The sequence below is a fragment of the Neorhizobium sp. T7_12 genome (genome assembly GCF_002968535.1).
In the GTDB taxonomy this organism is placed as follows: Bacteria; Pseudomonadota; Alphaproteobacteria; order Rhizobiales; family Rhizobiaceae; genus Neorhizobium; species Neorhizobium tomejilense.
This window is the reverse complement of record NZ_PVBK01000007.1, coordinates 111,822-223,606: the sequence shown is the minus strand read 5'-3', so window position 1 is coordinate 223,606 and position 111,785 is coordinate 111,822. Positions and strand designations below refer to the sequence as shown.

Annotated in this window: 111 protein-coding genes and 1 other annotated feature (1 of these 112 only partly in view); of the genes, 72 read left to right on the top strand and 39 right to left on the bottom strand. The window is 62.2% G+C overall.

From position 1 onward, the window contains the following. Positions 1 to 174: 174 nt before the first annotated feature. Positions 175 to 1,218: a hypothetical protein gene (locus C5J26_RS17885; RefSeq protein ID WP_105402966.1), complete on the top strand. Its 1,044-nt coding sequence runs from the start codon at positions 175 to 177 to the stop codon at positions 1,216 to 1,218. Between the two features lie 286 nt (positions 1,219 to 1,504). On the opposite strand, the gene ldtR is transcribed toward C5J26_RS17885, so the two are convergent. Both ldtR and C5J26_RS17875 read right to left on the bottom strand, forming a co-directional pair. After that, positions 1,505 to 2,020 carry a transcriptional regulator LdtR gene (gene ldtR / locus C5J26_RS17880; protein ID WP_037081118.1) on the bottom strand — a complete coding sequence of 172 codons (516 nt, stop codon included), beginning with the start codon at positions 2,018 to 2,020 and terminating at the stop codon, positions 1,505 to 1,507. Between the two features lie 233 nt (positions 2,021 to 2,253). After that, positions 2,254 to 2,691 (bottom strand): DUF6163 family protein, encoded by a 438-nt coding sequence (locus C5J26_RS17875; RefSeq protein ID WP_046636524.1) that lies wholly within the window; start codon positions 2,689 to 2,691, stop codon positions 2,254 to 2,256. A 117-nt stretch (positions 2,692 to 2,808) separates the two neighbouring features. On the opposite strand from C5J26_RS17875, the gene C5J26_RS17870 reads away from it, so the two are divergent. From C5J26_RS17870 to C5J26_RS17850, 5 genes are all read left to right on the top strand, one after another. Continuing rightward, positions 2,809 to 3,189, top strand: a complete 381-nt coding sequence (locus C5J26_RS17870; RefSeq protein ID WP_105402965.1) for a cupin domain-containing protein — start codon at positions 2,809 to 2,811, stop codon at positions 3,187 to 3,189. Positions 3,190 to 3,281: 92 nt separating this feature from the next. Beyond that, positions 3,282 to 4,295: a porphobilinogen synthase gene (gene hemB / locus C5J26_RS17865; RefSeq protein ID WP_105402964.1), complete on the top strand. Its 1,014-nt coding sequence runs from the start codon at positions 3,282 to 3,284 to the stop codon at positions 4,293 to 4,295. A 61-nt stretch (positions 4,296 to 4,356) separates the two neighbouring features. Then, a complete protein-coding gene (locus C5J26_RS17860) occupies positions 4,357 to 4,815 on the top strand; it encodes an RDD family protein (RefSeq protein WP_046667818.1) in 459 nt (152 codons plus the stop codon). 127 nt (positions 4,816 to 4,942) lie between these two features. Continuing rightward, positions 4,943 to 5,704, top strand: a complete 762-nt coding sequence (locus C5J26_RS17855; protein WP_046630036.1) for an arginyltransferase — start codon at positions 4,943 to 4,945, stop codon at positions 5,702 to 5,704. A 9-nt stretch (positions 5,705 to 5,713) separates the two neighbouring features. Continuing rightward, the gene (locus tag C5J26_RS17850; RefSeq protein WP_105402963.1) at positions 5,714 to 6,619 is read left to right on the top strand and encodes a DMT family transporter; all 906 of its coding nucleotides are present in this window, start codon (positions 5,714 to 5,716) and stop codon (positions 6,617 to 6,619) included. On the opposite strand, the gene parC is transcribed toward C5J26_RS17850, so the two are convergent. Beyond that, the gene (parC, locus tag C5J26_RS17845) at positions 6,620 to 8,902 is read right to left on the bottom strand and encodes a DNA topoisomerase IV subunit A (RefSeq protein WP_105402962.1); all 2,283 of its coding nucleotides are present in this window, start codon (positions 8,900 to 8,902) and stop codon (positions 6,620 to 6,622) included. 256 nt (positions 8,903 to 9,158) lie between these two features. Between parC and C5J26_RS17840 the strand changes: the two genes are divergently transcribed. Further along, a complete protein-coding gene (locus C5J26_RS17840) occupies positions 9,159 to 10,349 on the top strand; it encodes a hypothetical protein (protein ID WP_105402961.1) in 1,191 nt (396 codons plus the stop codon). A 54-nt stretch (positions 10,350 to 10,403) separates the two neighbouring features. Here C5J26_RS17840 and C5J26_RS17835 read toward each other — a convergent pair whose 3' ends face one another. Together C5J26_RS17835 and C5J26_RS17830 are read right to left on the bottom strand one after the other, a co-directional pair. Continuing rightward, positions 10,404 to 11,891 (bottom strand): SulP family inorganic anion transporter, encoded by a 1,488-nt coding sequence (locus tag C5J26_RS17835; protein WP_105402960.1) that lies wholly within the window; start codon positions 11,889 to 11,891, stop codon positions 10,404 to 10,406. Positions 11,892 to 11,970: 79 nt separating this feature from the next. After that, positions 11,971 to 12,028: a sequence feature (sul1 is cis-regulatory element that is thought to sense ions involved in sulfur or methionine metabolism; They are found in Alphaproteobacteria), on the bottom strand. Positions 12,029 to 12,132: 104 nt separating this feature from the next. Next, on the bottom strand, positions 12,133 to 12,453 hold the full coding sequence (locus C5J26_RS17830; protein ID WP_105402959.1) for a DUF1236 domain-containing protein: 321 nt from the start codon (positions 12,451 to 12,453) through the stop codon (positions 12,133 to 12,135). 244 nt (positions 12,454 to 12,697) lie between these two features. On the opposite strand from C5J26_RS17830, the gene C5J26_RS17825 reads away from it, so the two are divergent. Beyond that, positions 12,698 to 13,852, top strand: a complete 1,155-nt coding sequence (locus tag C5J26_RS17825; protein WP_105402958.1) for a serine hydrolase — start codon at positions 12,698 to 12,700, stop codon at positions 13,850 to 13,852. A 70-nt stretch (positions 13,853 to 13,922) separates the two neighbouring features. On the opposite strand, the gene aspS is transcribed toward C5J26_RS17825, so the two are convergent. After that, complete coding sequence (gene aspS / locus C5J26_RS17820; protein WP_105402957.1) at positions 13,923 to 15,713, bottom strand: aspartate--tRNA ligase; 1,791 nt, start codon at positions 15,711 to 15,713, stop codon at positions 13,923 to 13,925. Between the two features lie 336 nt (positions 15,714 to 16,049). Here aspS and C5J26_RS17815 point away from each other — a divergent pair, with 336 nt between their 5' ends. From C5J26_RS17815 to C5J26_RS17805, 3 genes are all read left to right on the top strand, one after another. Continuing rightward, on the top strand, positions 16,050 to 17,297 hold the full coding sequence (locus C5J26_RS17815; RefSeq protein ID WP_105402956.1) for an MFS transporter: 1,248 nt from the start codon (positions 16,050 to 16,052) through the stop codon (positions 17,295 to 17,297). Between the two features lie 77 nt (positions 17,298 to 17,374). Further along, entirely contained in the window at positions 17,375 to 18,520 is a 1,146-nt protein-coding gene (rnd, locus tag C5J26_RS17810) for a ribonuclease D (protein WP_105402955.1), read from the top strand. A 57-nt stretch (positions 18,521 to 18,577) separates the two neighbouring features. Beyond that, the gene (locus C5J26_RS17805; protein ID WP_105402954.1) at positions 18,578 to 18,895 is read left to right on the top strand and encodes a hypothetical protein; all 318 of its coding nucleotides are present in this window, start codon (positions 18,578 to 18,580) and stop codon (positions 18,893 to 18,895) included. Here C5J26_RS17805 and C5J26_RS17800 read toward each other — a convergent pair. After that, positions 18,867 to 19,274 carry a DUF2000 family protein gene (locus tag C5J26_RS17800; protein WP_046667829.1) on the bottom strand — a complete coding sequence of 136 codons (408 nt, stop codon included), beginning with the start codon at positions 19,272 to 19,274 and terminating at the stop codon, positions 18,867 to 18,869. The genes C5J26_RS17805 and C5J26_RS17800 overlap by 29 nt on opposite strands. Here C5J26_RS17800 and C5J26_RS17795 point away from each other — a divergent pair. Then, positions 19,273 to 20,193, top strand: coding sequence for an AraC family transcriptional regulator (locus C5J26_RS17795; RefSeq protein WP_105402953.1), 921 nt, complete (start codon positions 19,273 to 19,275; stop codon positions 20,191 to 20,193). The genes C5J26_RS17800 and C5J26_RS17795 overlap by 2 nt on opposite strands. 128 nt (positions 20,194 to 20,321) lie before the next feature. Further along, positions 20,322 to 21,692: an esterase-like activity of phytase family protein gene (locus C5J26_RS17790; RefSeq protein ID WP_105402952.1), complete on the top strand. Its 1,371-nt coding sequence runs from the start codon at positions 20,322 to 20,324 to the stop codon at positions 21,690 to 21,692. 115 nt (positions 21,693 to 21,807) lie between these two features. Here C5J26_RS17790 and C5J26_RS17785 read toward each other — a convergent pair whose 3' ends face one another. The 5 genes from C5J26_RS17785 to C5J26_RS17765 all read right to left on the bottom strand — a co-directional run bounded on the left by C5J26_RS17785 (position 21,808) and on the right by C5J26_RS17765 (position 28,990). Then, the gene (locus C5J26_RS17785; protein WP_105402951.1) at positions 21,808 to 23,151 is read right to left on the bottom strand and encodes a DUF308 domain-containing protein; all 1,344 of its coding nucleotides are present in this window, start codon (positions 23,149 to 23,151) and stop codon (positions 21,808 to 21,810) included. 119 nt (positions 23,152 to 23,270) lie between these two features. Next, positions 23,271 to 24,791, bottom strand: a complete 1,521-nt coding sequence (ppx, locus tag C5J26_RS17780; protein ID WP_105402950.1) for an exopolyphosphatase — start codon at positions 24,789 to 24,791, stop codon at positions 23,271 to 23,273. A 5-nt stretch (positions 24,792 to 24,796) separates the two neighbouring features. Next, positions 24,797 to 26,998: an RNA degradosome polyphosphate kinase gene (locus C5J26_RS17775; RefSeq protein WP_371411987.1), complete on the bottom strand. Its 2,202-nt coding sequence runs from the start codon at positions 26,996 to 26,998 to the stop codon at positions 24,797 to 24,799. 68 nt (positions 26,999 to 27,066) lie between these two features. Beyond that, positions 27,067 to 27,786, bottom strand: a complete 720-nt coding sequence (gene hdaA, locus C5J26_RS17770; RefSeq protein WP_105402949.1) for a DnaA regulatory inactivator HdaA — start codon at positions 27,784 to 27,786, stop codon at positions 27,067 to 27,069. A 7-nt stretch (positions 27,787 to 27,793) separates the two neighbouring features. Continuing rightward, on the bottom strand, positions 27,794 to 28,990 hold the full coding sequence (locus tag C5J26_RS17765; protein ID WP_105402948.1) for an AI-2E family transporter: 1,197 nt from the start codon (positions 28,988 to 28,990) through the stop codon (positions 27,794 to 27,796). A gap of 178 nt (positions 28,991 to 29,168) precedes the next feature. Between C5J26_RS17765 and purM the strand changes: the two genes are divergently transcribed. Further along, complete coding sequence (gene purM / locus C5J26_RS17760) at positions 29,169 to 30,242, top strand: phosphoribosylformylglycinamidine cyclo-ligase (protein WP_046636502.1); 1,074 nt, start codon at positions 29,169 to 29,171, stop codon at positions 30,240 to 30,242. Next, complete coding sequence (purN, locus tag C5J26_RS17755; RefSeq protein WP_105402947.1) at positions 30,239 to 30,922, top strand: phosphoribosylglycinamide formyltransferase; 684 nt, start codon at positions 30,239 to 30,241, stop codon at positions 30,920 to 30,922. The genes purM and purN overlap by 4 nt, the downstream gene beginning before the upstream one ends. A gap of 3 nt (positions 30,923 to 30,925) precedes the next feature. Here the strand turns inward: purN and C5J26_RS17750 are convergent, their stop codons facing one another. The 3 genes from C5J26_RS17750 to C5J26_RS17740 form a co-directional block, all read right to left on the bottom strand. Next, positions 30,926 to 32,095, bottom strand: coding sequence for an alpha-D-ribose 1-methylphosphonate 5-triphosphate diphosphatase (locus C5J26_RS17750; RefSeq protein WP_105402946.1), 1,170 nt, complete (start codon positions 32,093 to 32,095; stop codon positions 30,926 to 30,928). Positions 32,096 to 32,270: 175 nt separating this feature from the next. Continuing rightward, positions 32,271 to 32,864: an NUDIX domain-containing protein gene (locus tag C5J26_RS17745; RefSeq protein WP_105402945.1), complete on the bottom strand. Its 594-nt coding sequence runs from the start codon at positions 32,862 to 32,864 to the stop codon at positions 32,271 to 32,273. Further along, positions 32,861 to 35,014, bottom strand: a complete 2,154-nt coding sequence (locus tag C5J26_RS17740) for a molybdopterin-dependent oxidoreductase (protein WP_105402944.1) — start codon at positions 35,012 to 35,014, stop codon at positions 32,861 to 32,863. The genes C5J26_RS17745 and C5J26_RS17740 overlap by 4 nt, the downstream gene beginning before the upstream one ends. Before the next feature lie 83 nt (positions 35,015 to 35,097). Between C5J26_RS17740 and C5J26_RS17735 the strand changes: the two genes are divergently transcribed. The 3 genes from C5J26_RS17735 to C5J26_RS17725 are packed head-to-tail and all read left to right on the top strand — an operon-like array spanning position 35,098 to position 37,312. Then, on the top strand, positions 35,098 to 35,976 hold the full coding sequence (locus tag C5J26_RS17735) for a 23S rRNA (adenine(2030)-N(6))-methyltransferase RlmJ (RefSeq protein ID WP_105402943.1): 879 nt from the start codon (positions 35,098 to 35,100) through the stop codon (positions 35,974 to 35,976). 50 nt (positions 35,977 to 36,026) lie between these two features. Continuing rightward, complete coding sequence (locus C5J26_RS17730) at positions 36,027 to 36,692, top strand: ribonuclease (protein WP_105403018.1); 666 nt, start codon at positions 36,027 to 36,029, stop codon at positions 36,690 to 36,692. Between the two features lie 23 nt (positions 36,693 to 36,715). Then, a complete protein-coding gene (locus C5J26_RS17725; RefSeq protein WP_046667913.1) occupies positions 36,716 to 37,312 on the top strand; it encodes a glutathione S-transferase in 597 nt (198 codons plus the stop codon). A 58-nt stretch (positions 37,313 to 37,370) separates the two neighbouring features. Here the strand turns inward: C5J26_RS17725 and C5J26_RS17720 are convergent, their stop codons facing one another. Then, a complete protein-coding gene (locus C5J26_RS17720) occupies positions 37,371 to 38,006 on the bottom strand; it encodes an outer membrane protein (RefSeq protein WP_105402942.1) in 636 nt (211 codons plus the stop codon). A gap of 682 nt (positions 38,007 to 38,688) precedes the next feature. On the opposite strand from C5J26_RS17720, the gene uvrC reads away from it, so the two are divergent. The 4 genes from uvrC to C5J26_RS17700 all read left to right on the top strand — a co-directional run bounded on the left by uvrC (position 38,689) and on the right by C5J26_RS17700 (position 42,196). After that, on the top strand, positions 38,689 to 40,728 hold the full coding sequence (gene uvrC / locus C5J26_RS17715; protein WP_172745888.1) for an excinuclease ABC subunit UvrC: 2,040 nt from the start codon (positions 38,689 to 38,691) through the stop codon (positions 40,726 to 40,728). A gap of 97 nt (positions 40,729 to 40,825) precedes the next feature. Further along, a complete protein-coding gene (gene pgsA / locus C5J26_RS17710; RefSeq protein WP_046605600.1) occupies positions 40,826 to 41,413 on the top strand; it encodes a CDP-diacylglycerol--glycerol-3-phosphate 3-phosphatidyltransferase in 588 nt (195 codons plus the stop codon). Then, complete coding sequence (gene moaD, locus C5J26_RS17705) at positions 41,410 to 41,667, top strand: molybdopterin converting factor subunit 1 (RefSeq protein ID WP_046667845.1); 258 nt, start codon at positions 41,410 to 41,412, stop codon at positions 41,665 to 41,667. The genes pgsA and moaD overlap by 4 nt, the downstream gene beginning before the upstream one ends. A gap of 70 nt (positions 41,668 to 41,737) precedes the next feature. After that, on the top strand, positions 41,738 to 42,196 hold the full coding sequence (locus tag C5J26_RS17700; protein ID WP_105402941.1) for a molybdenum cofactor biosynthesis protein MoaE: 459 nt from the start codon (positions 41,738 to 41,740) through the stop codon (positions 42,194 to 42,196). 23 nt (positions 42,197 to 42,219) lie between these two features. Here C5J26_RS17700 and C5J26_RS17695 read toward each other — a convergent pair whose 3' ends face one another. The 3 genes from C5J26_RS17695 to C5J26_RS17685 all read right to left on the bottom strand — a co-directional run bounded on the left by C5J26_RS17695 (position 42,220) and on the right by C5J26_RS17685 (position 43,832). Next, the gene (locus C5J26_RS17695) at positions 42,220 to 42,609 is read right to left on the bottom strand and encodes a type II toxin-antitoxin system VapC family toxin (RefSeq protein ID WP_105402940.1); all 390 of its coding nucleotides are present in this window, start codon (positions 42,607 to 42,609) and stop codon (positions 42,220 to 42,222) included. Further along, the gene (locus C5J26_RS17690; protein WP_105402939.1) at positions 42,606 to 42,836 is read right to left on the bottom strand and encodes a type II toxin-antitoxin system Phd/YefM family antitoxin; all 231 of its coding nucleotides are present in this window, start codon (positions 42,834 to 42,836) and stop codon (positions 42,606 to 42,608) included. Before C5J26_RS17690 ends, C5J26_RS17695 begins: the two co-directional genes overlap by 4 nt. 99 nt (positions 42,837 to 42,935) lie before the next feature. Further along, entirely contained in the window at positions 42,936 to 43,832 is an 897-nt protein-coding gene (locus C5J26_RS17685) for a branched-chain amino acid ABC transporter permease (protein WP_105402938.1), read from the bottom strand. Positions 43,833 to 43,892: 60 nt separating this feature from the next. Between C5J26_RS17685 and C5J26_RS17680 the strand changes: the two genes are divergently transcribed. Both C5J26_RS17680 and C5J26_RS17675 read left to right on the top strand, forming a co-directional pair. Beyond that, a complete protein-coding gene (locus C5J26_RS17680; protein WP_105402937.1) occupies positions 43,893 to 44,441 on the top strand; it encodes a CGNR zinc finger domain-containing protein in 549 nt (182 codons plus the stop codon). Beyond that, positions 44,438 to 44,938: a hypothetical protein gene (locus C5J26_RS17675; protein WP_105402936.1), complete on the top strand. Its 501-nt coding sequence runs from the start codon at positions 44,438 to 44,440 to the stop codon at positions 44,936 to 44,938. Before C5J26_RS17680 ends, C5J26_RS17675 begins: the two co-directional genes overlap by 4 nt. A 91-nt stretch (positions 44,939 to 45,029) precedes the next feature. On the opposite strand, the gene ndk is transcribed toward C5J26_RS17675, so the two are convergent. Beyond that, positions 45,030 to 45,452 carry a nucleoside-diphosphate kinase gene (gene ndk / locus C5J26_RS17670; RefSeq protein ID WP_007769585.1) on the bottom strand — a complete coding sequence of 141 codons (423 nt, stop codon included), beginning with the start codon at positions 45,450 to 45,452 and terminating at the stop codon, positions 45,030 to 45,032. Positions 45,453 to 45,548: 96 nt separating this feature from the next. Next, positions 45,549 to 46,238, bottom strand: a complete 690-nt coding sequence (locus C5J26_RS17665) for a glutathione S-transferase family protein (RefSeq protein ID WP_105403016.1) — start codon at positions 46,236 to 46,238, stop codon at positions 45,549 to 45,551. Positions 46,239 to 46,444: 206 nt separating this feature from the next. On the opposite strand from C5J26_RS17665, the gene C5J26_RS17660 reads away from it, so the two are divergent. Continuing rightward, the gene (locus C5J26_RS17660; protein WP_105402935.1) at positions 46,445 to 47,479 is read left to right on the top strand and encodes a diguanylate cyclase; all 1,035 of its coding nucleotides are present in this window, start codon (positions 46,445 to 46,447) and stop codon (positions 47,477 to 47,479) included. Between the two features lie 131 nt (positions 47,480 to 47,610). On the opposite strand, the gene C5J26_RS17655 is transcribed toward C5J26_RS17660, so the two are convergent. Beyond that, the gene (locus C5J26_RS17655) at positions 47,611 to 48,330 is read right to left on the bottom strand and encodes a hypothetical protein (protein ID WP_105402934.1); all 720 of its coding nucleotides are present in this window, start codon (positions 48,328 to 48,330) and stop codon (positions 47,611 to 47,613) included. Between the two features lie 219 nt (positions 48,331 to 48,549). Here C5J26_RS17655 and C5J26_RS17650 point away from each other — a divergent pair, with 219 nt between their 5' ends. After that, positions 48,550 to 49,263 (top strand): Crp/Fnr family transcriptional regulator, encoded by a 714-nt coding sequence (locus C5J26_RS17650; RefSeq protein WP_105402933.1) that lies wholly within the window; start codon positions 48,550 to 48,552, stop codon positions 49,261 to 49,263. An 82-nt stretch (positions 49,264 to 49,345) separates the two neighbouring features. On the opposite strand, the gene C5J26_RS17645 is transcribed toward C5J26_RS17650, so the two are convergent. Continuing rightward, positions 49,346 to 50,230: a hypothetical protein gene (locus C5J26_RS17645; protein WP_172745886.1), complete on the bottom strand. Its 885-nt coding sequence runs from the start codon at positions 50,228 to 50,230 to the stop codon at positions 49,346 to 49,348. Positions 50,231 to 50,398: 168 nt separating this feature from the next. Between C5J26_RS17645 and C5J26_RS17640 the strand changes: the two genes are divergently transcribed. The 5 genes from C5J26_RS17640 (at position 50,399) to C5J26_RS17620 (ending at position 55,931) form a co-directional block, all read left to right on the top strand. Continuing rightward, on the top strand, positions 50,399 to 52,282 hold the full coding sequence (locus C5J26_RS17640; RefSeq protein WP_105402931.1) for an ATP-binding cassette domain-containing protein: 1,884 nt from the start codon (positions 50,399 to 50,401) through the stop codon (positions 52,280 to 52,282). A 168-nt stretch (positions 52,283 to 52,450) separates the two neighbouring features. Next, positions 52,451 to 53,809 carry a TadE/TadG family type IV pilus assembly protein gene (locus C5J26_RS17635; RefSeq protein WP_105402930.1) on the top strand — a complete coding sequence of 453 codons (1,359 nt, stop codon included), beginning with the start codon at positions 52,451 to 52,453 and terminating at the stop codon, positions 53,807 to 53,809. Positions 53,810 to 53,818: 9 nt separating this feature from the next. After that, complete coding sequence (locus C5J26_RS17630) at positions 53,819 to 54,328, top strand: TadE/TadG family type IV pilus assembly protein (RefSeq protein WP_172724448.1); 510 nt, start codon at positions 53,819 to 53,821, stop codon at positions 54,326 to 54,328. Positions 54,329 to 54,393: 65 nt separating this feature from the next. Continuing rightward, a complete protein-coding gene (locus C5J26_RS17625; protein ID WP_172745884.1) occupies positions 54,394 to 54,930 on the top strand; it encodes a TadE/TadG family type IV pilus assembly protein in 537 nt (178 codons plus the stop codon). 149 nt (positions 54,931 to 55,079) lie between these two features. Further along, entirely contained in the window at positions 55,080 to 55,931 is an 852-nt protein-coding gene (locus C5J26_RS17620; protein ID WP_105402927.1) for a polysaccharide deacetylase family protein, read from the top strand. Between the two features lie 19 nt (positions 55,932 to 55,950). On the opposite strand, the gene C5J26_RS17615 is transcribed toward C5J26_RS17620, so the two are convergent. Both C5J26_RS17615 and C5J26_RS17610 read right to left on the bottom strand, forming a co-directional pair. Continuing rightward, a complete protein-coding gene (locus C5J26_RS17615; protein ID WP_105402926.1) occupies positions 55,951 to 56,400 on the bottom strand; it encodes a DNA polymerase III subunit chi in 450 nt (149 codons plus the stop codon). Beyond that, positions 56,400 to 57,890: a leucyl aminopeptidase gene (locus C5J26_RS17610; protein WP_105402925.1), complete on the bottom strand. Its 1,491-nt coding sequence runs from the start codon at positions 57,888 to 57,890 to the stop codon at positions 56,400 to 56,402. Before C5J26_RS17610 ends, C5J26_RS17615 begins: the two co-directional genes overlap by 1 nt. Before the next feature lie 231 nt (positions 57,891 to 58,121). On the opposite strand from C5J26_RS17610, the gene C5J26_RS17605 reads away from it, so the two are divergent. The 7 genes from C5J26_RS17605 to rsmA all read left to right on the top strand — a co-directional run bounded on the left by C5J26_RS17605 (position 58,122) and on the right by rsmA (position 66,586). Then, positions 58,122 to 58,913, top strand: a complete 792-nt coding sequence (locus tag C5J26_RS17605; protein ID WP_105402924.1) for a phosphatase PAP2 family protein — start codon at positions 58,122 to 58,124, stop codon at positions 58,911 to 58,913. A gap of 114 nt (positions 58,914 to 59,027) precedes the next feature. Continuing rightward, entirely contained in the window at positions 59,028 to 60,203 is a 1,176-nt protein-coding gene (lptF, locus tag C5J26_RS17600) for an LPS export ABC transporter permease LptF (RefSeq protein WP_105402923.1), read from the top strand. Next, positions 60,200 to 61,288 carry an LPS export ABC transporter permease LptG gene (gene lptG / locus C5J26_RS17595; RefSeq protein WP_105402922.1) on the top strand — a complete coding sequence of 363 codons (1,089 nt, stop codon included), beginning with the start codon at positions 60,200 to 60,202 and terminating at the stop codon, positions 61,286 to 61,288. The genes lptF and lptG overlap by 4 nt, the downstream gene beginning before the upstream one ends. Continuing rightward, positions 61,288 to 63,615 carry an LPS-assembly protein LptD gene (locus tag C5J26_RS17590; protein ID WP_105402921.1) on the top strand — a complete coding sequence of 776 codons (2,328 nt, stop codon included), beginning with the start codon at positions 61,288 to 61,290 and terminating at the stop codon, positions 63,613 to 63,615. Before lptG ends, C5J26_RS17590 begins: the two co-directional genes overlap by 1 nt. Positions 63,616 to 63,748: 133 nt before the next feature. Beyond that, the gene (locus tag C5J26_RS17585) at positions 63,749 to 64,693 is read left to right on the top strand and encodes a molecular chaperone SurA (RefSeq protein WP_105402920.1); all 945 of its coding nucleotides are present in this window, start codon (positions 63,749 to 63,751) and stop codon (positions 64,691 to 64,693) included. Positions 64,694 to 64,736: 43 nt separating this feature from the next. Further along, a complete protein-coding gene (pdxA, locus tag C5J26_RS17580; protein WP_105402919.1) occupies positions 64,737 to 65,753 on the top strand; it encodes a 4-hydroxythreonine-4-phosphate dehydrogenase PdxA in 1,017 nt (338 codons plus the stop codon). Further along, a complete protein-coding gene (gene rsmA, locus C5J26_RS17575; RefSeq protein WP_105402918.1) occupies positions 65,753 to 66,586 on the top strand; it encodes a 16S rRNA (adenine(1518)-N(6)/adenine(1519)-N(6))-dimethyltransferase RsmA in 834 nt (277 codons plus the stop codon). The genes pdxA and rsmA overlap by 1 nt, the downstream gene beginning before the upstream one ends. A 61-nt stretch (positions 66,587 to 66,647) precedes the next feature. Here the strand turns inward: rsmA and C5J26_RS17570 are convergent, their stop codons facing one another. The 7 genes from C5J26_RS17570 to C5J26_RS17540 form a co-directional block, all read right to left on the bottom strand. Next, positions 66,648 to 67,598: a hypothetical protein gene (locus tag C5J26_RS17570; protein WP_105402917.1), complete on the bottom strand. Its 951-nt coding sequence runs from the start codon at positions 67,596 to 67,598 to the stop codon at positions 66,648 to 66,650. 165 nt (positions 67,599 to 67,763) lie between these two features. Then, positions 67,764 to 68,156, bottom strand: a complete 393-nt coding sequence (locus C5J26_RS32765; RefSeq protein ID WP_172724445.1) for a hypothetical protein — start codon at positions 68,154 to 68,156, stop codon at positions 67,764 to 67,766. A gap of 247 nt (positions 68,157 to 68,403) precedes the next feature. After that, the gene (gene gmk, locus C5J26_RS17560; protein WP_046636472.1) at positions 68,404 to 69,084 is read right to left on the bottom strand and encodes a guanylate kinase; all 681 of its coding nucleotides are present in this window, start codon (positions 69,082 to 69,084) and stop codon (positions 68,404 to 68,406) included. 3 nt (positions 69,085 to 69,087) lie between these two features. Next, a complete protein-coding gene (locus C5J26_RS17555) occupies positions 69,088 to 69,975 on the bottom strand; it encodes a YicC/YloC family endoribonuclease (protein WP_105402915.1) in 888 nt (295 codons plus the stop codon). A gap of 32 nt (positions 69,976 to 70,007) precedes the next feature. Beyond that, positions 70,008 to 71,201, bottom strand: coding sequence for an endolytic transglycosylase MltG (mltG, locus tag C5J26_RS17550; RefSeq protein WP_105402914.1), 1,194 nt, complete (start codon positions 71,199 to 71,201; stop codon positions 70,008 to 70,010). 149 nt (positions 71,202 to 71,350) lie between these two features. Beyond that, complete coding sequence (gene fabF, locus C5J26_RS17545) at positions 71,351 to 72,613, bottom strand: beta-ketoacyl-ACP synthase II (RefSeq protein WP_105402913.1); 1,263 nt, start codon at positions 72,611 to 72,613, stop codon at positions 71,351 to 71,353. A 127-nt stretch (positions 72,614 to 72,740) separates the two neighbouring features. Beyond that, the gene (locus tag C5J26_RS17540; protein WP_003502080.1) at positions 72,741 to 72,977 is read right to left on the bottom strand and encodes an acyl carrier protein; all 237 of its coding nucleotides are present in this window, start codon (positions 72,975 to 72,977) and stop codon (positions 72,741 to 72,743) included. On the opposite strand from C5J26_RS17540, the gene C5J26_RS32760 reads away from it, so the two are divergent. After that, positions 72,976 to 73,251, top strand: coding sequence for a hypothetical protein (locus C5J26_RS32760; protein WP_172745883.1), 276 nt, complete (start codon positions 72,976 to 72,978; stop codon positions 73,249 to 73,251). The genes C5J26_RS17540 and C5J26_RS32760 overlap by 2 nt on opposite strands. Before the next feature lie 13 nt (positions 73,252 to 73,264). Here C5J26_RS32760 and fabG read toward each other — a convergent pair whose 3' ends face one another. Next, positions 73,265 to 74,002, bottom strand: coding sequence for a 3-oxoacyl-[acyl-carrier-protein] reductase (gene fabG / locus C5J26_RS17535; protein WP_105402912.1), 738 nt, complete (start codon positions 74,000 to 74,002; stop codon positions 73,265 to 73,267). A 28-nt stretch (positions 74,003 to 74,030) separates the two neighbouring features. Next, entirely contained in the window at positions 74,031 to 74,978 is a 948-nt protein-coding gene (fabD, locus tag C5J26_RS17530) for an ACP S-malonyltransferase (protein ID WP_105402911.1), read from the bottom strand. Positions 74,979 to 75,142: 164 nt separating this feature from the next. Between fabD and C5J26_RS17525 the strand changes: the two genes are divergently transcribed. From C5J26_RS17525 to C5J26_RS17515, 3 genes are all read left to right on the top strand, one after another. Beyond that, positions 75,143 to 76,189 (top strand): aldo/keto reductase, encoded by a 1,047-nt coding sequence (locus C5J26_RS17525; protein ID WP_105402910.1) that lies wholly within the window; start codon positions 75,143 to 75,145, stop codon positions 76,187 to 76,189. Between the two features lie 227 nt (positions 76,190 to 76,416). Then, the gene (locus C5J26_RS17520) at positions 76,417 to 77,637 is read left to right on the top strand and encodes a calcium-binding protein (protein WP_105402909.1); all 1,221 of its coding nucleotides are present in this window, start codon (positions 76,417 to 76,419) and stop codon (positions 77,635 to 77,637) included. Positions 77,638 to 77,865: 228 nt separating this feature from the next. Further along, positions 77,866 to 78,804, top strand: a complete 939-nt coding sequence (locus C5J26_RS17515) for an RTX toxin (RefSeq protein WP_245441193.1) — start codon at positions 77,866 to 77,868, stop codon at positions 78,802 to 78,804. A 91-nt stretch (positions 78,805 to 78,895) separates the two neighbouring features. Here the strand turns inward: C5J26_RS17515 and C5J26_RS17510 are convergent, their stop codons facing one another. Beyond that, complete coding sequence (locus C5J26_RS17510) at positions 78,896 to 80,443, bottom strand: peroxidase family protein (RefSeq protein WP_172745882.1); 1,548 nt, start codon at positions 80,441 to 80,443, stop codon at positions 78,896 to 78,898. Between the two features lie 476 nt (positions 80,444 to 80,919). On the opposite strand from C5J26_RS17510, the gene rpsF reads away from it, so the two are divergent. From rpsF to C5J26_RS17440, 13 genes are all read left to right on the top strand, one after another. Beyond that, entirely contained in the window at positions 80,920 to 81,399 is a 480-nt protein-coding gene (rpsF, locus tag C5J26_RS17505) for a 30S ribosomal protein S6 (RefSeq protein WP_046636463.1), read from the top strand. A gap of 22 nt (positions 81,400 to 81,421) precedes the next feature. Then, a complete protein-coding gene (gene rpsR, locus C5J26_RS17500; RefSeq protein WP_007771634.1) occupies positions 81,422 to 81,676 on the top strand; it encodes a 30S ribosomal protein S18 in 255 nt (84 codons plus the stop codon). A 158-nt stretch (positions 81,677 to 81,834) separates the two neighbouring features. Further along, positions 81,835 to 82,824 carry a DUF2232 domain-containing protein gene (locus C5J26_RS17495; protein ID WP_105402906.1) on the top strand — a complete coding sequence of 330 codons (990 nt, stop codon included), beginning with the start codon at positions 81,835 to 81,837 and terminating at the stop codon, positions 82,822 to 82,824. 19 nt (positions 82,825 to 82,843) lie between these two features. Then, complete coding sequence (rplI, locus tag C5J26_RS17490; RefSeq protein ID WP_105402905.1) at positions 82,844 to 83,419, top strand: 50S ribosomal protein L9; 576 nt, start codon at positions 82,844 to 82,846, stop codon at positions 83,417 to 83,419. 266 nt (positions 83,420 to 83,685) lie between these two features. After that, positions 83,686 to 85,182 carry a replicative DNA helicase gene (locus C5J26_RS17485; protein WP_046605633.1) on the top strand — a complete coding sequence of 499 codons (1,497 nt, stop codon included), beginning with the start codon at positions 83,686 to 83,688 and terminating at the stop codon, positions 85,180 to 85,182. A 319-nt stretch (positions 85,183 to 85,501) separates the two neighbouring features. Further along, entirely contained in the window at positions 85,502 to 86,668 is a 1,167-nt protein-coding gene (alr, locus tag C5J26_RS17480; protein WP_105402904.1) for an alanine racemase, read from the top strand. Between the two features lie 66 nt (positions 86,669 to 86,734). Further along, positions 86,735 to 87,040, top strand: a complete 306-nt coding sequence (locus tag C5J26_RS17475) for a type II toxin-antitoxin system ParD family antitoxin (RefSeq protein ID WP_105402903.1) — start codon at positions 86,735 to 86,737, stop codon at positions 87,038 to 87,040. Next, positions 86,979 to 87,287 carry a type II toxin-antitoxin system RelE/ParE family toxin gene (locus C5J26_RS17470; RefSeq protein WP_105402902.1) on the top strand — a complete coding sequence of 103 codons (309 nt, stop codon included), beginning with the start codon at positions 86,979 to 86,981 and terminating at the stop codon, positions 87,285 to 87,287. Before C5J26_RS17475 ends, C5J26_RS17470 begins: the two co-directional genes overlap by 62 nt. A 7-nt stretch (positions 87,288 to 87,294) precedes the next feature. Beyond that, complete coding sequence (gene radA / locus C5J26_RS17465; protein ID WP_046636457.1) at positions 87,295 to 88,698, top strand: DNA repair protein RadA; 1,404 nt, start codon at positions 87,295 to 87,297, stop codon at positions 88,696 to 88,698. A 104-nt stretch (positions 88,699 to 88,802) separates the two neighbouring features. Then, on the top strand, positions 88,803 to 89,390 hold the full coding sequence (locus tag C5J26_RS17460) for a CvpA family protein (RefSeq protein ID WP_046636456.1): 588 nt from the start codon (positions 88,803 to 88,805) through the stop codon (positions 89,388 to 89,390). A gap of 153 nt (positions 89,391 to 89,543) precedes the next feature. After that, on the top strand, positions 89,544 to 91,046 hold the full coding sequence (purF, locus tag C5J26_RS17455) for an amidophosphoribosyltransferase (protein ID WP_105402901.1): 1,503 nt from the start codon (positions 89,544 to 89,546) through the stop codon (positions 91,044 to 91,046). A gap of 449 nt (positions 91,047 to 91,495) precedes the next feature. Continuing rightward, the gene (locus C5J26_RS17445) at positions 91,496 to 92,236 is read left to right on the top strand and encodes an SDR family NAD(P)-dependent oxidoreductase (protein ID WP_105402900.1); all 741 of its coding nucleotides are present in this window, start codon (positions 91,496 to 91,498) and stop codon (positions 92,234 to 92,236) included. A 28-nt stretch (positions 92,237 to 92,264) separates the two neighbouring features. Continuing rightward, positions 92,265 to 92,486, top strand: coding sequence for a hypothetical protein (locus tag C5J26_RS17440; protein WP_105402899.1), 222 nt, complete (start codon positions 92,265 to 92,267; stop codon positions 92,484 to 92,486). Between the two features lie 6 nt (positions 92,487 to 92,492). On the opposite strand, the gene C5J26_RS17435 is transcribed toward C5J26_RS17440, so the two are convergent. Beyond that, positions 92,493 to 92,885: a low affinity iron permease family protein gene (locus C5J26_RS17435; protein WP_105403015.1), complete on the bottom strand. Its 393-nt coding sequence runs from the start codon at positions 92,883 to 92,885 to the stop codon at positions 92,493 to 92,495. Positions 92,886 to 93,054: 169 nt separating this feature from the next. Here C5J26_RS17435 and C5J26_RS17430 point away from each other — a divergent pair, with 169 nt between their 5' ends. The 10 genes from C5J26_RS17430 (at position 93,055) to C5J26_RS32755 (ending at position 101,484) form a co-directional block, all read left to right on the top strand. Further along, on the top strand, positions 93,055 to 93,435 hold the full coding sequence (locus tag C5J26_RS17430; RefSeq protein ID WP_046667881.1) for a hypothetical protein: 381 nt from the start codon (positions 93,055 to 93,057) through the stop codon (positions 93,433 to 93,435). Between the two features lie 325 nt (positions 93,436 to 93,760). Continuing rightward, positions 93,761 to 95,146, top strand: coding sequence for a cysteine--tRNA ligase (gene cysS, locus C5J26_RS17425; RefSeq protein ID WP_105402898.1), 1,386 nt, complete (start codon positions 93,761 to 93,763; stop codon positions 95,144 to 95,146). 36 nt (positions 95,147 to 95,182) lie between these two features. Further along, complete coding sequence (locus tag C5J26_RS17420) at positions 95,183 to 95,581, top strand: VOC family protein (RefSeq protein ID WP_105402897.1); 399 nt, start codon at positions 95,183 to 95,185, stop codon at positions 95,579 to 95,581. Continuing rightward, entirely contained in the window at positions 95,578 to 96,078 is a 501-nt protein-coding gene (locus tag C5J26_RS17415) for a GFA family protein (protein ID WP_046667884.1), read from the top strand. Before C5J26_RS17420 ends, C5J26_RS17415 begins: the two co-directional genes overlap by 4 nt. Beyond that, positions 96,075 to 96,587: a GFA family protein gene (locus C5J26_RS17410; RefSeq protein ID WP_046667885.1), complete on the top strand. Its 513-nt coding sequence runs from the start codon at positions 96,075 to 96,077 to the stop codon at positions 96,585 to 96,587. Before C5J26_RS17415 ends, C5J26_RS17410 begins: the two co-directional genes overlap by 4 nt. Beyond that, positions 96,584 to 97,060, top strand: a complete 477-nt coding sequence (locus tag C5J26_RS17405; protein ID WP_046667886.1) for a GFA family protein — start codon at positions 96,584 to 96,586, stop codon at positions 97,058 to 97,060. Before C5J26_RS17410 ends, C5J26_RS17405 begins: the two co-directional genes overlap by 4 nt. Then, the gene (gene pip, locus C5J26_RS17400; protein WP_105402896.1) at positions 97,057 to 98,016 is read left to right on the top strand and encodes a prolyl aminopeptidase; all 960 of its coding nucleotides are present in this window, start codon (positions 97,057 to 97,059) and stop codon (positions 98,014 to 98,016) included. The genes C5J26_RS17405 and pip overlap by 4 nt, the downstream gene beginning before the upstream one ends. A gap of 196 nt (positions 98,017 to 98,212) precedes the next feature. Further along, positions 98,213 to 99,829, top strand: coding sequence for a citramalate synthase (gene cimA / locus C5J26_RS17395; RefSeq protein ID WP_105402895.1), 1,617 nt, complete (start codon positions 98,213 to 98,215; stop codon positions 99,827 to 99,829). A gap of 246 nt (positions 99,830 to 100,075) precedes the next feature. Then, positions 100,076 to 101,098 (top strand): ribosome small subunit-dependent GTPase A, encoded by a 1,023-nt coding sequence (gene rsgA / locus C5J26_RS17390; RefSeq protein WP_105402894.1) that lies wholly within the window; start codon positions 100,076 to 100,078, stop codon positions 101,096 to 101,098. A gap of 227 nt (positions 101,099 to 101,325) precedes the next feature. Then, positions 101,326 to 101,484, top strand: a complete 159-nt coding sequence (locus C5J26_RS32755; protein WP_172724107.1) for a hypothetical protein — start codon at positions 101,326 to 101,328, stop codon at positions 101,482 to 101,484. 56 nt (positions 101,485 to 101,540) lie between these two features. On the opposite strand, the gene C5J26_RS17385 is transcribed toward C5J26_RS32755, so the two are convergent. Together C5J26_RS17385 and C5J26_RS17380 are read right to left on the bottom strand one after the other, a co-directional pair. Then, positions 101,541 to 102,230 carry a pentapeptide repeat-containing protein gene (locus tag C5J26_RS17385; RefSeq protein ID WP_105403014.1) on the bottom strand — a complete coding sequence of 230 codons (690 nt, stop codon included), beginning with the start codon at positions 102,228 to 102,230 and terminating at the stop codon, positions 101,541 to 101,543. 168 nt (positions 102,231 to 102,398) lie between these two features. Further along, positions 102,399 to 103,271 carry a protein-L-isoaspartate O-methyltransferase gene (locus tag C5J26_RS17380; protein ID WP_105402893.1) on the bottom strand — a complete coding sequence of 291 codons (873 nt, stop codon included), beginning with the start codon at positions 103,269 to 103,271 and terminating at the stop codon, positions 102,399 to 102,401. A 152-nt stretch (positions 103,272 to 103,423) separates the two neighbouring features. Between C5J26_RS17380 and rarD the strand changes: the two genes are divergently transcribed. Both rarD and C5J26_RS17370 read left to right on the top strand, forming a co-directional pair. Continuing rightward, entirely contained in the window at positions 103,424 to 104,338 is a 915-nt protein-coding gene (rarD, locus tag C5J26_RS17375; protein WP_105402892.1) for an EamA family transporter RarD, read from the top strand. A 20-nt stretch (positions 104,339 to 104,358) separates the two neighbouring features. After that, on the top strand, positions 104,359 to 104,688 hold the full coding sequence (locus C5J26_RS17370) for a DHCW motif cupin fold protein (protein ID WP_105402891.1): 330 nt from the start codon (positions 104,359 to 104,361) through the stop codon (positions 104,686 to 104,688). Between the two features lie 17 nt (positions 104,689 to 104,705). Here C5J26_RS17370 and C5J26_RS17365 read toward each other — a convergent pair whose 3' ends face one another. Beyond that, positions 104,706 to 105,335 carry a TIGR00730 family Rossman fold protein gene (locus C5J26_RS17365; protein ID WP_105402890.1) on the bottom strand — a complete coding sequence of 210 codons (630 nt, stop codon included), beginning with the start codon at positions 105,333 to 105,335 and terminating at the stop codon, positions 104,706 to 104,708. A 145-nt stretch (positions 105,336 to 105,480) separates the two neighbouring features. Here C5J26_RS17365 and C5J26_RS17360 point away from each other — a divergent pair, with 145 nt between their 5' ends. The 5 genes from C5J26_RS17360 to C5J26_RS17345 form a co-directional block, all read left to right on the top strand. After that, the gene (locus tag C5J26_RS17360) at positions 105,481 to 107,289 is read left to right on the top strand and encodes a LysM peptidoglycan-binding domain-containing protein (RefSeq protein ID WP_105402889.1); all 1,809 of its coding nucleotides are present in this window, start codon (positions 105,481 to 105,483) and stop codon (positions 107,287 to 107,289) included. Positions 107,290 to 107,761: 472 nt separating this feature from the next. Then, entirely contained in the window at positions 107,762 to 108,451 is a 690-nt protein-coding gene (locus tag C5J26_RS17355; protein ID WP_105402888.1) for a hypothetical protein, read from the top strand. A 153-nt stretch (positions 108,452 to 108,604) separates the two neighbouring features. Then, positions 108,605 to 110,494, top strand: coding sequence for an ABC transporter ATP-binding protein/permease (locus C5J26_RS17350; RefSeq protein WP_105402887.1), 1,890 nt, complete (start codon positions 108,605 to 108,607; stop codon positions 110,492 to 110,494). Positions 110,495 to 110,535: 41 nt separating this feature from the next. Then, complete coding sequence (locus C5J26_RS32750; protein ID WP_172724106.1) at positions 110,536 to 110,676, top strand: hypothetical protein; 141 nt, start codon at positions 110,536 to 110,538, stop codon at positions 110,674 to 110,676. A 98-nt stretch (positions 110,677 to 110,774) separates the two neighbouring features. Beyond that, positions 110,775 to 111,785, top strand: partial view of an LLM class flavin-dependent oxidoreductase gene (locus C5J26_RS17345; RefSeq protein WP_105402886.1) — the 5' portion only. Its footprint extends 12 nt past the window's final position; 1,011 of the gene's 1,023 nt are visible here — the first part of the coding sequence; its start codon is at positions 110,775 to 110,777; its stop codon lies beyond the right edge, outside the window.

The window sequence follows — 111,785 nt, the reverse complement described above, 5'->3', positions numbered from 1 at the left end:
CATATCGGACCTTCGTTGTTTGACGCCGAACCAGCATTAAATCGTCAGGGCGGCGCGGTCCGGTGTAGCCGCCCATACCTCACGATGAGTCAGGTTGTGGATTGCCGCAACTAAAAGTTATCCCCAGCCCGTCGGCATCGCTATGATGGAATCACGCCATCTTGCGGAGCCACCATGTTTGCCAACAAGACTGTCTTTATCATCGGCGCAGGCGCCAGCTACGAAATCGGCTTACCTGTCGGATCGGCGCTCACGGGTATTATCGCTCAGAAACTCGACCTGAGAGAGAGTGGCAGTTGGGACGCCCACGGCGATAAAAACCTTGTCGGCGCTATAGTCGAGATGGCGAGAGGCAACAACTACGGCGCCGACATGCGGCGGTATTCGGCAGCGGCGCAGGACATCCGCAGGGCCATGCCACAAGCCATTTCAATCGACAATTTTCTCCACACCCACGCTCACGACGCGGACATCGTGACCTTGGGGAAAATGGGAATCGCGGCCAGCATCCTAGAGGCCGAAAACAAGAGCGGTATTTACCGCAAGGAGCACGGCCGGTACTCCATCGATTTCGGAGCAGCCAAGAGTTGGCACAATACCTTCTGCAAGATGCTTACTGAAAACGTCCAGAAGCCCGACGTTGATACCATTTTTGACAAAGTGGCCTTTATCACGTTCAACTATGACCGCTGCATCGAGCACTACCTCTCGATGTGGCTGACAAGCTACATGCGTATCCCATTCGAGGAGGCGTGCAGCATTTGCAAGAAGCTCCAGATTTTCCACCCTTACGGTCAGGTTGGGAAATTACCATGGCAGTCGGAGGATGGGGTTGGCGTAGGTTTCGGAGAGCAGCTCAGCGAATACAACATCACCCATACCGCAAAGCAAATCCGTACCTTCACGGAGCGCGTTGATGACGATGCAATGCTCGGCAAGATGCGCCAGGCAATCAGCGAGGCGACGACCGTGATTTATCTCGGATTCGCGTACGCGAAAATGAATATGGAGTTGATGAGGCTCGACTACGTTAGTGGGAGCAACAGGGTATACGGGACCACATTCGGGATGTCGGAGTCGAATAAGGAGCAAGCAATCAAGCGTGTGCACCTCGCCCTTAGCTCGAAAGATTCCGGAAATAATATACGGCGCCAGAATTTCGAGAGCGTTACCGCAAATCAACTGCTTTCCGACCACTGGTACGAACTCTCCGAATAATTCCTTTTGCTATCGTACGCTCTTGAGAGCGTTGTAAAACCCCGAAGTATACTTTGACAGATTCCCGCGCCGCCGCATGATGAACCTGCAAGCATCGAGCTCCAGGAGACATTCCCCATGAAACTTAACCCACAGACGTGAGCGCCCACAGCGATCCCCGCCTTCAAGAGAAGGCACGCTAGTGGCACGAGAACGGACGCAACGAGGCACATTTCTGTGCCTCGTTGCGCCCTCTCGTGCCACTTCATGACTGGAGGAAATGCAGTGGTTCCAAGCCCTTAGTGGATTAAAGGCGATACAAAATCTGGTCGTTCCAGAAGCGGTCGAGGCGCTGGAGCAGCTTGTTCATCTGGGAGAACTCGCCCTCGCCGATGCCGCCGACCTTTTCGATCGAGCCGATATGGCGCTCATAGAGCTTGCCGACGGCCTCGGCGATCTCCTGGCCTTCCGGCGTCAGGCTGATGCGGACCGAGCGGCGGTCGATGCGCGAGCGCTGGTGGTTGATGAAGCCGAGGTCGACCAGCTTCTTGACGTTGTAGGAGACGTTCGAGCCGAGATAGTAACCGCGGGAGCGCAGTTCGCCGGCCGTCAGTTCCGAATTGCCGATGTTGAACAGCAGGAGAGCCTGGACGGCGTTGACGTCGTCGCGACCCTGGCGGTCGAACTCGTCCTTGATCACATCGAGAAGGCGGCGATGCAGGCGCTCGACCAGATGCAGCGACTCCATGTACAGGGCGCGAATGGTATCTTCATGCGGATCTGCTACTGCCGGTGCCGCCTGCGGCTTCAGTTTCGTGTTCATCATGACTGCCTCATCCTGTTTTGTTTGGCGGTGTTTGTTTCTTCCCGCCTTGAGACAGACACTATCCAATACGCATAAAATTCGACTTAAAACATAGCCTTAACAGGTGCTTAACGCGCTTCTTCGAATTCTGGCCCGCCCTCGCCAGCCCAGGATGCGGCCATCCAGGTTTAAGATAAATCAATCAGTTAGCGGCAAATTTCCTGTCAAATTCGGCCGTCAAAGCTTTAATTTCAGGGTGAATCAATCCTTACCCGCTCCGCCTTGCGGCGCGCCTCGACCCATAAGGAGAGCCGAAATACGACGTAAAGCGCGGCGACGAGGCCGTGCATGAGGGGAACGAGACGGTTGTGTCCGAAGATCTCCGGCCAGACGATATACATCGACACCTGCGAGATCGCGGCGATTGCCCAGAGCACGGGCCCCCAGGACACGGTGAGCCAGAGGCCGAGCGAAGCGACCGGAAAAAGCACGGCAAGCGAAGACGCCGCCACCTTCCAGGGAAGGGTCAACAGATCGAAGCGGGCCATGCCCTTCAGCGAATAGCCGACCAGCATCGCCCAATATTGCAGGCCGAACCAGAAACAGGCGACCGCGACCAGCCTGAGGAAGACGACGTAGAGAATTTCGGTCAGCGTGCGCTTCGGCACCGTGAGTGAATCGGGTTCCATGGGACTACACTAGCCGCCGCGGTGGCCGACCGCCAGTACCAGCCTCTCGCCTGCACGATCGTTCAAGAGCTCTGCGCCTTGTCCTGATAGGGTTTGCCGCCAATCAAAGGAGAAGACATGACCGAGCGAACCTTTTCACATACGCCGATAAACCTCGCCGAGAAGCTGGCACGGATACCCGACCTCTGGCAGCAGCGCGTCGTCGCCGAAATGAACGACTACCAATTCAAGCTCGTCCGCATCGAAGGCGATTTCATTTGGCATGATCACCCGGAGACGGATGAAACCTTCATAGTTATCGAAGGCCATTTGCGGATCGACTTCCGCGACGGCAGCGTTCACATCGGGCCGGGCGAAATGTTCGTCGTGCCGAAGGGCGTGCAGCACAAGCCGTTCGCCGAAAAGGAAGTGGAGATGATGGTGATCGAGCCGCGTGGCGTCCTGAACACCGGCAACGAGGGCGGCGAACGGACGGCTCAAAACGATCTCTGGATCTAGCCGGGTCTCGACTGCGGCGATCGTTCCCATTCGCAAATGGCGTGCTGCATGATAATGACGCGCGCACGGGAAGAGAAGTTGGAGACTTTGCCATGGACAAGACGCATCTGGTCGACGAGATCACCGGCCACCGCCGCATGCGGCGTAACCGCAAGGCCGACTGGACGCGCAGGCTGGTGCAGGAGAACCGGCTGACGGTGGACGATCTGATCTGGCCGATCTTCATCGTTCCCGGCACCGGCATTGTCGATCCGATCGCCGCCATGCCTGGCGTCAACCGCATGAGCGTCGACAAGGCGGTCGAGGCGGTCAGGGAAGCGGCCCATCTCGGCATTCCGGCGATCGCCACCTTCCCCGATATCGAGATGGCGTTGCGCGACGAGACCGGCTCCAACAGCCTGGTCGCCAACAACCTGATCAACCAGGCGACCGCCGCTTTCAAGAAAGCCGTGCCGAATATCGGCATCATCACCGACGTGGCGCTCGATCCGTTCACCAGCCACGGCCATGACGGGATCCTCCGGGACGGAGTGATCGTCAACGACGAGACGGTCGACCAGATCGTCCGCGCCGCCGTCATGCAGGCGGATGCCGGCGCCGACATCATCGCGCCGTCGGAAATGATGGACGGCCGGATCGGTGCCATCCGCCGCGGGCTGGACGCCGCGGGCCATCAGGATGTCGGCATCATGTCCTATGCGACGAAGTTCTCCTCCGGCTTCTACGGGCCCTATCGCGAGGCGATCAATACCAGCGGCCTCCTGAAGGGCGACAAGAACAGCTACTACATTTCGCCGGCCAACGGCACCGAAGCAGTGCGGGACGCGGCTCTCGACGTCGAGGAAGGTGCCGACATGCTGATGGTCAAACCCGGCATCGCCTATCTCGACATCTGCTGGCGCATCAAGGAAGCGTTCGGTCTGCCCGTCTTCGCCTACCAGGTCTCCGGCGAGTACACGCAGATCAAGGCCGCCGCGATGAACGGCTGGATCGACGGCGAACGGGTCATGATGGAGACGCTGCTCTGCTTCAAACGCGCCGGCTGCGACGGCATTCTTTCCTATTTCGCGTTGGACGTGGCGAAGAAATTGGCGAAGAACGGGTGACCTTGTTGCCGAGACGGTTTCATCCCATATCAATGTTCGAGAAACAGGAGATGTTGAAACTATGAGCCTCGACCCGAACCCGACCTATGCCGCACCGGACGACTGGCGCGCCTATAGTGGCGTTCTTTCGCGGCGGGTGTTCGCCTTCATCATAGACTACGTGATCGTGCTGCTTTTGTGCATTCCGGCGGCGGTCGTGGTGTTCTTCCTCGGCATCATCACGCTCGGTCTCGGCTTCATGCTCTATCCGGCCCTGTTCGTGATCGTCGCCCTTCTCTATTTCGGGATGACGCTCGGTGGCTCGGCTCAAGCGTCGCCCGGCATGCGCGCGATGGGGCTCGCCATGGCGCGGCTCGACGGCCGGCGGATGGATTTCCTGACCGCCATGGCCCATACGGTGATCTTCTGGATCATCAACTCGGTGCTGACGCCGCTGATTCTGCTCGCCGGCCTGTTCATCGAGCGTTCGCGCCTCGTGCACGACCTGCTGCTCGGCACCGTCGTGGTGCGTACGTCGTAACGATTACGCTACTGACCGAAAGTTTATGGCACTAGCCGGCTGCCTGTCGCAGCATACGGTTGACGTTTCGCTTTTATGCGCCATGGTATGACATTTACGATCCTAAAGACCGGACTGCCACGACGCAATGAACACCCAGGCAACGCCCTCACCGCAGTTCTACCTGACGGCCCCGGCAGTTTGTCCCTATCTCCCGGGTGAAATGGAGCGAAAGGTCTTCACTCACCTGGTAGGCCCTCGCGCGGCCGAGATGAACGACCTACTGACCCAGGGCGGTTTCCGCCGTTCGCAGAACATCGCCTACCGGCCGGCCTGCGAATCATGCCGCGCGTGCATTTCCGTGCGCATCCTCGCTCACGAATTCGAGCCCGTGCGTTCGATGAAACGGGTTCTCGCCACCAATCGCGATGTGATAGCGACGGTCTACCCCGCGCAGCCCTCCACGGAACAGTTCTCGCTCTTCCGCCGCTATCTCGACGACCGTCATCAGCGGGGCGGCATGTCGGACATGTCGGCGCTCGACTATGCGATCATGGTCGAGGATACGCATGTCAACACCCGCATCATCGAGTACCGCCGCCGCGAGCCAGGCTCCGGCATCAGCGCCGAACCGAAGGGCGAGCTGCTTGCCGTAGCACTTACCGACATGATGAGCGACGGCCTGTCGATGGTCTATTCCTTCTTCAATCCCGAGTATGAAAAGCGCTCGCTCGGCACGTTCATGATCCTCGACCACATCGCCCGCACCAGGACGCTCGGCCTGCCGCATGTCTATCTCGGTTATTGGGTGAAGGGTTCGGCGAAGATGGGTTACAAGACCCGCTTCCAGCCCCAGGAACACCTGACCCCGCGCGGCTGGGAAATCTTCGATCCCGCCACGGACATCTGAAATCATCCCATGAACGATCATAAAAAGGGCCTCGTGCTCACCGCAATCGGCGGTCTTGCGCTCTCCTTCGATGTGCCGCTGGTGCGGCTCGGGCATGGCGAGATGTGGTCTACGGTTGCGCTGCGCAGCACCGCGACCTTCGCCGCCGCCATCATCCTGTGGCTGCTCGTCCGGCGCTTCGGCGCGACCCGCCCGGTGCTGATCCCCGGAAAAGCGGGGCTTTCCGCCGGGTTCTGCTACGGCATTTCGACGATCGCCTTCCTCGGCGCCGTCTTCAACACGGCAACCGCCAACGTCGTCTTCATCGTCGCCTTCACACCGATGTATGCCGCCATTCTCGGCTGGCTGGTCCTCAAGGAACGCCCCTCGCCTTCGACGCTCGTCACCATGCTGGTGATGTTTCTGGGCGTCGGCCTGATCGTCTCGGGCGGCCTTGCGGGCGGCCACCTGCTCGGCGACATCCTGGCGGCAACGGCCTCGTTCCTGCTGGCCTTAGCGATCACGCTCAGTCGGGTGGCGCGCATCGACATGGGTTTCGTGCCGCTGGTCGCAACCATCATACCGGCAACGATCGGGCTTTCCTTCGTCGCCGCATCCTCCCTTGCCGGCACGGGCGGCTTTTCAGTCGCAGACCCCGTCTGGGTGACGTTCGACGGCGCGATCATGATGCCGCTCGCCTTCTGGTGCCTGGCGACCGGCCCGAAATATCTCTCCGGCCCCGAGGTCGGCATGTTCTACCTGCTCGAAACGATCCTCGCGCCGATCTGGGTCTGGCTGATATTTGCCGAAATCCCATCAAGCCGCACGCTCTTCGGCGGCTCGATCCTGGTACTGGCGCTGATCGGATATTCGGCCTGGCAGATGCGGCGGGTGGCGCGTCGCGATTATCTCGCAACGCGCCCAATCAGCTCCTGATCACCCGGCGAACTTCCCGCTCCGCGGAAAGCCCTTCGGAACGGCGCGGCCGGCGGTGGCGCGGTCGGCGATCCATTCCAGCAGTTCGTCCTTGTTGCGGGTGAAGGAGCGGCCGGCGCTGTCTTCCCAGGAAAGGCCGTCGGCCATGGTAAAGCAGCGGATATCGGAAATGCCGCCGTCCTTGTAGCGCTGCAGGCGCACGCCCTTGCCGCGGGTCATTTCCGGCAGCTGCGATAGCGGGAAGACCAGCAGCTTGCGGTTCTCGCCGACGACCGCGACATGATCGCCCGAGACCGGCACGACCAGCTTCGTCTCATCGGGCATGGCAACGTTCATGATCTGCTTGCCCTTGCGGGTATTGGCGATCATCTCGCTCTCGGCGACGACGAAACCGTTGCCCGCGGTCGAGGCGACGATCAGCTTGCGCTGTGGATCGTGGACGAAGGCGGTCAGGATGTCCTGGTCGTTCTCCATGTCGACGATGATGCGGATCGGCTCGCCATGGCCGCGGCCGCCCGGCAATTTGTCGGCGCCGAGTGTATAGGCCTTGCCGCCCGTCGTGACGAGCAGCAGCTTGTCGGTCGTCTGCGCCGTAAACGCGATCTTCGGCCCGTCGCCTTCCTTGAAGGTCAGCGTCGAGGTATCCGAGATATGTCCCTTCAGCGCGCGAATCCAGCCCTTCTGCGAGACGACGACGGTGATCGGTTCCTTCTCGATCATCGACTGGTTGATCGCCTCGATATCGGCATCCGGCGCATCGGCGAAGGTCGTCAGTCGCGCGTACGGCTTGCCGCGGCCCTTGGCGAAATTCTTGCGGACGTCCTGGATCTCGTGCTCGATCACCCGCCACTGCTTGTCCTCGGAAGCCAGCAGCGATTCAATATCCGCCTTCTCTTTGGTGAGGTTCTCGTGCTCGGTGCGGATCTCGAACTCCTCGAGCTTGCGCAAGGCACGCAGCCGCATGTTGAGGATCGCCTCGACCTGCATGTCGGAGAGCGACCAGCGCTCCATCATGACAGGCTTCGGTTCGTCCTCCTCGCGGATGATGCGGATCACCTCGTCGATATTGAGGTAGGCGATCAAGAGGCCGCCGAGGATTTCCAGGCGCCGGTCGATCGTCGCCAGCCGGAAGCGCGAGCGGCGCACCAGCACGTCGCGGCGATGCGCCAGCCATTCCAGCAGCACTTCGTTGAGCGCCATCACCTTGGGCACCCGGCCCATGGAGAGCACGTTCATGTTGAGCGGCAGACGGGTTTCCAGCTCGGACAGCTTGAACAGCGATTCCATCAGCAGGGTCGCATCCACCGTGCGGCTCTTCGGCACGAGAACGACGCGAACGTCTTCGGCCGATTCGTCGCGAACGTCTTCGAGCAGCGGCAGCTTGCGGGCGAGCAGCAGTTCGGCGATCTTTTCGATCAGGCGCGATTTCTGCACCTGGAACGGAATTTCGGTGACCACGATCTGGTAGCCGCCACGGCCGAGATCCTCGATGACCCAGCGGGCGCGGACGCGAAAACCGCCGCGACCAGTCTTGTAGGCCTCGACGATCGACTGTCGGCTGTCAATGATGATGCCGCCGGTCGGCAGATCGGGGCCTTCGATGCCGCCCTTGGCGGGCTCGGCCGGATCCGCCATCAGGTCCTCGATGGTCGCGGCCGGGTTCTTGATCAGGTGAAGCGCGGCATCGCAGAGTTCGTGGACATTGTGCGGCGGGATGGATGTCGCCATGCCGACCGCGATGCCCGATGTGCCGTTGGCCAGCAGGTTCGGGAAGGCGCCGGGCAAGACGACCGGTTCCGAATTCGATTCGTCGTAGGTATCGCGGAAATCCACCGCGTCCTGGTCGATGCCTTCGAGCAGCAGTTCGGAAACCGCCGTCATCTTACTCTCGGTGTAACGCATCGCGGCAGGGCTATCGCCGTCGATATTGCCGAAATTGCCCTGGCCGTTGACGAGCGGATAGCGCTGGGAGAAATCCTGTGCAAGGCGCGCCAGCGCATCGTAGATCGACTGGTCGCCGTGCGGATGGAAGTTACCCATCACCTCGCCGACGATCTTGGCGCATTTGCGGAAGGCTGCATTGGGACGCAGGCCCATCTCGCTCATCGCATAGACGATGCGGCGGTGGACAGGTTTCAGGCCGTCGCGCACGTCCGGTAACGCACGATGCATGATTGTGGAAAGCGCATAGGCGAGGTAACGCTCTTCGAGCGCTGCTTTCAGATCGACCGGCAGGATGTTGTCGCCGCCGTCGCCGCCGGGTGGTGTCAGATTTTTTCCCATGGGCCTTGACTAGCGGAAAGCCTGATTCTCGGCAAGAAAGACCGGGCGACAGCCTGTGGATGAAGGCATTTCAGAAGCTCAAATCAGCGTTTGGTTTACCCTGAATCGTCAGCCGCAATTTTGACGAAAGGAATGTGGAACAAAGCCATAAACCTTTTACCCGGCGTGCCTATAAGGTGCGCGAACCAGTAGCCGAACTACCAACAAACCCAAAACGAAACGCGGGCCGGATCATTGCCCGCCAGGAGGAAATCCGATGCAATACTCCACCAAGGCCCGGCTTCTGCTCGCCGGCGCAGCGCTTTCGACTTTCGCCGGCCCGGCGTTTGCGCTCGACGGCAACGATCTCGTCGCCAAGATCAACAGTGCGCTCTCGGTCCAGGGCGGCGCCGGCTTCTCGGCGGAGAAGGCCACCGTCAGCGGTTCGGACGTCACGCTCACCAATGCCAAAATCCTGATCCAGGCCGGCAAGCAGAGCCTGCCACTCGGCACCGTCAGGTTCGAGGGCGTCGAAGAGGATAATGGCGGCTACACGGCCGAGACGGTCACGTTCGACAACGTCAACGCCACCCAGGACAAGACTACCTTCACTGCCTCGGACATCTCGATCAGCGGCCTCACCGTTCCGGGCAATCCGGGCGGCGACAACCTTGAGGCAATCCTGCTCTATGACGAGGCGCATGTCGGCAAGATGACCGCCACCGTCGACGGCAAGCCGGCTTTCTCAGTCGACGAGGTGAACGTCACGACGGAGGTCGCCGACGACAATTCCTCCATCGGCTTCGACCTCCAGGCCAACGGCATCAAGAGCGACCTCAGCCTCGTCGATGATGCGCAGGCCAAGGACACGCTGCAGCAGCTCGGCATCACCTCGCTTGACGGCAAGGTCGCCATGTCCGGCGCCTGGACCCTCAAGGACGGCACGCTCGACATCGATGAATACGCGCTCGATTTCGCCAAGGTCGGTCGCCTCAACCTCGCCTTCAGCATGTCCGGCTACACGCTCGACTTCATCAAGTCGGCGAATGAAACGGCCAAGGCGATGGAATCCAATCCGAACAAGGAAGAAGCCCAGCAGGCCGCAGGCCTTGCGATGCTCGGCCTGATGCAGCGCCTCACCTTCAACAGCGCCGAGATCCGCTTCGAAGACGCCGGCATCACCAAGAAGGCGCTCGACTATGCCGGCAAGAGCCAGGGCACCACGGGCGAAGCCATGGCGCAGATGCTGAAGGGCATGACGCCGCTGATGCTGGCGCAATACAACGTGCCGGAACTGCAGAACATGGTCAGCGCTGCGGTCAACACCTATCTCGACAAACCGGGCAGCTTCACGATCACTGCGGAACCGGCCAGTGCCGTCCCCTTCCCGATGATCATGGGTGCCGCGATGGGCGCACCAAACACGCTGCCGAAGGTCCTTGGCGTCAAGGTCACCGCCAACGACTGAGGCCGGCGACAGTGATTCGAAAAGCCCCGGCGAGAAATCGCTGGGGTTTTTCCTTTAATGGGCCTGGGAACTCGACATCGAGGCATGGTCTTTGTCATGGAGTGCGAAGCGATCGATCATGCCGGCGCTCGCCTCGTTGGCCCCCCGCACGGTCACGTCCACACCTCGACGACGGTATTTGAGGACGATGTCGTCCAGCGCGCCGACCGCGGAAATATCCCAGAGATGCGCGTCGCCTACGTCGATCAGCACGGTCGCCACCGACTCCTCGAAATCGAAGGACTTCAGCAGGCTCTCGGCGGAGGCGAAGAAGATCTGTCCCTCCACACGATAGGTCCGGACACGACCGTCCGAAGAGAGCTCCGAGCGGACGCGGAAGAGCCGCGCCACCTTGCCGGCGAAGAAGATGCCGGAGAGCAGGACGCCGACCAGAACGCCCTTCGACAGGTCCTGGGTGGCGAGAACGGTCGCGACGGTCGCCAGCATGACGATCGACGAGGTTCCCGGATGGCGCTTGAGATCGACCACGGACTTCCATGAGAAAGTGCCGATCGAGACCATGATCATTACCGCCACGAGTGCCGCCACCGGCACCACCCTCAACACGTCGTCGAGCACGAGCAACAGCACCAGCAGGAAAGCGCCGGCGACGAAGGTCGACAGCCGCCCCCGCCCGCCCGACTTAACGTTGATCACGGACTGACCGATCATCGCGCAGCCGCCCATGCCGCCGAACAGCGCCGCAACGATATTGCCGGAGCCCTGGCCGAAACACTCCTGGCTCTTGCTGCTGGTCGTATCCGTCATGTCATCGACGATCTGGGCCGTCAGCAGGGATTCCAGGAGGCCGACGGCGGCAAGCGCGACCGAATAGGGAAAGATGATCTGCAGGGTTTCGAAGGTCAGCGGCACCTGCGGCCAGCCCAAGGCAGGCAGCGCGGTCGGCATTTCCCCGAGATCGGCGACGGTGCGGGCGTTGATGCCGAAGACCAGTGCCACGACCGTGACCACGATGATTGCGACCAGCGGCGACGGGACCACCTTCGTCACGTAAGGGAACAGGTAGATGACAGCAAGCGCCACGGCGATCAGCACATAGGTCACGTTCGGAACGTTGATGAGCTGCGGGATTTGGGCGACGAAGATCAGGATCGCCAGCGAATTGACGAAACCGGTCATCACCGAGCGCGATACGAAACGCATCAGACGCCCGAGCTTCAGGAAGCCGGCGAGGATCTGCAGCAGCCCCATCAGGATCGTCGCCGCAAACAGATACTGGATGCCGTAGTCGCGAACCAGCGGCCCCATCAGCACGGCAGTCGCTGCGGTCGCCGCCGAAATCATCGCCGGGCGGCCGCCGGTCAGCGCGGTGACGCAGGCGATTGCCACCGAGGCAAACAGGCCGACCTTGGGATCGACGCCGGCGATGACCGAAAACCCAACGGCTTCCGGAATGAGCGCCAGCGCCACGACGATGCCGGAGAGGACGTCGCCGCGAATATTGGAAAACCATTCGCGGCGGTAAGCTGAAATTCTGTTCATGAGGAAATTTCGCAAAAAAATCGCATCCGCCGGGAGGATTATCCAGGTGTGACCAGACGTGAGTGGGGCTGATGCTTTGCGTTGTCCGGCGGATCGGCGGCCGGAAGAGCCACCCGGGAGTCACACCCGAGTCCTTGTGATGGCAGACCATAAAGGGTCGGATGCTGCGGCGCAATGTCACGAACAGAAAACCCGGCGATCGCTCGCCGGGTTCTTGTGCTCGAAAAGAGCCGGATGGAAATTATTCCAGAACCTGGATGACGGTCCGGGTCTGCGGATTGACGATAACGCGTCGATCGTTGACGACCGTGTACGCATAATCGTCGTAACCCTCGACCCTGCGCACTTCTACCGTCTCCGGCAGCGCGGCGCCGACAGCGACCTCTCCCTCATAGGAGATAGATGGAACGCTCTGCTCCATGACATAGGTGCGGACTTCGCCGGGCAGGACGACCGTCGAATTGGTCGTGACCGGATCCTGGGTGACGATCGTCGTCTGGGCGTAAGCCGCGCCCGAGAGTGCGATCAGGACCGCCGACGCGGCCAGTAGGGTCTTGCGCATGTCTTTTTCTCCCTGTGCTTCTGCTGTTCTAACAACACAACGGCGCGGATATGGTTCCCCTATTCGCTTGACGCACGGGACGCCAGGATGGCATCCTGACGCCCCAGGCGGGCTCGATCGACACCATTGCGGTGGCAGGCAGGGACCGGCAACCGGGCATAGGCAGATGTTTTTATCGCTCAGAGGATCGTCCCTCTCCGAGGCGACCCTAGATAACGGTGTCTTTTAGCGGAGGTTTTTGCCCATGAATTTGCCGATCCAACCATCGACCCGGATATTCTGCCCAAGCATCGACGCGGCGATCGATGATGCCCTCGCCGCCAGGCGGCTGGTCGGCACCGTGGTGATGGTCGCCAGGGACGGCGAAATCGTCTACCGCCGCGCCGCCGGATTGGCGGACCGGGAAGCGGGCCTGAAGGCCAGCGAGGACACGATCTTCCGCCTGGCCTCGATCACCAAGCCGATCGTCACCATCACCGCCATGCGGCTGATCGAACAGGGCCGCATCGGCCTCGACGATCCGGTGACGAAATGGCTGCCGGATTTCCGGCCGCGGCTCGAAGACGGGTCCGAACCGGCGATCCTCATCCGGCATCTCCTCACCCACACCTCCGGCCTCAGCTATTGTTTTCACCTGGAAGATGGTCCCTATGTCCGGGCCGGCGTGTCGGATGGCGTCGATCAGCCGGGCCTCTCGCTGGAAGAGAACCTCCGCCGCATCGCCTCCGTGCCGTTGCTCTTTGCGCCCGGCACCGGCTGGCAATATTCCGTCGCCATGGACGTGATCGGCGGCGTCATCGAGAAGGAGACCGGCAAACGCCTCGGCGAGGCCGTCGCCGAGCTGGTCATGCGGCCGCTCGGACTTTCCGATACCGGCTTCACCGTTGTGGACCGTAGCCGGCTCGCGGCACCTTACGTTGATGGTTCACCCGAACCGAAGCGCATGGGCGAGACGGAGAAGGTCCGTGCGCTCGACGGATCGGTGACGTTCGCGCCGGACCGGATCTTCAACCCCGTATCCTTCCATTCCGGCGGCGGCGGCATGGCCGGGACCGCCTCCGACGTGCTGACCGTGCTCGAAACCATCCGTAAAGGCGGCGCGCCGCTACTGTCGGAAAACACGGTTCGGCAGATGACGACGAACCAGATCGGCGATCTGCTGGAGCCGACGCGGCCGGGCTTCGGGTTCGGTTTCGGCTGGGCGATCGTGCTCGATCCGGCAAAGGCGGGACTGCCGGTTTCGCCCGGTTCGCTGCAATGGGGCGGCGTCTACGGCCACCACTGGTTCATGGACCTCGCGAAGAAAATCACGCTGGTGGGGCTGACCAACACGACGCTCGAAGGCATGTGGGGCCAATTCACGCTGAACCTCAAAAAAGCCGTCGCCGCCGACCTTTAGGCCGGCGATCCTCAGAGATTGAATCAAAAAGCCCGGCACATGGCCGGGCTTTTTTTGTTCGCTTCAAAACTCAGTCCTTCTTCGGCGTCGGCATGACGCGGATGGCGAGTTCGCGCAGCTGCTGTGGCGTCGCCGGCGACGGGGCGCCCATAAGCAAGTCCTGCGCCTGCTGGTTCATCGGGAACAGCGTCACTTCGCGCAGGTTCTTGGCGCCGACGAGCAGCATGACGATACGGTCGATGCCGAAGGCGGCACCGCCATGCGGAGGCGCGCCGTACTGGAAGGCGCGATACATGCCGCCGAACCGATCCTCGACATCCGTCTGGCTGAGACCGACCTTTTCAAAGGCCTTGACCATCAGTTCCGGCGACTGGTTACGGATCGAACCCGAAGCGATTTCGAAGCCGTTGCACACCGCGTCGTACTGGAATGCCTTGATCGTCAGCGGATCCTGGTTTTCCAGCGCCTCGATGCCGCCCTGCGGCATGGAGAAGGGGTTGTGGGCGAAATCGAGCTTCTTTTCTTCCTCGCTCCATTCGTAGAACGGGAAGTCGACGATCCAGCACATGTCGAAACGGTCGCGGTCGACAAGGTTCAGTTCCTCGCCGGCGCGGGTGCGGGCTTCGCCTGCGAATTTGTAGAACTTGGCCGGGTCGCCGGCGACGAAGAAGCAGGCGTCGCCGTCATCCAGGCCGAGTTGGGTGCGGATCGCTTCGGTGCGCTCTTCGCCGATGTTCTTGGCGAGCGGGCCGGCGCCTTCGAGCTTGTCGCCTTCCTTGCGCCAGAAGATGTAGCCGAGGCCCGGCTGGCCGGTCGACTGCGCCCAGGCGTTCATGCGGTCGCAGAATGCGCGGCTTCCGCCGGTCTTGGCCGGGATCGCCCAGACTTCGACCTTGGGGTTGGCGGCAATCATGCCGGCGAACACCTTGAAGCCGGAGCCGGCGAAATGTTCGGTGACGGCCTGCATCTCGATCGGGTTGCGCAGGTCCGGCTTGTCGGAACCATATTTGCGGATCGCCACGTCATAGGGAATGCGCGGCCAGTCCTTGGTGACCGGCTTGCCTTCGGCAAACTGCTCGAACACGCCGGTGATCACCGGACCCATCGTGTTCCAGACGTCTTCCTGGGTGACGAAGCTCATTTCCAGGTCGAGCTGGTAGAACTCGCCCGGCAGGCGGTCGGCGCGCGGGTCTTCGTCGCGGAAGCAGGGGGCGATCTGGAAATAACGGTCGAAGCCGGCGACCATCAAGAGCTGCTTGTACTGCTGCGGCGCCTGCGGCAGCGCGAAGAACTTGCCTTCGTGGATGCGGCTCGGCACCAGGAAGTCGCGCGCGCCTTCCGGCGAGGATGCCGTCAGGATCGGCGTCGAATATTCGGCAAAACCGATCTCGCCCATGCGGCGGCGCATGTCGGAGATGATCTGGGTGCGCTTGACGATGTTCCGGTGCAGGGTTTCGCGGCGCAGGTCGAGGAAGCGGTACTTGAGGCGCACGTCTTCCGGATAGTCCGGCTCGCCGAACACCGGCAGCGGCAATTCCTTGGCGGCGGAGAGCACTTCGATCTCCTGGGCGTAGAGTTCGATCTCGCCGGTCGCCATGCCCTTGTTGACGGTGTCTTCCGAGCGCGCCTTGACGAGGCCGTCGATGCGGATCACCCATTCACCGCGGACGATCTCGGCGGTCTTGAAAGCGGGGCTGTCCGGATCGGCGACGACCTGGGTCATGCCGTAATGGTCGCGAAGGTCGATGAACAGCACGCCGCCGTGATCTCGCACGCGATGCACCCAGCCGGACAGGCGGACGGTCGATCCGACGTCGGACTTCTTGAGGGCGGCACAGGTATGGCTGCGGTAACGGTGCATTTCAGTATCCTGGACTGGTAGGTTTTGCGGTCTTTTGGCGTGCATGGCACGGCCTGCCGGCTTTATGGAAAATCGGCGGGAAAAGCGCATGATGGACATGCTTTGTCAAGGCAGAACCGATGTTCCGCCCAAACGCCTGCCGGGAATGACGGGATATCCTGTGGCCTTCAGCGTGTCGAGCCACGCGCGAACAGGTCGCTCATCGCCCTCTCCGTGAACCGCTCACATCAGAAAGGCCAAGCGTGTCGCTTATCGCTGGCCTTGCCGATGGTTCGGGATATAGAACGGGTAGAACCGTCCAAAACCTCTCGCGATTCCCGCATAAAGCCCTCCCCGATGAGCCATATCCGTCCGCTGATCCCCCTCCTCGTTACCGCAGGCATCCTGATCGGCGGCAACGGGTTGCAGGGCACCTATATCGCACTGCGCGGCACGGCTGAGGGCTTTTCGCCCTCGACCATCGGCATGATCGGCGCGGGCTACAGTATCGGCTTCGCCTTCGGCTGCATGTACGTGACGCGGCTTTTGCGCCAGATCGGCCATATCCGCACCTTCTCGGCGATGGCCGCAGTGACGGCGTCCGCTTCGATCGGCATGTCGATGATCGTCGACCCGACTTTCTGGTTCGCGATGCGCTTCGTGACCGGCATCGCGGTCGCCAGCCTGTTTGCGACGGTCGAGAGCTGGATCAACGCCAAGGTCACCAATGCCAATCGGGCGCGCACGCTCTCCGTCTACCGTTTCGTCGATCTCGGCTCGGTGACGGTGGCGCAATACATCATCCCGACCGTCGGCATCGAAGGCCCGATCATCTTCAACATCATCACCATCGCGCTGATCCTGTCGCTGGTGCCGATCTCGATTGCAGACAAGTCGAGCCCGGCGCCGCCGGAAACGATCGCCTTCGATCTCAAGGCGGTCTGGCGTATCTCGCCGCTTGCGGTCGTGGGCGTCATTTCGGTCGGCCTGTCGATGGCGGCCTTCCGCAATATCGGGCCGATCTACGCGGCAGAGATCGGCATGAGCATCACCTCGATCGCCACCTTCATGAGCGCCGGCATCGTCGGCGGCGTGGTGCTGCAATATCCGCTCGGCATCTATTCCGACAGGCTCGACCGGCGCCGCGTCATCCTGTGGACGACGATCGGCTCGATCGTCACCGGCGCCTACCTTTCCTTCGGCGCCGGCACCAGCGAGACCGCCAATATCGTCAGCGTCTTCCTGTTCGGCGCCTTCTCGATGCCGCTCTATTCGCTGTGCTCGGCGCATGGCAACGATTACGCCAAGCCCGGCGAGCATGCGCTGGTTTCGGCCGGCCTGCTGTTCTACTGGTCGGTCGGAGCGACGATCGGGCCGCTGCTCGCCTCGGTCCTGCTGCAGTATTGCGGGCCACGCGCCTTTTTCGCCTACACCTCGTTCATCTTCCTGGGCTTCATGATCTTCACGTTGAGGCGGATGCGGGCGCGTCCTTCAGTGCCCCCGGCGGAGCGTTCCTGGCGCTTCCGGGCATTGCTCCGGACGTCGGCCTATTTCAACCGGCTCGCCGGCCCGCCCGACAGACCCGATAAAGATGAGCGGGAGTAAAGCTTAAACACCGTTCCGTATTGACATATGCGGCCGGAAGGAGAAGGAAGGTTCATCACCCTCACGTGAATGAAACGATGATCCAGACGACCGCCGCACTCGAAGAAGCCTGCATCCAGCTGGCCCAATCGGACTTCATCACTATCGACACCGAGTTCCTCAGGGAAACGACCTTCTGGCCCGAGCTGTGCCTCATCCAGATGGCGAGCCCGACCGTGGAAGTTCTCGTCGATCCGCTCGCCAAGGGGCTGAGCCTGAAACCCTTCTTCGAGCTGATGGCCAATCCCGCCGTCATCAAGGTGTTTCACGCGGCCCGCCAGGATATCGAAATCATCCACCATCTCGGCAATCTGGTGCCGCATCCGATCTTCGATACCCAGGTCGCCGCCATGGTCTGCGGCTTCGGGGATTCGGTCTCCTACGACCAGCTTGTCAGCCGCATCAAGGACGTCCATATCGACAAGTCGTCGCGCTTCACCGACTGGAGCCGCCGGCCGCTGTCCGACAAGCAGCTCGAATATGCGCTCGCCGACGTCACCCATCTGCGCGACGTCTATCTCTTCCTCAAGGCCCAGCTCGAACGGGAAGGCCGGGCGCTGTGGCTGACCGAGGAAATGGCCGTGCTGGAATCGCCCGGCACCTATGACCTGCACCCGGACGACGCCTGGGCGCGCCTCAAGTCGCGCCTGCGCAAGCCGACCGAGCTCGCCGTCCTGAAATTCGTCGCCGCTTGGCGCGAGCGCGAAGCGCGCAGCCGCAATGTGCCGCGTTCCCGCGTGCTGAAGGATGACGCGATCTACGAGATCGCCCAGCAGCAGCCGAAGGATGTGGAAGCCATGTCGCGGCTTCGCACCATTCCGAAAGGCTGGGAGCGCTCCGCCTCCGGCACCGCCATCATCGAGGCGGTCAATGCAGCACTTGCCCTGCCGAAGACCGAGATGCCGCATGCGCCGAAACATGTGCATGTTCCGGAAGGCACCGCAGCCGCCGTCGAGCTGCTCAAGGTTCTCCTGAAGCTGATCTCCGACAAGCAGGGCGTCGCCGCCAAGATCATAGCCAATACCGACGATCTCGAAAGGATCGCCGCCGAGGGCGAGGCCGCCGATGTCGGAGCCTTGCATGGCTGGCGCCGCGACCTTTTCGGCGAAACGGCGCTCAAACTCATCAACGGCGGCGTGGCCCTGCGCTTCGTCAACAAGAAGGTCGAGGCGGTGGAGCTTTAGGGGCTGTGCCCTGATCGCTTGCCTCGAACTTCGCGGCGCTGGAGGCCTGAGCGACCGATGCGCTATCTGACATCGAATGTCCTGATCGCAGTCGTCGTCCTGCTCTCGCTGTTGCTCGTCCTTCTCATGGAAGCGGCGAGCCTTGGAGCCTTTTCGCCGCTCTGGATCCGCCCGATCACCCGGGTGATCTGCGCCGCCAACCTGCTCGTCGCCCTCGCAGGTCTCGTAACCTCGCGGTCAGCCGCCTGGATCAACTATTTGCTGTTGAGCATCACTGCCTATGTCGTGGCCTCGACCACGCCGATCGCCGCGCTCTGGGTCATTCCGAAGACTATGTTCTTCGCAGTCAGTTATGCATTTTCGAGCCTTTGGTAATCTTGTCGACGATCTTCTTCTCGGCCCTGAGCGCGATGCCGACCAGTTTCGCGTCTTCCGGCGCAAACTGCGCGAATACCTCGCGGTTGGCCACGTCATGCCCGGTCGAGAACATTTCCTCGATATAGGCCGACGTCGTCACCTCCCGCTCCAGCGAGCGCCGGTGGATGGTCCGCAGCGTCTCCTGGTCGGCGGTCAGCACCACGATCGGCTGGATGCTCATCGGATTGTAGACATGACCCGCCGCGTCCCGATATGCTTCACCAATGATCGCGGGATTTTGCGCGATGATGCCGCTCGTCAGAAACGCGGTCACGTTGAGCTCCTGCCAAGGGGCGAGGTCATCGCGAAGCACGATCGCGATCTTGGTATCGAACATGAAAAACAACTCCGTCGAAGGTTATGCGAGAACTGACGAGATAGCGGCAGCCGATGCCGCGGGTCTTGAACGTTCGTGCAGCGCCGCAAGCACGTCTGGCGGCAGCGCAAGGTGCGCGCCGGATGGCATCGTCCAGGCGCCCTCCTCGCGCGGCATCGAGCGGATCGAGGCACGGTTCCACGGGCTCGGTTTCGAGCCCCATCGCCACGACACCTATGCGATCGGGATGACGCTTTCCGGCGTGCAGACCTTCCAGTATCGCGGTGCCGCCCGCGCCAGCCTGCCCGGCAATGTCATCGTGCTGCATCCGGACGAGGTGCATGACGGGGCGGCCGGCACCGACGCCGGGCTGCGCTACCGCATGCTCTACCTGCCGCCGGAGCGGCTGATCGAGGCGGCCGGCGGTTCGCGCGGCCTGCCCTTCGTGCCGAATCCCATCATAGCGGATGCGGAATTCCGGCAGTGCCTTGTCGAAGCCCTGGACGATCTCGCGGCCGAGCCGCTGGACCTGCTGCTCGACGACCTGATCGGCCGCATGGCAACAAGCCTCTGGCGCCATGCGGACGGCAAGGGTGGTGCGCCGGGAACGCCGCGCGCGCAACAGGCGGTTCTGCGCTGCCGCGATTACCTGCAGGCGAATTCGGGCCGCACGGTTTCTTCCGAGGAACTCGAGGAGGTGAGCGGCTTCGACCGCTACACGACTGCAAGGCAGTTTCGGAAGCTTCTGGGGACCAGCCCGCACCGCTACCTCGTCATGCGCCGGCTCGATCGGGCAAAGATCATGCTGTCGGAAGGCGGCAGCCTGGCAGATGTCGCAGCCGATGCGGGCTTTGCCGACCAGGCGCATTTCACCCGTCATTTCAAGAAGACGTTCGGCATGACGCCGGGCCGCTGGATGGCGCTCAAGCGCAGCGCCTAAGCTCCCGTGGCATTTGTGAAATTACCGTCATCAAAGCTTCATCGAAGCGTCAATCTTCCATCACCTCGGCGTCATGCACTCACCTTAACCGGTTGGCGTCTTTGACACGCCAACCAACAGGTGATCCCATGACCAAATTTCTGCTTGCTACCCCCGTGGTGATTGGCGCGCTCGCCGCGCTGATCGGCGGCTCCGCTTCTGCCGACGACAAGGTATTCCCGGCCAAGCTCACTGGCCAGGCGATCCTGCCCGCCAACACGGTCGTTCCGGCTCCGGCCGATGCACCGGCGTTCCTCAAGACCTCCGGCAAGTTCACCACCGCCGACCGCAAGCGCACCGAAGCCCTCGGCACCCTGCCGGGCAAGGACGGCGCCCGCGTGACGGACGTCAAGCTGCCGCTCGACGGCCAGCCGGTCCAGGGTTTCTCCGGTATCAAGACCATGGCCGACGGCACGTTCTGGACGCTGTCCGACAACGGTTTCGGCGGCAAGAGCAATTCCTCCGACGCGATGCTGTTCCTGCACCAGATGAAATTCGACTGGGCCGCCAACAAGGCCGAAGTCGTCAAGAATATCTTCCTCTCCGACCCGAACAAGATCGCGCCGTTCCCGATCGTCACGGAAGCTTCGGAGACCCGTTACCTCACCGGCGCCGATTTCGACATCGAATCGATCCAGCCGGTCGCCGACGGCTTCTGGCTCGGCGACGAGTTCGGGCCCTACCTCATCAAGGTCGACATGCAGGGCCGCCTGACCGACGTCGTATCGACGCTCGTCGATGGCAAGCCGGTCACGTCTCCCGACAGCCCGCTCGTCCAGCTGCAGGCCAACCCGGCCGCCAAGGCACCGGTCTTCAACGTGAAGCGCTCCGGCGGCTATGAAGGCCTTGCGATGTCCAAGGACGGAGCCAAGCTCTACGGCCTGCTCGAAGGACCGCTCTACAAGGAAGACGGCAAGGTCGAAGACGCAGAGGGGCTGACGGCCCTGCGCGTCATCGAGTTCGACGTCGCCTCGAAGAAATGGACCGGCCGCTCGTGGCTCTACCCGCTCTCCAAGGGCGGCGAGGCGATCGGCGACTTCAACATGGTCGACGCGACCACCGCTCTGGTCATCGAGCGCGACAACGGCGCCGGCACCGCCGACAAGCCCTGCGCCGATCCGGCGAAGCCCGAGCCGACCTGCTTCAACGCACCGGCCAAGCACAAGCGCGTCTACAAGATCGAAATGACCGACGCCAATGTCGGCAAGGCCGTCCGCAAGATCGGCTATATCGACCTGATGAACATCCAGGACCCGGACAACAGGAAGAAGGCCGGCAGCGTCGCCGGCGTCTACGACATGCCGTTCGTGACGATCGAGAACGTCGACGTCATCGACGCCACCCACATCATCATCGGCAACGACAACAACCTACCCTTCTCCGCCGGCCGCGCCGTCGACAAGGCCGACAATAACGAGTTCAGCGTGCTCGAAGTCGGTGAGTTTCTGGCTGCGAAGTAAGAGGCTGCCCTTATCGGGAAACGTTCGAGATGAAGAGGGCATCCGCCACGCGGATGCCCTCTTTCCTATGGGTCGAAACGCTGCCCCAAGTTCGACGCTATCCGCCTCGTGAAATTTACCATTTAAGAACGCGATTAAGTGACGACGGATCCTTAAAGGTCCTGTTTAGATTCGTCGAAGGGTCGCTTAGTTCCCTGACGATATTGCCCTTCTGAGAACACGGCAGAGAGCTGCCCGATTGTCGCAAGATGAGAATCTGGTTGTTCGCAACCCCTTCATCCGTAGCCTCTTTCGCAGCGTTGATACTGGGCTGAACGGCCCGCGGATCCTGGAGATTGTAAAGAAATTCGGCCGCTTGGTAACGAATGGTCTTGTCCTCGTCAGATGCAGCAGCAACAAGCAATTGGAAATCCGCCTCCTGAATGCCCTCCGATATTTGCTTGGAAGAAGACGGTTGGGCCCTTAACATTTCGCCGAGAGCATAGGTTATTCCCAGCCTCGTTCTATAATCTCGAAAATTCTTGCGCAGTTCCCCCATCATCAGAGGAACGGCACCCGGCCCCATGATAGCGAGGTAGTCACGTGCGTTTCTTCTGATGTAGGTGTCATCGCTGTTGAGTTGTTCCATCAATAAGCGGAGTTCCAGCGGGCTCACTGGCGCCGTAAGCGTATCCGTTTCGGCAAACGCCGCCATGCTCCACCACGGTAACGACTTGACGACACGGGTATCTGCGTCTGCCAGGCTCATAATTGTACCGGCCTCCGAAAAGATCACCTTGTTTCCATCCATGACTCGCCGGTTCGCATAGTCGAAGTTCCATTGGATGAAATTGCCTTCTGCGCTTGCCAGATAGGCCTTCTGAATAGTCGCTGCATCCCCCATCAGCTTGAAAAATTGTTTTGTCTCGTCGAATTCCGTCGTGTCGACCTGTATCGTTAGCCGAGCGCTTCTAAGCTTCTTCTCCAGCATGATGAACTTCAATGTCGACGTCGACCGATCACGATAAAGATACAGCGGATCCTCATCTATAATTCGTAGATCAGCGACCTTCGAGAAATCCCCCTCGAGCCTACCCCTGACGATGTCGATCTCTTTTTTCGGCGGACCGATCTGTATGAGCATCAGGAAAAGTATGATGGCCATCGCGCCCGCACCGGTCGCGGACCAGCCGGCCCAGGCTCCACCTGCCTTCGAGCCGAATGCCGCGAGCACAAGCCCGAATCCGACGCAGATCGTCAACGCAGAGAAAGTCCGGTCGCGATCAAGGACTAGAAGGATTATCCCGACGACGACGAAAAGAATTCCAACGCCGATTCCCAGCCGAACGAGATCGGCTGGAAAATTGTTTTCAGCAGAGATCGATTTCTTCTCCGGGTTACCGGGTGGTGCCTCGTCCACCTCTGCCGGCTTGCCATCAATATGCTCTTCCGGCTGCGCACCCTCTTCCACGTTTGCCATTGCTTGTCTCCGCCCCAGCGAAATCCGCGACAGCTAAAATACCGTTATCTAGCGAAAATTGCAAGCAAAAGTTGTCCATCTGCATCAATCTACGCTCTCCGAGCGGATTGTGGCCCGCCCTACTCGAACCGGAACGCCAGGCGTTTGCCCGTCAGCCTCGCCAGCTGCTGCAGGCGGCCGTCCAGTCGCTCGCCGGCGAAATCGCGGTAGGCGGAGGGGACGACGAATTCGAGGTCGAGATCCGGCTCAGAAGACGCGCGGAAGGTCAGGTGGTGGACGAGACCCGGCATCGAGGCCGAGAAAAGATAGACGACCCGAAGCAGACCGCCGAGCAGCTTTGCAAGATCGAGCAGGCGCGGCGTCGCAATCGTCGCAAGCGGGCCGGTTTCGCCGTCGTCGTGCAGGCCTTCGAAACGGTAGTAGTTGGCAAGCGCCAGATAGGCGCGGCCGGCATGGGTGATGCCGACGAAGGACGAGTGGGCGATCAGGTTCAACGCCTGCAGGCCGCGATAATCCGGATGGGCACGCCAGCTGATATCGGCAAGCAGGCAGGCGGCCTGGCGATAGCGGCTTTCCTCTTCCGTCTCGACGATCCCGAAGGCCGGCACCATCCGGCCGGTCCAGTCGGCAAGCTCGCGGGCGTGTTCGGGCGATCGGGCGCGCAGGATTGCGAGCTGGTCGGCGGCAACCAGCAGCGGATCGCCTGCCTTCTCTTCGTCGGAAAGCAGCGAATAGAGATAACCTTCGCGAACGCCCTGCGCCGAAAAGCTCACCCTGGCGGGCTTCATCACCGCCAGGACTTCCTGCATGGCGATGGCACCGAAGGGCAGCAGCGAACGGCGGCTCTTCGAGACGGCCTGCCAGGCAGGGTCTTTGCTGTCCTTGGCCGCGATCACCTCGTCGAGGAATTTTTGCATATCCTCGAGAGACAGCTCGTAACCCTGCATCATGTGCAGCGGATACTTGCTCATTTCCATGTGCAGCTTGGCGATGTTGCGCCAGGTGCCGCCGACGGCATAGAAGGTTCGGCCCGCGCCGTTTTCCAGGAACCGCGCCGTGTTCACCTGCTTGCGGGCGAAGGTGCGCGCCTTGGAAAGCGAATTCCCGGAGGATTCCGACAGCCGCAGGCCCCCGAGCGGCAGGGTGATACCCTTGCCGAACTCCTTGCCCTTGATGTCGATCAGTTCCAGCGAGCCGCCGCCGAGGTCGCCGGCAATGCCGTCGGGATCATGGAAGCCGCTGATGACGCCGAGCGCCGAATAGCGCGCCTCCTCCTCGCCGGACAGAAGCTGGACCTGCTGGCCGAGGATCTCTTCCGCCTGGCGGATGAAATCCGGGCCGTTGGACGCTTCGCGGGCGGCAGCGGTCGCCAGCACATAGACTTCGGTTGCGCGGGCCTGGGTGGAAAGCGCGCGAAAGCGCTTCAGCGACAACAGGGCACGCTCGACGCCCTCGTCGTCCATGCGCCCGTTCGAACCCAGTCCCTTGCCGAGGCCGCACAGCACCTTCTCGTTGAAGAGGACGGTCGGCGCGCGGGACAGGCCTTCGTAGATAACGACGCGGACGGAGTTCGAGCCAATGTCGATAACGGAGACAGGAGCGACCCCTGGAAGGCGCCCCTGGGCTTCTGATCGTACCATATTGCCTATTTCTTGCGTCCCGACACAAGGCCGGCGATAAGTTTCGGAGCACTCGATTTCAGGGCTTCACCGCGCCCCGAGAGGCTCGGATTGGTCATAAAATAGTGCTGCGCGTTAAAAGGTTCCTCGCCCTTGCGCACTTCCATGCGCCGCGACGTGCCGTCGGCCAATATCTCGTAGCTCTGCTGGTTGTCAATCAGGTTGCCGAGCATGATCTGGGATAAAACCTGCTCGTGCACAGTCGGATTGAGCAGCGGCACCAGCGTCTCGACCCGGCGGTCGAGATTGCGCGGCATCATGTCGGCGGAGCCGATATAGACGAGCGCCTTGTCGGACGGCAGGCCAAAACCGTTGCCGAAGCAGAAGATGCGGCTGTGTTCCAGGAAGCGGCCGACGATCGACTTGACGCGGATATTGTCGGAAAGGCCGGCCACCCGCGGGCGCAGGCAGCAGATGCCGCGCACGACGAGATCGATGTCGACGCCGGCGCGGCTGGCGCGATAGAGCGCGTCGATGATCTCCGGATCGACCAGCGAGTTCATCTTCATCCAGATTGCCGCCGGCTTGCCTTCCTGGGCGTGGCAGATCTCCTCCTCGATATGGCGCAGGATGCGCGGCCGGAGCGTATAGGGCGAGACCGCCAGCTTCATGCTTTCGGCCGGCTCGCCGTAACCGGTGATGAAGTTGAAGATGTTCGCCATGTCGTGGGCGATCTTCGGGTTGCAGGTGAAGAAGGACAGGTCCGTATAGATCTTGGCGGTGATCGGGTGGTAGTTGCCGGTGCCGAGATGGCAATAGGTTCTGAGCTTGCCGTCCTCGCGGCGCACCACCATCGACATCTTGGCATGGGTCTTCAGTTCGATGAAACCGAAGACGACCTGCACGCCGGCGCGCTCCAGGTCTCGCGCCCAGCGGATGTTCGCCTCTTCGTCGAACCGGGCCTTGAGCTCGACCAGCGCCGTCACCGACTTACCGGCCTCGGCCGCGTCGATCAGCGCTCGGACGATCGGGCTGTCGTTCGAGGTGCGGTAGAGCGTCTGCTTGATAGCGAGCACGTCCGGGTCGCGGGCCGCCTGCAGAAGAAACTGCACAACCACGTCAAAGGACTCGTAAGGGTGATGGACCACCATGTCCTTTTCGCGGATGGCTGCGAGACAGTCGCCGGCGTGTTCGCGGACCCGCTCGGGAAATCGGGCATTGTGGGTCTCGAAGCGCAGGTCGTCGCGCGGCGCCTTGGTGATCTCCGACATGGTGTTGAGCGCCAGAAGGCCCGGCAGAACCGCGACGCGGTTTTCCGGCACGCCGAGTTCCTGCACCACGAACTGGCGGAGCGACGCCGGCATTTCCGAATCGGTCTCGATGCGGATGACCTTGCCGCGGCGGCGGCGCTTCAGCGCCGTCTCGAAGAAGCGCACCAGGTCTTCGGCCTCTTCCTCGACTTCGATATCGCTGTCGCGGATGATGCGGAACGTGCCGGCGCCCTTCACCTCGTAACCGGGGAAGAGCCGGTCGGTGAACATGCCGACCACATCTTCCAGCGTAATATAGCGGATCGCGTTGTTGAGGTCCGGCAGGCGGATGAAGCGGTCGAGCGTGGTCGGCAGGCGCAACAGCCCCGTCATCGGCTCCTTGCCGTGCTTGCTGTGCAGTTGCAGGCCCATCGAGAAGCCGAGGTTGGGGATGAACGGGAACGGATGGGCCGGGTCGATCGACAGCGGCGTCAGGACCGGGAAAAGTTCGTCATCGAAGGAGTTCGCCAGCCAATTGCGATCCTCGGCGGACAGCGCCGCCGGCCTGACGATCAGGATGTCTTCCTTGGCGAGATACTGCTGCAGCACGGCGAGCGAGGCCTGCTGCTCCATCTGCAGGTTGTCGATCTCCTGCAGGATGTTGTCGAGCTGCTCGGCCGGCGTCTTGCCGTCCGGCGAGCGGATGACGATGCCCTGCCGCACCTGCCCTTCGAGGCCGGCGACGCGCACCATGAAGAATTCATCGAGATTGGCCGCCGAGATCGACAGGAAGCGGACCCGCTCCAGAAGCGGATGGGCGGTATTCAGCGTTTCCTCGAGGACGCGGCGGTTGAACTGCAGCCAGGAGAATTCACGGTTGATGAACCGGTCCGGACTGGTCATCAGGTCGAAGTCGGTATTGGCCGCCTCCAGGCCGGGTTCGCGCGTTTCAGTCGTGATCGAATCCATCTCATCCATCCCAATGCTAACCCTTGGTCATGCCAACCATCAGGGCCGACTACAGTTTGACGAGGGAATTGTCACAGTCAATCGTCGGCGCCGCCCCCGGTTCCGGAATTCCCAAAATCGTTCAACACCTCCGCCGCCAGCGGGCGGGTTATCCGCGTGCCGCGCGCCAGCGCCAGGCGGTCCAGCCGCTCGACGATCGTCTGCGCCGCGCCGAGCGACCGTTCCATCCGGTTGACGATGTAGCCGACCAGTTTGTCGTCGATATAAAGCTGGCGGTCGGCGAACAGCTTGACGATCACCTGGGCCAGGAGGTCCTCGTCCGGTTCGCCGATTTCCACCACGGTCGCCGCCTTCAGCCGGGATTTGAGGTCCGGCAGGGTAACGCCCCAGGAGACCGGCCACAGGCGCGAGGTCATCAGCAGACTATGGCCGTTCTCGCGCACGCTGTTGATGACGTGAAAGAGTTCGGTTTCGTCGAAACCACGGCGTTCGGCATCCTCGAACAGGACTGGCCCGGCAGCGGCAACCGCTGCGGCATTCGAGCCGGCGACGGGATGGATATCGGCCGCCCCCGCCTTTTCCCGCCAGATATGCGCCAGGTGCGATTTTCCCGACCCTACCGGGCCGGCCAGCACGACGACCGGCGACGGCCAGGCCGGCCATTCGTCGACGATCGCCACGGCCGCAGCCAGGCGTTCGGACACCAGGAGGTCGTCCCGGGTTCTCGCCGCATCATGGGTGAATTGCAGCGGCAACTGCTCTTGTCTGCGCCGCTCGCGCTCGCTCGTCTCGGTCATTGATCTTTCAAATGCTCTTCTGAGAGTCATTCGTGTGAGGGTCATTCGGGGCGGTTATCTCTGCGCCGTTTTCGGCATGTTCCAGCACATGCGGCCGTTCGGCCTCTTCCCAGGGGAGTTCCGCCGCTCGCCCGAAATAGATGTCGCTGTCAAGATACCGCGACAGCACGAAACGGACAAGCACGCCGACCACCGCGGCGGCCGGCACGGCGATCAGCAAGCCGACGAAGCCGAATATGGCGCCGAAGGCAAACAAGGCGAACATCAGCCAGACCGGATGCAGGCCGACGCTTTCGCCGACCAGTTTCGGCTGAAGGATATTGCCCTCGATGAACTGGCCGACGAAGAAAACGCCGGCGACCGCCAGGATCCACGGATAATCCGGCCAGAACTGCACCAGCGCCACGCCGACCGAGAGAACCAGGCCGATCAGCGAGCCGATATAGGGAATGAAGCTGATCATGCCGGCGATGAAGCCGATCAGAAGCCCGAAATTGAGCCCGACGACCGACAGGCCAACCGCATAGAAGATGCCAAGGATGAGGCAGAGCGAGCCCTGGCCGCGAATGAAACCGGCGACCGATTCATCCATTTCCCGGGCGATCTCGCGCACCGTCGCCACCTGGTCGCGCGGCACCCAGCTATCCACCTTGGCGACCATCCGGTCCCAGTCGAGCAAGATATAGAAGGCGACGACCGGCGTGACGATCAGTAGCGACACGACGTCGATGATCGCCTTGCCGGAATTCCAGATCTGGGCGAGCAGCGAACCAACGAAACCGGCACCCTGGCTCAACACCTCGGAGAAATTCTGCTTCACCGTCTCGATCTGGGCGCTGATCCAATGCGGCAGGAACGAGCTTTCCGGGCTCGATATGATCTGCTGCAGCTGGGAAATATAGCCCGGCAGGGCTGCGGCGAACTCGGTGAACTGGTTGATGATGATCGGGATCACCAGCATCAGTGACAGCGCGAAGACCAGCACGAAACAGACCAGGATCACCACCGTCGCCATCAGCCGGCTTAAGCCCCGTCTTTCCAGCCAGTCGGCCACCGGATCGAGGAAGTAGGCGAGCGCCATCCCGGCCACGAAAGGCAGCAGGATCGAACGGAAGAACCAGAGAAACACCACGAAGACGATGAGAACGCCGACCCAGAAGAAGATGTAGCGCTTCAGGCTCGCGCCGCTGATATGATATGCCATCGCCGCTTCCTCTGAATTGCCCGGGCGAAAAAGGGATAGGGAAGCCCGTAACCCAGGTCAAGGGTTTGGAAGCGGTGCAGCAAGACCTGTGAAAAGCCTTCAAAACCGCGTCCAACGCTTGCATCCGGCGCGATGTCGTGCAATTGCGGGCCGCTACAACGATCATTGGAGATGAACGATGAGCGAGGCGGGCAAGAACGGTCTCACCTATAGCGATGCCGGCGTCGATATCGACGCGGGCAACCTCATGGTCGAGAAGATCAAGCCGGCCGTGCGCTCGACCCGCCGGCCCGGCGCAGACGGCGAAATCGGCGGCTTCGGCGGCCTCTTCGATCTGAAGGCAGCGGGCTTCACCGATCCGATCCTCGTCGCCGCCAATGACGGCGTCGGCACGAAGCTGAAGATCGCCATCGACGCCGACTTCCACGACACGGTCGGCATCGACCTCGTCGCCATGTGCGTCAACGATCTGGTGGTCCAGGGCGCCGAACCGCTGCTCTTCCTCGACTATTTCGCCACCGGCAAGCTCGATCCTGACCAGGGTGCGGCAATCGTCTCCGGCATTGCCGCCGGCTGCCGCGAGGCAGGCTGCGCGCTGATCGGCGGCGAGACCGCCGAAATGCCCGGCATGTATTCCGACGGCGATTACGACCTGGCGGGTTTTGCAGTCGGTGCAGCCGAGCGCGGCCAGCTGCTGCCGGTCGGCGATATCGCTTCCGGCGACGTCATCCTCGGCCTCACCTCCTCCGGCGTTCATTCGAACGGCTTTTCGCTGGTCCGCAAGATCGTGACGCTTTCGGGCCTCGCCTGGGACGCACCCTCTCCCTTCCGTGAGGGCATGACTCTGGGTGAGGCGCTTCTGACGCCGACCCGCATCTATGTGAAGCCGCTCCTGAAGGCGATCCGCGAAACCGGCGCCCTGAAGGCGCTCGCCCACATTACCGGCGGCGGCTTCCCGGAAAACATCCCGCGCGTGCTGCCGAAGAACCTGGCGGCCGAAATCGATCTCGACTCCATTCCCGTCCCGCCCGTCTTCTCCTGGCTCGCAAAAACCGGCGGCGTCGAAGCGAAGGAAATGCTGCGCACCTTCAACTGCGGTATCGGCATGATCATCGTGGTCGCGCCCGAGAACGCCCAGGCGGTCGCCGATATCCTGACCGGCGAGGGCGAAATCGTCGTGCCGCTCGGCCGCATGGCCGAACGCGCCGAAGGCGGCCCCGGCGTGATCTACCAGGGCACGCTCGGCCTATGAGCACACCCGCGGCCGAAACGGCGCGCAGAAAGCGCGTCGCCGTATTCATCTCCGGCGGCGGCTCCAATATGCTGGCGCTTGCCGATGCCTGCGCCACGCCGGATTTCCCCGCCGAAATCGTCGCAGTCTTCTCCGACAAACCCTCGGCGGGCGGCATCGAGAAGGCGCAGGCGCGCGGCATCAAGACCTTCGTTTTCGAACGCAAGGGTTTTGCCGGCAAGGCCGAACACGAGGCGGCGATCCTTGCGGCCCTCGATGAGGTCCAGCCAGACATCCTCTGCCTCGCCGGCTACATGCGGCTCTTCTCGGCCGAGTTCATCAGCCGCTACGAAGGCAGCATCCTCAACATCCACCCTGCCCTTCTGCCGCTCTTCCCAGGCCTTCACACCCATGAACGCGCCATCGAGGCCGGCGTGAAGATCGCCGGCTGCACCGTGCATTTCGTCACCGAAGGCATGGACGAAGGCCCGATCGTCGCCCAGGGCGCCGTCCCGTTGCTCGCCGACGACACCCCCGAGACCCTGGCCGGCCGCGTGCTGACCGTGGAACACAAGCTCTATCCGCTGGCGCTGAAACTGCTGGCGGAAGGCAAGGTGCGGATGGAGGGCGGCCGGACGATCACCTCGCCCGGCACTGAGACCGATATCGCGGACCAGCGGATTTTTTCCGCAGGCGTCTAAGCCCTATGCCGCCAGCGCCCGGAGTGGGTGCAGCGTGCCGTCGCTGTAGACGAAGCGGCCGGCGCGGAAGGTGGCTCGGATGCGGTGCACGTCGCCCTTTTCCACCACCACCAGATCGGCGCGCTGGCCGATGACGATCTCGCCGCGATCCGTCAGGCCAGCGGAGCGGGCGGCATTGCCGGTCGCCATGGCGACGGCCGCCGGCAGGCCACCTTGCGCCACGTCCGCCAGCTTGAAGACGCCCGGCACGAAAGCAGCCGGATGATAGTCGGCGGCAATCACCGTCAGCAGACCGGCCTTGGCGGCATTGAGGGCGCTCAGATTGCCTGACATGGACTTGCCACGCAGCGCGTTCGGCGCGCCCATCAGCGTCCAGAGCCCGCGTCGGCGCGCCTCTTCGGCGGCCGGCAGCGTCACCGGGAATTCGCTGATCGTGACGCCGAGATCGTGCATCTCGGCCACCTTCTCGATGCTGTCGTCGTCATGGGAAGCGAGCGACAGGCGATGCTTGAGGGCGAGGGAGACAATCTCCTTCAGTTTCACCTCGATCTGCGGATTGCTGCGCATGGCGATGCGCTTCTGAACAATCTCGGCGGCCATTTCCTCGGAAATCGCCCGGCGTTCGGAGATGCTGGCGACATAGGCGGCGATGTTGTTGTACTGGCCCTGGCCCGGCGTGTGGTCGGTGAGCGATACCATGTCGATCTCGTCGGCCTTCAGCAGCCGTTCGAGCGCCGGCGCGGCGCCGACATTGGTGATCTCGTAGCGGGCGTGTACGCGGTGGTCGATCAGCAGGTTGTCGCGCAGGCGGTTGATGCCCTCGATGACGGCCGAGGTCGTTTCCAGCGAGCGGACATGGCCATAGACGCTTTCGGTGGCGAAGGAAACGGCCGCATAAGCCGTGGTGACGCCGGCGGCGGCGAGTTTCTTGTCCAGTTCATGGATGCCGAAATCGATCGGCATCTGGGCGTTCGGTCGCGGCGCGATCTCGCGCTCGATCATGTCGCCATGCAGATCGACGAAGCCCGGCATCAGCAACCGCCCGCCGCCGTCGATCACGGCGCCGGCGACCGGTTCGGGGCGGATCTCGGCGATCACGCCATCTTCAACCCGCACAGAACCTGAGTTCACCACCTCGTTCGGCAGAACGAGGGTGAAATTGCCGAGCCACATGGCTTTCTCCTGACCATATAAGGATGATTATCAAGAGGCAGCGCTTAGCCGCCATTCGTGACATTCATGTGAAATCGGCGCGGCACAAGGTCAAGTCACAATCATACGGCGTCTGAAACAACAGGCGAACGCGCCGATCGGCGTTTCAAGCCTGCGCGGCGGCACCGCCCGGACATCAGACGGTGAATGACGCCCGGTTTATCACCGCCCATTGCAGCATCATGATCGTCTTCGCATCGATGATTTCGCCGTTGCCGATCATCGCCACCGCCTCGTCGAGCGGCAGTTCGAGAACCTCGATATCCTCGTGCTCCTCGGCGAGACCCCCGCCACCGTTCACCCGGTCGGAGAGGTCGACCGGCGCGTGGAAAAAATGCACGAGTTCGGTGATCGCGCCGGGCGACATGAATGCCTTGAAGACAAACCGCACATCCCGCAGGCGGTAGCCGGTTTCCTCCATCGCTTCGCGCCGGATCGCCTCTTCCGGGTGGTCCTCGTCAAGCAGCCCGGCCGGGACCTCGACCATCCATGCCGGCTTGCCGGTGAGATAGGCGGGCAATCGGAACTGCCTCACCAGCACGACCATGTCGCGCCGGGCATCGTAGAGAAGGATGCAGGCGGCCTCGGACTTATGGTAAATTTCGCGATGCAGGCGGTGCGTCTCGCCGCTGCGATCGGCGTAGTCGAGCTCGTAGCTCGAAAGCCGCGTCCAGCCGTCCGACAACGTCTTCTCGCTGACGAGCTTCACCCGATCATTCCCCTCGGTCATGCTGCGTCCTTGCGAAGCCAAACCTTGTTGTCGTGGAAGGCCGCACCGCCATAGGGCGCCACGGCATCGGCGCCGGTCAGCACGTTGATGCCCTCGCCGTCGAGATGTTTGCGGTTCGGCCACAGCCCCTCGGCGATCAGCACTCCCGGCCTCGCGCCAGCCACCAGCCTTGCATGCAGGCGGATTTCGCCGCGGGTGTTGCCGAGCCGGACGATATCGCCGTCGACGATGCCGAGGCGCTCCGCATCGGTCGGCTCGATCATCACTTCCGGCCGCCCTTCCCGCTCGTACGAGCTTTTCGTCTCGGAGAAGGAGGAGTTGAGGAAGCTGCGGGCCGGCGAAGTCGCCAGCCGGAAGGGATGTGCCTCGTCCGCCACCTCGATGACGTCGACCTGGTCGGGGAAAATCGGCAGTTCGGCGATCGGTCCCAGCGGCCCGACATTTTTCGGCGGCTTGTCCGGCGACGGGCCGTTCGCCCAGTCCGGCCTGAAACGGAATTTGCCGTCCGGATAACCGAACCCCTTGATGTAATGCGCGGTTTCGAAATCCGGCTGCGCGTCGATCCATTTGTCGCGCGCCAGATCGTCGTAAGCGCCCCAGTGGCTGGCCTTCAGGATGCGGTCGATATGTTGGCGTTCGTCGAGGCCGAAACCGGGAAAGTGATCGACGCCGAGGCGTTTGGCCAGTTCCTCGATGACGAAGAGGTTGGTGCGCACCGTGGACGGCGGCTCAACCAGCTTCGGCCCGAGCAGGATATGCTGCTGCCCGCCGGCGCGGTAGAGGTCGTCATGCTCGACGAACATCGTTGCCGGCAGGACGATATCGGCGACTTCGGCCGTATCGGTCATGAACTGCTCGTGCACCGCGACGAACAGGTCGTCGCGCAAGAAGCCCTGGCGGACGAGGCGCTGTTCCGGGGCGACGTTCATCGGGTTGGTGTTCTGGATCAGCAGCGCCGTCACCGGCCCGCCGTTCCGCAGCGCTTCCGCATCGCCGGTCAGCACCCGGCCGATCTGCGACTGGTCGAGCTGGCGGATATCGGGATCGGCATAGGCCGTGCCCATCAGCTCGGACTTGTTGAGCCGGAAAATCTCGCCGTTGTTGTGAAAAGCGCCGCCGCCCTCGTATTGCCAGCAGCCGAGCACCGTCGCGATCGACAGCGCCGCATGCATGGCGACCGTGCCGTTCCTCTGGCGGGCAAAACCGTAGCCCAGCCGGAAGAAGGTTTTCTGGGTCGTGCCGACGAGGCGGGCGAAGGTCTCGATCTCTTCGACCGACAGGCCGGTGATGGCGGAGGCCCATTCCGGCGTCTTCGCCTTCAGATGCGCTTCGAGGCCGGCCGGGTCGTCGGCATATTGCGCCATGTAGGCGCGGTCGGCATATCCGTCGCGGAAAGCGACGTGCATGACGGCGCAGGCAAGCGCCGCATCGGTGCCGGGGCGCACGGTCAGCGCCATATCGGCCTGTTTCATCGTCGGGTTGTCGTAGATGTCGATGACGACGATCTTGGCGCCGCGTTCCTTGCGAGCCTTCACCGCATGGGTCATGACGTTGACCTGGGTGGAGACGGCGTTGGTGCCCCAGATCACCACGCAATCGGACTTCGCCATCTCGCGCGGATCGGGACCACGCAGGGCGCCGGTTCCCATCACGTAACCGGTCCAGGCCATGTTGGTGCAGATCGTGCCGAAGAAGCCGGAGTATTTTTTGGCATGCCGCAGGCGCTCGATCGAATCGCGCTGCACCTGCCCCATCGTGCCGGCATAGAAATAGGGCCAGATCGCCTCCGACCCGTGTTTCGCCTCGGCCTTGACGAAGGCGTCGGCGATCTCGTCGAGTGCGGCCTCCCAGGAAACCTCCTGCCAGTTCCCCTCGCCCTTGGCGCCCACGCGGCGCTTCGGGTGCATCAGCCGGCCGGGATGGTAGAGCCGCTCGGAGTAACGGGCGACCTTGGCGCAGATGACGCCGGCCGTATAGCTGTTGTCGGCAGCACCGCGCACGCGGCCGATCCTGCCGTCGGCGGTGAGATCGATGTCGAGCGCGCAAGCCGACGGACAGTCGTGCGGACAGACGGTGTGTCCGACGGAATTGTGGCCGGACTTTTCTGGGGCGATTGGGGTTTTCGCGGTAGTCGGGGTCGCAACGTTCATGGCTTTTCTATATTGCAAGCTGACGTCCGCAAAAAGCGTGATTTGCAGCGCATCAATTTAATTCAAGCGAGACACCAGCAACGATGAACTACCGGCACATCTATCACGCGGGCAATTTTGCCGATGTCCTCAAACACGCGATCCTTGCGCGGCTGATCCGCTACGCCCAGAACAAGGACAAGGCGTTTCGCATGCTAGATACCCATGCCGGTATCGGGCTTTACGACCTTTCCTCTGACGAGGCGCAGAAGACAGGCGAATGGCGCGACGGCATCGGCCGGCTGATGGAAGCGGAACTGCCGGCAAAGGTCGCGGACCTGCTGGAGCCCTATCTGACGGCGGTCAGGGAACTGAACCCGACCGGCGCGCTGAAACTCTATCCCGGCTCGCCGAAACTCGCCCGCATGCTGTTCCGCCCGCAGGACCGGTTGTCGGCCATGGAACTGCATCCGGAGGATTTCAACCGCCTGCACAATCTGTTCGAAGGCGATTTCCAGGTACGCGCCACCGAACTCGACGGCTGGCTGGCGCTCGGCGCCCATCTGCCGCCGAAGGAAAAGCGCGGAATCGTGCTCGTCGATCCGCCTTTCGAGGAAGAAGGCGAATATAGGCGGCTGGTGAAAGGCCTGTCGACCGCATGGCGCCGGTTCCAGAGCGGCACCTTCTGCCTCTGGTATCCGATCAAGAAGGGTGCGCCGCTCAGGGCCTTCCACGACGAGCTGAAGGCGCTGGAAATCCCGAAAATGCTATGCGCAGAATTGACCGTCCAAAGCGACCGCGAGACGACCGGGCTGTCCGGCTCCGGCCTCATCATCGTCAACCCACCCTTCACACTGAAGGAGGAGCTGCACGCGCTTCTGCCGACCTTGAAAACCATCCTGGCGCAGGACCGGTTCGCCTCGCAGCGCGCCTTCTGGCTGACCGGTGAGACCGTCGACAGCGACCTCGATTCGGAGTCTTGACCGGGCGAGGCTTCCCGCCCATGGTGCCGCGCATTGCAGGGGGCCGGCCGATGACCAACCGATTTATCGCTTTCCTTTTTCTCGCACTTTTCGCGTCCACTGCCTCCGCCCAGGAGCGCCGATCGGACAATCGGCAGGATCATGCGGGGCAGTTCGATTTCTACGTCCTGTCGCTTTCCTGGTCGCCGACCTTCTGCGCTTCGCAGAGCGGCGGCAAGAACGACCAGCAATGCAGCACGGACAAGGATTTCCGTTTCATCGTCCACGGGCTGTGGCCGCAATACGAAAAGGGCTATCCGGATTTCTGCGAAACGAAGGAACCGGGCCGCGTGCCGCAATCGCTCGGCCAGCCGCTCTTCGACATCATGCCGTCGATGGGACTGATCGGCCATCAGTGGCGCAAGCACGGAAGCTGCACGGGGCTCAGTCAGCGTGATTATTTCGGCAAGCTGCGTGACGCCTTTTCGCGGGTCAAACTGCCCGCCGACCTGTCCCGCGGCGACTCGGCCCTGACGCTGTCGGCCGACCAGATCGAAGAGAAGTTCCTCGCCGCCAATCCGGGCATGAGCCGGCGCGGCATTTCGACGAGTTGCGAGGGCCGGCAACTGGAGGAAGTGCGCATCTGCCTCAGCAAGGACCTGCAATTCCGCGATTGCGCCGAAGTCGATCGTGACGGCTGCCGGATCAGCCAGATCACTCTGCCGCCGGCAAGATGACATTTATCGAGAAGGACAAGACCATGAAGCTGCTGTATTCCCCGGCCTCGCCCTATTCGGCCAAGGTGCGCATGGCGGCGCGCCATCTCGGCATCGAGATTACCGAGGTGAAGACTGACACCAATGCGGCCCCGGCGGAACTCGTGAGCAACAACCCGCTCGGCAAGATCCCGGTCCTGATCCGTGATGGCGAGCCGCCGATCTACGACAGCATCGCGATCATGCACTGGCTCGATCGCCAGTCGGGCGGCAAGCTCTATCCGAAGAAGGATGCGAAGCGCACCGAGGCGGAGGTGCTGGAAGCGCTTTGCGACGGCATGATGGATTGCCTGCTGGCGATCGTCTACGAGCGTCGCTCGCGCGACGAGGACAAGGTCCACCAGCCGTGGATCGACAAACAATGGGCCAAGGTGGTGCGCGGCCTCGATCACCTGGAGAACAACCTGCCGAAAACCGGCAAGAAGTTGCATGGCGGCCATTTCGCGCTGGCCGCGTTGATCGGTTACCTCGATCTGCGCTTCAACGGGCAATGGGCCGAAGGCCGGCCTGAGCTCGCCTCCTGGCCGGATGTCTTCACCAAGCGCTTCGCCTCCTACACTGCCATGAAATCGGCGGCCTGAAACAAAAAAAGCCCGGGCCGAAGCCCGGGCTTTCCCCAGCCTGTTAAGGCTATCGAACTTAGAACTTCACGCCGATACCGACCTTGACGCTGTGATCGTCGAAGCCCTTCGAAACCGAACCGGAATCGAGCGAGTAGCTGTCCGAACCGAAATCCGTGTAACGGTATTCGACACGAGCGGTGATGTTGTTGGTGACGAAGGCTTCGGCACCGGCACCGACCGTGTAACCGACGGCGGTCTTGTTTTCGGACGAAGTCGCGTCGCTCAGTTCGTTGTCCTGCAGGGCGACACCGGCCGTACCGTAGATCAGGAAGGGGTTGAGGTCGTAGCCGACGCGGCCGCGAACCGAGCCGTTCCAGCCGGCCTTGCCTTCAAAGCCGTCATCCGTGGTGCTCTTCGTGCCGTTATAACCGACGTCTGCTTCGACACCGTAGACGATCGAACCGCTCTGGAAGTTGTAGCCCGTATAGGCACCGCCGCCGAACTGGCCGTCACGGTCGACGCTACCGAAGCGACCCCAGTCATACTGACCATAACCACCGAGATAGAAACCCTGCCAGCTGGCAGCCGGGGCCGGCTCTTCGGTTGCAACCGGGGCCTGCGGAATTTGTTCGACGGCATCAGCGGCATTGGCCGCAGAGATGGCGATGAAGCTGACTGCCGAGGCCATCAGAGTTGCGATGAGAGTACGCATACATTTTCTCCTTTTACTGCTGCGCCGGGAATTCGCCGCGACAACATGGTTGGCGACACATTTGTTCCCTGCCCGCTGAGACGGAATGTGGAGGTCAATTGAGGAATAGAAAGAGCCGAAATGTGAATTGATTGTGGCACACAGAAGGCCAAAATTTGATGTTGCTGTATCGCAACACACATTTGATTAACCTTAAGCAATGCTTACTTTAAATATAAATCTTTTTACATTTATAAATTACTTCTTAAATCCAAAGCACAACTCAGTCAATACACCTGGCGGCGCGAACCGACGCGGGCGCGACTCGCCGAGTTCGACTTGTATTCGCAGCAAAACCGGATCGGGCGCTGGTAGAAACCAAGATCTGAGCTGAAACACGCACGTATTTCTCCTCTCCGCAGGCGGGCCGCCGGAGCCGGTGGCGCCTGCCGCCGGATTTCTGCCTTAAATATTCCACCGCCGGAATGGCCATTTGGGCCTTAGTCAAGAGCACGGGGCGGAATTCTCGCCGGCGCTTTCAAAATCTGCCTCGACACACTATTTCTCCGGCAGCGGCCTTCGTGCAGGGAATCAGGCCGCTTCAGCGCAATATTTTGACAAGCTGCCGGTCTCCGGCACATGTCTTGGGCGCACGGTTCGAATCGGTGATGGCCGGATGTCGATATCCGGCGGAGACTATGGAATGAACGGAACGAAGCTGCCCGACGGCGGCGTTCTCTATGACGAGACGGAAGAAGACGACGACGATGTGCTCGTGGCAGAACCGAGCCAAGGCCCTGCCGCGTCGATCGACTGGAACGAGGGCTGGAAGAACGAGACGGGGCTGAAGGGCGCCGACCTGATCGCCGAATTCGTCAAGCACCTGCCGAATGCGCCGGGCGTCTACCGGATGTTCAACGACGCGCAGGATGTGCTTTACGTCGGCAAGGCGCGCAGCCTCAAGAAGCGCGTCGGCAATTATGCGCAAGGCCGCGTCCATTCCAACCGCATCGCCAAGATGGTGCGCGAAACCACGCATATGGAATTCGTCACGACGCGGACGGAGACCGAGGCGCTGCTGCTTGAAGCCAATCTCATCAAGCGCCTGCGGCCGCGTTTCAACGTTCTTCTGCGCGACGACAAGTCGTTTCCCTATATCATGATCACCGGCGACCATCGGGCTCCGGCGATCTTCAAACATCGCGGCGCGCGGGCGCGCAAAGGCGATTATTTCGGTCCCTTCGCGTCGGCTGCCGCCGTCGGCCGCACCATCAACTCGCTGCAGCGCGCCTTCCTTCTGCGCACCTGCACCGACAGCGTGTTCGAGACCCGCACCCGCCCCTGTCTGCTGTTCCAGATCAAGCGCTGTTCGGGGCCGTGCACCCACGAGATCAGCGACGAGGGTTATGCGGCGCTGGTGGGCGAAGCCAAGGATTTTCTCTCCGGCAAGAGCCAGAACGTCAAGTCGGCGATCGCCCGCCAGATGGCGGAAGCTTCCGAGGACCTGGATTTCGAGCGCGCCGCCGTCTATCGCGACCGCCTGGCGGCGCTCAGCCACGTCCAGAGCCACCAGGGCATCAACCCGGCCGGCGTCGAGGAGGCGGATGTCTTCGCCATCTACAACGAGGGCGGTCTCTCCTGCATCCAGGTGTTCTTCTTCAGGACCGGCCAGAACTGGGGCAACCGCGCCTACTTCCCGAAGGCCGATCCGCAGCTTTCAGGCCCGGAAGTGCTCAACGCTTTCCTGGCGCAGTTCTATGACGACAAGCCGGTGCCGAAGCAGATCCTGCTGTCCGAGACCGTCGAGGAGCAGGAATTGCTCGCCCAGGCCTTCTGTGAAAAAGCCGGCCACAAGGTGACGATCTCCGTGCCGCAGCGGGGCGAGAAAAAGGACCTGACGGACCATGTTCTGGCGAACGCCCGCGAGGCGCATGGCCGCCGGCTTGCCGAAACCTCGTCGCAGGCGCGCCTGTTGCAGGGGCTTGCCGAGACCTTCGGGCTTTCCTTCGTACCGCGCCGGATCGAGATCTACGACAACTCGCATATCATGGGCACCAATGCGGTCGGCGGCATGGTCGTCGCGGGGCCGGAAGGTTTCGTGAAGAGCCAGTACCGCAAGTTCAACATCAAATCGACCGACATCACCCCCGGCGATGACTTTGGCATGATGCGCGAGGTGATGACCCGCCGCTTCTCGCGCCTGCTCAAGGAAGAGGGCATTCCCGACCGCACCGCCGCAGCGGCGGCCAGCGCCGAGGATGCGGCAGATGCCGCCTTCCCCGCCTGGCCGGACGTGATCCTGATCGACGGCGGCCAGGGGCAGATGAGCGCGGTGCGCGCCATTCTCGACGAACTGGGCATCCGCGACGTGGTGACCGCGATCGGCGTCGCCAAGGGCGTCGACCGCGACGCCGGCCGCGAGCGGTTCTTCGCCGACGGACGGTCAGACTTTTCGCTGCCGCCGCGCGATCCGGTCCTCTATTTCATCCAGCGCATGCGCGACGAGGCCCATCGTTTCGCGATCGGCTCGCACCGGGCAAGGCGCAAGAAGGAGATGGTCAAGAACCCGCTCGACGAGATTTCCGGGATCGGACCCGGCCGCAAGCGCAAGCTCCTGCAGCATTTCGGCACGGCGAAGGCGGTGTCGCGCGCTGGCCTCACTGACCTTATGGCGGTCGAGGGCATTTCTGAGGCCGTGGCCAAACAGATCTACAACCATTTCCACGAGAACAGGGCTGGCTAAATCGGCATGACGCCATCGGCTGCAAAAAAGCCGCTAGACCCTGTTGACGCCTTGGCCTCAACACATCAACTAGGAGCAAACATCCGGAAGGCTCCCCATGGCGTCGCGCGCATACAATATTCCCAACCTTTTGACCTATGCGCGCATTGTGGCGGTGCCGATCATCGTCGGCTGCTTCTTCATCGAGGGGCAGCTTGAAAGCTCGGATGTCGCGCGCTGGACGGCGCTGGTGCTTTTCGCCGTCGCCTCGATCACCGATTATCTCGACGGGTATCTCGCTCGCATCTGGAACCAGACGTCGAATATCGGCCGCATGCTCGATCCAATCGCCGACAAGCTGCTGGTCGCCGCAGTGCTGCTGTTGCTCGCCGCCGACCAGACGATCGCCGGCTGGTCGCTCTGGGCGGCAATCACCATCCTCTGCCGCGAAATCCTGGTGTCGGGCCTGCGGGAATATCTGGCTGCGCTGAAGGTCTCCGTGCCGGTCACGCGCATCGCCAAATGGAAGACGACGATCCAGATGGTGTCGATCGCCTTCCTGCTTGCCGGGCCTGCCGGCGACAAAATCTTGCCCTACACGACCCAGATGGGCATCGTGCTTCTCTGGCTCGCTGCGATCCTGACCTTCTACTCGGGCTATGATTACTTCAAGGCCGGGGTCAAACATCTGGTGGACGAAGAATGACCGTCAAACTCGTCTATTTCGCCTGGGTGCGTGAACGGATCGGCAAATCCGAGGAGGATCTCGACCTGCCGGCAGGCGTCGTCACGGTCAATGACCTGCTCGCGCATTTGACGACGCTCGGCGAGGAATACGAGAACGCGCTGCAGTTTCCCGACGTCATCCGCGTCGCCATCAACCAGGAACATGCCGAACACGACGAGCCGATCGCCGGTGCGCGCGAGATCGGCATCTTTCCGCCGATGACCGGAGGGTGATAATGACTGGGGCCGGCGCCAGTTGCAGAGCAACCCACTCCTCCCCAGCGGAAAGAGTAAGAGGTTGCCCATGACCGTTCCCACCGTCCGCGTCCAATCCGCCGATTTCGATCTGCAGGCCGAAATTTCCGCCCTCACCGCCGGCCGCAAGAATATTGGCGCCGTCGTCACCTTCACCGGCCTCTGCCGCGACGAACAGGGTGCATTGTCGGCGCTGGAGCTCGAACATTATCCGGGCATGGCGGAAGCGGAGATGCTTCGCATCGGGGAACTGGCGATCGAGCGCTTCTCGCTGCTCGGCCTCACCGCCATCCACCGCTTCGGCAAGATCATGCCAGGCGAAAACATCGTGCTGGTCATCGCCACCGCCCCCCACCGTCAGGCGGCCTTCGACGGCGCCAATTTCGTCATGGACTTTTTGAAGACCTCAGCGCCCTTCTGGAAGAAGGAACACGCCGCCGACGGCGCCCAAGGCGACTGGATCGCTGCCAAGGACGCGGACGACACTGCGCGGGACAAGTGGCGGTGATCGCCGCGGAGATACTCTGGTCGTCACCACAGGCGGGTTAAGCCGGGAACCGTGTCGAATATCTCATCGGCGGATAAGAGCGGAATGGACGCTTGCAAAGCGCCTGCTGCGAGAAGCCGATCGAACGGATCACGGTGTTCCCAGGGCATCACGGCGGCATGCAGGCATATCTGAGATGTCAGCGCCGCCGCCCGACCTCCCTGCTTTTCCAACAATGCCGGCAGATCATCGACGTAAGGAGCCATCTGAGGCCATTTACCGATCCGCACTTTCTGGCCGATCTCAAAAAAGCTGATAGGGCTTACAAATACGCTGTCCGCGTCCAGGATTGCCGCCCCAGCCTTCTCCGACAGCCGCTCATCGCCGGTCAATGACCAGGCCCAGGCATGGGTATCGAGCAATATCGCGCTCAAACCTTGCCTTCCCAAAGATCGAGTTCATCTTCGGCCATGGGTTCGAAGAAGTCGGGGCCGCCATCGACTTTGCCCTTCAGCAAACCGATGGTGAAGCTGCTCTGCGGAACTGCAACGATCCTCGCGACCGGGATTTTCCCCTTTGCAATCACCACTTCTTCGCCAGTTTTCGCCAGCTCGATAAGTTTCGACAGATTGGTCTTGGCTGCATGGACTGTGAACTGCATGGGAACTCCCTTAGCTAACTTGACTAAGATAGCTATTTCGTCTTGTAAAATCCAGTCGTGCTGCATTGGGAATATCTACTGCGCGACAAGTGGCGGTGATTACGGCACCGCCCGCTCCCGGCGGCTCATCACCAAGACCATGACCAGCAAGGCGACGATCACCAGGTCACGCCAGACGATCGGGCCGTAGCCGCTCCAGAGGGTTTCGGCAAAGCCGATGACGGCCGCGCCTGCGGCGGCACGCAGGGGATTGGAATGACCGCCGGCCGCGGCGATCAGCACAACCTTCAGGCCGAACAGCAGGCCGGCGCCAAAATCCATCGTGCCGTAGTGGGAGGTCGCGAGCACGCCGCAGATGGCGGCGTAGAATGCCGCCGCCGCGTAGGCCGTGACGAAAACCCGCGCGGAATTGGTGCCGGAGAGCTCAGCCGCCAGCGGATCGTCCGAGACCGCCCGCCACATGCGCCCCCAATGGGTGCACGCCAGCACCAGATAACCCGCGCCGATGGCCGCCAGCATGATGGCGACGTTGACGAGTTGGATCAGCGTCAGGGTCACCGGAAAGCCGTCCGCGTGCCAGAAGACGACCGCATCGTTGAGGAACGGCGGCAGCCAGAGTTCGCGGGTATCGGCGGCGATCCGGGCGCCCTCCATCAGCACCATCAGCGCGCCGAGCGAGGCGACGATCACCGCATTCGGCGAGATCTTTGCAAGCGGGCGCATGACCACCTGCCCGATCGTTACCCCTGCCCCGATGCCGCCGGCGATACCGGCCGCGGCGCCCAGTCCCAATGCGGCCGGCAGGATCAGCCAGAGCCGGTTCCAGCCGAAATGGGCGAAGAGCAGGTAGAGGTGGCCGGAAAAGGCGAAGATCGCGCCATAGGTGATGTCGGCCCTTCGCGTCACGGCAAAGGCGATCGCATATCCGAAGGCAAGCGTCGCGTAGAGCGCCGCCAGCGGAACCGCATTCGCCAGTTGCTGCAAGAGATAGGCCATGGGCGCTCCGATAGCGGCGAATATAACTGGTCAATCGCATTTTGCCAGTTATAATATCGCATGAGCTTTTCATGGACCCCGCATCGTTTTGCTGGTGGCGCACTGGCGCTGGATGTCGCCAACAGCGTCATCCTGCGCTTCGATCCCGAGCGCAGCATCGACCGGTTCACCGAGCCGCAGCAGATGCACACCTTTCCGAAAGCAGCCGAAAAATTCTCGGCCGAGCGGGCGCTGTTCGAGGATCTCGCCCCTGTCCAGGCCGAGAACCACGCGCCGTTCATCGCGCTGCGCGAAGCGATAGACCGCTATTTTCGCGCTCGTGTTCGTGGCGACGACGCGCAGGCATTGCTTGCCGATTTCCTCGAAGCAACGGCGGCCATCCTGCGCCGTGCCGAGAGGAATTCGCTGGAGGCGGCGACCGCCCATTCGGCGCTCAGGTTGCTTGCCGACGAAGAGATTTCGCGGATGAAGATCTGCGGCAGTTGCGGCTGGCTGTTCATCGACCGAAGCCGCAACCGCAGCCGTACCTGGTGCGACATGGCGGTGTGCGGCAACCGGGTCAAAGCCAGCCGCCATTATCATCGGAGGAAAAAGGAGGTCGGGTCATGATGCGCCGGTTTATGGTTCTCAGCCTTGCAGCCCTCGCCCTTGTCGCATGCCAGCGCGAGGCGGAAAAGCTGGTCGAGGTGAGCGGGCATATCTTCGTGTTCAACTACCGGGTCGCCAGCGCCACCTATCTCGTGACGCTCAACAAGACGGGGCCGATACCGGAGGGAACGGTGGCGATCGCCAGATTCGACGATCCCGCCGGCGGCGATCCGATCGTCATCAGTGAGAAAATCTTCCCCACCTGGAACAAGATCACCCTGCAAAGTCCCAACGTCCGCTGCGTGCGCAAGGACAAGCCCTATTCCGTGGATATCCGGCTGGTGGATGCGGGCGGCCGGACGCTGCAGGAATTGAAGACCCAGCTCGTCTCGGACGTCGACCAGTCGGTGCTTCCCAGCAAGCCGCTGGTGCTCGGAGCCGGCTACGAGCGGAACCCGGACGTCTTCAAGCCGGATGGCACGGTGGACTACGGGCGGGACGACGACTGCCCGGCCTGAAGCGGTAGACGCCCGCCGAATATCCCAGAACGAAAAAACCGGGGCCAAAACCCCGGTTTCATCAATTTCTTCCGACGAGACGGGGCTTAAATCAGCCGACGATCTCGGTTTCGGAGAACCAGTAGGCGATTTCCTGGGCGGCGGTTTCCGGAGCGTCGGAACCGTGAACCGAGTTCTCGCCGATCGAGAGCGCGAAGGTCTTGCGGATGGTGCCTTCGTCGGCGTTGGCCGGGTTGGTGGCGCCCATGATCTCGCGGTTCTTCAGGATGGCGTTTTCGCCTTCCAGAACCTGGACGATGGTCGGGCCGGAGGTCATGCCTTCAACCAGTTCGCCGAAGAACGGACGTTCCTTGTGAACGGCGTAGAAGCCTTCTGCCTCGCGCTTGCTCATCCAGACGCGCTTGGAAGCGATGACGCGCAGGCCATTGTCTTCAAACACCTTGGTGATGGCGCCCGTGAGGTTACGCTTGGTGGCATCCGGCTTGATCATCGAAAACGTGCGTTCAATCGCCATTGTTCTATCCTTCGTTTCCTGTGGCCCCCTGACTAGGGGGAAAGTGGGCGGTCTTTACCCGCCCCTTTCGCTGGAAACAAGGGGGTTCGGGCAATTTCACGCCGCTGTCACACTGCGTCCGACGCCATTATGCAGGTCGAGACAGCGCTCGAACCACAACCCCACCGGGTCGTCATCGGAAAACACCTTGGTGCCGGCGGTGATGCGCATCCACTGCAGCGCGCCGAACAGGATGTAGTCGACGAAAAGCGGGCCGTCGCCGCCGATGAAGTCGTGATATTTCAGGGCGTGGCGGATCGGCTCCAGCTTCGGCGAGAAACCGTCGATCTCCGCCTGGCGGCTCGCTTCCATCTCTTCGAGCGTCCTGCCGAGCCGAGCCTCGCGGCTGGCGCGGAAATAGACCTGGTCCGTCTCCCCGAGCATGTCGTGAATGTTCTTGACCGCAATCTTGGTGATCGCGGTATGCACCACCATCTGGGAAAAACCCTCGACGAAACGGGCGAGCGCCTTGCCGGCCGGGCCGCCGAACAGCGTCGGCCGGTCCGGATAGGTCTCCTCCAGATAAAGCGCGATCTCGAAACTGTCGCGGATCAGCTCGTTGCCGTCCCGAAGGATCGGCACCGTCTTCGAAAACCCGCCTTCGAGGCTGGGGATCTCGGTAAACGGCGTCGGTTTCTCGATGAAATCCAGGCCCTTGTGGGCGAGCGCCTGCACGACTTTCCAGCAATGCGGCGAAAACGGGCGGCTCTCGTCGGCGCCGCAGAGCGAGTAGAGAATACGGGTCACGGCAGGCTCCTGATTTGAACGTTCGGCCAGCGATATTGAAAGCAAATTCTCGTTTGAATCCAATCAGGAAATTTCATGGGTCGCAGTCGATCGACCATTTCGACGATCCCTTAACCGTAACCACGGGCAATCCGGCCCGTTTTAGCAAATGTTAAAACCGGTCCCGCATGGCTTGTCGCACGATCGAACAATTGTGAGGACGAGACATGGCGGGCGAAGCGATGCGAACGGGACAGGATCGCGGCCTGCAGGCTGTCGTCCAGCTCATGGCGAAGCTGGACGTGAGCGGCCTGCCGCGCAACTACGAGCTCTTCCACGAAGCGCTGCTGGGCGGCGACCCCGCCCTTTCGCGCGAAGTTCTGGCGCTTTCCGCCGGGCCTTCCCAGACGGTGCTCGACGAGATGGGGCTGCGCCATCAGCTCTCGGCTTTCGTGGCGCTCATGCCCGCCAGGGGTCGCGATCAGGAAATAAAGCTGCTGCTGGAACTCCGGGACAAGATGGCAAGCGGCGTCACCCAAAAGAAGGGTTTCAGCCGGGTTCTGGAAACCGTCGCCCGCAGCCTGCGCCAGGACAGCACGGCGGGGCCTGAGGATATTTTGGCCGAGATCGAATATCTGAGCGTCTCGCTGTCCGATGCCGTAGTCGCCGAAACCGAACTGGAAGCCATTCTTCGCGCCGGTGCCGATCGTCTCGTCAAGGCCGAACGCGAGGCGTCCGTTGCCCGCTCGGTGACGCTGCGCGACCGGCTGACCTCGCTGCCGAACCATGCGGCGCTCGCCGAAAGGCTGGAGGCACTCTACGGGGTCGATGCCGACAGCCGCGATACCGCCCTCTTCCTGGTGACGGTTACCGACCTGCCGCATTTCGCCCGCACCTACGGCGATCCCGCCGTCAACCGGATCATCAAGAAGGCCGCCTCGATCTTCCGCAAGGCAATCAAGAAGAACGATTTCCTGGCGCGCATCGGCAAGGGTGATTTTGCTTTCGTCTTCCGCGACGTCAGCCGCGACAGCGTGCAGCCGATCGCCGAGCGACTGATCGCCTCGATCACCGACAATCTCGTCTTCGCCGCCTCCGATGGCACGAGCGGGATCGGTCTTTCGGTCGGCGCGGCTCTCACCGCGGACGCTTTTTCACCGCAGGAACTCCGCCTCCAGGCCGGCACGGCGCTCGAAACGGCCAAGGCCAATCCGCGAATGATCGTCGCGCTTCACGGCGAGGCACCGAAACGGTCATCCTGAGACGGCCAGGATTTTATCCAAAACAGAAGAGGCCGCGGTTTCCCGCGGCCTCTATTCGGCGAATGAAGATCGGTGGCCGATAGCGATACGTCCGACGGCCACCCTCCTGTCCTGCCAGCAGGCCAGCGGAATTATGCCGGCACGAACTGGTTCTGCTGCGTGAACCGAACGGAGACATCCGTGACACCGGCAAAGTTCACCTCGTAGGCCGCCGAAGACGTCGCGGTGTCGATCACCTGTCCCTGAACGAAAGAGCCGGCGAGGATGTAATATTTCGGCTTCGGCGTGAACTGGTACAGGAGGCCGGGCTCCAGCTGGACCGCGATCGTCGGCTTGTCGGCCATGGCGATGCCGACACTCAGGTAGACGCTCTTGCTGGCCTGCACGGGCACGGTCGGAATGGTGCCGTCGGCCTGGGCGAGGATAAGGCCTTTCGTAGAGTCGGATGTCCCCTCCGGAAAACCGGGGGCGCCATAGGGGAACGGCCCCTGATAGGTCACCGGCACGTAGTTCTGATTGTTGATCATGACGCTGACCGAGCTCGCCGTCTGGAAGGAGCGCGGGGAGCTGGGCGAGCCCTGTTCCTGGATGTAGCCCACCGTCACGGAATAATCGATCGTCCAGTTGAAGGACGATGTGCTCGGATTGTCGGGGGTACCCGCAGCGGCGCCGCCGACCATCCAGGCCAGCGACAGGGGGTCGACCGACGGCCCGATAATCTTCGGGATCGTCTGGAACAGGGCAAACTGCTGCCATTTCGCGTTTTCGTTGAGAACCGTGAGGCTGTAGGGCTGGCCGGCTGCCTGGCCGCTGAAGGCTTTGATCGCGTTCGGCCCCATGTAAATGGTCATAATACATCTCCTCATTTGGATTGCCGCCACGACACCATGCGGTGGCGGCATCTGTGCTCACAGCACCGGCTTCCGCGGAGCATCATTTGCACGAACACAACCTAGGATATTTAAATCTGAAAATATGTCACACAGGTAACAACCCTGGTTTGCATTTTTGCTAAATATCAACCCTACAGACGGCAGCCATATTTTCGATTTCAGGGTGGATGCGGGCAGATGAAAACAATGAAAAACATGAAGATTTCAGACGAGATAAAGAAAACAGAGCTATTCAGCACTGCCGATGACGATGTAATCTCAACGTTCGCAAATAAAATAAATATAAACTCATATAGAGATCGGCAAACACTATTTTTTAATGGAGATCCTTGCGATACACTTTATATTATACTGTCTGGCGGCATTTATCTTTATTTTATATCCGAGGAAGGCAATGAAGTAATTTTTTCCGAACTTCAATCGGGGGACGCAGTCGGCGAGATCGAGTTCGCCCTCAACTACCGGCATTCCTCGAACGCAGTGATATGCGGGGCGACGCGGCTGCTCGAAATCGACCGGAAAACCTTCAACGAACTCTCGGCGATCCCGCAGGTGTCTTCATACCTGATGCGGACGATCGCCCGAAAGCTCCACCGCACCATCATGTTTGCGGAGGGAATGGCGCTTTACCCGCTGGAGATTCGCCTTGCGCGCCTGCTGCTCAATCTCGGCGCCTCCCACGGGCGGTCGACCAGCGACGGCATCCTCATCGAAAAACCGATATCCCAGAGCCGCATGGGCCAGCTCATCAATGCCAGCCGACCGCGCATCAACGCCCAACTCCAGGCCTGGAAAAGCGAACGGCTGATCGGCGTGCGGCAGCACCGCATCGTCATTTTCAACAAGAGATCGCTGCAGATCATCTCGCGTCATTCAGACCCTGCGGCCTGAATGACGCGGATGCCTCTGCGGGCACCGGACCAGTGCGGCGATGCCCGGACGCCGCCCCCAACGCCCGGCCGGATCCGGCGGCTTACGGGCAGCCGTTCTTGACGATCGCGATCAGGTCAGCGGTATCCTGGGTGAAGCTCGGCCCGTAGACGCGGTCCGGCGCGCCGCTGGAGACGAGGCTGACCGCCTTATGGACGTTGTTGGCGGTCACGAACCACGCCCCGCCGCTTGCGCCACCTCCATACATGGGATGCGGGCCGGCTTCGTAGGCGGTGCCGGCCTGCACGGTGATGCGGGCCGTTTCCCGATACATGTATTCGCCGCCATCGAGCCTTCCGGGATAACCGGTAATCGTGACATCGTCGCCGGCCCCAGCCCCGGCGATGCCGAGTTCATACTTGCCGACGGCGGACGCCTGGGTGGTGCGCATCACCGAATAGTCGAACTGCGACCGCGCCATGCTCGGCGGGTTGCCCGACACCTCGGTCCAGCGCAACAGCACTGCCACCCGGTCGATTTGGTAGAGAGTTCCACCACCGCCCGCATAACCTTGATAAAAGCGGATATTGGTGGCCTGGTTGCCGTTGCCCCAGGCGGAATGGGCGGCACCCATGACGATCCGGTCGTCCGCGACAAACTGAGCGCTGGCCTCGTAATCGATGCCGCCGAGCGTAAACAGCAGCTTGCCTCCAAACTTATAGGGCGCTTCATTGATCGGCGCGCGCTCCGCCTCGGTATCCTTGAGGCCGCGCCGTTGTTCGGAGAGACCACCCTCGCCCCGGCCAAGTGTCTCCCCAAATGGAATCGCGTTGGCGATCCGCTCCGCAGTCCAGTAGCCGCCGTCGGCGCCCGCCAACATGGCACCGCCAGGGCTCCAGCAGGTAAACTCCACCGCCCCGGCGCTGAGCGGCGTCATCAGTGCGGATGCCGACAGCAGCATCGACCACGTCAATCTCGTTACCCTCATGACATTCGCTCTCCCGATCGAAGTTCGATCGCACCATCGCGACCCGCGGCGGCGCCGCCTCAACGATCTACCAGAGCGTGTAATTTTCTTCTGTTTCCCTCGGAACAGCGAAATACCGGTCCATCGGCGCCCTTGCCAACAAACGGTGTTTCGGCCAAAACCGCCGCCATGATCACGATTACCGAACTTTCCGCCCGCATCGCCGGGCGTCTCCTCCTCGACAATGCCAGCGTGACGCTTCCCGCGGGCACCAAGGCGGGGCTTGTCGGCCGCAACGGCGCCGGCAAATCCACGCTGTTCAAGGTTATCACCGGTGAGCTGGGGTCGGAGACCGGTTCGGTCTCCTATCCAAAGAGCGCCCGGCTTGGCCAGGTGGCGCAAGAGGCGCCGGGCACCGATGATTCGCTGATCGAAATCGTGCTTTCCGCCGACAAGGAGCGCGCTGCACTGCTGGCGGAGGCGGAGACCGCCACCGATCCGCATCGCATCGCCGACATCCAGATGCGGCTCGTCGATATCGATGCGCATTCGGCAGAGGCGCGCGCGGCCAGCATTCTCGCCGGTCTCGGCTTCTCCCAGGAAGCCCAGTCGCGTCCCGCCTCGTCGTTTTCCGGCGGCTGGCGGATGCGCGTGGCGCTCGCCTCCGTCCTGTTTGCCGAGCCAGACCTGCTGCTGCTCGACGAACCGACCAACTATCTCGATCTCGAAGGCACGTTATGGCTGGAGGACTATATCCGGCGTTATCCGCATACCGTCATCATCATCAGCCATGACCGCGACCTCCTCAACAACGCGGTCAACGCCATCGTGCATCTCGACCAGAAGAAGCTGACCTTCTACCGCGGCGGCTACGACCAGTTCGAGCGGCAGAAGGCCGAGGCCGACGAACTGCAGACCAAGGCGAAGGCCAAGAACGAGGCGGCCCGCAAGCACCTGCAGAGCTTCATCGACCGCTTCAAGGCCAAGGCCACCAAGGCCCGACAGGCGCAGAGCCGCGTCAAGGCGCTGGAGCGCATGGGCACAGTCGCCGCGGTGATCGAGGATCACGTGCAGCCGATCACCTTTCCCGAGCCGGAAAAGCAGCCCGCCTCGCCGATCGTTGCGATCCAGAACGCCGCCGTCGGTTATGAGCCGGGCAAGCCGATCCTCAAGAACATCACGCTGCGCATCGACAACGACGACCGCATCGCCCTGCTCGGCTCGAACGGCAACGGCAAGTCGACCTTCGCCAAGTTCATCGCCAGTCGCCTCAAGGCGGAAAGCGGCGATATCCGCCTGGCGCCGAGCCTGAAGATCGGCTTCTTCGCCCAGCATCAGCTCGACGATCTCGTGCCGGCGGATTCGCCCGTTGCCCATGTGCGCCGGCTGATGCCGGATGCGCCAGAGGCCAAGGTTCGCGCCCGCGTGGCGCAGATGGGGCTTGCGACGGAAAAGATGGCGACGGCCGCAAAAGACCTGTCGGGCGGCGAAAAGGCGCGCCTGCTGATGGGCCTTGCCGCCTTCCACGCGCCAAACCTCCTGATCCTCGATGAACCGACCAACCATCTCGACATCGACAGCCGCCGGGCGCTCATCGAAGCGCTCAACGACTACGAAGGCGCCGTCATCCTGATCAGCCACGATCGTCACCTGATCGAGGCCACCGTCGACCGCCTGTGGCTGGTCAACAACGGCACCGTGTCGAATTTCGAAGGCGACATGGAGGAATACCGCAACCTGATCGTCAGCTCCGGTAAAAAAAAAGAAGAAAAAATTGAGCTGACCGAAGATCTCTCCTCCAAGGCGGACCAGCGCAAGGCGAATGCCGAAAAGCGCGCCTCGCTCGCGCCGCTCAAGAAAAAGATCAACGAAATCGAGGCTGTAACCGCCAAGCTGGAGAAACTGGTCAAGGCTCTTGATAAAGAACTTGGCGACCCCGCCCTCTACGAAAAGGCCCCCGCCAAGGCCGCCCAGAAAGCCAAGGAACGCGGCGAAGCCGCCGCAAAACTCTCGTCCGCCGAGGAGGAATGGCTGATGTTGTCGTCGGAGTACGAAGAAGCGATGGCGAGCTGACTTTGCTCGGCGGTTGAATACTGATCCCCTAGCCGACCAGGCCAACGATGTCCCCGGCGGTGTGGCGGGGGAAATCGCCGAACCCGGCACCCGCAATGCGATTAATCATTAAATTAGGAATGCATTATAATATCGGCCGATTATTCACAGGGATGATTTTCAGGCCTTATGTCCAATCCGCGGCGGCTTCTCGCTATTTCTGGCCTGCTCGCGGATCGCCGCGGCAATATTGCCATCATGTTCTCTCTGCTGCTCGTGCCGCTGATCACCGCCGTCGGCGCCAGCCTCGACTACGTGCGGGCCTATAACGCTCGTTCGAAGATGCAGGCCGATCTCGATTCCGCCTTGCTCGGCGCAGTGAAAAGCGTGGGAACACTGGACAATGCCGCGCTCAAGAAGCGCATCCAGGAGTGGTTCGCTGCCCAGACCGATCTCGGGAGCGGCGGCTACACGCTCGAAGAGATCGACATCGACACATCGAACAACAAGATCACGGCGACAGCCCGTGCTACAGTGCCCACGACGCTACTCAAGATTGCAGGCATAGATGACGTCGGCGTCGCCACCGCCTCATCGGTCGAAGGTCCCGGCCGCGCCTATCTCGATGTCCATATCGTACTCGACAAATCCGCTTCGATGCTGCTCGCGGCGACGAGCGCCGGTCAGTCCAGCCTGATGTCGTCACCCGCCAACTGCGCCTTTGCGTGCCATACGCCGGAAGGGTCGCCCTTCGCCTACAAAGGCAAGACCTACAGCAACGTCTACGACCTGTCGGTCGCGATGAACATCAAGCTGCGGGCCGATGTCTCGGTGGACGCCGCGCGCGAAGTTCTGGACCTTATCGACACGGCAGACGCCGCCCATGAGCGCATCCGGGTCGGCCTCTATACCCTTGGCAAGACCACGACCCAGGTATTGTCGCCCACCTTCTCGACCTCGACGGCCCGGACGAAATTGAACGACAAAACCAGCGGGATGACGAGCGCGACGTCCGAAGAGGCGACATATTTCGACTACTCCCTGACGGCCCTCAAGCCCATGATCGGAACGGCCGGAGACGGCGCCACCAAGGATGCGCCGCTGAAACTGGTGTTGGTTCTGACGGACGGTGTCCAGTCCGAGCGCAACTGGGTGCTGCAAGGCAATTCAGGCATTCGCTCTCCGACGGCAAAGGGCTCGCTGCAGACCGTCGTCACGCCGATCAATTCCAAATGGTGCAAGCAGGTGAAGGACCTCGACGCCACAATCGGCGTTCTATACACCGAATACCTGCCTATGACCTGGGACTGGGGTTACAATGCGACGCTCGGCAAGACCATGAGCAGCAGCGGCTTCAGCTCGATCTGGGGAGGCAGTGTCGCTTCCGGCAAGAGCAGCAGTACGCGGACAGCCTATATCCCCAAAGCGCTCGAAGAATGCGCAACGAGCGGCGACCTTTTCCTGCAGGCGAACTCGGCCGAGGAAATCGAGGACGGCCTGTCCTCGCTCTTCAAGCAATATCTCTCCAAGGTAAGGCTGACAAACTAGATGACGGCGATGCACCGTTTCAGAGCCCTCCTACGGAACGAGCAGGGAACGGCCGCGGTCGAGTTTGCACTGCTCGTCCTGCCATTCTTCGTCTTCCTGTTTTGCATTCTCGATATGGCGCTGATGTTCTTCGTCGACAGCGCGCTCGATTCGGCCCTGCATACGGCCGCCCGTTCCGTCCGGGTCGGCAGCGCCCATTCGAACGGCTGGGATCTCGCCACTTTCAAGAGCAATGTCTGCGACGGCATGGCGCTCGCGTTCAGCTGCGAAGACGAACTGTTGGTCACGACCACCACGATGTCCGATTTCTCGTCGATGAGCTTCACGTCGCCGGTCAGCGGCGGCGTTCTCTCCGTAACCGAGAGCTTTTCTCCGGCCGCGTCGGGGGACTACGTGATGATCCAGGCTTTCCTTCCCTGGGACAGCCTGCTGGCCGCGATCGGCGCGGACGTCAACACGCTCGCCGATGGCACCTATGTGCTCTCGGCTTCCGTGGTTTTCAGAAATGAACCCTTTTGAGACATCGCACGATGGTACCAAGGCATGATCCCGACCACAGGCAAGGGAACCGGCGCGAAAGCAGCATGCGGGCTTTGCTCGCCGACCGCAAAGGCCAGTCTGGCATCGAGTTCACCCTGCTTCTGCCGGTGATGGCGCTGCTGTTCGCGGGCACCGTCGATCTCGGAGAAGGCCTAATGGTGAAGCGGAAGATCAACCAGATTGCGGAAGTGGCGAGCGACATAGTCTCCCAGGAGACGAGCTGGAGCAACAGCGAGCTCAATACCCTTCTCCAAGGGACCGCCTCCATTCTCATTCCCTTCGACAGCAGCGCACTCGCAATCCAGGTCGCCCTCGTCGACTTCGACGCCGCAGGCAACGCGAAGGTCAACTGGTCGTCGGCCTTTCAAGCAAACGCGCAGGTATCCGGGGATCCGCCCGCCTTCGAAATCCCCGCCGATCTGATCGAAAGCAATGTGCAGCTCGTCGTCGTGCAGGTGAATTATGCAATGGCGACGCCTTTCACCTCTCTGTTTTCCGCAGTCACCGGCTCAGGCGAGTACAGCTTCGTCGGCAAGGCGATCTCCCGCCCGCGGGTCGGCGACAAAATCGCCAAGAAGTAGGGCAGGACCTGCAACGCGGCAGAAGCCGTCCTTGCGGCCGTTTCGCAAGCTGCATTGGGTGGACACCCCATCATAACCAGCCATTAACCATAATCGGCGAATGTGACGTCGCTTCAACTCCTTAGTCACTTTTTAGCCGAGTCGCTCCCATGTTTATCCGCGTCCTTTGTGTCGCCGCCGCCGTCGCGTGCCTTCTTTCCTCCTGCGCCGGCCGCAGCCAGACCGAGAGCGGCTCGCTTGCCACTTCATTTGCACCCGCCAAGGGGCTTTCCTCGTCCAAATCGCCCAAAAAGGCGGAGGCGGATTCGCCGGTGGCGCTGACGCCCGTTGCCTGGGGGCGTTTCAACAATCCGGGCAGCCTTTCCGGCCGCACCCTCACCGCCTCGTCGCTTTCCGACCTGAAGCTTGCCGACAAGGAGGTCGTGCTGACCTTCGACGACGGCCCGATGCCGAAGAAGACGGAGAAGATCCTCTCCATCCTCGACGAATACGACGTCAAGGCGACCTTCCTGATGGTCGGGCAGATGGCCAAGGCCCATCCGGAGATCGCCCGCAAGGTGGTCAATGCGGGCCACACGATCGGTAGCCATACCTATCGTCATGCCGACCTGCAGAACCTTTCCTTCGATGCGGCCGTGGCCGAAATTGAAAAGGGGCGCGATGCGGTGACCAGCGTCACCCATGAGGATGCCGGCTTCTTCCGCTTCCCCTATCTCGCCGACACCAGGCGCCTGCGCCAGTGGGTCGCTTCGAACAATATGGTGGTGCTGGACGTCCAGGTCGATTCCAAGGATTATTTCGGCGTCTCGCCGGCCGCCGTCGCAACCCGCACGATGAATTCGCTGCGCGCCCACGGCAAGGGCATCATCCTGCTGCACGACATCCATGCCCGCACGGCCGCCATGCTGCCGGCGCTGCTCACCCAGCTGAGCGCCGAAGGCTACAAGGTCGTTCGCCTGCGCCACAGCAATTCGTCGATGATGATGGCCTGGTTGAACTGAGGGAAAGAATGCGCGGGGGTCAGGCCTTCTTGACCCAGCGCCCCTCTTCCGACTGCTGCCAGTAGGTCAGCGCATGCCCCTCGCCCTTCAGCTTCTTCCACTGGGCGCGGGCGTTATCGAGCTGGACGGTATCGTAGCCGTCGAACATGAAGACGATCCGGTCATAGTCGGCGATCGGCGGCGGCTCGGCACCATCCACCAGAAAACGAACCGTCGCACCGTTGCCGTTTTCGGCAGCGGAGGTCAGCAGCACCGGCTGCGCCTCGGCCATCGGCGAGGCGTCGGTGCCATGCGGGAGAAAGCTGTCCTCGCGGAAGGTCCACAGATGCGCGTCGAGAAAATCCCGGCGCACATCGCCGTTCGTCTGTACCGCCACCTTCCAGCCACGCTCGACGCTCTTTTCGAGCAGCGCCGGCAGCGCCTCCTCAAGCATCGATTCGGTCAGGTGGTAGAACAGGACTTCAGTCATTAGCTCTCGTAATGCGCCCGCACGAGTTCGTCCAGCAGCCGGACGCCGTAGCCGGATCCCCAGGACTGGTTGATCTCGCTCGACGGCGAGTTCATCGCGGTGCCGGCGATATCGAGATGCGCCCAGGGGGTTTCACCGACGAAGCGCTTCAGCAGTTGCGCCGCGGTGATCGACCCGGCGTTGCGGCCGCCGGTATTCTTCATGTCTGCGAATTTCGAATCGATCAGCTTGTCGTATTCCTTGCCGAGCGGCATGCGCCACAGGCGCTCGCCGGTGACATCGCCGACGCCGGTCAACTGGCCGGCCAGCGTGTCGTCGTTGGAGAACAGGCCCGCCTGCAGATTGCCGAGCGCCACCAGGATCGCGCCGGTCAGGGTGGCGAGATTGATCATGAAACGCGGCTTGAAGCGATCGTTGCAATAGTGAAGCGCGTCGGCAAGCACCAGCCGGCCTTCCGCATCGGTGTTGATGATCTCGATCGTCTGGCCCGACATGGTGGTGACGATGTCGCCCGGTCGCTGGGCGTTGCCGTCCGGCATGTTCTCGACGAGGCCGAGAATGCCGATCGCGTTGACCTTGGCCTTGCGGGCGCCAAGCGTATGCATCAGGCCGATCACGGCAGCGGCGCCGCCCATGTCGCCCTTCATGTCTTCCATGCCGGCGCCCGGCTTGATCGAAATGCCGCCGGTATCGAAAACGACGCCCTTGCCGATGAAGGCGACCGGTGCATCCTTCGGCTTGCCGCCCTTCCATTGCATGATGGCAAGCCGCGGCGGCCGGACCGAACCCTGCGCCACACCAAGAAGCGCGCCCATGCCGAGTTTCTTCATCTCCTTTTCGGTGAGGATTTCCACCTCGACGCCGAGCTTCTCCAGTTCCTTGGCCTTGTCGGCGAATTCGACCGGTCCGAGCACGTTCGGCGGCAGGTTGACGAGTTCGCGGGCCAGCAGCACGCCGCCGGCGATCGCCTCGGATTCGGCGAAAGCCTTCTTGGCGGCCGCAGGCTCGGCGGTGACGATCGTCACCTTCACCGTCTTCGGCGCCTTGTCCTCGTCATCGCCCTTCTTTGTCTTGTAGGTGTCGAAACTGTAGGCCCGCAGCAGCATGCCGAGCACGAAGCCGGCCAGTTCGGCAGAGCCGACCGCAAGGCCGGGCACATCCGTAAAGATCGCCACCCTGGTCATCGACTTGACCGTGGAAGCGGCAATGCCGCCTGCCTTCAGCCAGTCGTAGGCGGTCAGCGCCTCGGCCTTGCCGAGGCCGAGCACGACCAGCCGGTCGGCGGGAGACCCCTGAGGCGCGATAATGTCCAGCGTCGACATCGACTTGCCGGAAAACTTCGCGATCTCCGCCGCCCGGCTCACGATGCCGGCAGGATCGGCATCAGCAGCTCCCGCTGCCGGCCCGTTGCCGGCTAGTTTGAGCTGGATGGCAAGGCCGCCGTCGATCTTGGCGGACTTGGCGAAGGAGATATCGAATTTCACGGACATTGCGACTCCAGGAGGCTTTCGAAAGAACGCGGCGATCATCGCCGTTTCGGCTTGAAGCGCAAGGGCGAGATGTCACAACTGCGTCAACCCGGTTGCGGGCTCCCTCTCCGGCGCGTCAAAAAGCCTGATTTCGGGAGGGGACATTCCCTTCTATCGGCAGCCGGCACCTGTTCAAATCCGACGCGTCTTGCTCTAGGGTCGCGCCGCCCGACGACCAACGGATCAATTCGCATGACATCACCTTCCCAAACCGTCCCCAAATGGCTTGCCGCCATGCGACGATTCTTTGCCAGGCCGAAGGGCTGGTTCATCATGCTGATGGCGCTGTGGTGGGTGCTGCTGGCGGTCTTCTACCTGGTACCCGAGATCGACCTTGCCGTGGCGCGCGCCTTCTTCGCCCAGGCCGCCTGTGGCGAGGCTATCGAACGAGGCCGGGTCTGCGGCAGTTTTCCCTATGGTACCGAAGCCCTGTTCGTCCTGATCCGGCGCGTTCTCTTCTACCTGCCGGCGCTGGTCGCGATCTATCTCCTCTACCGGCTGATCGCCAACCTGCAGCATCACGGCAAGACCTACAGCCCGCGCAAGACGCGGGATTATTCCATCGCCCTGGTTTCCTTCCTGATCGGCCCGTATGTGCTGGTCAACCTGATCCTGAAGCAGGTCTCCAACCGGCCCCGCCCCTACGAGACCGACTTTTTCGGCGGCAAGGATGTGTTCACGCCGGCCGGCGATTTCGGCGGCGCCTGCGTCGGCAACTGTTCCTTCATTTCCGGCGAGGCGGCGGGCGCCGGATGGCTGGCCTGCCTCATCGTTTTGCTGCCGAAACCGCTGCGTCCGGTGCTCGGGCCGCCGCTGATCGCCATCTCGCTGATCTCGCCGGCGCTCAGGACCTCATTCGGTGGCCATTACTTTTCGGACGTGACGCTCGGCTGGTTGTCGTCGCTGGTGGTCTATGCAGCGGTGGCTGCGTGTTTCGAAATGTCACAGCGAAGAAGAAAACGGAATTCGCAAACAAATTTGTGACGCAGCCCCTGTCGCAAAGCTGATCTCAATCGCTTAGATAGGCGCGACCGTCATCTCGGGGTAACCAGCTGTCACCATTCCCCGGGTGACGTTGTGCAAGGTATCTAGGCCGGAATGAAGCTTCTCGAAGTCTACATATTGCGCCGGATTTTTCAGATGTTCCTGGTGACGCTCCTGCCGGTGCTCACCATCATCTGGACCATCCAGGTGCTGGGACGCATCAACCTGGTCACCGATACCGGCCAGTCGATGGGCTCGTTCGCGACTCTTGCAACCTTCATCCTGCCGACCATCATCCCCGTCGTGCTGCCATTCGCGCTCGTCATCGGTATCACCCAGACGCTGACGGCGATGAACAACGATTCGGAACTGCCCGTCATCGACGCGGCCGGCGCGTCGCGCAGCATCATTTACCGGCCGGTGCTGATGCTTGGCCTCGCGCTCAGCCTGTTCTCGTTCCTGGTGACGAATTTCGTGGAGCCACCGTCTCGCGTCGCGGCCCGCCAGATGGTCGCCGCCGCTTACGCCGACCTGCTCTCCTCGGTCATCGAGGAAAAAACCTTCCGCAGCATCGAGCCGGGGCTCTACGTGCAGATCTCGGAGCGCCATTCCGGCCGGGTGCTCAAGGGCCTCTTCGTCGTCGATTACCGCGACCCGAATTTCGACCTCATCTATTACGCCCGCGAGGGATCGATCGACGAAAGCGGCACCTCACTCACCATGCGTGACGGCGAGGTCCACCGCAAATCCGCCGACGGACGTATCTCGATCATCAAGTTCGTCTCCTACGCCTTCGACCTGTCGGCGATGACGAAGGCGGAAGGCGGTCTGCCGCAATATTCGACCGACCGCAGCCTCGCTTTCCTTCTGAACCCGGATCCGAACGATCCGGTCTACCAGAAATCGCCGGACGCCTATCGGTCGGAACTGCACAGGCGCTTGTCCGACTGGCTTTTCCCGATCACCTTCGCGCTGATCTCGCTGGTTATCGCCGGCAGCACCCGCTCGCACCGGCAGACCCGGGTCCATCCGATGGTGTTTGCGCTTTTCCTCGCTTTCGGCGTGCGCTGGCTCGGGTTCTCGGCCACCAATATGGTCGAACGCCATCCGCTCTACACCCCGCTCCCCTACGCCGTGCCGATCGTCTTCTCGCTGATTGCGATCTTCATGCTTGCCACCAACCGGCAGTTCTCGGCGCCGCGCTTCATCGCTCGCGGCATGTCGCGCCTGGCCGGCAGCGTGCAGCGGCGCATACCCGCCTCGCGGACTTCGGGCGGAGGTACGGCATGATCTTCACGACGCTCGGCCGATATTTCTTCCGTCGTTATATCATCACAGCACTCTGGTTCCTGCTCGGCGTGGGCGCCATCATCTTCCTCGCCGACTTCAGCGAGACCAGCCGCCGCATGTCGGGCTTCAGCGGCTACACTGTCTCGACCGGGCTGGCGATGACTGCCATGCGCGTGCCGCTCATCCTGCAGCAGACCATCCCGACGCTCAGCCTGTTTATCGGCATGACGGTGCTGATCGCGCTCAACCGCCGCTACGAACTGGTGGTGACGCGTGCCGCCGGCATTTCCGTCTGGCAGTTCATCTCGCCGTTCGTCATCGGAGCGTTTCTGATCGGGCTCGCAACCTTGCTTGTGATCAATCCGCTCGCTGCCTGGGGCCAGCGCGAATCCGCTTCCATGGAGGCCAGTTGGCGCGAAGCGAGCAACCGCTCGCGGGCATCCACCTTCATTCCCTGGATCCGCCAGATCAGCGGCGACGACGACACGGTCATCGGCGCCAAGAGCTATCAGGAGAAGGGAACGCGGCTTATCGACGTGGTGGCTTTCCAGTTCGACAAGGACGGTCGCGTGATCATGCGGCAGGACGCCAAGACCGCAAAATTGGAAGATGGTTACTGGCTGCTTAACGACGTTTTGGAAAACCGGCCGGGCGAAATTCCGGTGCGTCGCGAGACAGCACAGGTTCGCACCAAGTTGAAGCAGGAATATATCCAAGAGAGCCTGGCGCAGCCTGATACTGTTGCGTTTTTTGATCTTTCCAGAAAAATCGAGGTCAGCAAATCTTTCGGCATTCCCACAAAGGCGCTCGAGACGCAGTATCACTCGCTGCTCTCCCTGCCGATCCTGCTCGTGGCAATGACTCTCATTGCTGCAACAGTCTCATTAAAATTCAGTCGGTTCGCCCAGTCCCGGTCCGTGATTCTGGGTGGAATAGTTTCTGGCTTCGTGCTTTATGTCGTCACGGTGCTTGTGAAGGCATTCGGAAGCAGCGGGGCAATTCCTCCTTTCGTGGCGGTCTGGATTCCAGTGATCGTCGCGACGGCACTGGGGACGACGATTCTGCTTCATCAGGAGGATGGCTAGTGGCGGTAAGTAACCGCAAACATATAAGACGGCTCGCCGCCGCCCTGCTGACAGGTGTGTCTGTATGCGTATTTGGCGTATCCGCAACGGTTGTGCAGGCTCAGGGTCTGGTGCCTCAGGCAGCGGACGGCGCCAAGATGCTGCTGCGCGCCAATGAGCTCGTCTACAATCAGGACGCCGAGGTGGTCACCGCGACCGGTGGCGTGCAGATCTATTACAACCGCTACAAGATGGTGGCGCAGCGCGTTCAGTACGATCAGAAGAGCGGCCGCGTCATGGCGACCGGCAATATCGAGCTGATAGAGCCGGGCGGCAGCCGTGTCTATGCCGAGCAGATGGACGTCACCGACAGCTTCGGCGAGGGTTTCATCAACGCGCTTCGCGTCGAGACCACCGACAATACCCGCCTTGCCGCCGAGAGCGCCGAGCGCCAGCCCGGCGACCTGATGGTGCTCAACAATACCGTCTACACCGCCTGCCTTCCCTGTGCCCAGACGCCGGGCAAGGCTCCACTCTGGCAGGTCAAGGCGCAACGGGTGGTCCGCAATGGCCAGACCCATACGATTCGGCTTGAGAACGCCCAGTTCGAACTGTTCGGCCTGCCGATCGGTCGCCTGCCTTTTGCAATCGAGGTGCCGGACGAAACGGTCGAGCGCAAGTCGGGCCTTCTGTTCCCGCAGTACAGCGCAAGCGACAATCTCGGCTTCGGCGTGACGGTACCCTACTATCACGTGTTCTCGCCGAGCATGGATGCGACGCTCAGCCCTACCTATTATTCCAATCAGGGGCTGCTGCTTCAGGGCGAGATCCGCAACAAATTCGAGACAGGCGAACATACGTTCCGCTTCGCCGGGATCCATCAGAACGATCCGGAAGCCTTCGATCCGAATACCAGCGACCGGGCTGCGGACAACCGCCTCATGGCCGCCTCCAAGGGCGAGTTCAAGATCAATCCGCGCTGGACATTCGGCTGGAACGTCATGACCCAGAGCGACAACAACTTTTCGCGGACCTACAAGCTGACCGGCGTCGGTGGCGGCACGTTCACCAACGACATCTATCTCACCGGCCTGGGGACGCGGAACTATTTCGACCTGCACAACTATTATTTCAACATCCAGGACGACACCTATAGCAACACGGCCGAGCAGGAACAGGCGATCGTCTATCCCTCGCTCGACTATACCTACTACGCGCCGGAACCGATTCTCGGCGGCGAGCTTTCGGTCACCTCCAACATTACCAACCTGTCTCGTCGCGAAGACGACTGGTACAGGGAAGGCACGACCAATCGTTTCCCGGGTCTTGAAGGCAGCTACAGCCGCCTGACCGTGGAAGCCGAATGGAAGCGCACCTTCAACACGCTCGACGGTCTGCTGCTGACGCCGATCCTCGCCGCCCGCGGCGACGGCATCCGCCATACCGGTTCCGGCACGCCGGGTCCCTATTTCGGCGATATGGAGTCCGAAGGTGCCAACGGCCGTTACATGCTCACGGCCGGCCTCGAGGCGCGTTATCCGATCCTGCTGACCACCGAGAACAGCAGCCATATCATCGAGCCGATTGCGCAGATCTTCGCGCGTCCCGACGAGCAGATGGCCGGCGGATTGCCGAACGAGGATGCCCAGAGCTTCGTCTTCGACGCCACCAGCCTTTTCGAGCGCGACAAGTTCTCGGGCTTCGACCGTGTCGAAGGCGGCACGCGCGCCAATGTCGGCCTCCGTTATACCGGCACATTCGCCAACGGCATCGGCGTGCGCAGCATTGTCGGCCAGTCCTACCATATTGCCGGCCAGAACTCGTTCGCGACCGAGGATCTGGTTCAGGCGGGCGCCAATTCCGGGCTCGAGACGCGCCGGTCCGACTATGTCGCGATGGCGGCAATCGATCTGCCGCAGGGCTTCACGATCGGGGCGAACGCCCGCTTCGATGAGAAGACATTCGCGATCAAGCGCACCGATGCCTCGCTTTCCTATACGACGCCGCGGGTGAGCGGCTCGCTGGTCTACACGCAGGTCGATGCTCAGCCGGAATACGGTTCGGACGACGCGCAGGACGTGCTGAAGCATTCGATGAGCTTCCGGATCAACGAAAACTGGGCGCTTGCCGGCACGGCGACCTGGGATCTCGCCGACAAGGAACTGGTTCGGCGCGGCATCGGCATCAGCTATGCGGACGAGTGCACGATCTTTACGGTTGCCTATTCCGACAAGCCGTCGGACACGGCCGCCAACGACTGGACCGTCAGCGCCCGCCTGAGCTTCCGCACGCTCGGCGATATCAGCGTCGGCTCGACCGAAGGTTTCGATCAGGACTACCGCTACTGACGTAGCGGCTCGTCCGATCGGCTGACCGTCATCGTTTCGCCGCAAGAATTGTGCAAGCGGTCGCAAATAGAGTATGAAATGCGAGGCCGGTCGGGCTCAAGTGCCCACCGGGGCGGGAAAAGGGATTGGTATCATGTTCGCAATGACCGCAACGCGCAAGCTGGTGCTGGCCGCGGCCGCTTTGGCCGCCTCGGTCGTCATTCAGCCCGCCGCCCAGCAGGCGCAGGCCGCCAGCGAAGTTTCGGCCGTCGTCAACAGGACGGCGATCACCAGCACCGACGTCGGCCGACGCGTCGCCTTCCTGCGCCTTCAGCGCCAGAAGGCAGATGCCAAGACGGCGCGTGAGGCGCTGGTGGATGAAGCGCTGAAGCGACAGGAAATTTCCCGCGTGAAGATGTCGGTCAGCACCGAGGACGTCGACAAGGCCTTCGAGCGGTTTGCCGCCGGCAACAAGCTGAGCGCGGCGCAGATGAGCCAGATCCTCGACAAAGCCGGCGTCGGAGTCGAGCATTTCAAGAGTTACATCGCAGTGCAGATGAGCTGGCCACGACTGGTCAACGCCCGCTACGGCGGTTCGCGCGGCCGCATGTCGAGCCAGGAACTCGTCACGCGCATGATGGAGAACAAGGAAAAGCCGGTCACGACCGAATATTTCCTGCAGCAGGTGATTTTTGTCGTGCCGCCGGCCAAGCGCAACGCCATTCTCGCCAAGCGCCAGAAGGAAGCAAACGCCGCGCGCTCCAAATTCCCGGGCTGCGAGCAATCGAAGGATTTCGCCGCGACCATGCTGGACGTGTCGATCCGAGACCTCGGCCGCGTCCTCGCCCCCGAACTGCCTGCCGATTGGAAACCGCTGATCGAGAAGACGACCGATGGTGGCACGACCGGCACCCGTGTCACCGAACGCGGCGTCGAATTCCTGGCCATCTGCAAACAGCGCCAGGTGTCGGACGATCTCGCGGCGGAAGTCGTCTTCCGGGCCGAGGATCTCGGCAAGGCGAAGAAGGAAGGCGTCGACCCCAACGACAAGAAATATCTCGATGACCTGCGCAGCAAGGCCCAGATCGAGTATCGCTAAGAACATCGCTGATCTCGACACTTAAGTCATTTTCGGAGCCGTAATGCCTCTCGACCGTCCGCTTGCGTTGACCCAGGGCGATCCTGCCGGCATCGGCCCCGATATCACGCTTGTCGCCTGGGCTTCGCGCCAGGCATACGACCTGCCGCCTTTTCTCTTCCTCGGCGATCCGGCCGTGCTCAAGGCCCGCGCCGTGATGCTCGGGCTCGACGTGCCGATCCGCGAGGCTGATAGCGAAAGCGCGATGTCGATCTTTGGGGACGCACTGCCCGTGCTGCCGATCCCGGCCGGCGCGGAAATCGCCGCCGGACAACCGCATGTGGCGACCGCCAAGGGGACGATCCAGGCGATCGAGACCGCCGTATCGCTCTCCCTCGAAGGCAAGGCCGCCGGCACGGTCACCAATCCGATCGCCAAATCCATTCTCTACCAGGCCGGCTTCGGTTTTCCCGGTCACACGGAGTTCCTGGCCTCCCTCGCCGAGCGCGCCACCGGCAAGAGGATCCTGCCGGTGATGATGCTGGCGGCCCCGAAACTCCGGGCCATCCCGGTGACCATCCATATCCCGCTGAAAGATGTGCCCGCGGCGCTGAGCGCGGACCTGATCGCCGAGACCTGCCGCATCGCCCATCACGATCTCAAGACCCGCTTCGGCATCGACAAGCCCCGGCTTGCGGTTGCCGGCCTCAATCCGCATGCGGGCGAGGACGGGGCGATCGGCCGCGAGGACCAGGACATCATCCATCCGGCGATCTTCAAGCTGCGGGCCGAGGGCCTGCACGTCTTCGGCCCGCTGCCGGCCGATACGATGTTCCATGACGAGGCACGTGCCCGTTACGACGTGGCGATCTGCATGTATCACGACCAGGCGCTGATCCCTGCCAAGGCGCTCGGTTTCGACACCTCCGTCAACGTCACGCTCGGCCTGCCCTTCATCCGCACCTCGCCGGACCATGGCACGGCATTCGGTATCGCAGGCCAGGGCGTGGCCCGCGAAACCAGCCTCGTCGAGGCGATCAAGCTCGCCGGCAATCTCGCGTCCAAGTCGAAAGCCGCCTGATGGCCACTCTGGACGGCTTGCCGCCGCTGCGGGACGTGATCCAGCGTCACGGGCTCGACGCCAAAAAGGCGCTCGGCCAGAATTTTCTTCTCGACCTCAATCTCACCCAGAAGATCGCCCGCAGCGCCGGACCACTCGGCGATGCGACCGTCTTCGAGGTCGGACCCGGACCCGGCGGCCTGACCCGAGCCATCCTGTCGCTCGGGGCCAAAAAGGTGATCGCCGTCGAACGGGACAGCCGCTGCCTGCCGGCACTCGCCGAAATCGGCGAGCATTACCCCAGCCGGCTGGAGGTGATCGAAGGCGACGCGCTGAAGACCGACTTCGCGGCACTCGCGCCTGAAGGCCCGGTAAAGATCATCGCCAACCTGCCCTACAATGTCGGCACCCAGTTGCTCATCAACTGGCTGCTGCCCGCGCCGGACCGATGGCCGCCCTTCTGGGAAAGCCTGACGCTGATGTTCCAGAAGGAAGTCGGCCAGCGGATCGTCGCCGACGAGGATGACGACCATTACGGCCGTCTCGGCGTGCTCGCCGGTTGGCGCACCGATGCGCACATGGTCTTCGACGTGCCGCCGCAGGCGTTCTCGCCGCCGCCGAAGGTGACCTCGACGGTCGTGCACCTGACGCCGCGTGCCAATCCCCTGCCCTGCGACGTCGCCAAACTCGAACGCGTCACCCACGCCGCCTTCGGCCAGCGCCGCAAGATGCTGCGCCAGAGCGTCAAATCGCTCGGCGGCGAGGCGCTATTGGTGAAAGCCGGCATCGACCCGGCGAGGCGGGCGGAGACGCTGTCGGTGGAAGAGTTCGTCAGGTTGGCGAACTGTTTGTGAGCTGCGATCAAGACTGCTTTCGGAGCCCCAAGCGGTCATCGATCAAAAAGCGAGGCAGGGTTTAGGGGCATAGGCGGGCGAATTTGTCGCACTTTTTAACGTCCGGGAAACGCTCTTCTATGGAAGCTTGTTTCAATCCGAGCGCCGCTGCAACGGCTTTCATACCGTTAATGACGACTCGCGACCTGTCACGCATAAATTTAAATTCGCAGCCCCACGAAGCCCGCGCGCTGTTGAGGAAACAGCCAAAAAGAGGCATCGGAAATGGAGCCAGAAGAGTGGCAGAAGCTGCCTTGACTACAATTGGTTCCTCAGGTCCACGGTCTATTTCATAATTCGTCAGATAAAAGTCGACAAAGTGATCACCAACGTAACCGATTTCTTTCGATGCGACGGTTATCGTTGGCTTTGTTGGCGTTCCCCATTCATAGACCGCGCACATGTTCTGCAGAGCGATGCGTGTTTGGTCTCGGACGGATACACTTATCTCGCGTCGGTAGCTTACACACCTTTCGCGACTAGCGTCGCGCCGAGCTTGGAAGGAACACCCTTCCGTAGTCAAAGAAACTGACTGGAAGCGACCACACGATAGATCGATGCTATTCGTGTAGACTTCTGGTATCGTAAACTGCGTCATCAGATCAGATACCGAGAAGGCAGATCGGCGAATAACGAGCTGTTCGTTGTCCGGATCGAACTCCGCTCGCTTGCCCTCGTTGAACTCGGATAGCTCGGCAGTGACAGCACGCAAATGAGCGTAGCTCATTGTAAGAGCCGAATAGTATCCCGCAAAATAAAGTACAGGTACCAAGCATACCCAACGCGGAAGCTGCCCACGAAGACTGTCAATGGCCGCCCATATGATACCTAAATTGACCAATGCAGCAAAAATAAAAGCTCCCCCGAACATGGCAGGAAGCATACCAAAAATCGGAATCGCCATCGAAATAGCGAGGATTGCTGCAAGTAAAAATGGAATAACCGAGGGAAATTTCGTAACCAATCTTATCATTATGAATCTGCCGGTTAACAAAGCCGCTTGGGAATATTGCCAACAGCTATTCCACCTCACTCCTACGTGATCAAATCCACATCGCGCAAGAACAAGGGTTCAATGTCCGCTCCCGGCGCGCAACTGCCACCGCGACCAGAATCCTTCAAATTTAGGACGCGGGGTTCAAGCCGGCGACTGCCGCCCGAGATTGTCGAGTTCCGGGAACGGGTAGTATTTGAGGCGGCGGTCCTGGCAACGGATATCGTCGAGGGTGTAGCCCAAAATCTTTCCGTCGCGCATGGATACGCCATAACGGGCGGGATAATTATACTTCCGTCCAAAGCCGGAGACGCAGAAGGCGTAGATATTCTTCTCCGGCTTGAGCAGAACGACGCTTGAAATCTGCGCGCCGTAGATATCCCGGTCCCGGAAACCCATGCGATAGGCAGTTCTCAGCACCTCCCGCTTCACGGAATCCGTCGGCGGTGTCTGCGACGATGCAACGCTTTCAGGCACGGATGTCTGACAACCCGTCAACAGCAATAAACTCGCGAATGCCGCAAGCAAAAATTTCATGATCAACCCCCGTCCACCTTTGGTAGATCGGGATAATACAGAACCGGATCAAGCGGTCTACTCACTCCGCCATCATCGCGCGAAACACTTGGAGCGTGTGGACATGCTGCAACGTCATGACCAAAGAGGTTGCGACCTCCGCTTGTGGCGCAAAGCGGTGCCGTTATCCCCACATTTGGTGCTCAAATCGCAATACTGGCCGTGAACCGCTAGGATTCCCTGCAACAGGCAACCCGCTGACCAGCCCCTAAAGCTCCGGCTCTTCCGTCAGCAACTCGCTCACAAAATCGAACAGGCCGTGGCGGCGGTCGCGGCGGATGCGTTCGGCGTTGACGATGCAGCTGACATGTCCGAAAGCCTCGTCGAGATCGTCGTTGACGATGACGTAGTCGTATTCCCGCCAGTGCTCGATCTCGGCGCGCGAATTCAGGAGCCTGGTGCGGATCACCTCTTCGCTGTCCTCGGCGCGGCGATGCAGGCGCGACTGCAGTTCGGTCATGGTCGGCGGCAGCACGAAGATCGAGACGACGTCGGCGGCCATCTTTTCCTGCAGCTGGCGGGCGCCCTGCCAATCGATGTCGAACAGCATGTCGCGGCCTTCGCTCATCGCCAGTTCCACGGGCTCGCGCGGGGTGCCGTAGAAATTGCCGTGCACCTCGGCCCATTCGAGCAGGTCGCCGGCGTCGCGCATCTTCTCGAACTGCGGCACGGTGATGAAATGATAGTGCTTGTCGGCGATCTCGCTTGGCCGCTTGGCCCGGGTTGTGACGCTGATCGAGATTTCGAGGCTGCGATCCGCATCCAGAAGATTGCGGGCGATCGTCGACTTGCCGGCGCCCGACGGCGAGGAAAGAACCAGCATCAGTCCGCGCCGGGCGATCTTCACGGCCGGGGACGCTTTGCCCTGAGACGATGGGGCCGGGCTCATGTCTTACTCCAGATTCTGGACCTGTTCGCGGAACTGGTCGATGACGACTTTCAAATCGATGCCGGCGGAGGTGACCGCGGCCGAATTGGACTTCGAACAGATAGTATTCGATTCCCGGTTAAATTCCTGTGCAAGGAAATCGAGCCGGCGACCCACCGGGCCGCCCTTGTCGATAAGCTCGCCCGCGGCCGCCACATGCGCCTTCAGCCGGTCGATCTCTTCGCGCAGATCGGCCTTGGTGGCAAGCAGGGCCGCTTCCGCGTGCAGCCGGTCGCGGTCGAGCGTCGGCGCCTCCTGGAGGAGTGCGGCGAGCTGGAAGGACAGCTTGCGGGCGATCTCTTCCGGCGTGCGGGAAGGGTCGGTCTCGACGACCTGGGCAAGTTCGGCGATACGGGCGACCTGACCTTTGAGCACGGCTGCAAGCGCCGCGCCCTCGCCCTCGCGCATCCGCTGCAGATGCCCGATCGCCTCGTCGAGGCTCCCGAGGATCGCAGTATCGCGGGCTGCGACCGTCTCCTCGTCCTCTTCCGCCTCGCGGATGTCGACCAGGCCACGAATGCCCATCAGCGTATCGAGCTTCAGCGGCGAAGGATCGACGAGATCGCCGAGTTCGGCGCGCAGCGCCAGCACGGCTGCCAGTGCATCGCGGTTCAGCACCGCTTCCACCTTGGTCTCGGCAACGGTGAGGGTCAGGGTCGCCTGTAGATTGCCGCGCGAAAATTTCTCCGAGATCACCCGGCGGACGTCCGGCTCCAGCCGTTCGAGACCCGGCGGCAGGCGCAGCCTTATATCGAGGCCCTTGCCGTTCACCGAGCGCAGTTCCCATGCATAACGGTTGCGCCCGCTCGTGCCTTCGCTGCGGGCAAAACCGGTCATGGACTGCAATGTCATCGGTGTCTCCAGATCATGCTTTCGGGAAGCGGTCAGTTGCTCTTCGGCGGCTTTTCCGCTTCGTCGCCGTCCGGCTGGCCATCCACCACTTCCGGGTTGGCGGCGCGCTCGGACTCCATTCTACGCCAACGACGGACGTTGGCATTGTGTTCCTCGAGCGTCGCGGCGAACACATGCCCGCCGGTCCCGTCGGCCACGAAATAGAGGTCCTTGGTCCGCCAGGGATTGGCTACGGCTTCAAGGGCCGCCCGGCCGGGATTGGAGATCGGGGTCGGCGGCAGGCCCTTGATCTGGTAGGTATTATAGGGCGTCTGCTTGGCAAGGTCCGACTTGAAGATCGGCCGGTCGGAGGGTTTTCCCTCGCCGCCGAAGATGCCGTAGACGATCGTCGGGTCCGATTGCAGGCGCATGCCGCGCTGCAGCCGGTTGATAAAGACGGAGGCCACATGGGCACGCTCGTCTTCCTTGCCTGTCTCCTTCTCGACGATCGAGGCGAGCACAACGAATTCTTCCTTGGTCTTGATCGGCAGGTCCGGGTCGCGACGCTCCCAGATCTGGTCGACCATCTTCTGCTGCGCAACCCGCATCTGCTGGATGATGTCGGCGCGCTTGCTGCCGCGCGAGAACTTGTAGGTATCGGGCCTCAAGGTTCCCTCGGCCGGCAGTTCGGACGGCAGGTCGCCTTCGAGCACCGCATCCTCGGCGAGGCGCAGCATCATCTGGCGCACCGTCAGGCCCTCCGGCATGACGACCGAATAGAGGATCGACTTGCCCGATTCCAGGATGCCCATGATGTCCTTCATGGAGGCCCGCGCCTTGATTTCGTATTCACCCGCCTTCAGCGTCTCGCCCTTGCGCAGGTAGGTCGCGGTCACGTAGCGGAAGATGCGTGCGTCGGAGATGATGCCGTTGCGTTCGAGATTGGTGGCGATTTCCGCAAGCCCGTTACCGGGGCGGACCATGAAATGGGTGTTGGCTTCGAGCGGGCCCGGCTGCTGGAAGGCCGAGATCATGTAGTAGAAGCCGGCAACACCGATCACGCAGAGAACGACGACCATGGTCATCAGGAAATTCAGGAAGATGACGACCTGGCTGCGTGCCTTCTTGGAACGACGGGGCGGTTCCGGAACGCGTTCAGGCTTCAAGGCCTCGTTCGGCGATTTCGGAATAATCGGCCCTCTGCCATTGCCGGGCGGCAATTCACTGACATGATTCGTATCGTTCAACCGCGCCCCCCGGGGTTAACGCCCCCCTACAGACTCAAAGACTTTAGACCTGCTTCTGGCCAACCAATGCGGCGAAAAACAGGTCCAGAAGATGATACGAGCCGAGCCGCGAGTCCAGCCGGCATATGTTTCAGGGCAAGCCCTAAAAATCAGGCTTCGTAGCGGCGCAGCACGAGAGATGCGTTGGTGCCGCCGAAACCGAAGGAGTTCGACAGCGCGACGTTGATCTCGCGCTTGCGCGCCTTGTGAGGAACGAGGTCGATCGCCGTCTCGACATCGGGATTGTCGAGGTTGAGCGTCGGCGGCGCGATGTTGTCGCGAATGGCGAGCGCCGAGAAGATCGCCTCGACCGCACCGGCAGCACCGAGAAGATGGCCGATCGCCGATTTGGTCGACGACATGGAGATCTTCGAGGCGGCGTTGCCGACCAGACGCTCGACCGCGCCGAGCTCGATCGTGTCGGCCATGGTCGAGGTGCCGTGGGCGTTGATGTAGTCGACGTCCGACGCCGACAGACCCGCACGCTTCAGCGCCGCGGTCATGCAGCGAAACGCACCGTCGCCGTCTTCCGAAGGCGCGGTGATGTGGAAGGCGTCGCCGGACATGCCGTAGCCGACCACTTCCGCATAGATCTTGGCGCCGCGGGCCTTGGCATGTTCCAGCTCTTCCAGAACCACGATGCCGGCGCCCTCGCCCATGACGAAACCGTCGCGGTCGCGGTCATAGGGGCGCGAGGCCTTCTGCGGATCGTCGTTGTGTTGGGTCGAAAGCGCCTTGCAGGCGGCGAAACCGGCCAGCGAAATGCGGCAGATCGGCGATTCCGCGCCGCCGGCGACCATCACCTCGGCATCGCCGAAGGCGATCATCCGGGCCGCGTCGCCGATCGCGTGGGCGCCGGTGGAACAGGCCGTGACGACCGCGTGGTTCGGACCGCGCAGCTTGTGGCGGATCGACACATGGCCGGAGACGAGATTGATCAGCCGGCCGGGAATGAAGAAGGGCGAGATGCGGCGCGGACCTTTGTCGCGCAACGTGTAGCCCGCCTCGACAATGCCTTCGAGGCCGCCGATGCCCGAGCCGATCAGCACGCCGGTGGCGATCTGGTCCTCGTCGGTCTTCGGATGCCAGCCGGCATCTTCGAGCGCCATTTCGGCGGCGGCCACGCCGTAGATGATGAAGGGATCGACCTTGCGCTGTTCCTTCGGCTCCATCCACTGGTCCACGTTGAACGTGCCATCGGAACCGTCGCCGACAGGAATGCGGCAGGCGATCTTTGCGGGAAGGTCTTCGACCTCGAATTCAGTGACGACGCGGGCGGAGTTCTCGCCGGCCAGCAAGCGCGACCAGCTGACTTCCGTTCCGCATCCGAGAGGAGATACCATGCCGGTACCGGTGATAACGACCCGTCTCATCGCCAGTGCCCTACCCTATAATTTTTCTCGATTTTCAGGGCCCAAGCCCCAATTGCTGAAACGGCCCGAACAAGCGGGCCGTTTTCGGGATCTGCCTTGCGGCGTCATCCCCACTATGTCGGGTTGATCAGGCCTGGGCCTTCTCGATGAATTTCACAGCGTCGCCGACGGTCAGGATGGAATCGGCAGCGTCGTCAGGGATCTCAACGCCGAATTCTTCCTCGAAAGCCATGACCAGTTCGACGGTGTCGAGCGAGTCCGCACCGAGATCGTCGATGAAGCTTGCGCCTTCGACGACTTTGTCGGCGTCGACGCCGAGGTGGTCAATAACAATTTTCTTAACGCGTTCTGCGATATCGCTCATGTCGGTTTCCTCGACCTTTGTCTTTATCGAATGCCCGATCGGCATCCGCACCCTGTTAAAAACCTGCGACCGCCGCTTGTTCAGCGCCGATGCGGGCAAACCCGTTCTCCCCTTTTCAGGTTCCGATCCTATTACACTCACGCAATATGACGGCCTGCATTTCAGGGTGACCATTCACAGTCATGGCCCGCTTAACATGGTTTCCGTGTTCAGCAAAGCCAGAATTTGTTCCATTGCACAGCCGCCAACAACCGATTGTAACGTGTTTTCCTGAAGGCGGCACTCAATCAGATCATCGCCATGCCGCCGTTGACATGCAGGGTCTGGCCGGTGACGTAGCCAGCCTCGCTGGAGGCGAGATAAAGGACCGCTGACGCGATGTCCGATCCGGCGCCCATGCGCTTCATCGGAATGGCGCCGAGGATCGCCTCTTTCTGCTTGTCGTTGAGCTTGCCGGTCATCGCGCTGTCGATGAAGCCCGGCGCGACGCAATTGACCGTCACGTTGCGGGTAGCGATCTCCGCCGCCAGCGATTTGGAAAAACCGATCATGCCGGCCTTGGAGGCGCAGTAATTGGTCTGGCCAGGATTGCCGGTGACGCCGACCACCGAGGTGATGTTGATGATGCGGCCGTAGCGGCGGCGCATCATCGGATGGGTGAGTTCGCGGGTCAGGCGGAAGACCGCCGTCAGGTTGACTTCCAGAACCGCATCCCAGTCCTCGTCACTCATGCGCACGAACAGGCCGTCCTTGGTGATGCCGGCATTGTTGACGAGGATGTCGACGCCTTCGAGTTCGGCCTCGGCCTTTTCGCCGAGCGCCTTCACTTCGGCGCGGTCCGAGAGGTTGGCCGGGAAGATCTTGACCCGGTCGCCGAGTTCGGAGGCGAGCGTCTCGAGCTTCTCGACGCGCGTGCCGTGCAGGCCGACTGTGGCGCCCCGGCTATGCAGCATCCGGGCGATCTCTTCGCCGAGCCCGCCGGTTGCGCCCGTCACCAATGCCTTGCGGCCGGTCAAATCAAACATGATCGTGTTCCTTCGCGTGTCTTTGGTTTCAGCCGAGAATGGCTGTGAGCGCGGCTTCGATATCGGCCGGCGTGTTGACGGCAATGCCGGAGATATTCTTGTCGATGCGGCGGGCAAGGCCGGTCAGCACTTTTCCCGAGCCGATTTCGTAAAGGGTCGTCACGCCGTTGGCGCCGAACCATTCCACCGTCTCGCGCCAACGGACCTGGCCGGTGACCTGGGTGACCAGCAGCTTGGCGATCTCGTCGGCATCATAGACCGGCACGGCGCGCACATTGGCGATGACCGGGACGACCGGGTTGTTCTTCGCCACCTTGTCGAGCGCGTGGCGCATGGCGTCGGCTGCCGGCGCCATCAGGTCGCTGTGGAAGGGTGCGGAGACCGGCAGCATGATGGCGCGCTTGGCGCCCTTTTCGGTTGCAAGCCCTGCTGCCTTTTCGACCGCCGCCTTGGAGCCGGAGATGACCAGCTGGCCGCCGCCATTGTCGTTGGCGATCTGGCAAATGCCGGCCTCGCGCGCTTCGGCGCAGATCGCATCGACGTCGCCGTGCTCAAGGCCGATGATCGCCGCCATGGCGCCCTGCCCGACAGGTACCGCCGACTGCATGGCATCGCCGCGGATGCGCAGCAGGCGTGCGGTATCGGCCAGCGAAAAAGTGCCGGCGGCACACAGCGCCGAGTATTCTCCGAGCGAATGGCCGGCGACGAAGGCGACCTTGTCGGCGAGCTTCAGGCCGCGCGCTTCCATCACCCGGATCGCGGCGATCGAGACGGCCATCAGCGCCGGCTGCGCATTGGCGGTCAGCGTCAGTGTTTCTTCCGGACCGTTCCACATGATGTCGGAGAGCTTCTGGCCGAGCGCCTCGTTGACTTCATCGAAGACGGCGCGGGCTTCGGGAAAAGTCTCCGCCAGATCCTTGCCCATGCCGACAGCCTGGCTGCCCTGGCCGGGGAACGTGAATGCGATCGTGCTCATGGGATGATTTCCTTCCCTTATGTTTTGCCCTCTCCATTCACATTCCGGCCCGGAGAGTCAAGGGCGGCGCGGTTTTCGGGGCCTTTTCCGGCCTGTTGTCCCCTTGCGCTTCGTCAAATCGCGCTTAGAGTGCCGCCGACTTTTTGAGGACGGGATCTGTCGGCATGAAATACAAGAAACTTGGGCGCACGGACCTCTCCGTGTCGGAAATCTGCCTCGGCACGATGACCTGGGGTACCCAGAATTCGGAAACCGAAGCCCATGAGCAGATGGACTACGCGTTCGAGAACGGCATCAACTTCTTCGACACCGCCGAACTCTATCCGACCACGCCGGCCGGCCCCGCCACCTATGGCCGTACCGAGGAATATATCGGCACCTGGCTGAAGAAGAATGCGGCCAAGCGCAAGGACCTGGTCCTTGCCACGAAGATCGCCGGCAGCGGTCGTCCGCATATCCGCGACGGACGCGACATCGAATCCGCCACCATCCGCCAGGCCGTCGACGCCAGCCTGACCCGCCTCCAGACCGATTATCTCGACCTCTACCAGATCCACTGGCCGAACCGCGGCACCTTCCATTTCCGCAATTCCTGGACCTTCGACGTCACACAGCAGGACCGCGACAAGGCCGCCGCCGAAATCGCCGAAATCCTCGAAACGCTCGGCGACCTGGTGAAGGAAGGCAAGCTGCGCGCTGTCGGCCTGTCCAACGAAAGCGCCTGGGGTGCGATGAAATACCTGCGCCTGTCGGAGAAAAAGGCCCTGCCGCGCATCGCCTCGCTGCAGAACGAATACAACCTCCTCTACCGGCACTTCGATCTCGACCTCGCCGAGGTCGCCCATCACGAGGATGTCGGGCTGATGGCCTATTCGCCGCTCGCCGCCGGCCTCCTCACCGGCAAGTACCAGAACGGCGCAAGGCCGGAAGGATCCCGGGCGACGATCAACACGGATCTCGGCGGCCGCCTGACACCCTATCAGGAGCCGGCCGTGAAGGCCTATCTTGAGGTCGCCGAAAAGCACGGCCTCGACCTCGCCCAGATGGCGCTCGCCTTCTGCCTGTCACGCCCCTTCATGACCGCTGCCATCATCGGCGCGACGTCGATGGCCCAGCTGAAGCACGACATGGCGGCTGCGGAACTGACATTGTCGGACGAGGTGTTCGCGGATATCGCAAGGGTCCATCGACAGTGGCCGATGCCGCTGTAGGCCTCATGACACCCTAAGATTTCGGCATCGGACCAGAGGGGAGGCGCTTCCGGCCTCTGGTTCGTTGCCGGACACACGCGAGACGGGTTAACAGCTCGTCATGCAGGGCAAAATTGATACATTTTGCAACCTGTACTTACACTTTATTTACGCCCCTCCCGCACCGTACGGCATAATGTTACAGGCGATCACATTCGAGGATGATCGCTCTCGACGGGGGAACGTGCATGCTGGGTGCGCTACCATCGGTCAATGCCAGCCATTCGGGCAGTTCGGCGCTGCTGCTCCTCCAGTCCATCTCGGCTAGCCAGACGGGTAGCGACGGCAAATCCTATACCGCCTCCGCGGGCCTCGCCCTGACCTCCAACCACACCGCCAGCGCCGCGGTTGACCTCCTGATCCGCATCATCATGGATGCCCAGGGCAACAGCCAGGTCGAGATCGATGCCGAGGGCGGGACAGCGACGGCCAAAACCGGCGACGGCGACGACACGATCGAGATTCGCGCCGGCGCAGCATTCGGCGTCTACGGCGGCGGCGGCGACGACCGGATCAACATCGTTGCGACCGGCATCCAGATGAGTGAGCTGCCCACTACAGGCCATATCTACGGTGGCTCGGGCAACGACCACATCGACATCGACAGCAACGGAACCGTACATGGCGTCTATGGCGAGGACGGTGACGACGTTATCGGTATCACCCGTACCGGCAATGACCCCGATTCTTGGGGCCGGTTTGGCATCGATATTGTCAATGGCGGTTCGGGTAACGACACGATGCAACTCGAAAGCAGCATGAATGTCGGCCGCATCTACGGTGAAACGGGCGACGACATCATCGACATCAAGGCCAACGGGTGGGCTGACGGGATCCGTGGCGGCGACGGCAACGACACGATCACCGCGCAGGCGAAGAGCGTCTCGCTTCTCGACGGAGGCGATGGTAAGGACACGATCGTCGTCAACGCCTCGTATGTGAGCAACATCGACGGGGGTGACGGCGACGATACGATCATCGCCACGACGGACGGCCTCCTCAGGAATATTTCGGGCGGCAAGGGCGATGACCATGTCGTGCTCGACAACAGGGGCCGGACCGAGGCCAGCTACTATTTCAGCGCCGGCGATGGCCGCGATGTGGTCGCCACCAACGGCCCGCTCGAAATCAGCGGCTTCAGCGAGGACGGCACGCAGCGTCTCGACATGAGCAAGGCCAGCATCACCATGGATGGCGACACCGTAACGATCGGCTTTGCCGGTTCCTCGGACAGCATCACCGTGAAGCTCGGCGGGCGGATGGCCGATGCGGGCAACATCCACCTCGTCTACAAGCCGGAAACCCAGTCGCTGCTGATCGCCGATGACCGGTATATTGCGGAGAATTATCCGCCCCAGATGGTCTTCAACGCGCCCGAAGGTAGTCACGTAGGCTCCTTCCAGCGGTAAGGCTTTTTCCGCAGGCGCAGGCCGGGCGGCATGACATGGCAACGAATCCTTCGAACTTGATCGAGAGATGCCGTGCAACCGCGAAAACAGCCGCTTTTTCTTTACCAAGCGCTTACCGCGCAAAGCGGTGCCGCTGTCTCGCTACCCTGCTCTGCTGTAAGCTGTTCTCAATCAATGTCCGGCATGATGGCGGCATGTGAAAGACGGGACCTGCGGCCTCTGGGCTGCATGCCGGAGGACAGAGCCATCACCAGCATCACCAACGCCTTCTACCGGAACTCCAATGCGGCGAGCTATGCATCGCTGCTGTTTTCCGGTCCGTCCGTTTCGGCAGGCCAGTCATCCGGCAGCGCCCATGGCATCGGCCCGGCCAGCGCGGGCGGCATCGAGCCCGACACGCAGGGACCGGCGCAGCGGGCGCTGGCGCGGATCGTCGAGATCCTGGCGCTCGGCAAGGCCGACGACCCATCGGAGGTGAATGTCAGCGAAAGCCTCGGCTATATCACCCATGCCTCCGGCAGCGAAGGCGACGATAGCCTGACGATGACCGGCCGCGCCGTCTACAATGTCGATAGCGGCGCCGGTGACGATACGTTGAAGATCAAGACCGCCTCGCTCTCCGGCGTCGATGCCGGCGAAGGCACCGACAAGATCGAGGCGAAGGCCGATCTGCTGAGTGGCATAGATGGCGGCGCCGGCAAGGACGACATCCAGCTTGCAGGAAAGCTTGCGATGGACGTGTCCGGCGGCAGCGGCGCCGACAGCATCCGGATATCGGCCGAAACGATGACCGGCATCGATGGTGGCGATGGCGACGATATCCTCTATCTCGAAGGACGCCGCATCTTTGCGTCCGGCGGTGGCGGCAACGACACGGTGACCATCCTCCAGACCGGCAAACCGGCCGGCAAGGGCGTCGTCGAATACACGTTCGGCAAGAATGGCGGCCAGGACACGATCGCCACCGATGGCCCGATCTCGCTGCGGTTCGACGGTTATTTCGAGAAGGATGTCAGCATCTCGATCAAGGACAATGTGCTGACCGCCTCCTTCGAGGGCTCGGACGACAAGATCACAGTGACGCTCGACGAGAAGGCGCTGAAGGGCAGCGTCTTGTCCTATGGCTTCGCTTTCGAAAATGGACAGACCGTCCTCAAGATCGGCTGATCCAATCTTCCAAGCAAAAGCATGCCCCCCGGGACATTATCGGGGATATCGCCGGTTCTCCCGGCGATATCCGATAGTTATGTCCGATAGTTCACTCCGTCGGCGGTGCTGCGGGCTCGACGACGGGCTCGGGGACAGGGATCGGCACCGGCCGGAACGGTGCGGCATCGACCGGCAGGCCCGACAGGCGGATGATGGTCGGCAGCCCCCATTTGCGGCCGTTGACCTGTTCATCGGCGTTGAGGCCGGGCTTGCCGGCAGCGACCAAATCCGCCTCGACGCTGTCGAGCAACTCGTCCTTGTCGGGCGTCCATCCGGGCTCCAGATTGAAGAAGGACAGCGGATCGCCTTTCAGGAGGCCTGCGAACGTCGCTGCGACGATGATCGAGCCGAGCGTTCCCAGACGATCGCCGGCGCCGCCGACGGTCAGCGTCGAGCCCTCGACCTGGGGATCGAACTCGGCCTCGCGCAGGATGTAGTACCAGAGGGCTTCCCGCTCGGCTTCTGCGATATTGATGATCGGGATATCCAGGAGCTTGGCGATCTCGATGGCCGACGGCAGCTGCATCCTGACGCCCCGTACCAGATTGCGGGCCGCAAGCACGTTGAGAATCCTGGTGTTGTCGCCAGGTTTGTCTGGATCCTCCGGCAGTTCGCGCAGCGCATTCGCCAGCACGCCGTCGAACTTGCGGGCAACCTGCGGGAATGTCGGCCGCACGGAGGACGACATCCTGAGGAACCAGTCCCACTGGACGACCCGGTCCGGGTGCAGCGCGCGAAATCCTCTGAGGTCCTCGGCATTGAACTTGAAGGTCGGCGTGAAGACGCCGACGCCCTTGGCGAAATTCGTCTGGTAGCCGTTGCGGACCAGCGAATGCCCGAACCGGTAGGCGGCGACCGAAAACTCCAGCGGCATGAACGGATTGTTCTTCCAGTCGTAGACGTCTTCGTAACCGAGCTCCCAGAAGGTGCGCCCGTTGCCGGCGTCGCGATCCTTGCGAAGCGCCCGCTTGTGGACGGAGGGATCGCAGATGCGAGCCATGTAGTCGTGCCAGATAATCCACTGGTAGAGCCGGCGCAGCGTCTTCCGCGCCGCCTCGAAGGCCTTCCTGGACGACATGCCCTTCTTGACCGCCGCCTTGACGAGCGTGTTATGGGCCAGAAGGAAGGCCAGGTGCAGCTGGGAGACAATGGCGTTCTCGTCATTGCGCGGGTCGCCGATCAGAGCGGTATCCTGGCCGGCAGCGCGCGGCAGATCCTTGAACGGCGTGCCGACGATCTCGCCGATCCGAAAACAGCCCGGCGCAGTCTTGTCGTAGAGATAGGGCTGCGCGTCCGGCCCCTGTCCGTAGATGCAATCGAGATCGAGCCTCGGCGTCCGGAAGTTATGAAGCCGGTTCGGATCGAGTTCCGCCTCGCTGAGCGGCGTCGTGTCCAGCGTCAGGTCATGGTCGATGAACTGACCGAAATAGACGTAACCGGCCGGAAGTTTGGAGTCGCCCGCAGGCGGCGCCGTCGTATCGACCATCTTGGTCGCGACGAAATTCATGAAATAGGCTTCGAGCGCCGCAGCACTCCCTATCCCTGCACCTGTAAAGCCGGTTGTATCCGGCTCCCAGCCCGGAAGTTCAGGAAACAACCTTCCGAAACCTCCCTGGTAAAATCGAGAACGTGGTGCGGTTACTTCAAAATTCTTCTCTCCATGATGCATAACAAATTCCCCTCCACCTTGGTTTAATACCCTCCAGCACTTTTCCCGCGGCGAACTATACTCCGATTACTCGGGTTTTCAACCTGCATATCTGTTAACTCTACCTTAAGTATAATTTAGATATCGCTAATTGATTACATTCAATGAACCGCCCTTGCCTTCTCTCCAAAAATCCGTATAAGCGCGCTGTTCGCAATACCCGGTCTTCTGGCTGGTGGCTGAACGGAGGGCAGGTTTGCCGCAAGGCAAGCCGCAGGGACCATAGGGTCCAAGCCTCCCGTGTCTCCGCTCTCGACCGTCTCGATACAACACTTTTCTTGCCTCGGGTTTTCCCGTTCAGGAGCAGTCGTTGAGGCTTAGCCGCCGAGGTCCGGGTAGACAACCGCAAGAAAAGGCAAAGCTACATGGCTCTTTACGAACACGTATTCCTTGCCCGGCAGGATATGTCCGCTCAGCAGGTTGATGCCCTCGTCGAACAGTACAAGGGCGTCATCGAAGCTAACGGCGGCAAAGTCGGGCGCATTGAAAACTGGGGCCTCAAGTCCCTCACCTACCGCATCAACAAGAACCGCAAGGCTCATTACGCCCTGATGGACATCGATGCACCGGCTCCGGCCGTGCACGAGATGGAACGCCAGATGCGCATCAACGAAGACATTCTTCGCTACATGACGATCGCCGTCGAGAAGCATGAAGAAGGTCCGTCGGCGATGATGCAGAAGCGCGACCGTGACGACCGCCCGCGCCGTGATGGCGACGACCGTGGTCCGCGCCGCGAATTCGGCGACCGTCCGCCGCGCCGCGAAGGCGGCTTCGGCGACCGTCCGGACCGTGGTCCGCGTGAAGGCGGCTTCGAGCGCCGTCCGCGCGAAGACCGTGCGTAATAGAGGCTAAGGAGAAAAGACCATGGCTGACGTATCATCATCCTCCTCCCAGGCACGCCGTCCGTTCCATCGCCGCCGCAAGACCTGCCCGTTCTCGGGTGCCAATGCGCCGAAGATCGACTACAAGGACGTACGCCTCCTGCAGCGCTACATTTCCGAGCGCGGCAAGATCGTTCCGTCCCGCATCACGGCCGTTTCCCAGAAGAAGCAGCGCGAACTCGCCCAGGCGATCAAGCGCGCCCGCTTCCTCGGCCTGCTGCCTTACGTCGTAGCGTAATTACGAATACCGGACCCGCTGATGAAGAGTCAGCGGGTTCATCCCTTCCGCGATGGGCGCGGATCGGAATTTCCAAATCCCATGTTGGGGATGAAGTACCTGAGACATTTCATCAGGTGCGATCCCCTAACTGCTTCAAAAAGCAGGACAGCGAGACCGTGACGAACAAGATACAGACAGTGCTGCCCACCGGCATCCTTGCCGGCATCGCCGCCACCCTGCTCGTGCTGGGTGCGAATGCGCAGCTGTCGTTTGCGTCCGTGCTCTACGCCGCCTCCTCGCTTCCGATCTTCATCGCCGGCCTCGGCTGGGGCAATCGCGCCGCCGTCATCGGCATCGTCACCGCCGGCATCCTTGGCGCCATCCTCGTTTCGCCGATGTTTGCGGTCGCCATGGCAGTGTTCACGCTGATCCCGGCGGGCTGGCTGTCGCATCTCGCCAACCTTGCGCGTCCCGCCTCCGAACTCGGCGGCCCGGACAACCTGATGGCCTGGTATCCGATCTCGGACATCCTCCTGCATCTCTGCGGCCTGGTGACGATCGCCGTCATCGCTCTCGGGGTCGCAATCGGCTACGGCCCGGAACTCACCGACCGGATGGTCGATGCGATGATCGCGGCTCTGCAGGCCCAGGAACCTGCCTTCACGCCGGAACCGGCGGGCATGGCGCAGACCAAGTCGCTGCTGGTGCTGATGCTACCGCTCGTCCAGGGCGGCGTCTGGGTAACGCTGCTGTTTGCCGCCTTCTACATCGCCGTGCGCATCGTGTCGCGCTCCGGCCGGGCCGTTCGTCCGCGCGAGGATATGCCCTCGGCACTCCGAATGAACCGGCATGCGATCTTCATCTTCCTCGGCGGCATCGTGCTCGCTTTCCTCGGCGGCGTTCCGGCGATGATCGGCGCGACGATCTGCGGCACGTTCGGCGCCGGCTTCCTGATGGCGGGTTTCGCCTCCTTGCACTTCCGCAGCCTCGGCAAGGACTGGCGCATCCCGGCCCTCGTCCTCTGCTATCTCTCTTCCATGCTTGTCCTGCCGGCCATCGCGATCCTCATCCTGGGGCTTACCGATACAAGGCGGACGATCGCGCTGACCCCGCTCAAAGCGGGCGCCAGCCCCGACAACAAGACTACCGAAAACAAGATTGACTGATCGAAAGGAAACCTGAACCATGCAAGTCATTCTGCTTGAACGCGTACCGAAGCTTGGCCAGATGGGCGAAACCGTCAAGGTCCGCGACGGCTTTGCCCGTAACTACCTTCTGCCGCTGGGCAAGGCTCTCCGCTCCAACGAAGCCAACAAGAAGCGCTTCGAATCCGAGCGCGCCACTCTCGAAGCCCGCAACCTCGAGCGCAAGGGCGAAGCTCTGAAGGTCGCCGAAGTCCTCGACGGCAAGTCCTTCGTCGTCGTGCGCGCCGCCGGCGAAACCGGCCAGCTCTACGGCTCCGTCGCTGCCCGCGACATCGTCGATGCGCTCGCTGCCGAAGGCTTCACCATCGGCCGCAACCAGGTCGACCTCAACACGCCGATCAAGGAAATCGGCCTGCACAAGGTCTCGCTGCACCTGCATGCGGAAGTCGAAGTTTCGGTTGAACTGAACGTCGCCCGCTCCGCTGAAGAAGCCAGCCGCCAGTCCCAGGGTGAAAGCCTCACCTCGGCCGACGCGATCTACGGCGTCGACGAAGATGCGCTGCGTCCGGAAGACTTCTTCGATCCGGAAGCAGACGGCGCCGGCGACGACGAATAAGCTTCGTTCCAAAGACTGTTCAAAGAGCGCCCGGGCCGACAAGGTCCGGGCGTTTTTTTGTCTTTTTCGGGCTATAAAAGAGGGTGAGCTCCCCGAGTCGATTCGCTCCGGGAACACAGTCAAACGGATTTACGGTTTCCGACCGTTTTTCGCTTCGCAGCGCAGTTTTGCCTGTGAACTACTGTGGGAATCAATATTGCCGTTTCGTGACAGGCCAGACACCTCTAAGGGTACTGCCGGGGTACAGGGACAGAACGGAAAACACCATGAACGACGCAGTACGCAAGCTCGCCAACATCCAGCCGGCAGAGCCGCATTACCGCGAAGCCCCGAACAATATCGAGGCCGAACAGGCGCTTCTCGGCGCGATCCTGGTCAATAACGACGCCTATTACCGCGTCTCCGATTTTCTCAAGCCCGTCCATCTCTACGAGCCGCTGCACCGCAAGATCTTCGAGGTCGCCGGCGACATCATCCGGATGGGCAAGACCGCCAACCCGGTGACGATCAAGACCTTCCTGCCCGCCGACGACAAGGTCGGCGATCTGACGGTGGCGCAATATCTCGCGCGCCTCGCCTCCGAAGCCGTGTCGATCATCAACGCAGAGGACTACGGCCGGGCGATCTACGACCTGGCGCTCCGCCGCGCGCTAATCACCATCGGCGAGGACATGGTCAACATCGCCTTTGACGCGCCGCTCGACATGCCGCCGCAGACGCAAATCGAGGATACCGAACGCCGGCTGTTCGAGCTCGCCGAAAACGGCCGCTACGACGGCGGCTTCCAGTCGTTCAACGATGCGGTGGCGCTTGCTATCGACATGGCCGGCCAGGCCTTCGAGCGCGACGGCCATCTTTCCGGTGTCTCGACCGGCATCATGTCGCTCGACAGCAAGATGGGCGGGTTGCAGCGTTCCGACTTGATCGTGCTTGCGGGACGCCCCGGCATGGGCAAGACATCGCTTGCCACCAACATCGCATATAACATTGCCGCCTCCTACGAACCGGAAGTCCAGCCGGACGGTTCGTTCAAGGCCAAGAACGGCGGCGTGGTCGGCTTCTATTCGCTCGAAATGTCGGCCGAACAGCTCGCCACCCGTATCATCTCCGAACAGACGGAAGTCTCGTCGTCAAAGATCCGCCGCGGCGACATCACCGAGGCCGATTTCGAAAAGCTCGTCGCCTGCTCCCAGATGATGCAGAAGGTGCCGCTGTTCATCGACCAGACCGGCGGTATCTCGATCGCCCAGCTTTCCGCCCGCGCCCGCCGCCTCAAGCGCCAGCGCGGCCTCGACTGCCTGGTGGTCGACTATATCCAGCTGATGACCGGCTCGGGCAAATCGGGCGAGAACCGCGTCCAGGAAATCACCCAGATCACCACGGGTCTGAAAGCGCTCGGCAAGGAGCTGAACGTGCCGATCATCGCGCTGTCGCAGCTCTCGCGCCAGGTGGAAAGCCGCGACGACAAACGCCCGCAGCTCTCCGACCTTCGCGAATCGGGCTCGATCGAACAGGACGCCGACGTCGTGCTCTTCGTGTTCCGCGAGGAATATTACGTGAAGAACATGGAACCCCGCGACATCGCCGACCCGAAATATCCCGAATGGGAAGTGCTGATGGACAAGGTCAAGGGCACGGCGGACGTGATCATCGCCAAGCAGCGCCACGGACCGACCGGCACCGTCAAGCTCGCCTTCCAGTCGGAATACACCCGCTTCGCCGATCTGGCCGACCCGAGCTTTACGCAATACGAAGAGCATTGATTGGGGCGTTTGCATTCTCTCTTCTCCCCAACGGGGAGAAGATGCCCGAAGGGCAGATGAGGGGGCCTCGCGGCAAACTCGACTTATTTTGGCTGGCGCCCCCCTCATCCGGCTGCCGCCACCTCCTCCCCGCTGGGGAGAAGAGACATGCCGCGGCATGCGGATTTCGATCTGCGCAGTGTGGCCTGAATTCCCGACGGCCTAAAAGATTGTGCAGCGCGAAAGATTTTGCGGGCGCGGTCTTTTTCCTGCCTTCGAAACCGGTAGGATCGCTGCGACCGTTCTCATGCCTCCCGATCCTCATGCCCTACGAGCCGACATGACCGATTTCGACAGCGAGCTTTCCTATCCCGACGATTTCGACATTGCGCCCGTCCGGCTGACGGTCGATCTAGGTGCGCTTGCCGACAATTGGCGGGAGATGGCGCGGCGTTCGGGAACGGCGCGGACGGCGGCTGTCGTCAAGGCGGATGCCTATGGACTGGGGCTCGAGGATTGCGGCATAACGCTTTACGAGGCCGGCGCCCGGGATTTCTTCGTCGCTGTCGCGCGAGAAGGCGTGACGCTGCGCGCCTATGCACCCGACGCCCGCATCTATGTTCTCTCCGGAATCTGGCCCGGCCAGGAGGCGATGTTCTTCGAACACGATCTGGTGCCGGTTCTGGCCTCGGAAGAACAGCTCGCCTTCTGGATGTCGGTGACATCGGAATATGGCGACCATCCCTGCGCTTTGCAGGTGGATACCGGCTTCAACCGGCTCGGCCTGCCGCTCGAGGACGCCATCGCCTTTGCCGACGACGTGTCGCGGCCGGCAAGCTTCTCGCCGGTCCTGGTGCTGTCGCATCTCCATAGCGGCGACACGCCCTCCTCGCCCCTCAACCAGAAACAGCTTTCGGCTTTCCAGAAGGTCGCGGAGGCTTTCGAAGGCATCGAGACGAGCCTTTCGGCTTCCGCCGGGATCTTTCTGGGGCCGGACTATCATTTCGATCTCACCCGCCCGGGCATCGCGCTTTATGGCGGCGAGGCTGTCGTCGGGGTGCCGAATCCGATGAAGCCGGTTGCCAAGGCGGAAGCGCGCATCATCCAGATCCGCGACGGGAAAAAGGGCGAGACGGTAAGTTACGGCGGCACCTACCAGCTCTCCCGCGACAGCCGGCTGGCGATCGTTTCCGCGGGTTATGCGGACGGCTACAGCCGAGCGCTCTCCGGCTCCGGCGTGCCGCTGCGTCAAACGGTGAAGGATGGCGGCTTCGGCTTCGTCGCCGGCCGCAAGGTTCCGGTCATCGGCCGCATCACCATGGACCTGACGATCTTCGACGTCACGGACATCCCGGCATCGGAGATCCAGGCCGGCGACTATGTCGAGCTGTTCGGCCCGAACATAGATCTCGACGACGTCGCCCGCGCCGCCGGCACGATCGGCTACGAACTGCTGACCAGCCTCGGTCTGCGCTACGAGCGGCGTTATCTATATCCCGAGGATTGATCGGCGCTCGCTTGCCTCTTGGAAGCGGAAATCCCTCGTGCTATACGAGAACAAAAGGAGATCGAAATGACCGAGATCCATCTGAACGAGAAACAGCGGGCGTTTATCGACGCCCAAGTCGAGGCCGGAGTCTACAAGGATGCCAACGAGGTTGTTGCCGCCGGTTTGCACCAGCTTCAAGAAAAAACGGAAACGCTGAAGCGATTGATCCAGGAAGGGCTGGACGATGTCGAAGCGGGCCGAGTGATGAGTTTTGAAAGCGGCGAGGAGTTGACGGCGCACATTCTCAAGATGGCAGAGGAACGGAAGAATGCAAGCGCGCCGTCTCAACGTGTCCCAACGCGCGCTGACCGATCTTCTGGAAGGTTATGAGTATACCTCGCAATTCAATCCGATTGCCGCAAGACGCCTTCTGGACGACCTCAATGCCAAGATGGCCTCGTTAGCGGAACTCGGCCTTACCGGCAGTTCCCGAGAATTCGTTCCTGGATTGCGGGCCTTCCCCTTTCGCGGCAGGTGCATCTATTTCGTGATCGACGAAACGACGATGCATGTCCTGCGCGTTCTTCACGGACATCAGGACGTTTCTGCCGACAACTTCCCAACCGACGAAACCTGAATTCCCCATGGCAAAAGCAAAAACCCAATTCGTGTGCCAGAACTGCGGCACGGTGCATAACCGCTGGGCCGGCAAGTGTGACGGCTGCGGCGAGTGGAACACCATTATCGAAGACGACCAGATGGGCGGCATCGGTGGAGGCCCCGGCAAGGTGCCGAAGAAGGGCCGTGCCGTGGCGCTCACCACGTTGTCCGGCGAGACCGAGGAAGCGCCGCGCATCTTCACCGGCATTTCCGAACTCGACCGGGCGACCGGCGGCGGGTTCGTGCGCGGTTCAGCGGTTCTGGTCGGCGGCGATCCCGGCATCGGCAAGTCGACGCTCCTGATGCAGGCGGCCGCCGCCCTTTCCCGCCGCGGCCACCGGATCATCTACGTCTCGGGCGAAGAGGCGGTGGCGCAGGTGCGGCTGCGTGCCCAGCGGCTGGATGCCGCCGATACCGAGGTGCTGCTCGCGGCCGAAACCAATGTCGAGGACATCCTCGCCACGATCGGCGAAGGCAAACGCCCCGACCTCGTGATCATCGATTCGATCCAGACGCTATGGAGCGACACGGCCGATTCGGCGCCGGGCACCGTCACCCAGGTGCGCACCGGCGTGCAGGCGATGATCCGGTTTGCCAAGCAGACCGGGGCCGCCATGGTTCTCGTCGGCCACGTCACCAAGGAAGGCCAGATCGCCGGCCCGCGCGTCGTCGAGCACATGGTCGATGCGGTCCTCTATTTCGAAGGCGACCGCGGCCACCACTACCGCATCCTGCGCACCGTCAAGAACCGATTTGGGCCGACCGACGAGATCGGCGTCTTCGAAATGTCCGACAAGGGGCTTCGCGAAGTCACCAATCCGTCCGAACTTTTCCTCGGCGAGCGCAACTCGAAATCGCCAGGTGCCGCGGTCTTTGCCGGCATGGAGGGCACGCGCCCGGTTCTGGTCGAGGTGCAGGCGCTGGTGGCGCCCACCTCGCTCGGCACGCCGCGGCGCGCCGTGGTCGGCTGGGATTCGTCGCGCCTGTCGATGATTCTCGCGGTCCTCGAGGCCCATTGCGGCGTCAAGCTCGGACAGCACGACGTGTATCTGAACGTCGCGGGCGGTTATCGGATCACCGAGCCTGCAGCCGACCTTGCGGTCGCTTCCGCACTGGTATCCTCGCTTGCCGGTCTTGCTCTGCCGGCCGATTGCGTCTATTTCGGCGAAATCAGCCTCTCGGGCGCGGTGCGGCCGGTTTCGCAGACTGCGCAACGCCTTAAGGAAGCTGAGAAACTTGGTTTTGCAGGAGCGATGCTGCCGGCCACGTCCGCGGAGGTGCCGAAGGGCGCGAACGGACGCTGGGTGACGATCGAGGACTTGCCGGATCTGGTGTCCCGCATCGCGGGTTCCGCCGCCAAGCTGAGACAAACGCCGGAAGATGATTGATCTTCCGTTAACAAGCCCGCTGATGTATGACGGCTGCGGTAAGGCGGGGCGCCGGGCTTGAAGCCGGCAAGTCTTGAAGTCGGCAAGTCTGGAGTAGATCATATATGCCCATCACGATTTTCGATGGTATCGTCATCGCTGTGACGCTGTTTTCCGCCGTTCTCGCCATGGTTCGCGGTTTTTCGCGAGAGGTGCTGTCGATCGCAAGCTGGGCTGGCTCAGTCGCCGCCGCCTATTACCTCTACCCCCTGGTTCTGCCCTATGTGAAGCCGCACCTGAGTGACGAGCGCATTGCGATTGCTGCGTCCGCTGGCGCCATCTTCCTGATCGCGTTGATCATCATCTCGTTCATCACCACCAGGATCGCCGATTTCATCATCGACAGCCGCATCGGCGCGCTCGACCGGACGTTGGGCTTCCTGTTCGGCGCCGCCCGCGGCATCCTGCTGCTCGTCGTGGCCGTCGCGTTCTGGAACTGGCTGGTGGCCGCCAACGCCCAGCCGACCTGGGTGACGCAAGCGAAATCGAAGCCGTTCCTCGACACGCTCGTCGCCCGTCTCGAAGCCGTGCTGCCCGCCGATATCGAACCGCAGATCCGCGCCCGCATCCTCGGCCGCGGAGCAGCGCCAACCGATGGCGCTCCGGCTCAGGATCAACCGACGGCAGATGACGCGCCTGCGACAAATAATTGACGCGATCTTGCGCTTGATGCAGCGCAAAACGTCACCATTTGTGGTATCATTCGCATTCAAGTGAAAACAGGCTGGTTTCCGGGGAGGTTCTCCCCGGCCGGCCTTTCCATTTTTCCGACAGGGACAGGTTGTCCACAGGGATAAGGGGCCAAGATGAATCAGGCGGTTTCCGAGACGTTCGCCGAAGACAGCGTCAACGAGTGGGATGGCGATACGCTGCATGAAGAATGCGGTGTGTTCGGCATTCTCGGCCATCCCGAGGCTGCGACGCTGACGGCGCTCGGGCTGCACGCCCTGCAGCATCGCGGTCAGGAAGCTGCCGGCATCGTCTCCTTCGACGGGTTGCGCTTCCATTCGGAACGCCGCATGGGCCTCGTCGGCGACCATTATACCGATCCCGTCACCCTTGCCCGCCTGCCCGGCAATATCGCGATCGGCCACAACCGCTATTCGACCACCGGAGAAGTGGCGCTGCGCAACGTCCAGCCGCTGTTTGCCGAACTCGAGGTCGGCGGCATCGCGGTCGCCCATAACGGCAATTTCACCAACGGCCTGACGCTACGCCGGCAATTGATCGCCGGCGGCGCCATCTGTCAGTCGACCTCAGATACCGAAGTCGTCCTGCATCTCATCGCCCGTTCCCGTTATTCGTCGACCGCCGACCGGTTCATCGACGCGATCCGGCAGATGGAAGGCGGCTATTCGATGCTCGCCGTCACCCGCACCAAGCTGATCGCCGCGCGCGACCCCACCGGCATCCGCCCGCTGGTCATGGGCGAACTCGACGGCAAGCCGATCTTCGCGTCCGAGACCTGCGCGCTCGACATCATCGGCGCCAAGTTCGTCCGCGACGTGGAGAACGGCGAAGTCATCATCTGCGAAATCCAGGCGGACGGCTCTATCTCGATCGACGCCCGCAAGGCCGGCAACGGCCAGGCCGAACGGCTCTGCCTGTTCGAATACGTCTATTTCGCCCGTCCCGATTCCGTCGTCGGCGGCCGCAGCGTCTATGTGGCGCGCAAGAACATGGGCATCAACCTCGCCAAGGAATCGCCCGTCGAAGCCGACGTCGTCGTGCCCGTGCCGGATGGCGGCACGCCGGCGGCTCTCGGTTACGCCCAGGAAAGCGGCATTCCGTTCGAATACGGCATCATCCGCAACCACTATGTCGGCCGCACCTTCATCGAGCCGACCCAACAGATCCGCGCCTTCGGCGTCAAGCTCAAGCATTCCGCCAACCGGGCGATGATCGAGGGCAAGCGCGTCGTGCTGGTCGACGATTCGGTGGTGCGCGGCACGACGTCGCTGAAGATCGTCCGAATGATCCGCGATGCCGGCGCCAAGGAAGTGCATCTGCGCGTCGCCAGCCCGATGATCTATTACCCCGACTTCTACGGCATCGACACGCCCGACCGCGACAAGCTGCTTGCCAACCAGTACGACAGCCTGGAAGCCATGTGCCAATATATCGGCGCGGACAGCCTCGAATTCCTGTCGATCAACGGCCTCTACCGCGCCGTCGGCGGCGAAGACCGCAACAACGCCCGCCCGCAATTCACCGACCATTACTTCACCGGCGACTATCCCACCCGCCTGCTCGACAAGGACGGCGAGACGATGGGCCGCAAGGTTTCGGTACTGGCCAGCAACGGGTGAGGTGATTGGGTGGCTTTGCAGCACCGCCCTTCGGCAAGTTCCTTCACGCACCCGGCAAGCTCGCCCCCCTCTGCCCTGCCGGGCATCTCCCCCACAGGTGGGGAGATCGGCTGGGAGCCTGCTCACGGCCCTGCATTGAGCGTTACATCCTTCGCAGCGGTGCTTTTGTAGGCGGAGGATCGTGCCGCTTGTAATCTCCCCACCTGTGGGGGAGATGCCCGGCAGGGCAGAGGGGGGCATCCTGGCTCGACGTTTATTGGCACGGCTCTCCGAATGACGAAAAGCTTCTCCCGCGCGCAAGGACTTGCGCGCACCGGATCGCTGTGACAAGCACAGGGCAACAGGGATCGAGGCCGGGCTCCTGCGATAAGCAGCTGTCGCCTCCTCCACCAACATCCATCGGCGACTGTAATGACCGTCGCGCGCATTGCATTTGAGGGCGGAAAATCATGAATATCGATCTGAAGGGCAGGATCGCGCTGGTGACCGGCGCATCGCGGGGCATCGGCTATTTCACGGCGCTGGCACTCGCGAAAGCCGGCGCGCATGTGATCGCCACCGCGCGCACCGTCGGCGGCCTCGAGGATCTTGACGATGCGATCAAGGCGGCCGGCGGCACCGCCACGCTGGTTCCCTTCGACATCACCGACATGGCGGCGATCGACAAGCTCGGCGCCTCGATCTATGAGCGCTGGGGCAAGCTCGACATACTCGTGGCGAATGCCGGCATTCTCGGCGTCATCTCGCCGCTCGGCCATATCGAGGCAAAAGTGTTCGAGAAGGTAATGCTGACCAACGTCACCGCCACCTGGCGGCTGATCCGCTCGGTCGAGCCGCTGCTGACCAAATCCGATGCCGGCCGCGCGCTGATCCTGTCGTCCGGCGTCGCCTCCAAGGCGCCGGCTTTCTGGGGGGCCTATTCGATCTCCAAGGCGGCGGTCGAGAACATGGCCCGCATCTGGGCTGCCGAGACCGCCCACACGCCGCTCAAGGTCAACATCGTCAATCCCGGCGCCACCCGCACCGCCATGCGCGCCCAGGCCATGCCCGGCGAAGACCCCGAAACCCTGCCGCACCCGTCGGAAGTCGCCCAAAAGATCCTCTTCCTCGCCTCCCCCGATCTTCAGGATACCGGTCGCCTGTTCGTCGTGCGCGACAACAAGTTCGTGGATTTTCGCGCGCCGGAATAGAGGCGACCGATCGCCGCAAGAAGCCTGGATGATGCAACCGCACCTTACCGACGAGCAAAGAGAGCAAGCGACGGCGACCGCCAATCTCGTCGCCGCGGCGATGGCCCGCCTTCACCGCGAACAAGGGGACGCCGCCGTGATGGAGGCGATGCGATTGATCAGCTCCGCCATGACCGACGACGCGCGGCGCAGGTCCATCGCCCAGGCCCTGCTCGACAACAGCAACCCGCCGACCGAAAAAGGCCGCTAAGGCGACCTAAACGTTCTCCGCCTCCTGATCCAGCGTCTTGGCGCGGCGCTGCAGATTTTCGCTGAGCTTGCGAAGCTGTTTCTCGTCCAGTTTTTCGATGCCGATGAACTCGTTGGCAGCCTGGCTGGACAGGATCAGCTCGTCGAGCTTCGCCTGGACCGCCTCGCCGTCCCTGTTCTGGGAATTTTGCAGGACGAAGACCATCAGGAAGGTGATGATCGTCGTGCCAGTGTTGACCACCAGCTGCCAGGTTTCAGAGAATCCGAAGAACGGTCCGGTGACGCCCCAGATGACGATCAGGACAACGGCCGCAACGAACGTGACCGGCTTTCCCGACCAGGAGGAGATGGCGCTCGAGAAGATGTCGAAAACGTTGCGATGTCTATCCTGTCTGGCCATTTCGGTATCCATCCGATTGCTGTAATGCGTGCCATCAACGTGCAATCCGCATGTTTTGATCCCGGCGGCGCACCCCGGGGAGATACCCCGTGTATGGAAATCCGATTTTCTGCTATGCTGCAGGTCCTGCGATAGGGCGCAGGAACTTCATATTTCGGGGGAATATCTGATGAGAAACATCGCCTTCTATTTCTTCGGCGCGGCTGTACTCTGTGTCACCGTCGGCATGTTCTGGGGCATTCAGATGGCCATCTCCGGCGACCATCTGATGGCGCCGGCGCATGCGCATCTGAACCTGGTCGGCTGGACGACGATGGGGATTTTCGGTCTCTACTACACGGTGACCCCGACGGCAGCCGATTCAGTGCTGTCGAAGGTCCATCTCGGCTTTGCGGTTCTCGGAGTGCTCTGTATCGTGCCGGGCATCGCGATGGCGGTGTCCTCGGGCGGCGAGGCGCTTGCCGCGATCGGCTCGATCCTCACCGTCGTGTCAATGCTGATCTTTCTGTTCACCGTCGCCAGAAACGGCATCGGCCGCAAGACGGCGTAAGGCCGGTTTCGGAGATCCCGCGCGGGCAAAGCCCACTTGACCAAACGGCTTGCCCGCGCCATAACCACCTCCATGAAAACGGCGATTTCCATTTGTGGGATCATTATCCGCTAGCGTTCGCGCTGGCCCGGCCGTTTTCGTCTCTCGAAAAGCCTTGAAGACAAACGACCCGGCCGGAGCCGGATGCTTTCGTGTCTCCTGAACGCGAAAGCATCCGCCTCCTAGTTGATGGTGAGAGCGGGATGTCGTCCGAAAACCGCGTACACTTTTCGGCATCCCGCCCAGCGGGACGCCCGCCGTGCGAGACTTTTGGGGAGATTTTTCGATGAGCATTTCGCTCAGGTTCTACAATACGCTGACCCGTGAAAAGACGGCGTTCGCGCCGATCGACCCCCAGAACGTACGCATGTATGTCTGCGGCCCGACTGTCTACGACTACGCCCATATCGGCAATGCCCGACCGGCCATCGTCTTCGACGTGCTCTTCCGGCTGCTCCGCCATGTCTATGGCGAGTCCCACGTCACCTATGCCCGCAACATCACCGACGTCGACGACAAGATCAACGCGCGGGCGCTGCGCGACCATCCCGGCCTGCCGCTCAACGAGGCGATCCGCCTCGTCACGGAAAAGACCGAGACGCAGTACCACGAGGACATCGCCCTGCTCGGCAACCTGGAGCCGACCGTCGAGCCGCGTGCCACCGACACCATTGCCGAGATGATCGAGATCATCGAGAAGCTGATCGGCAACGGCCATGCCTATGTGGCAAAAGGCGAAGTGCTGTTCGATACCAAGTCGATGGCGGACTACGGCCAGCTTTCCAAGCGCCCGCTCGACGAACAGCAGGCCGGCGCCCGCGTCGCGGTCGATGCGCACAAGAAAAACCCGAGCGATTTCGTGCTGTGGAAGCTCTCCTCCCACAACGAACCCGGCTGGGAAAGCCCCTGGGGCCGCGGCCGTCCAGGCTGGCATATCGAGTGCTCGGCGATGAGCCGGCGTTATCTCGGCGAGGTGTTCGACATCCATGGCGGCGGGCTCGACCTGATCTTCCCGCACCATGAGAACGAGATCGCCCAGTCGCGCTGCGCCCACGGCACCGAGGTGATGGCGAATGTCTGGATGCATAACGGCTTCGTGCAGGTCGAAGGCCGCAAGATGTCGAAGTCCGAGGGCAACTTCATCACCATCTACGACCTGCTGCACACCGAAAAATTCGGCGGCCGCCAATGGCCGGGCGATGTGCTGCGGCTTGCCATGCTGATGACGCACTACCGCGAGCCGATCGACTTTTCGGTGAAGCGGCTGGAAGAGGCCGAGCGCCTTCTCGCCAAGTGGCCGGCGGCGGAGGCTTCCGGTGCCGCGCCTTGCGATACGGTGATCAACGCGCTTGCCGACGACCTCAACACGGTCGCCGCCGTGCAGGCGCTGCACGCGCTCGCGCAGGAGGCCCACGGCGACCCCGACGCACTTGCGGTGTTTGCCGCCAGTGCCGCGTTTCTCGGCGTGCTGCCGGAGAAAACCGAGGTCGACGAGGCACTGGCGTCCGCCGTCGATGCCCTGGTCGCCCTGCGGCTCGAAATGCTGAAGGCGAAAAATTTCGCCGAGGCCGACAAGATCCGCAATGAACTGTCGGACAAGGGCATCCAGCTGAAAGACGGCAAGGACCCGGCATCGGGTGAGAGGGTGACGACCTGGGAGGTGAAGCGCTAAGCTTCACTTCCCAAACAACGCGCGAGGAGCCAAGCGGTGATCGATCACATGGGTATCAAGGTCGCGGATTTCGTCCGCGCCAAAGCATTCTACGACGCAGCCTTCGCGCCGCTAGGTGCCTCGCTGCTTTACATGGTTCCGGCTGAACGTACGGGTGGCGCCAAGGTCGGCGGCTACGGGCGCGAGCGACCGATCTATTGGCTGCATGAGGATAAGCCGGCCCCCGGCCATTCCCAGCATGTCGCGTTTACCGCGAACAGCCGCGCCGAGGTGGATGCCTTCTACGAAGCCGCGATCGCCGCCGGCGGCCGCGACAACGGCCCGCCGGGCCTGCGGACGCATTACCACCCGAACTATTACGGCGCCTTCGTCTTCGACCCCGACGGCAACAATATCGAGGCGGTGTGTCATGCGCAGGAAGGAAGCAAAGGATGAGCGTCGCGATCCACACCGGCGGGTGTCAGTGCGGGGCGGTGCGCTACCGGGCAGAGGGCGAGATCGGGTTTCCGCATCTGTGCCATTGCCGCATGTGCCAGAAGGCGGCCGGTAATTATTTCATGCCGCTCGGCGGGGTGATGCATGAAAACTTCAAGCTGACGCGCGGCGAGCCGGCTTGGTTCCGGTCGTCGGAAACCGTGCGGCGCGGGTTCTGCGAGAAATGCGGTACGCCGCTCTTTTATGACGGGTCGAGCGATCATATGAGCATCACGCTCGGCTCGCTCGACGATCCGCAATCGGTGAAGCCGGAGCTGCAGACCAATCTTGCCCATAAGATGTCCTGGTTCGGCGAGCTCGACCACCTGCAGCACGACATCGCCATGGACATGACCGAGGAACAGGAAAAGACTGTCTCGGCCAGCAGCAACCAGCACCCCGACCACGACACCGAGGTCTGGCCTCCAGGCAATCGACATGTGGAGGGTCAATCATGAGCGATACCATCCGAACCGGCGGCTGCCAGTGCGGTGCGATCCGCTTCCGGCTTGAAGGCGAGCCGTTCGATTCCTCGGTCTGCCATTGCCGAATGTGCCAGAAGGCCTTCGGCGCCTATTACGCGCCGCTGGTGGCGACCGGCGAGGCAAAGCTCACCTGGACGCGCGGCGAACTGAAATATTTCCAGTCGTCGAACCACGTCCGGCGCGGCTTCTGCGGGGACTGCGGCACGCCGATGACCTACGAGGCGGCGGACGGGATCGCGATCTCCGCCGGCAGCTTCGACGATCCGACCCTGCTGCCGCCGGTCGTGCAGTTCGGCGTCGAGGGCAAACTTCCCTTCGTCGACCGGCTGTCCGAATTGCCGGCGCGCCACACGATGGACGACATCGACACCGCCCCCTTCCTGGCCGATATCGTCTCCTACCAGCATCCCGACCACGACACCGAAATCTGGCCGCCGGAGAGCGGCCCGCCAGAAAATCAGCCACCGGAGAACAAGCGATGAGCGAAACCCTTAGAACAGGCGGCTGCCAGTGCGGCGCCGTGCGCTTCCGGATCCATGGTGAACTCGGCCGCGCCTCGATCTGCCATTGCCGTATGTGCCAGAAGGCCTTCGGCGGCTTTTTCGGGCCGCTGGTCACCGTGCCGAAGGACGGTGTCGAATGGACCCGCGCCGAACCGAAATATTTCCAGTCCTCGGTCAATATCGACCGCGGTTTCTGCGAAAATTGCGGCACGCCGCTCACCTACCGCTATCCGGGCGGGCTGGATCTGGCGATCGGAGCCTTCGACAAGCGCGATGATCTCGCCCCGAAAATCCAGGTGAACTACGCCTCGCATATCCCGTGGGTGACGACGATCTTCGACCAGCCGGTCCGCGACAGCGGCGAGGACGCCGTCCAGCAGGAGCAGATCATCTCCTTCCAGCATCCCGATCACGACACCGAAAACTGGCCGGCAAAGGGTCTCCATCTATGACCGAAGTTCTGCGTACCCTCTATCCCGAGATCGAACCCTACGCGACAGGCAGGCTCGATGTCGGCGACGGTCATGTGATCTACTGGGAGCGGGTCGGCAAGCCGGGCGCCAAGCCCGCCGTCTTCCTGCATGGCGGCCCCGGCGGCGGCTGCAACCCCAATCAGCGCCGGCTCTTCAACCCGGACCTTTACGACGTGGTGCTGTTCGACCAGCGCGGCTGCGGTCGTTCCACGCCGCATGCAAGCCTCGAGGCCAACACGACCTGGCACCTGGTCGCCGATATCGAGCGGCTGCGCGAAATGGTCGGCGTCGACAAATGGCAGGTTTTCGGCGGTTCCTGGGGCTCGACCCTGGCGCTTGCCTATGCGGAAACCCATCCCGAGCGGGTCACCGAACTTCTGGTGCGTGGCATCTATACCCTGACCCGGCCGGAGCTCGACTGGTACTACCAGTTCGGCGTCTCGGAAATGTTCCCTGACAAGTGGGAAGCCTTCGTCGCCCCCATTCCGGAAGCCGAGCGCCACGAGATGATGGCCGCCTATCACCGCCGCCTCACCGGCACCGACAAGGCCGAGCAAATCCGCTGCGCCAAGGCGTGGAGCGTCTGGGAGGGCTCGACCATCACGCTTCTGCCGAGCCCCGAGCTGGCGTCGGACCATGACGACGACCATTTCGCGCTCGCCTTCTCTCGCATCGAGAACCACTTCTTCATGAATGCCGGCTGGCTGGAAGACGGGCAACTCCTGCGCGACGCCACGAAGCTCAAGGGCATTCCCGGCGTCATCGTGCACGGCCGCTACGACATGCCCTGCCCGCTGAAATATGCATGGCAGCTCTCGAAAGTCTGGACGGACGCGGATTTCCACATCATCGAAGGCGCCGGACATGCGGTCTCGGAACCCGGCATCACCGACCAGCTGATCCGCGCGACGGACCGGTTTGCGGGGAAGATTTGACCTGTGTTCCTGCAGCCCCCTCACCCGGCCTCCGCTTCGCTCGGCCACCCTCTCCCCGCTGGGGCGAGGAAGAAGGGCAACGGTGCGGCATATCTTCTTCTCCCCAGCGGGGAGAAGGTGGCGGCAGCCGGATGAGGGGGGGTCGTGAAATTCGAACGCCTATTTCGGAACTGACAATGCTCCAGGAGGAGCACCCATGACACGCGAACGCATCTATCTCTTCGACACTACGCTGCGCGACGGGCAACAGACCCCCGGCGTCGATTTTTCCGTCGAGGACAAGATCGCCATCTCCAACCTGCTGGACGAGTTCGGTCTCGACTACGTCGAGGGCGGTTATCCCGGCGCCAACCCGACCGACACCGCCTTTTTCTCGCAGAAGCGCACGGTGAAATCGAAATTCGTCGCCTTCGGCATGACCAAGCGGGCCGGCATTTCGGCCTCGAACGATCCGGGGCTGGCCGTCCTGCTGCAGGCGAAAAGCGACGCCACCTGTTTCGTCGCGAAAAGCTGGGACTATCACGTGCGAGTCGCGCTCGGCTGTACGAACGAGGAGAACCTCGAGGCGATCCGTGATAGCGTCGAGGCCGCCCGCGGCGCGGCTAAGGAAGCCCTGGTCGATTGCGAGCATTTCTTCGATGGCTACAAGGCCAATCCCGAATATGCGCTTGCCTGCGCCAGGACGGCCTATGAAGCCGGTGCGCGCTGGGTGGTGCTCTGCGACACCAATGGCGGCACCCAGCCGGGCGAGATCCGCGCCATCGTCGAGGCGGTGATCGCGTCGGGCATTCCTGGCGCCTCGCTCGGCATCCATGCCCATGACGATACCGGCCAGGCGGTCGCCAATTCGCTCGCCGCGATCGAGGCGGGCTGTCGGCAGATCCAGGGGACGCTGAATGGCATCGGCGAGCGCTGCGGCAATGCCAATCTGGTGACGATCATCGCGACGCTTGCCCTGAAGGACGCTTACGCCACCCGGTTCGAGACGGCGATCGACGCGGAGCGGCTGACCGGGCTCACCCGCCTCAGCCACGCCTTCGACGAGCTCTTGAACCGCTCCCCGAACCACCAGGCGCCTTACGTCGGCGCTTCCGCCTTCGCCACCAAGGCCGGCATCCATGCCTCGGCGCTACTCAAGGACCCGCGCACCTATGAACACGTGACGCCGGAAAGCGTCGGCAACCTGCGCAAGGTGATGGTCTCCGACCAGGGCGGCAAGTCGAACTTCATCAACGCCCTGAAGCGCCGCGGCATCGAGGTCGGCAAGGACGACCCGAAGCTCGACCAGTTGATCTCGATCGTCAAGGAGCGCGAGGCGACCGGATATGCCTATGAGGGCGCCGACGCGAGCTTCGAACTGCTCGCCCGCCGCACGCTCGGCACCATTCCGGAGTTCTTCTCCGTCGAAGGTTTTCGGGTGATGGTCGAGCGCCGGTTCGACAGCCACGGCCGCATCAAGATCGTCTCCGAAGCGGTGGTCAAACTCGTCGTCGACGGCCAGACCCTGATGTCGGTCGCCGAGGGCGACGGTCCGGTCAACGCGCTCGACCGGGCGCTGCGCAAGGATTTCGGCAAATACCAGCACGAGATCGACGACCTGGTGCTCGCCGACTTCAAGGTGCGTATCCTCAACGGCGGCACCGAGGCGATCACCCGCGTGCTGATCGAATCCACCGACGGCGACGGCGTGCGCTGGTGGACGGTCGGCGTCTCGGAAAACATCATCGACGCCTCGTTCCAGGCGCTGATGGACTCGGTCATCTACAAGCTGATGAAGAACCGGGAACTGGCGGGCAAGATCGCCGCGGAGTGAGGCTTGTAAAACGCTACACACTCGATCGGCCCGGCTAACCATCATATATGGGCGCGGGTCGATCGTTTCCTCGACTTCGGCGGCATGCTGGTCTAATGCTCCGGTAGCGACGAATAGACAGAGGTTTTGGTCGAGCCAAGAACCGGCACCTTTGCACCCCGATCTGCGGCTCCTCCCTGAAGGAGCGCAATCGCAACCTGCGGAAAGCCTGCCCATGACGGCGTCCCCGAATTTTCGTACCGAACCTTGACCGGCTCCAACCCGCCCTCATCGCTCGAATTGCTTGGCTGGTCCGACTTCTTTGCGGCTCAGGTCGAGCCGGGCGAAGCGGATCTCGTACCCCGGCGCGTCGCTTCGGTTCACCGGGCGCGCATCGATGCTATCGACATCAGCGGGCCAGTCGAGATCGAACTTCCGCCCAATAGCAATACCGCGGATTTTGCGGTCGGCGACTGGGTTCTTGCCGACCCGCTGACGGGCATGCTCGTGCGCCGGCTCGACCGGAAAACCGTGTTTCAACGGCGTGCGGAAGGCGGGCACGGCCAGCAGCTTGCCGCGGCCAATGTCGATACGCTGTTCATCGTCACGTCGTGCAATGCCGATTTCAACCCGGGGCGGCTGGAACGCTACCTGATCATGGCCAACCAGGCCGCGACCAATCCGGTGATCGTGCTGACCAAGGCCGACACGGTCGAAGATGCCGGTCCGTTCGAGCAGCAGGCCAAGGCGCTGCAGCGTGACCTGCCGGTGGTCGTCCTCAATGCGCGTACAGCGGATGCCGTTGCCTTGCTGAAGCCCTGGTGCGGCGTCGGGCAGACCGTAGCGCTGGTGGGCTCCTCCGGCGTAGGGAAGTCGACGCTGGTGAACACCCTGGCCGGCCCTCAATCTGACACGATGCAGAAGACCGGAAGCATCCGCGAACGTGATGCAAAGGGGCGTCACACCACGACGGCACGATCGCTGCACGCGATTGCCGGCGGGGGCTGGGTAATCGATACGCCGGGTATTCGGACGCTCTATGTCAGCGACGTCACCGACGGCATCGATACGCTGTTTGCCGAAATCACCGATCTGGCGCCGAATTGCCGGTTTCGCGATTGCACCCACGCCCACGAACCGGGCTGCGCCGTGCAGGCAGCCGTTGCCAAAGGCGAACTTTCTGCCGAGCGCCTGGAACGCTGGCGCAGCCTGCTTGCGGAAAACCGCGACAGGACGCCGGTGCTGAGCGGCCCAAAGGGCAACAAGATCGTCCGCAAGAAGAAATACTGAAGGTTTCGCGCGCGAATACCCGCCCTGAAGGAGTTGGCAGGTGGCCCCGATTCCTGTGGCCCCGATCCGGGCCATTGTATTTCAGGGGATTTCGTACCATATAGGCGGCACATTGAGGCAGCCGCTCGCGGTAATGACGCAGCAGCGCCTGGCAACCAACCCCCTCACTATTCATTAATCCAAAGAGGCCTCGGCATTCTGCCGGAGCATCGAGATCGGAGACGTTCATGTCTGATAAAAAAACAAACACCCCGGACCAGCCTTACCAGCCCATCCCCTTTGCCAAGAAGCATCGCATTTCGGTTGAGGATGCGAAGGCGATCATCGAAAAGCACGGCGCAGACCGGAAGTCGGCCGACAAGGAAGCTCGGCGCGTAGCCGTCTAATCCTTCTCGCCTGCAAGACGACTGGAAGAACCGGAGACTGAGGATGCCGCACCCGGCTATTGAACCTTCAGTCCCAGTTCCGCCAGGATATCTCCGGCCTGCTGCCGCGAGATCGTTGCCCCCTTGAACTTCCTGGCGTCGATCAGCTTCAGTCCGCCGAGGTCCGCACCGCGCAGATCGGCCCCTTCGAACCTGGCATCGACGAGCCCCGTGTCACGCAGGCTGCAGCCGTCGAACACGACGTCGCGAAAATCGCATTTCGACAGATCGGCCATGCCGAAATCGACCCGCTCGATCCGGGACTTCCGGAACGACAGTGCGGGAAGTCTCGCCTGCGCCAGGATGGTCTCCTTGAACGACAGGCCAAGCGACGCGATCCGCGTCAGGTTGGCACCGGTCAGCTTGCAGCCGACGAACCGGGTGTCGTTCATTTTGGCTTCCAAAAAAGCGGCGTTGTTGAAGTCGCAATTCCCGAACTCCACCTCGGCGAGGTTGGCGCCTGTAAAATTGGCGAACGCCCCCCGGCACCCCTCGAACTTCGCCCCTTCCAGGTCGGCGGCCCGCAGATTGACGGTCGTCATCCTGCAGTTTCGAAATTCCCAGCGCTGAAGATCGAGCCCCGACAGGTCCGCTTCCTCCAGCGTGCAGTCTTTCAGGACCACCCTGTTTCCGGCCGCCGTAAAGTCGAGCACCTCGGCGCGTCCTATCTGTTGTTCGGAAACCTCGATGGGATCCTGCTCCGCCATGACCTTCGCCTCCGCCGACATTCGTTCGGCGTGATTGATCAGAGATTCGGGTTGGAAACAATCGGCGAGGCGGAACGGTGCGGCACACTCCCTCTGATCTCCCTCCTTGAGGAGGAGATCGGTATGCCGCTGTCTCTCTCCACGATTGACCGCCTTAAGTGGCTCCCCTCACACCTCCTCAAAACTTAGCCCCCAATCCTCCTCGCCATACCACTCGCCCTCTTGAGGCGGCCGATGCCAGCGCAGGCTGCGGACCTGATAGCCGCGGCGGGAGCGGAAGGCTTCCGCCAGCCCCTCGTGACGGCCTGGCGGAGGTGGCTGCTGGCCTTCCGCCCAGACGAAGGAGACCGGCTGCAGGAACCTGGCGCCAAAACCCGACGCTCGCCGGTCGATCATCAGGAAACCCGCAGAACGGGTAAACCCGCTCCGCCGGCCGTTGTCGATCGCCGGAAAGCCGAGCGGGAAGAGCGCGCGCCCGGAAACCGCGAGATTGTCGATCCAGGCGGCCGGCGGGTGGTCGAGCGCGAAATTGGCGTAGATCACGTCCGCGTCCTTCTTCGGCCATTCTGTCGCGTCGCCGCGGACGAGTTCGACATTCGCGTAACCCGCCAGGTTCTGCCGTGCCCTGTCCGCGAGAGCCTCGTCATATTCGACGGCGGTCACCCGGCCCGACGGCCCCACGAGCTCGGCGATGATGGCGGTGTAATATCCGGTCCCGGCGCCGAGATGAGCGACGGTCTCTCCTTCGCGGATGCCGAGCGCGTGAAGGGCCCCGGCATGCAGCGACGGCATGCCGTTGTTGACGCCGCGGCCCGTATCCAGCCCAACCAGCACATCCTGGTAAAGCACCAGCGGATCGGTGGAAGCGAGCTCGCGGTAGTTGCGAAAGTCGTTATAGACCCAGGGCGGCGGGCCGACGAATTGTTCGCGCGGCACCTTGGCGAAGGCCGCGAAAAGGCGGGCGTCCGCACTCACGCCGGCCTTCGCCAAGATCTGGCGGGCATAGATCTGCCGGTGCAACGGCTGGCTTTCGAAATCCATCCAACTCCTCCCTTCTGACACGGGCTCACTATCGCAAGCCAAGCCGACAGAATCGCGACAAACGATAGGTTCTTCAATGAAATGAATTGGTCCGGCTCAACCTATTCGTTTAAACGGGGGATAACCAGAACAACATACCGGAAACACCCCACATGGCCACCGACACCGCCGCGGCGACGACCGTAAAGAACGAAGATACGCCGCGTGGCTTCGCCTTCGGGCTGACGGCTTATTTCCTCTGGGGCTTCCTGCCGTTCTACCTGAAGGCCGTCGCCCATATTCCTTCGCTCGAAGTGCTGGCGCACCGGGCGATCTGGTCGGTGCCGGTCGCCGGGATCGTTCTGTTGATCCTGCGTCGCACGGGTGATCTCAAGGTGGCGGTGCAGAACCCGCGCATGCTGGCGATGGCCTGCCTGACCGCGCTGATCATCATGGCGAACTGGGGCATCTATGTGTGGGCGGTCGCCGCCGGGCGGGCGCTCGATGCGGCGCTCGGGTATTTCATCAATCCGCTGTTCAGCATTTTCCTGGCAGCGGTGCTGCTCAAGGAGCGGTTGGCGCCGGTTCAGCTCGCCGCGATCGGCCTTGTGGTGGTGGCGGTGGCTATCCTCACCTATGATGCGGGCGGATTGCCGTGGGTTTCGCTGGCGCTCACCTTCACCTGGGGGTTCTATGCGCTGTTCCGCAAAACCCTGCCGATCGGCCCGAATCAGGGTTTCTTCCTGGAAGTTTTTCTGATCAGCATTCCCTGCCTGCCCTATGTGATCTGGCTGGAATCGACCGGCCAGGGCCATCTCCTCAATTCGACCGGCTGGGACACGTTCATCCTGATGGCCGCCGGCATCGTCACCGCCGCGCCGCTGATGATCTACGCCAACGGCGCAAAACTCCTGAAGCTCTCGACCATCGGCATCATGCAGTATATCGCGCCGACGATGATCTTCCTGATCGCGGTCTTCGCCTTCCACGAGCCGCTCAGCCCCGTGAAGCTCGGGGCCTTCGTCCTGATCTGGACGGCGCTGGCAATCTATACCTGGTCGCTTCTCAAGCAAGCGCGCGGCCGATAGGCCTTTCCCGGAGCATTCCCATGAAAATCAGCGATATCCCGTTCGGTACCACCGACTGGAGCGCCATTCCGAAGACAGAGCACAAGGGCGACACGGGGCTGGCGACCTGGCAGACCTGCCATTTCGGCGGGATCAGGGTGCGGATGGTCGAATATACCCCGGGCTATCTCGCCGACCACTGGTGCGTCAAAGGCCATATCCTGCTCTGCCTCGAAGGCGAGCTGACGACCGAACTCGCCGACGGCCGGGTCTTCGTGCTGACGCCCGGCATGAGTTATCAGGTGGCCGACGATGCTGAGCCCCACCGCTCCTCGACATCGGTCGGCGCAAAACTCTTCATCGTCGACTAGGGCTCAAGCGCCGGCGCTTACAGCCTTGAAATCACCGCGCCCTCGCCGCTCGTCGGCGGGCGCTCCTCGCCCTGTTCCAGGATCGCCGGAACGATGTCCTCGACGTCGGCGATGACCAACGGCTGGACGAGATGCGCACGGTGGATGAACCCCTGTTCGCGCATGTGGGTGATGAGGTCGAGCATCGGATCCCAGAAACCGCCGATATTGGCGAACACCATCGGCTTCTCATGCCGTCCGAGCTGCGCCCAGGTCATGATCTCGACGATCTCCTCCAAGGTGCCGATGCCGCCCGGCAGGGTCACGAAAGCGTCAGCGCGCTCGAACATCTTGTGCTTGCGCGCATGCATGTCCTCCGTCACAATCAGCTCGTTGAGCTGGCCGAGCGAATGGCGCGTGGCCTCCATGTCGACCAGGAATTCTGGAATGATGCCGGTGACCTGACCGCCGTTCGACAGAACGCCGGCCGCGACCGCACCCATGATGCCCTTGGTGCCTCCGCCATAGACAAGCCGAAGCCCGTGGGCGGCGATGGATTTTCCGAGCGCACGGCCGGCTGCAAGGTAGGCGGGATCGCGCCCCGGCTGCGAGCCGCAGTAAACGCAGATGGATCGAATCGGCACAGTTTTCTCCGCAACGCATTTCAAAGGGAGGGCCAAACCAGGCCCCGGTCGTCAAAATTGACGGGAAATGCCCGGAAGAGCAAGGGTTTATCGTGTGAAAAGCTTGTGAATGCGGGAGGAAAAGGTTAATCCGAATATGCGATGGCTATAGCTGTCGGGAGAGGCATTGATGATGAAAAACCGCGCCGGCTGGCTGGCTCTGATCGTATTGGCTATCGCATCGCTGCTGATGGTGTTCTTGGTGATGCCTGCGATAAACAAGGATTCCAAGCCGATCGGCGACGCGATCAATGCCGCAGGCAATGCCGTCAAGGACGCGGTGACGGAACCGCAGCCGACGGCCAGGGCGCCCGATGCCGCAAAGCCGGCCGATCAGGCCGCTGCCACGGCGCCGCAGACGGCTCAGCCTGCCACGTCTTCCGCAGCAGGCCAGGCCGCGGCAATGACGCCGCCCTCCTTCGACGTGCTGCGCGTCGAACCGGACGGGTCGACCGTGATCGCCGGCCGCGCCGCCCCCAATTCCAAACTCGAAGTCACTGACGGCGCCGCGATCGTCGCCAAGGTCGACGTCGGCCCGAGCGGCGATTTCGCCGCCATCCTCGACAAGCCGCTGCCGCCCGGTGACCACCAGCTCGTGCTCAAGGCGATCGGCAAGGATGGCAAGACCACCCTGTCGGAAGAAACGGCGACCGTCTCGGTGCCCGCCGATAAGAACGGCAAGCTGCTTGCCATGGTCACCAAGCCCGGCAAGGCAAGCCGCCTGATCGCGACCCCGGACGCCGCAACGCCGCCTGGCACGAGTGCCGCGCAGCCGGCAGCCCAGGCCGCGGCAGCTTCGCCCGCTACCAATCAGGCTCCGGCCAGCCCCGCGCTTGCCGCCCCCTCGGCTGCGCCGTCGACCAGTACCTCCGTTGTCGCCCTGCCGGCACCGCCGGCCGGCTCGTCCAATCTCGCATCTTCCGCGCCGAGCATACCGGTCTCGGCGCCCGCCTCTTCGGCGGCGACATCCGCTGCGCCTGAACTGCGCATCACCGCTGTCGAAATCGAGGGCAACAAGATTTTCGTCGCCGGCAACACGAAGGCCGGCACCATGCTGCGTGGCCAGGCCGACGGCCGGCCGATCGGTACCGCCCAGGCGGGCCAGGACGGCAGTTTCGTGATCGAAGGGGCGATCGACCTTGCAGTCGGCGACCACCGGATCGGCGTCGAGGTTGTCGGAGCCGGCGGACAGGCTCTGGTACGGGTCGAAGTGCCCTTCAACCGCCCGGCCGGAGACCAGGTCGCTGCCGTCGCAGCGCCGCAGGCCGCCAATAACGGCATGTCGGCGGCCGACAGCGGCGCCTTCGACAAGCTGCGCAACGAAACGGTACGCGCCTTCAACCTGCTGCGCGGGCTTTACGACAACGGCCGCGTACCCTCGGCGGAACAGATGGCAGCCGCCCGCTCCGCCACTTCGATCGCCCTGAAATCGCTCTCCGAATATCGCCTGCCGGCCGATGCGGCCGCCTCCGCCCGGGTGCTTGCCGAAACCACCGTCCAGAACGCCGCGGCAGCGGTTGCCGCCCTCGACGCGCTTCCCAAGGATGTCGCAAGCGTCGGTGCCGGCCTGAAGCGGATCGGCGAAATGATCGCCCGCGCCGTCGGCCCGACCATCGCCCGCGAGCTGCAAGGCGTCCAGGCCACCACAGCCGCCCCGATGACGGTCACCGATGCCAGCGGCACCCGCACCATCCAGCAGGAGCCGCTGACCCAGAGTGAACGCAGCTCGGTGATCATCCGCCGCGGCGACACGCTCTGGCAGATCTCCCGCCGCGTCTACGGCCAGGGTGTGCGCTACACGACGATCTACCTCGCCAACGAGGCCCAGATCCGCAACCCCGACGTCATCCAGCCCGGCCAGATCTTCGGCGTGCCCGACGCGGCCCTGCCGGACGCTGAAGAACTCCATCGCCAGCGGATGATACAGCGCCGGTCGTAAGGGGGCGCAAGACGTTCTGGTATGCGAGGGTGACGCAAAAAGATCCCCTCCCGGCCTGCCGGCCACCCTCCCCACAAGCGGGAGGGAAATATGCGGGACGCTCACCGTTCTCCGACGAAGCGCATATTGTTCACTGAAGCACTCATCTCTCAACAGACCACGAATAGGCGGACATTGACGCGTGGATTGTGCGCGACATCGCGCCTGGGTTTCCCTCCCCCTTGTGGGGAGGGTGGCCGGCAGGCCGGGAGGGGTTTGCCGGGATAATTTCATTTGGGTAGAAAAAATGCATCCAGCCCAACCACCGCCGCCATCTCAATCCACTGCTCAAAAGACCCTTGGACGGCCAATGGCCACGCCGGCTGCCGTTCGGCCAGCTTGGCGCAGGTTAGGAGGAATACCGCGGTGATCAGGCGGCGTGCTCGCATATTATCTCCGGCTCTGATCCATGCCGCGCGGACAGGAGAAGAAAATGGTTTCCAGCGTTAATTCCATTCGGACTTGGTCCTCTCAGGCGGCCCTCAATGCATTCAATGATGTCTCCAACAACAGGGCGCCCGGCAGTTCGGCGTCCGGCTCGTCCTCCACTTCGCTCGCCGATATACTGTTTTCCAGCGGCAGCGGCGGTGACGACGACTACGAGGACGACAAGATCGCAGCGCTGATCGCCTCGCTGCAGCAGACCATGAACGGCAGTGTCCCGGACACCGCAGGCGACGGATCGGTCGGCGACATGTCCAGCAAGGCGTTCATGAAGGCGCTGCAGGAGAAGCTGGACGCGCTGAAGGCGAGCCCCGACAGCAAGGCGATGGCCGAGGTGATGCAGAAGGCGCTCGCCGCCGGCACGCTGAAGATGACCGACGCTGTCGCCGGCGACCAGATCACCGCCTGGGACATTACCGACGGCAAGCAGACCTCGGCCGGCATTACCTCCGTCGACAAATCCGACTGGACCCAGTTCCTCAAGGACCGTCTGACACGGGACGACGGCGGCAAGTTCGTGCGCAACGCCGACGGCAGCTATATCGAGAAGGCGACCGGGGCCAGCTCCTATTTCGGCATGGTCGGCGAGGCCTATTATTACATTTCCTGGCCGACGCCGGCAGCGACCACCAAGCCGGCAGCCGGCACCGCGCCCGCCGCCTCCACCAGCACCAAGTGATCGCCACCGGCGAGGGCGGGAGACATCCAGCCTTCGCCGCATCGCCCGGACGGTCCGTGCCGGCCCTGAAGTTTCACGAAACCGTCATTGCAACATTCTTCCCCGGACCTTATGTGCGGGAGGCGTTTCGACGCGCCTGTCCCGGAGACATTGATGGCGAATAACAAGAAGACCATTTCGGCGGATGCCAGCAATCCGCTCGGCACGCTCGTCAACCTGTGGCCCTATATGTGGCCGGAAGGGCGCGCCGACCTGAAGGCCCGCGTCGTCTGGGCGACCTTCTACCTCTTCCTCGCCAAGTTCGTGCTCTTGACGGTGCCCTATTTCTTCAAATGGGCGACGGATGCACTGAACGGCAAATTGGATATGGCAGGTCTCCTGCCTGCCTTCCTGCTTGGCGCCGTGGTGCTGGTCATCGCGCTCAATTTCACCCGCATCCTGCAGGTGGGGCTGAACCAGCTGCGCGACGCGCTGTTTGCCTCGGTCGGGCAATATGCGGTGCGCCAGCTCGCCTACCGTACCTTCGTGCACATGCACCAGCTCTCCCTGCGCTTTCATCTGGAGCGCAAGACCGGCGGCCTGTCTCGGATCATCGAGCGCGGCACCAAGGGCATCGAAACGATCGTCCGCTTCACCATTCTCAACACCGTGCCGACTCTGCTCGAATTCCTGCTGACGGCCATCATCTTCTGGGTCGCTTACGGCTTCTGGTACGTTCTCGTCACCGCCGTCACGGTGGCGCTCTATATCTGGTTCACGGTGAAGGCCAGCGACTGGCGCATCGCCATCCGCCGCTCGATGAACGACAGCGACACCGACGCCAATACCAAGGCGATCGATTCGCTCCTCAATTTCGAGACGGTAAAATATTTCGGCAACGAGGAGATGGAAGCCAAGCGCTTCGATAGTTCGATGGCGCGCTACGAGAAGGCGGCGACCGACGTCTGGACTTCGCTCGGCTGGCTGAACTTCGGCCAGGGCGTCATCTTCGGCCTCGGCACGACTGTCATGATGGTGATGTCGGCGCTGGCCGTGCAGCGCGGCGAGCAGACGATCGGCGATTTCGTGTTCGTCAACGCGCTGCTGTTGCAGCTTTCCGTGCCGCTCAACTTCATCGGTTTCGTCTACCGCGAAATCCGCCAGGGGCTGACCGATATCGAGCAGATGTTCGAACTGCTCGAAGTGCAGCCGGAGGTCGTCGATCGGCCGGATGCCGCGCCTCTCGCCATCCCCCAAGGGTCGATCTCCTTCAAGGACGTGCATTTTTCCTATGATCCGGCCCGGCCGATCCTCAAAGGCGTCTCCTTCGACGTGCCGGCTGGCAAGACGGTGGCGATCGTCGGGCCCTCGGGCGCCGGCAAATCGACTATTTCCCGCCTGCTCTACCGGTTCTACGACATCCAGGACGGCTCGATCACCATCGACGGCCAGGACGTGCGGGACGTGACCCAGCATTCGCTGCGCGCGGCGATCGGCATGGTGCCGCAGGATACGGTGCTGTTCAACGATACGATCGCCTACAACATCCGCTACGGCCGCCCCTCGGCGAGCCAGGAAGAAATGCTTGCCGCCGCCGAAGTGGCGCAGATCGGTCACTTCATCAGCGCCCTGCCCGACGGTTTCGATACCAAAGTCGGCGAACGGGGCCTGAAACTTTCAGGCGGCGAGAAGCAGCGCGTGGCGATCGCCCGCACCGTCCTCAAAGCCCCGCCGATCCTGATCCTCGACGAGGCGACCTCGGCGCTCGACACCACGACCGAACACGAGATCCAGTCGGCGCTCGACGTCGTCTCCAAGAACCGCACGACGCTGGTGATCGCCCACCGTCTTTCGACCATCATCGGCGCCGACGAGATCATCGTCCTGCGCGACGGGCTGATCGCGGAGCGCGGAACGCACAGTTCGCTGCTCGAACAGAACGGGCTCTACGCCTCGATGTGGAATCGCCAGCGCGAGGCGGTGCAGGCCGAAGAGCAGCTGCGCAAGGTGCGCGAAAGCGACGACCTCGGGGTGGTGCTGCGCGGCGTGCCGGCGGCGGAATAGGCCGGCGGCGCAATGAACTTCGGAAAGGGACGGATCTCAACGTGAAACGATACCTCACCCCCCGCATGCTCGTCCTCGGCGGCATCGCGATCGCCTATGTGCTGGTGCTGATCTTCTTCGGCTCGCCGCTGCTCGCCTTCACCACCTGGATGGGCTGGGTCGATCCGCAGGCCGCACGGTAAGCGGACGCACTGTTCACAGGGCGGCGACTGTTCATGTCGCGGTCGAGATGCCATCTAACGTGTAACTTCAGACACAGTAAATTCACGGTGGTAACGCAATGAAAAAGATCGGCTTTCTCTCCTTCGGGCACTGGACGCCCTCGCCGCAGTCGCAGGCGCGGTCGGCATCCGACGTCCTGCTTCAATCCATTGATCTCGCGGTCGCCGCCGAAGAACTCGGCGCCGACGGCGCCTATTTCCGCGTCCACCATTTCGCCCGGCAGCTCGCCTCGCCCTTCCCGCTTCTGTCGGCCGTCGGCGCCCGCACCAAGCGCATCGAGATCGGCACCGCCGTCATCGACATGCGTTATGAAAACCCGCTCTACATGGCGGAAGACGCCGGCGCTGCCGACCTCATCGCCGGCGGACGCCTGCAGCTCGGCATCAGCCGCGGCTCGCCGGAACAGGTGATCGACGGTTTCCGCTATTTCGGCTACCAGCCGGCGGAAGGCGAGACCGATGCCGATATGGGCAGGCGCCATGCGGAAGTGCTCTTCGACGTGCTGCGCGGCGAAGGTTTCGCCAAGCCCAACCCGCGGCCGATGTTCCCCAACCCGCCCGGCATGCTGCGCCTCGAGCCGCATTCGGCAGGCCTGCGCGACCGCATCTGGTGGGGCTCGAGCTCCAACTCGACCGCCGTCTGGGCCGCCAAGCTCGGCATGAACCTGCAGAGTTCGACGCTGAAGACCGACGAGAGCGGCAAGCCGTTCCACATCCAGCAGGCCGAGCAGATCCGCATCTACCGCGAAGCCTGGAAGGAGGCCGGCCACGCCCGCGAACCGCGCGTCTCCGTCAGCCGCAGCATCTTCGCGCTGATGAACGACACGGACCGCGCCTATTTCGGCGGCAGCGGCGAGAGCCAGGACCAGATCGGCAATATCGACCCGCAGACGCAGGCGATCTTCGGCCGCTCCTATGCCGCCGAGCCGGACAAGCTGATCGACCAGCTGAAGGCCGACGAGGCGATCGCCGAGGCCGATACGCTGCTGCTCACCGTGCCGAACCAGCTTGGCGTAGAGTACAATGCGCATGTGCTGGAGAGCATCTTGAAGCATGTGGCGCCGGGGCTG

What these genes read in the sequence shown, in the direction of transcription:
- C5J26_RS17885 (WP_105402966.1), top strand. Translation starts at nt 175, where the DNA reads ATGTTTGCCAACAAGACTGTCTTTATCATCGGCGCAGGCGCCAGCTAC.
- ldtR (WP_037081118.1), bottom strand. Translation starts at nt 2,020, where the DNA reads ATGAACACGAAACTGAAGCCGCAGGCGGCACCGGCAGTAGCAGATCCG.
- C5J26_RS17875 (WP_046636524.1), bottom strand. Translation starts at nt 2,691, where the DNA reads ATGGAACCCGATTCACTCACGGTGCCGAAGCGCACGCTGACCGAAATT.
- C5J26_RS17870 (WP_105402965.1), top strand. Translation starts at nt 2,809, where the DNA reads ATGACCGAGCGAACCTTTTCACATACGCCGATAAACCTCGCCGAGAAG.
- hemB (WP_105402964.1), top strand. Translation starts at nt 3,282, where the DNA reads ATGGACAAGACGCATCTGGTCGACGAGATCACCGGCCACCGCCGCATG.
- C5J26_RS17860 (WP_046667818.1), top strand. Translation starts at nt 4,357, where the DNA reads ATGAGCCTCGACCCGAACCCGACCTATGCCGCACCGGACGACTGGCGC.
- C5J26_RS17855 (WP_046630036.1), top strand. Translation starts at nt 4,943, where the DNA reads ATGAACACCCAGGCAACGCCCTCACCGCAGTTCTACCTGACGGCCCCG.
- C5J26_RS17850 (WP_105402963.1), top strand. Translation starts at nt 5,714, where the DNA reads ATGAACGATCATAAAAAGGGCCTCGTGCTCACCGCAATCGGCGGTCTT.
- parC (WP_105402962.1), bottom strand. Translation starts at nt 8,902, where the DNA reads ATGGGAAAAAATCTGACACCACCCGGCGGCGACGGCGGCGACAACATC.
- C5J26_RS17840 (WP_105402961.1), top strand. Translation starts at nt 9,159, where the DNA reads ATGCAATACTCCACCAAGGCCCGGCTTCTGCTCGCCGGCGCAGCGCTT.
- C5J26_RS17835 (WP_105402960.1), bottom strand. Translation starts at nt 11,891, where the DNA reads ATGAACAGAATTTCAGCTTACCGCCGCGAATGGTTTTCCAATATTCGC.
- C5J26_RS17830 (WP_105402959.1), bottom strand. Translation starts at nt 12,453, where the DNA reads ATGCGCAAGACCCTACTGGCCGCGTCGGCGGTCCTGATCGCACTCTCG.
- C5J26_RS17825 (WP_105402958.1), top strand. Translation starts at nt 12,698, where the DNA reads ATGAATTTGCCGATCCAACCATCGACCCGGATATTCTGCCCAAGCATC.
- aspS (WP_105402957.1), bottom strand. Translation starts at nt 15,713, where the DNA reads ATGCACCGTTACCGCAGCCATACCTGTGCCGCCCTCAAGAAGTCCGAC.
- C5J26_RS17815 (WP_105402956.1), top strand. Translation starts at nt 16,050, where the DNA reads ATGAGCCATATCCGTCCGCTGATCCCCCTCCTCGTTACCGCAGGCATC.
- rnd (WP_105402955.1), top strand. Translation starts at nt 17,375, where the DNA reads ATGATCCAGACGACCGCCGCACTCGAAGAAGCCTGCATCCAGCTGGCC.
- C5J26_RS17805 (WP_105402954.1), top strand. Translation starts at nt 18,578, where the DNA reads ATGCGCTATCTGACATCGAATGTCCTGATCGCAGTCGTCGTCCTGCTC.
- C5J26_RS17795 (WP_105402953.1), top strand. Translation starts at nt 19,273, where the DNA reads ATGAAAAACAACTCCGTCGAAGGTTATGCGAGAACTGACGAGATAGCG.
- C5J26_RS17800 (WP_046667829.1), bottom strand. Translation starts at nt 19,274, where the DNA reads ATGTTCGATACCAAGATCGCGATCGTGCTTCGCGATGACCTCGCCCCT.
- C5J26_RS17790 (WP_105402952.1), top strand. Translation starts at nt 20,322, where the DNA reads ATGACCAAATTTCTGCTTGCTACCCCCGTGGTGATTGGCGCGCTCGCC.
- C5J26_RS17785 (WP_105402951.1), bottom strand. Translation starts at nt 23,151, where the DNA reads ATGGCAAACGTGGAAGAGGGTGCGCAGCCGGAAGAGCATATTGATGGC.
- ppx (WP_105402950.1), bottom strand. Translation starts at nt 24,791, where the DNA reads ATGGTACGATCAGAAGCCCAGGGGCGCCTTCCAGGGGTCGCTCCTGTC.
- C5J26_RS17775 (WP_371411987.1), bottom strand. Translation starts at nt 26,998, where the DNA reads ATGGATGAGATGGATTCGATCACGACTGAAACGCGCGAACCCGGCCTG.
- hdaA (WP_105402949.1), bottom strand. Translation starts at nt 27,786, where the DNA reads ATGACCGAGACGAGCGAGCGCGAGCGGCGCAGACAAGAGCAGTTGCCG.
- C5J26_RS17765 (WP_105402948.1), bottom strand. Translation starts at nt 28,990, where the DNA reads ATGGCATATCATATCAGCGGCGCGAGCCTGAAGCGCTACATCTTCTTC.
- purM (WP_046636502.1), top strand. Translation starts at nt 29,169, where the DNA reads ATGAGCGAGGCGGGCAAGAACGGTCTCACCTATAGCGATGCCGGCGTC.
- purN (WP_105402947.1), top strand. Translation starts at nt 30,239, where the DNA reads ATGAGCACACCCGCGGCCGAAACGGCGCGCAGAAAGCGCGTCGCCGTA.
- C5J26_RS17750 (WP_105402946.1), bottom strand. Translation starts at nt 32,095, where the DNA reads ATGTGGCTCGGCAATTTCACCCTCGTTCTGCCGAACGAGGTGGTGAAC.
- C5J26_RS17745 (WP_105402945.1), bottom strand. Translation starts at nt 32,864, where the DNA reads ATGACCGAGGGGAATGATCGGGTGAAGCTCGTCAGCGAGAAGACGTTG.
- C5J26_RS17740 (WP_105402944.1), bottom strand. Translation starts at nt 35,014, where the DNA reads ATGAACGTTGCGACCCCGACTACCGCGAAAACCCCAATCGCCCCAGAA.
- C5J26_RS17735 (WP_105402943.1), top strand. Translation starts at nt 35,098, where the DNA reads ATGAACTACCGGCACATCTATCACGCGGGCAATTTTGCCGATGTCCTC.
- C5J26_RS17730 (WP_105403018.1), top strand. Translation starts at nt 36,027, where the DNA reads ATGACCAACCGATTTATCGCTTTCCTTTTTCTCGCACTTTTCGCGTCC.
- C5J26_RS17725 (WP_046667913.1), top strand. Translation starts at nt 36,716, where the DNA reads ATGAAGCTGCTGTATTCCCCGGCCTCGCCCTATTCGGCCAAGGTGCGC.
- C5J26_RS17720 (WP_105402942.1), bottom strand. Translation starts at nt 38,006, where the DNA reads ATGCGTACTCTCATCGCAACTCTGATGGCCTCGGCAGTCAGCTTCATC.
- uvrC (WP_172745888.1), top strand. Translation starts at nt 38,689, where the DNA reads ATGAACGGAACGAAGCTGCCCGACGGCGGCGTTCTCTATGACGAGACG.
- pgsA (WP_046605600.1), top strand. Translation starts at nt 40,826, where the DNA reads ATGGCGTCGCGCGCATACAATATTCCCAACCTTTTGACCTATGCGCGC.
- moaD (WP_046667845.1), top strand. Translation starts at nt 41,410, where the DNA reads ATGACCGTCAAACTCGTCTATTTCGCCTGGGTGCGTGAACGGATCGGC.
- C5J26_RS17700 (WP_105402941.1), top strand. Translation starts at nt 41,738, where the DNA reads ATGACCGTTCCCACCGTCCGCGTCCAATCCGCCGATTTCGATCTGCAG.
- C5J26_RS17690 (WP_105402939.1), bottom strand. Translation starts at nt 42,836, where the DNA reads ATGCAGTTCACAGTCCATGCAGCCAAGACCAATCTGTCGAAACTTATC.
- C5J26_RS17685 (WP_105402938.1), bottom strand. Translation starts at nt 43,832, where the DNA reads ATGGCCTATCTCTTGCAGCAACTGGCGAATGCGGTTCCGCTGGCGGCG.
- C5J26_RS17680 (WP_105402937.1), top strand. Translation starts at nt 43,893, where the DNA reads ATGAGCTTTTCATGGACCCCGCATCGTTTTGCTGGTGGCGCACTGGCG.
- C5J26_RS17675 (WP_105402936.1), top strand. Translation starts at nt 44,438, where the DNA reads ATGATGCGCCGGTTTATGGTTCTCAGCCTTGCAGCCCTCGCCCTTGTC.
- ndk (WP_007769585.1), bottom strand. Translation starts at nt 45,452, where the DNA reads ATGGCGATTGAACGCACGTTTTCGATGATCAAGCCGGATGCCACCAAG.
- C5J26_RS17660 (WP_105402935.1), top strand. Translation starts at nt 46,445, where the DNA reads ATGGCGGGCGAAGCGATGCGAACGGGACAGGATCGCGGCCTGCAGGCT.
- C5J26_RS17655 (WP_105402934.1), bottom strand. Translation starts at nt 48,330, where the DNA reads ATGACCATTTACATGGGGCCGAACGCGATCAAAGCCTTCAGCGGCCAG.
- C5J26_RS17650 (WP_105402933.1), top strand. Translation starts at nt 48,550, where the DNA reads ATGAAAACAATGAAAAACATGAAGATTTCAGACGAGATAAAGAAAACA.
- C5J26_RS17645 (WP_172745886.1), bottom strand. Translation starts at nt 50,230, where the DNA reads ATGAGGGTAACGAGATTGACGTGGTCGATGCTGCTGTCGGCATCCGCA.
- C5J26_RS17640 (WP_105402931.1), top strand. Translation starts at nt 50,399, where the DNA reads ATGATCACGATTACCGAACTTTCCGCCCGCATCGCCGGGCGTCTCCTC.
- C5J26_RS17635 (WP_105402930.1), top strand. Translation starts at nt 52,451, where the DNA reads ATGTCCAATCCGCGGCGGCTTCTCGCTATTTCTGGCCTGCTCGCGGAT.
- C5J26_RS17630 (WP_172724448.1), top strand. Translation starts at nt 53,819, where the DNA reads ATGCACCGTTTCAGAGCCCTCCTACGGAACGAGCAGGGAACGGCCGCG.
- C5J26_RS17625 (WP_172745884.1), top strand. Translation starts at nt 54,394, where the DNA reads ATGCGGGCTTTGCTCGCCGACCGCAAAGGCCAGTCTGGCATCGAGTTC.
- C5J26_RS17620 (WP_105402927.1), top strand. Translation starts at nt 55,080, where the DNA reads ATGTTTATCCGCGTCCTTTGTGTCGCCGCCGCCGTCGCGTGCCTTCTT.
- C5J26_RS17615 (WP_105402926.1), bottom strand. Translation starts at nt 56,400, where the DNA reads ATGACTGAAGTCCTGTTCTACCACCTGACCGAATCGATGCTTGAGGAG.
- C5J26_RS17610 (WP_105402925.1), bottom strand. Translation starts at nt 57,890, where the DNA reads ATGTCCGTGAAATTCGATATCTCCTTCGCCAAGTCCGCCAAGATCGAC.
- C5J26_RS17605 (WP_105402924.1), top strand. Translation starts at nt 58,122, where the DNA reads ATGACATCACCTTCCCAAACCGTCCCCAAATGGCTTGCCGCCATGCGA.
- lptF (WP_105402923.1), top strand. Translation starts at nt 59,028, where the DNA reads ATGAAGCTTCTCGAAGTCTACATATTGCGCCGGATTTTTCAGATGTTC.
- lptG (WP_105402922.1), top strand. Translation starts at nt 60,200, where the DNA reads ATGATCTTCACGACGCTCGGCCGATATTTCTTCCGTCGTTATATCATC.
- C5J26_RS17585 (WP_105402920.1), top strand. Translation starts at nt 63,749, where the DNA reads ATGTTCGCAATGACCGCAACGCGCAAGCTGGTGCTGGCCGCGGCCGCT.
- pdxA (WP_105402919.1), top strand. Translation starts at nt 64,737, where the DNA reads ATGCCTCTCGACCGTCCGCTTGCGTTGACCCAGGGCGATCCTGCCGGC.
- rsmA (WP_105402918.1), top strand. Translation starts at nt 65,753, where the DNA reads ATGGCCACTCTGGACGGCTTGCCGCCGCTGCGGGACGTGATCCAGCGT.
- C5J26_RS17570 (WP_105402917.1), bottom strand. Translation starts at nt 67,598, where the DNA reads ATGATAAGATTGGTTACGAAATTTCCCTCGGTTATTCCATTTTTACTT.
- C5J26_RS32765 (WP_172724445.1), bottom strand. Translation starts at nt 68,156, where the DNA reads ATGAAATTTTTGCTTGCGGCATTCGCGAGTTTATTGCTGTTGACGGGT.
- gmk (WP_046636472.1), bottom strand. Translation starts at nt 69,084, where the DNA reads ATGAGCCCGGCCCCATCGTCTCAGGGCAAAGCGTCCCCGGCCGTGAAG.
- C5J26_RS17555 (WP_105402915.1), bottom strand. Translation starts at nt 69,975, where the DNA reads ATGACATTGCAGTCCATGACCGGTTTTGCCCGCAGCGAAGGCACGAGC.
- fabF (WP_105402913.1), bottom strand. Translation starts at nt 72,613, where the DNA reads ATGAGACGGGTCGTTATCACCGGTACCGGCATGGTATCTCCTCTCGGA.
- C5J26_RS32760 (WP_172745883.1), top strand. Translation starts at nt 72,976, where the DNA reads ATGTCGGTTTCCTCGACCTTTGTCTTTATCGAATGCCCGATCGGCATC.
- C5J26_RS17540 (WP_003502080.1), bottom strand. Translation starts at nt 72,977, where the DNA reads ATGAGCGATATCGCAGAACGCGTTAAGAAAATTGTTATTGACCACCTC.
- fabG (WP_105402912.1), bottom strand. Translation starts at nt 74,002, where the DNA reads ATGTTTGATTTGACCGGCCGCAAGGCATTGGTGACGGGCGCAACCGGC.
- fabD (WP_105402911.1), bottom strand. Translation starts at nt 74,978, where the DNA reads ATGAGCACGATCGCATTCACGTTCCCCGGCCAGGGCAGCCAGGCTGTC.
- C5J26_RS17525 (WP_105402910.1), top strand. Translation starts at nt 75,143, where the DNA reads ATGAAATACAAGAAACTTGGGCGCACGGACCTCTCCGTGTCGGAAATC.
- C5J26_RS17520 (WP_105402909.1), top strand. Translation starts at nt 76,417, where the DNA reads ATGCTGGGTGCGCTACCATCGGTCAATGCCAGCCATTCGGGCAGTTCG.
- C5J26_RS17515 (WP_245441193.1), top strand. Translation starts at nt 77,866, where the DNA reads ATGCCGGAGGACAGAGCCATCACCAGCATCACCAACGCCTTCTACCGG.
- rpsF (WP_046636463.1), top strand. Translation starts at nt 80,920, where the DNA reads ATGGCTCTTTACGAACACGTATTCCTTGCCCGGCAGGATATGTCCGCT.
- rpsR (WP_007771634.1), top strand. Translation starts at nt 81,422, where the DNA reads ATGGCTGACGTATCATCATCCTCCTCCCAGGCACGCCGTCCGTTCCAT.
- rplI (WP_105402905.1), top strand. Translation starts at nt 82,844, where the DNA reads ATGCAAGTCATTCTGCTTGAACGCGTACCGAAGCTTGGCCAGATGGGC.
- C5J26_RS17485 (WP_046605633.1), top strand. Translation starts at nt 83,686, where the DNA reads ATGAACGACGCAGTACGCAAGCTCGCCAACATCCAGCCGGCAGAGCCG.
- alr (WP_105402904.1), top strand. Translation starts at nt 85,502, where the DNA reads ATGACCGATTTCGACAGCGAGCTTTCCTATCCCGACGATTTCGACATT.
- C5J26_RS17475 (WP_105402903.1), top strand. Translation starts at nt 86,735, where the DNA reads ATGACCGAGATCCATCTGAACGAGAAACAGCGGGCGTTTATCGACGCC.
- C5J26_RS17470 (WP_105402902.1), top strand. Translation starts at nt 86,979, where the DNA reads ATGCAAGCGCGCCGTCTCAACGTGTCCCAACGCGCGCTGACCGATCTT.
- radA (WP_046636457.1), top strand. Translation starts at nt 87,295, where the DNA reads ATGGCAAAAGCAAAAACCCAATTCGTGTGCCAGAACTGCGGCACGGTG.
- C5J26_RS17460 (WP_046636456.1), top strand. Translation starts at nt 88,803, where the DNA reads ATGCCCATCACGATTTTCGATGGTATCGTCATCGCTGTGACGCTGTTT.
- purF (WP_105402901.1), top strand. Translation starts at nt 89,544, where the DNA reads ATGAATCAGGCGGTTTCCGAGACGTTCGCCGAAGACAGCGTCAACGAG.
- C5J26_RS17445 (WP_105402900.1), top strand. Translation starts at nt 91,496, where the DNA reads ATGAATATCGATCTGAAGGGCAGGATCGCGCTGGTGACCGGCGCATCG.
- C5J26_RS17440 (WP_105402899.1), top strand. Translation starts at nt 92,265, where the DNA reads ATGATGCAACCGCACCTTACCGACGAGCAAAGAGAGCAAGCGACGGCG.
- C5J26_RS17435 (WP_105403015.1), bottom strand. Translation starts at nt 92,885, where the DNA reads ATGGCCAGACAGGATAGACATCGCAACGTTTTCGACATCTTCTCGAGC.
- C5J26_RS17430 (WP_046667881.1), top strand. Translation starts at nt 93,055, where the DNA reads ATGAGAAACATCGCCTTCTATTTCTTCGGCGCGGCTGTACTCTGTGTC.
- cysS (WP_105402898.1), top strand. Translation starts at nt 93,761, where the DNA reads ATGAGCATTTCGCTCAGGTTCTACAATACGCTGACCCGTGAAAAGACG.
- C5J26_RS17415 (WP_046667884.1), top strand. Translation starts at nt 95,578, where the DNA reads ATGAGCGTCGCGATCCACACCGGCGGGTGTCAGTGCGGGGCGGTGCGC.
- C5J26_RS17410 (WP_046667885.1), top strand. Translation starts at nt 96,075, where the DNA reads ATGAGCGATACCATCCGAACCGGCGGCTGCCAGTGCGGTGCGATCCGC.
- C5J26_RS17405 (WP_046667886.1), top strand. Translation starts at nt 96,584, where the DNA reads ATGAGCGAAACCCTTAGAACAGGCGGCTGCCAGTGCGGCGCCGTGCGC.
- pip (WP_105402896.1), top strand. Translation starts at nt 97,057, where the DNA reads ATGACCGAAGTTCTGCGTACCCTCTATCCCGAGATCGAACCCTACGCG.
- cimA (WP_105402895.1), top strand. Translation starts at nt 98,213, where the DNA reads ATGACACGCGAACGCATCTATCTCTTCGACACTACGCTGCGCGACGGG.
- C5J26_RS32755 (WP_172724107.1), top strand. Translation starts at nt 101,326, where the DNA reads ATGTCTGATAAAAAAACAAACACCCCGGACCAGCCTTACCAGCCCATC.
- C5J26_RS17385 (WP_105403014.1), bottom strand. Translation starts at nt 102,230, where the DNA reads ATGGCGGAGCAGGATCCCATCGAGGTTTCCGAACAACAGATAGGACGC.
- C5J26_RS17380 (WP_105402893.1), bottom strand. Translation starts at nt 103,271, where the DNA reads ATGGATTTCGAAAGCCAGCCGTTGCACCGGCAGATCTATGCCCGCCAG.
- rarD (WP_105402892.1), top strand. Translation starts at nt 103,424, where the DNA reads ATGGCCACCGACACCGCCGCGGCGACGACCGTAAAGAACGAAGATACG.
- C5J26_RS17370 (WP_105402891.1), top strand. Translation starts at nt 104,359, where the DNA reads ATGAAAATCAGCGATATCCCGTTCGGTACCACCGACTGGAGCGCCATT.
- C5J26_RS17360 (WP_105402889.1), top strand. Translation starts at nt 105,481, where the DNA reads ATGATGAAAAACCGCGCCGGCTGGCTGGCTCTGATCGTATTGGCTATC.
- C5J26_RS17355 (WP_105402888.1), top strand. Translation starts at nt 107,762, where the DNA reads ATGGTTTCCAGCGTTAATTCCATTCGGACTTGGTCCTCTCAGGCGGCC.
- C5J26_RS17350 (WP_105402887.1), top strand. Translation starts at nt 108,605, where the DNA reads ATGGCGAATAACAAGAAGACCATTTCGGCGGATGCCAGCAATCCGCTC.